The organism is Tissierella carlieri (assembly GCF_018917285.1).
Taxonomy (GTDB): Bacteria; Bacillota; Clostridia; order Tissierellales; family Tissierellaceae; genus Tissierella; species Tissierella carlieri.
Window position 1 is genome coordinate 1 of the sequence record NZ_JAHLOH010000056.1, and the last position, 115,343, is coordinate 115,343.

113 protein-coding genes, 4 pseudogenes, 1 riboswitch and 1 other annotated feature (1 of these 119 running past the window's edge) are annotated in these 115,343 nt (G+C 32.3%); of the genes and pseudogenes, 10 read left to right on the top strand and 107 right to left on the bottom strand.

From position 1 onward, the window contains the following. Positions 1-232: 232 nt before the first annotated feature. The 9 genes and pseudogenes from KQI38_RS20240 to KQI38_RS20280 all read right to left on the bottom strand — a co-directional run. A pseudogene (locus tag KQI38_RS20240) lies at positions 233-502 on the bottom strand (GGDEF domain-containing protein); the annotation flags it as partial. 342 nt (positions 503-844) lie between these two features. After that, positions 845-1,387 carry a GNAT family N-acetyltransferase gene (locus KQI38_RS20245; protein WP_216562734.1) on the bottom strand — a complete coding sequence of 181 codons (543 nt, stop codon included), beginning with the start codon at positions 1,385-1,387 and terminating at the stop codon, positions 845-847. Between the two features lie 34 nt (positions 1,388-1,421). Further along, positions 1,422-1,862 (bottom strand): GNAT family N-acetyltransferase, encoded by a 441-nt coding sequence (locus KQI38_RS20250; RefSeq protein WP_216562736.1) that lies wholly within the window; start codon positions 1,860-1,862, stop codon positions 1,422-1,424. A 258-nt stretch (positions 1,863-2,120) separates the two neighbouring features. Further along, positions 2,121-3,479 carry a S41 family peptidase gene (locus tag KQI38_RS20255; RefSeq protein WP_216562738.1) on the bottom strand — a complete coding sequence of 453 codons (1,359 nt, stop codon included), beginning with the start codon at positions 3,477-3,479 and terminating at the stop codon, positions 2,121-2,123. 372 nt (positions 3,480-3,851) lie between these two features. Next, positions 3,852-4,808: an aminoglycoside phosphotransferase family protein gene (locus KQI38_RS20260; RefSeq protein ID WP_216562740.1), complete on the bottom strand. Its 957-nt coding sequence runs from the start codon at positions 4,806-4,808 to the stop codon at positions 3,852-3,854. A 147-nt stretch (positions 4,809-4,955) separates the two neighbouring features. Continuing rightward, the gene (locus tag KQI38_RS20265) at positions 4,956-6,491 is read right to left on the bottom strand and encodes an ABC-F family ATP-binding cassette domain-containing protein (RefSeq protein ID WP_216562741.1); all 1,536 of its coding nucleotides are present in this window, start codon (positions 6,489-6,491) and stop codon (positions 4,956-4,958) included. A 464-nt stretch (positions 6,492-6,955) separates the two neighbouring features. Continuing rightward, positions 6,956-9,328, bottom strand: a complete 2,373-nt coding sequence (locus KQI38_RS20270; protein WP_216562743.1) for a valine--tRNA ligase — start codon at positions 9,326-9,328, stop codon at positions 6,956-6,958. 64 nt (positions 9,329-9,392) lie between these two features. After that, positions 9,393-9,654, bottom strand: a binding site (T-box leader). Between the two features lie 246 nt (positions 9,655-9,900). Beyond that, positions 9,901-10,419, bottom strand: a complete 519-nt coding sequence (locus KQI38_RS20275; protein WP_246565950.1) for an AAA family ATPase — start codon at positions 10,417-10,419, stop codon at positions 9,901-9,903. A gap of 769 nt (positions 10,420-11,188) precedes the next feature. Beyond that, positions 11,189-11,806, bottom strand: a complete 618-nt coding sequence (locus KQI38_RS20280; RefSeq protein ID WP_216562745.1) for a GNAT family N-acetyltransferase — start codon at positions 11,804-11,806, stop codon at positions 11,189-11,191. Between the two features lie 111 nt (positions 11,807-11,917). On the opposite strand from KQI38_RS20280, the gene KQI38_RS20285 reads away from it, so the two are divergent. Next, the gene (locus tag KQI38_RS20285) at positions 11,918-12,745 is read left to right on the top strand and encodes a MerR family DNA-binding transcriptional regulator (protein ID WP_216562747.1); all 828 of its coding nucleotides are present in this window, start codon (positions 11,918-11,920) and stop codon (positions 12,743-12,745) included. 18 nt (positions 12,746-12,763) lie between these two features. Further along, positions 12,764-12,895, top strand: coding sequence for an IS3 family transposase (locus KQI38_RS20290; RefSeq protein ID WP_216563086.1), 132 nt, complete (start codon positions 12,764-12,766; stop codon positions 12,893-12,895). A 57-nt stretch (positions 12,896-12,952) separates the two neighbouring features. On the opposite strand, the gene KQI38_RS20295 is transcribed toward KQI38_RS20290, so the two are convergent. Together KQI38_RS20295 and KQI38_RS20300 are read right to left on the bottom strand one after the other, a co-directional pair. After that, complete coding sequence (locus tag KQI38_RS20295) at positions 12,953-13,747, bottom strand: endonuclease/exonuclease/phosphatase family protein (protein ID WP_216562749.1); 795 nt, start codon at positions 13,745-13,747, stop codon at positions 12,953-12,955. A 160-nt stretch (positions 13,748-13,907) separates the two neighbouring features. After that, the gene (locus KQI38_RS20300) at positions 13,908-15,335 is read right to left on the bottom strand and encodes a pyridoxal phosphate-dependent decarboxylase family protein (RefSeq protein WP_216562751.1); all 1,428 of its coding nucleotides are present in this window, start codon (positions 15,333-15,335) and stop codon (positions 13,908-13,910) included. A 117-nt stretch (positions 15,336-15,452) separates the two neighbouring features. Here KQI38_RS20300 and pdxR point away from each other — a divergent pair, with 117 nt between their 5' ends. Continuing rightward, a complete protein-coding gene (pdxR, locus tag KQI38_RS20305) occupies positions 15,453-16,943 on the top strand; it encodes a MocR-like pyridoxine biosynthesis transcription factor PdxR (protein ID WP_216562753.1) in 1,491 nt (496 codons plus the stop codon). 505 nt (positions 16,944-17,448) lie between these two features. Here the strand turns inward: pdxR and KQI38_RS20310 are convergent. The 15 genes from KQI38_RS20310 to KQI38_RS20380 form a co-directional block, all read right to left on the bottom strand. After that, complete coding sequence (locus KQI38_RS20310; RefSeq protein ID WP_216562755.1) at positions 17,449-18,147, bottom strand: ABC transporter permease; 699 nt, start codon at positions 18,145-18,147, stop codon at positions 17,449-17,451. Beyond that, positions 18,144-19,064: an ABC transporter ATP-binding protein gene (locus KQI38_RS20315; protein WP_276515614.1), complete on the bottom strand. Its 921-nt coding sequence runs from the start codon at positions 19,062-19,064 to the stop codon at positions 18,144-18,146. Before KQI38_RS20315 ends, KQI38_RS20310 begins: the two co-directional genes overlap by 4 nt. Before the next feature lie 77 nt (positions 19,065-19,141). Then, the gene (locus KQI38_RS20320; RefSeq protein WP_216562759.1) at positions 19,142-20,074 is read right to left on the bottom strand and encodes a sensor histidine kinase; all 933 of its coding nucleotides are present in this window, start codon (positions 20,072-20,074) and stop codon (positions 19,142-19,144) included. Beyond that, the gene (locus KQI38_RS20325; RefSeq protein WP_216562760.1) at positions 20,075-20,764 is read right to left on the bottom strand and encodes a response regulator transcription factor; all 690 of its coding nucleotides are present in this window, start codon (positions 20,762-20,764) and stop codon (positions 20,075-20,077) included. A gap of 225 nt (positions 20,765-20,989) precedes the next feature. Beyond that, a complete protein-coding gene (locus KQI38_RS22900) occupies positions 20,990-21,118 on the bottom strand; it encodes a MarR family transcriptional regulator (protein WP_420857141.1) in 129 nt (42 codons plus the stop codon). A gap of 283 nt (positions 21,119-21,401) precedes the next feature. Next, complete coding sequence (locus KQI38_RS20335; RefSeq protein ID WP_216562764.1) at positions 21,402-21,539, bottom strand: hypothetical protein; 138 nt, start codon at positions 21,537-21,539, stop codon at positions 21,402-21,404. A gap of 105 nt (positions 21,540-21,644) precedes the next feature. Further along, positions 21,645-23,588 carry a vWA domain-containing protein gene (locus KQI38_RS20340; RefSeq protein ID WP_216562766.1) on the bottom strand — a complete coding sequence of 648 codons (1,944 nt, stop codon included), beginning with the start codon at positions 23,586-23,588 and terminating at the stop codon, positions 21,645-21,647. A gap of 11 nt (positions 23,589-23,599) precedes the next feature. Further along, complete coding sequence (locus tag KQI38_RS20345; RefSeq protein WP_216562768.1) at positions 23,600-24,832, bottom strand: hypothetical protein; 1,233 nt, start codon at positions 24,830-24,832, stop codon at positions 23,600-23,602. After that, the gene (locus tag KQI38_RS20350) at positions 24,829-26,940 is read right to left on the bottom strand and encodes a P-loop NTPase family protein (protein WP_338114494.1); all 2,112 of its coding nucleotides are present in this window, start codon (positions 26,938-26,940) and stop codon (positions 24,829-24,831) included. The genes KQI38_RS20345 and KQI38_RS20350 overlap by 4 nt, the downstream gene beginning before the upstream one ends. A gap of 139 nt (positions 26,941-27,079) precedes the next feature. Continuing rightward, positions 27,080-28,873: an oleate hydratase gene (locus tag KQI38_RS20355; protein ID WP_216562770.1), complete on the bottom strand. Its 1,794-nt coding sequence runs from the start codon at positions 28,871-28,873 to the stop codon at positions 27,080-27,082. Positions 28,874-29,164: 291 nt separating this feature from the next. Further along, positions 29,165-29,710: a TetR/AcrR family transcriptional regulator gene (locus KQI38_RS20360; protein ID WP_216563088.1), complete on the bottom strand. Its 546-nt coding sequence runs from the start codon at positions 29,708-29,710 to the stop codon at positions 29,165-29,167. A gap of 277 nt (positions 29,711-29,987) precedes the next feature. Then, positions 29,988-30,722, bottom strand: coding sequence for an ABC transporter permease (locus KQI38_RS20365; protein WP_216562772.1), 735 nt, complete (start codon positions 30,720-30,722; stop codon positions 29,988-29,990). After that, on the bottom strand, positions 30,719-31,636 hold the full coding sequence (locus tag KQI38_RS20370) for an ABC transporter ATP-binding protein (protein ID WP_216562774.1): 918 nt from the start codon (positions 31,634-31,636) through the stop codon (positions 30,719-30,721). Before KQI38_RS20370 ends, KQI38_RS20365 begins: the two co-directional genes overlap by 4 nt. 68 nt (positions 31,637-31,704) lie before the next feature. Beyond that, a complete protein-coding gene (locus KQI38_RS20375; RefSeq protein ID WP_216562776.1) occupies positions 31,705-32,619 on the bottom strand; it encodes a sensor histidine kinase in 915 nt (304 codons plus the stop codon). Position 32,620: 1 nt separating this feature from the next. After that, the gene (locus KQI38_RS20380) at positions 32,621-33,325 is read right to left on the bottom strand and encodes a response regulator transcription factor (protein ID WP_246565952.1); all 705 of its coding nucleotides are present in this window, start codon (positions 33,323-33,325) and stop codon (positions 32,621-32,623) included. A gap of 683 nt (positions 33,326-34,008) precedes the next feature. Between KQI38_RS20380 and KQI38_RS20385 the strand changes: the two genes are divergently transcribed. Continuing rightward, positions 34,009-35,838 carry an acyltransferase family protein gene (locus tag KQI38_RS20385; protein ID WP_246565953.1) on the top strand — a complete coding sequence of 610 codons (1,830 nt, stop codon included), beginning with the start codon at positions 34,009-34,011 and terminating at the stop codon, positions 35,836-35,838. A 157-nt stretch (positions 35,839-35,995) separates the two neighbouring features. Here KQI38_RS20385 and KQI38_RS20390 read toward each other — a convergent pair whose 3' ends face one another. From KQI38_RS20390 to KQI38_RS20425, 8 genes are all read right to left on the bottom strand, one after another. Continuing rightward, a complete protein-coding gene (locus tag KQI38_RS20390) occupies positions 35,996-37,144 on the bottom strand; it encodes a toxic anion resistance protein (protein ID WP_216562779.1) in 1,149 nt (382 codons plus the stop codon). 18 nt (positions 37,145-37,162) lie between these two features. Then, complete coding sequence (locus tag KQI38_RS20395; RefSeq protein WP_216562781.1) at positions 37,163-38,485, bottom strand: 5-bromo-4-chloroindolyl phosphate hydrolysis family protein; 1,323 nt, start codon at positions 38,483-38,485, stop codon at positions 37,163-37,165. A 405-nt stretch (positions 38,486-38,890) separates the two neighbouring features. Beyond that, on the bottom strand, positions 38,891-39,547 hold the full coding sequence (locus KQI38_RS20400; RefSeq protein WP_216562783.1) for a hypothetical protein: 657 nt from the start codon (positions 39,545-39,547) through the stop codon (positions 38,891-38,893). 2 nt (positions 39,548-39,549) lie between these two features. Beyond that, the gene (locus KQI38_RS20405; RefSeq protein ID WP_216562785.1) at positions 39,550-39,975 is read right to left on the bottom strand and encodes a DUF6608 family protein; all 426 of its coding nucleotides are present in this window, start codon (positions 39,973-39,975) and stop codon (positions 39,550-39,552) included. Further along, positions 39,959-40,423, bottom strand: coding sequence for a LytTR family DNA-binding domain-containing protein (locus KQI38_RS20410; protein ID WP_216562787.1), 465 nt, complete (start codon positions 40,421-40,423; stop codon positions 39,959-39,961). The genes KQI38_RS20405 and KQI38_RS20410 overlap by 17 nt, the downstream gene beginning before the upstream one ends. 379 nt (positions 40,424-40,802) lie before the next feature. Then, positions 40,803-41,288 carry an AraC family transcriptional regulator gene (locus tag KQI38_RS20415; RefSeq protein WP_216562789.1) on the bottom strand — a complete coding sequence of 162 codons (486 nt, stop codon included), beginning with the start codon at positions 41,286-41,288 and terminating at the stop codon, positions 40,803-40,805. A gap of 304 nt (positions 41,289-41,592) precedes the next feature. After that, positions 41,593-42,678 carry a hypothetical protein gene (locus tag KQI38_RS20420; RefSeq protein WP_216562791.1) on the bottom strand — a complete coding sequence of 362 codons (1,086 nt, stop codon included), beginning with the start codon at positions 42,676-42,678 and terminating at the stop codon, positions 41,593-41,595. Next, on the bottom strand, positions 42,671-43,156 hold the full coding sequence (locus KQI38_RS20425; RefSeq protein ID WP_216562793.1) for an RNA polymerase sigma factor: 486 nt from the start codon (positions 43,154-43,156) through the stop codon (positions 42,671-42,673). Before KQI38_RS20425 ends, KQI38_RS20420 begins: the two co-directional genes overlap by 8 nt. A 530-nt stretch (positions 43,157-43,686) precedes the next feature. Here KQI38_RS20425 and KQI38_RS20430 point away from each other — a divergent pair. Then, positions 43,687-45,141 (top strand): PQQ-dependent sugar dehydrogenase, encoded by a 1,455-nt coding sequence (locus KQI38_RS20430; protein ID WP_246565954.1) that lies wholly within the window; start codon positions 43,687-43,689, stop codon positions 45,139-45,141. A gap of 1,452 nt (positions 45,142-46,593) precedes the next feature. Here the strand turns inward: KQI38_RS20430 and KQI38_RS20435 are convergent. From KQI38_RS20435 to KQI38_RS22510, 53 genes and pseudogenes are all read right to left on the bottom strand, one after another. Continuing rightward, complete coding sequence (locus KQI38_RS20435) at positions 46,594-47,160, bottom strand: hypothetical protein (protein WP_216562795.1); 567 nt, start codon at positions 47,158-47,160, stop codon at positions 46,594-46,596. 108 nt (positions 47,161-47,268) lie between these two features. Continuing rightward, complete coding sequence (locus KQI38_RS20440; RefSeq protein ID WP_216562797.1) at positions 47,269-48,228, bottom strand: MerR family transcriptional regulator; 960 nt, start codon at positions 48,226-48,228, stop codon at positions 47,269-47,271. Positions 48,229-48,549: 321 nt separating this feature from the next. Continuing rightward, positions 48,550-49,716: a hypothetical protein gene (locus tag KQI38_RS20445; RefSeq protein WP_216562799.1), complete on the bottom strand. Its 1,167-nt coding sequence runs from the start codon at positions 49,714-49,716 to the stop codon at positions 48,550-48,552. A gap of 482 nt (positions 49,717-50,198) precedes the next feature. Then, positions 50,199-50,654: a cupin domain-containing protein gene (locus KQI38_RS20450; protein WP_246565955.1), complete on the bottom strand. Its 456-nt coding sequence runs from the start codon at positions 50,652-50,654 to the stop codon at positions 50,199-50,201. A 42-nt stretch (positions 50,655-50,696) separates the two neighbouring features. Continuing rightward, positions 50,697-51,782: an ethanolamine utilization protein EutH gene (locus KQI38_RS20455; RefSeq protein WP_216562803.1), complete on the bottom strand. Its 1,086-nt coding sequence runs from the start codon at positions 51,780-51,782 to the stop codon at positions 50,697-50,699. Positions 51,783-51,884: 102 nt separating this feature from the next. After that, positions 51,885-52,157: a EutN/CcmL family microcompartment protein gene (locus KQI38_RS20460; protein WP_216562805.1), complete on the bottom strand. Its 273-nt coding sequence runs from the start codon at positions 52,155-52,157 to the stop codon at positions 51,885-51,887. A gap of 13 nt (positions 52,158-52,170) precedes the next feature. Then, positions 52,171-52,788, bottom strand: coding sequence for a hypothetical protein (locus KQI38_RS20465; RefSeq protein WP_216562807.1), 618 nt, complete (start codon positions 52,786-52,788; stop codon positions 52,171-52,173). Positions 52,789-52,793: 5 nt separating this feature from the next. Beyond that, positions 52,794-53,429, bottom strand: coding sequence for an ethanolamine utilization phosphate acetyltransferase EutD (eutD, locus tag KQI38_RS20470; RefSeq protein ID WP_216562809.1), 636 nt, complete (start codon positions 53,427-53,429; stop codon positions 52,794-52,796). 10 nt (positions 53,430-53,439) lie between these two features. Continuing rightward, on the bottom strand, positions 53,440-54,171 hold the full coding sequence (locus KQI38_RS20475) for a hypothetical protein (RefSeq protein ID WP_216562811.1): 732 nt from the start codon (positions 54,169-54,171) through the stop codon (positions 53,440-53,442). Positions 54,172-54,284: 113 nt separating this feature from the next. Further along, a complete protein-coding gene (locus KQI38_RS20480; protein ID WP_094899924.1) occupies positions 54,285-54,575 on the bottom strand; it encodes a BMC domain-containing protein in 291 nt (96 codons plus the stop codon). A gap of 65 nt (positions 54,576-54,640) precedes the next feature. After that, a complete protein-coding gene (locus KQI38_RS20485; protein WP_094899923.1) occupies positions 54,641-56,119 on the bottom strand; it encodes an acetaldehyde dehydrogenase (acetylating) in 1,479 nt (492 codons plus the stop codon). Continuing rightward, positions 56,119-56,724 (bottom strand): BMC domain-containing protein, encoded by a 606-nt coding sequence (locus tag KQI38_RS20490; protein WP_216562813.1) that lies wholly within the window; start codon positions 56,722-56,724, stop codon positions 56,119-56,121. Before KQI38_RS20490 ends, KQI38_RS20485 begins: the two co-directional genes overlap by 1 nt. Before the next feature lie 12 nt (positions 56,725-56,736). After that, positions 56,737-57,390 carry an ethanolamine utilization microcompartment protein EutL gene (gene eutL / locus KQI38_RS20495; RefSeq protein WP_216562815.1) on the bottom strand — a complete coding sequence of 218 codons (654 nt, stop codon included), beginning with the start codon at positions 57,388-57,390 and terminating at the stop codon, positions 56,737-56,739. Between the two features lie 32 nt (positions 57,391-57,422). Then, a complete protein-coding gene (gene eutC, locus KQI38_RS20500; RefSeq protein ID WP_216562817.1) occupies positions 57,423-58,328 on the bottom strand; it encodes an ethanolamine ammonia-lyase subunit EutC in 906 nt (301 codons plus the stop codon). A 25-nt stretch (positions 58,329-58,353) separates the two neighbouring features. Beyond that, a complete protein-coding gene (locus KQI38_RS20505; RefSeq protein WP_216562818.1) occupies positions 58,354-59,721 on the bottom strand; it encodes an ethanolamine ammonia-lyase subunit EutB in 1,368 nt (455 codons plus the stop codon). Between the two features lie 20 nt (positions 59,722-59,741). Next, positions 59,742-61,172 (bottom strand): ethanolamine ammonia-lyase reactivating factor EutA, encoded by a 1,431-nt coding sequence (gene eutA, locus KQI38_RS20510; protein ID WP_216562819.1) that lies wholly within the window; start codon positions 61,170-61,172, stop codon positions 59,742-59,744. A 321-nt stretch (positions 61,173-61,493) separates the two neighbouring features. Further along, positions 61,494-61,838 (bottom strand): BMC domain-containing protein, encoded by a 345-nt coding sequence (locus KQI38_RS20515; RefSeq protein WP_094899917.1) that lies wholly within the window; start codon positions 61,836-61,838, stop codon positions 61,494-61,496. Between the two features lie 24 nt (positions 61,839-61,862). Continuing rightward, positions 61,863-63,002, bottom strand: coding sequence for a 1-propanol dehydrogenase PduQ (locus KQI38_RS20520; RefSeq protein WP_216562820.1), 1,140 nt, complete (start codon positions 63,000-63,002; stop codon positions 61,863-61,865). A 165-nt stretch (positions 63,003-63,167) separates the two neighbouring features. Next, positions 63,168-63,746: a cob(I)yrinic acid a,c-diamide adenosyltransferase gene (locus tag KQI38_RS20525; RefSeq protein ID WP_094899915.1), complete on the bottom strand. Its 579-nt coding sequence runs from the start codon at positions 63,744-63,746 to the stop codon at positions 63,168-63,170. Between the two features lie 2 nt (positions 63,747-63,748). Further along, positions 63,749-64,192, bottom strand: a complete 444-nt coding sequence (locus KQI38_RS20530; RefSeq protein WP_216562821.1) for a EutP/PduV family microcompartment system protein — start codon at positions 64,190-64,192, stop codon at positions 63,749-63,751. A 16-nt stretch (positions 64,193-64,208) separates the two neighbouring features. Beyond that, positions 64,209-64,553 carry a BMC domain-containing protein gene (locus KQI38_RS20535; RefSeq protein WP_094899913.1) on the bottom strand — a complete coding sequence of 115 codons (345 nt, stop codon included), beginning with the start codon at positions 64,551-64,553 and terminating at the stop codon, positions 64,209-64,211. A gap of 579 nt (positions 64,554-65,132) precedes the next feature. Next, positions 65,133-66,257 carry a radical SAM protein gene (locus KQI38_RS20540; protein ID WP_216562823.1) on the bottom strand — a complete coding sequence of 375 codons (1,125 nt, stop codon included), beginning with the start codon at positions 66,255-66,257 and terminating at the stop codon, positions 65,133-65,135. Between the two features lie 190 nt (positions 66,258-66,447). After that, positions 66,448-66,732: a hypothetical protein gene (locus KQI38_RS20545; protein WP_216562825.1), complete on the bottom strand. Its 285-nt coding sequence runs from the start codon at positions 66,730-66,732 to the stop codon at positions 66,448-66,450. A 164-nt stretch (positions 66,733-66,896) separates the two neighbouring features. Continuing rightward, on the bottom strand, positions 66,897-67,154 hold the full coding sequence (locus tag KQI38_RS20550; protein ID WP_216562827.1) for a hypothetical protein: 258 nt from the start codon (positions 67,152-67,154) through the stop codon (positions 66,897-66,899). Positions 67,155-67,182: 28 nt separating this feature from the next. Then, a complete protein-coding gene (locus KQI38_RS20555; protein WP_216562829.1) occupies positions 67,183-67,857 on the bottom strand; it encodes a hypothetical protein in 675 nt (224 codons plus the stop codon). Positions 67,858-67,954: 97 nt separating this feature from the next. Then, the gene (locus KQI38_RS20560) at positions 67,955-68,404 is read right to left on the bottom strand and encodes a hypothetical protein (RefSeq protein WP_216562831.1); all 450 of its coding nucleotides are present in this window, start codon (positions 68,402-68,404) and stop codon (positions 67,955-67,957) included. A gap of 90 nt (positions 68,405-68,494) precedes the next feature. Further along, positions 68,495-69,181: a DUF4367 domain-containing protein gene (locus KQI38_RS20565; RefSeq protein WP_216562833.1), complete on the bottom strand. Its 687-nt coding sequence runs from the start codon at positions 69,179-69,181 to the stop codon at positions 68,495-68,497. Continuing rightward, on the bottom strand, positions 69,174-69,713 hold the full coding sequence (locus KQI38_RS20570; protein WP_216562835.1) for an RNA polymerase sigma factor: 540 nt from the start codon (positions 69,711-69,713) through the stop codon (positions 69,174-69,176). The genes KQI38_RS20565 and KQI38_RS20570 overlap by 8 nt, the downstream gene beginning before the upstream one ends. Positions 69,714-70,466: 753 nt before the next feature. After that, a pseudogene (locus tag KQI38_RS22495) lies at positions 70,467-70,631 on the bottom strand (23S rRNA (adenine(2503)-C(8))-methyltransferase ClbB); the annotation flags it as partial. 61 nt (positions 70,632-70,692) lie between these two features. After that, on the bottom strand, positions 70,693-72,171 hold the full coding sequence (locus KQI38_RS20580) for an Lsa family ABC-F type ribosomal protection protein (protein ID WP_216562837.1): 1,479 nt from the start codon (positions 72,169-72,171) through the stop codon (positions 70,693-70,695). Between the two features lie 728 nt (positions 72,172-72,899). Next, positions 72,900-73,937: a sensor histidine kinase gene (locus KQI38_RS20585; RefSeq protein ID WP_216562839.1), complete on the bottom strand. Its 1,038-nt coding sequence runs from the start codon at positions 73,935-73,937 to the stop codon at positions 72,900-72,902. Positions 73,938-73,945: 8 nt separating this feature from the next. Then, on the bottom strand, positions 73,946-74,611 hold the full coding sequence (locus tag KQI38_RS22690; RefSeq protein ID WP_216562841.1) for a response regulator transcription factor: 666 nt from the start codon (positions 74,609-74,611) through the stop codon (positions 73,946-73,948). 36 nt (positions 74,612-74,647) lie between these two features. After that, positions 74,648-76,807, bottom strand: a complete 2,160-nt coding sequence (locus KQI38_RS20595; protein ID WP_216562843.1) for an ABC transporter permease — start codon at positions 76,805-76,807, stop codon at positions 74,648-74,650. Further along, positions 76,797-77,576: an ABC transporter ATP-binding protein gene (locus KQI38_RS20600; protein ID WP_216562845.1), complete on the bottom strand. Its 780-nt coding sequence runs from the start codon at positions 77,574-77,576 to the stop codon at positions 76,797-76,799. The genes KQI38_RS20595 and KQI38_RS20600 overlap by 11 nt, the downstream gene beginning before the upstream one ends. A 289-nt stretch (positions 77,577-77,865) precedes the next feature. Then, the gene (locus KQI38_RS20605) at positions 77,866-78,141 is read right to left on the bottom strand and encodes a hypothetical protein (protein ID WP_216562847.1); all 276 of its coding nucleotides are present in this window, start codon (positions 78,139-78,141) and stop codon (positions 77,866-77,868) included. 764 nt (positions 78,142-78,905) lie between these two features. Then, on the bottom strand, positions 78,906-80,084 hold the full coding sequence (locus tag KQI38_RS20610; protein ID WP_216562849.1) for a quaternary amine ABC transporter ATP-binding protein: 1,179 nt from the start codon (positions 80,082-80,084) through the stop codon (positions 78,906-78,908). After that, positions 80,074-81,948 (bottom strand): glycine betaine ABC transporter substrate-binding protein, encoded by a 1,875-nt coding sequence (locus KQI38_RS20615; RefSeq protein ID WP_216562851.1) that lies wholly within the window; start codon positions 81,946-81,948, stop codon positions 80,074-80,076. Before KQI38_RS20615 ends, KQI38_RS20610 begins: the two co-directional genes overlap by 11 nt. Positions 81,949-82,149: 201 nt before the next feature. Continuing rightward, positions 82,150-82,278, bottom strand: a riboswitch (cyclic di-AMP (ydaO/yuaA leader). A gap of 297 nt (positions 82,279-82,575) precedes the next feature. Then, positions 82,576-82,758 (bottom strand): hypothetical protein, encoded by a 183-nt coding sequence (locus KQI38_RS20620; RefSeq protein WP_216562853.1) that lies wholly within the window; start codon positions 82,756-82,758, stop codon positions 82,576-82,578. Positions 82,759-82,834: 76 nt separating this feature from the next. After that, complete coding sequence (locus tag KQI38_RS20625) at positions 82,835-83,734, bottom strand: sensor histidine kinase (RefSeq protein WP_216562855.1); 900 nt, start codon at positions 83,732-83,734, stop codon at positions 82,835-82,837. A 15-nt stretch (positions 83,735-83,749) separates the two neighbouring features. Beyond that, entirely contained in the window at positions 83,750-84,520 is a 771-nt protein-coding gene (locus tag KQI38_RS20630; protein WP_216562857.1) for an ABC transporter permease, read from the bottom strand. Continuing rightward, positions 84,513-85,436, bottom strand: a complete 924-nt coding sequence (locus tag KQI38_RS20635; RefSeq protein ID WP_216562860.1) for an ATP-binding cassette domain-containing protein — start codon at positions 85,434-85,436, stop codon at positions 84,513-84,515. The genes KQI38_RS20630 and KQI38_RS20635 overlap by 8 nt, the downstream gene beginning before the upstream one ends. Before the next feature lie 110 nt (positions 85,437-85,546). Further along, entirely contained in the window at positions 85,547-86,230 is a 684-nt protein-coding gene (locus KQI38_RS20640) for a response regulator transcription factor (protein WP_216562862.1), read from the bottom strand. Positions 86,231-86,484: 254 nt separating this feature from the next. After that, the gene (locus tag KQI38_RS20645) at positions 86,485-86,832 is read right to left on the bottom strand and encodes a hypothetical protein (RefSeq protein WP_216562864.1); all 348 of its coding nucleotides are present in this window, start codon (positions 86,830-86,832) and stop codon (positions 86,485-86,487) included. Positions 86,833-86,953: 121 nt separating this feature from the next. After that, positions 86,954-87,286, bottom strand: coding sequence for a hypothetical protein (locus KQI38_RS20650; protein WP_216562866.1), 333 nt, complete (start codon positions 87,284-87,286; stop codon positions 86,954-86,956). Positions 87,287-87,811: 525 nt separating this feature from the next. Further along, on the bottom strand, positions 87,812-88,036 hold the full coding sequence (locus tag KQI38_RS20655) for a PF20097 family protein (RefSeq protein WP_094899897.1): 225 nt from the start codon (positions 88,034-88,036) through the stop codon (positions 87,812-87,814). A gap of 228 nt (positions 88,037-88,264) precedes the next feature. Continuing rightward, entirely contained in the window at positions 88,265-88,798 is a 534-nt protein-coding gene (locus tag KQI38_RS20660) for an AAA family ATPase (RefSeq protein WP_216562868.1), read from the bottom strand. Between the two features lie 384 nt (positions 88,799-89,182). Further along, positions 89,183-90,472 (bottom strand): class I SAM-dependent RNA methyltransferase, encoded by a 1,290-nt coding sequence (locus KQI38_RS20665; protein ID WP_338114498.1) that lies wholly within the window; start codon positions 90,470-90,472, stop codon positions 89,183-89,185. 55 nt (positions 90,473-90,527) lie between these two features. Then, positions 90,528-90,788 (bottom strand): hypothetical protein, encoded by a 261-nt coding sequence (locus tag KQI38_RS20670; protein ID WP_216562870.1) that lies wholly within the window; start codon positions 90,786-90,788, stop codon positions 90,528-90,530. A gap of 57 nt (positions 90,789-90,845) precedes the next feature. Continuing rightward, the gene (locus KQI38_RS20675; RefSeq protein WP_216562872.1) at positions 90,846-91,265 is read right to left on the bottom strand and encodes a hypothetical protein; all 420 of its coding nucleotides are present in this window, start codon (positions 91,263-91,265) and stop codon (positions 90,846-90,848) included. Positions 91,266-91,398: 133 nt separating this feature from the next. Further along, positions 91,399-92,106 carry a DUF4367 domain-containing protein gene (locus KQI38_RS20680; protein WP_216562874.1) on the bottom strand — a complete coding sequence of 236 codons (708 nt, stop codon included), beginning with the start codon at positions 92,104-92,106 and terminating at the stop codon, positions 91,399-91,401. Next, the gene (locus KQI38_RS20685) at positions 92,099-92,533 is read right to left on the bottom strand and encodes an RNA polymerase sigma factor (protein ID WP_216562876.1); all 435 of its coding nucleotides are present in this window, start codon (positions 92,531-92,533) and stop codon (positions 92,099-92,101) included. Before KQI38_RS20685 ends, KQI38_RS20680 begins: the two co-directional genes overlap by 8 nt. 322 nt (positions 92,534-92,855) lie before the next feature. Further along, positions 92,856-93,149 (bottom strand): sigma factor-like helix-turn-helix DNA-binding protein, encoded by a 294-nt coding sequence (locus tag KQI38_RS20690; protein ID WP_216562878.1) that lies wholly within the window; start codon positions 93,147-93,149, stop codon positions 92,856-92,858. Positions 93,150-93,610: 461 nt separating this feature from the next. Further along, a complete protein-coding gene (locus tag KQI38_RS22510; RefSeq protein ID WP_256310424.1) occupies positions 93,611-93,742 on the bottom strand; it encodes a hypothetical protein in 132 nt (43 codons plus the stop codon). A 990-nt stretch (positions 93,743-94,732) separates the two neighbouring features. On the opposite strand from KQI38_RS22510, the gene KQI38_RS20695 reads away from it, so the two are divergent. Beyond that, positions 94,733-95,137, top strand: coding sequence for a septal ring lytic transglycosylase RlpA family protein (locus tag KQI38_RS20695; RefSeq protein WP_216562880.1), 405 nt, complete (start codon positions 94,733-94,735; stop codon positions 95,135-95,137). A gap of 46 nt (positions 95,138-95,183) precedes the next feature. On the opposite strand, the gene KQI38_RS20700 is transcribed toward KQI38_RS20695, so the two are convergent. The 6 genes from KQI38_RS20700 to KQI38_RS20725 form a co-directional block, all read right to left on the bottom strand. Then, positions 95,184-96,065 carry a hypothetical protein gene (locus tag KQI38_RS20700; protein ID WP_216562882.1) on the bottom strand — a complete coding sequence of 294 codons (882 nt, stop codon included), beginning with the start codon at positions 96,063-96,065 and terminating at the stop codon, positions 95,184-95,186. Positions 96,066-96,993: 928 nt separating this feature from the next. Further along, positions 96,994-97,893, bottom strand: a complete 900-nt coding sequence (locus KQI38_RS20705; protein WP_216562884.1) for a PhzF family phenazine biosynthesis protein — start codon at positions 97,891-97,893, stop codon at positions 96,994-96,996. A gap of 531 nt (positions 97,894-98,424) precedes the next feature. Then, a complete protein-coding gene (locus KQI38_RS20710) occupies positions 98,425-99,090 on the bottom strand; it encodes an ATP-dependent Clp protease proteolytic subunit (protein ID WP_256310619.1) in 666 nt (221 codons plus the stop codon). Next, the gene (locus tag KQI38_RS20715; protein WP_246565956.1) at positions 99,038-99,430 is read right to left on the bottom strand and encodes a helix-turn-helix domain-containing protein; all 393 of its coding nucleotides are present in this window, start codon (positions 99,428-99,430) and stop codon (positions 99,038-99,040) included. The genes KQI38_RS20710 and KQI38_RS20715 overlap by 53 nt, the downstream gene beginning before the upstream one ends. Before the next feature lie 246 nt (positions 99,431-99,676). Continuing rightward, the gene (locus tag KQI38_RS22515) at positions 99,677-99,889 is read right to left on the bottom strand and encodes an ATP-binding protein (protein WP_338114394.1); all 213 of its coding nucleotides are present in this window, start codon (positions 99,887-99,889) and stop codon (positions 99,677-99,679) included. 225 nt (positions 99,890-100,114) lie between these two features. Then, positions 100,115-100,264 carry a hypothetical protein gene (locus tag KQI38_RS20725; RefSeq protein ID WP_216562891.1) on the bottom strand — a complete coding sequence of 50 codons (150 nt, stop codon included), beginning with the start codon at positions 100,262-100,264 and terminating at the stop codon, positions 100,115-100,117. Between the two features lie 273 nt (positions 100,265-100,537). Between KQI38_RS20725 and KQI38_RS22905 the strand changes: the two are divergent. Together KQI38_RS22905 and KQI38_RS20735 are read left to right on the top strand one after the other, a co-directional pair. Continuing rightward, a pseudogene (locus KQI38_RS22905) lies at positions 100,538-100,669 on the top strand (IS3-like element IS1068 family transposase); the annotation flags it as partial. A 595-nt stretch (positions 100,670-101,264) separates the two neighbouring features. Beyond that, positions 101,265-101,933, top strand: coding sequence for a class I SAM-dependent methyltransferase (locus KQI38_RS20735; protein WP_216562893.1), 669 nt, complete (start codon positions 101,265-101,267; stop codon positions 101,931-101,933). 212 nt (positions 101,934-102,145) lie between these two features. Here KQI38_RS20735 and KQI38_RS20740 read toward each other — a convergent pair whose 3' ends face one another. The 6 genes from KQI38_RS20740 to KQI38_RS20765 form a co-directional block, all read right to left on the bottom strand. Continuing rightward, positions 102,146-103,024, bottom strand: a complete 879-nt coding sequence (locus tag KQI38_RS20740; RefSeq protein ID WP_216562896.1) for an alpha/beta fold hydrolase — start codon at positions 103,022-103,024, stop codon at positions 102,146-102,148. Positions 103,025-103,401: 377 nt separating this feature from the next. Further along, the gene (locus tag KQI38_RS20745) at positions 103,402-103,587 is read right to left on the bottom strand and encodes a hypothetical protein (RefSeq protein WP_216562898.1); all 186 of its coding nucleotides are present in this window, start codon (positions 103,585-103,587) and stop codon (positions 103,402-103,404) included. 163 nt (positions 103,588-103,750) lie between these two features. Then, positions 103,751-103,939 (bottom strand): hypothetical protein, encoded by a 189-nt coding sequence (locus KQI38_RS20750; RefSeq protein ID WP_216562900.1) that lies wholly within the window; start codon positions 103,937-103,939, stop codon positions 103,751-103,753. Between the two features lie 42 nt (positions 103,940-103,981). Next, complete coding sequence (locus KQI38_RS20755; RefSeq protein ID WP_216562902.1) at positions 103,982-104,356, bottom strand: hypothetical protein; 375 nt, start codon at positions 104,354-104,356, stop codon at positions 103,982-103,984. A 185-nt stretch (positions 104,357-104,541) separates the two neighbouring features. After that, the gene (locus KQI38_RS20760) at positions 104,542-104,649 is read right to left on the bottom strand and encodes a MetS family NSS transporter small subunit (protein ID WP_246565966.1); all 108 of its coding nucleotides are present in this window, start codon (positions 104,647-104,649) and stop codon (positions 104,542-104,544) included. 16 nt (positions 104,650-104,665) lie between these two features. Next, positions 104,666-106,159 (bottom strand): sodium-dependent transporter, encoded by a 1,494-nt coding sequence (locus tag KQI38_RS20765; protein WP_216562906.1) that lies wholly within the window; start codon positions 106,157-106,159, stop codon positions 104,666-104,668. A gap of 448 nt (positions 106,160-106,607) precedes the next feature. On the opposite strand from KQI38_RS20765, the pseudogene KQI38_RS22910 reads away from it, so the two are divergent. Further along, a pseudogene (locus KQI38_RS22910) lies at positions 106,608-106,724 on the top strand (transposase); the annotation flags it as partial. Between the two features lie 292 nt (positions 106,725-107,016). On the opposite strand, the gene KQI38_RS20775 reads toward KQI38_RS22910, so the two are convergent. Next, positions 107,017-109,272, bottom strand: a complete 2,256-nt coding sequence (locus KQI38_RS20775) for an ATP-binding cassette domain-containing protein (RefSeq protein ID WP_216562910.1) — start codon at positions 109,270-109,272, stop codon at positions 107,017-107,019. Positions 109,273-109,348: 76 nt separating this feature from the next. Here KQI38_RS20775 and KQI38_RS20780 point away from each other — a divergent pair, with 76 nt between their 5' ends. Further along, positions 109,349-110,293, top strand: coding sequence for a helix-turn-helix transcriptional regulator (locus KQI38_RS20780; protein ID WP_216562912.1), 945 nt, complete (start codon positions 109,349-109,351; stop codon positions 110,291-110,293). A gap of 725 nt (positions 110,294-111,018) precedes the next feature. Here the strand turns inward: KQI38_RS20780 and KQI38_RS20785 are convergent. The 7 genes from KQI38_RS20785 to KQI38_RS20815 all read right to left on the bottom strand — a co-directional run. Next, on the bottom strand, positions 111,019-111,174 hold the full coding sequence (locus tag KQI38_RS20785; protein WP_216562914.1) for a transposase: 156 nt from the start codon (positions 111,172-111,174) through the stop codon (positions 111,019-111,021). Between the two features lie 621 nt (positions 111,175-111,795). Continuing rightward, positions 111,796-112,512, bottom strand: coding sequence for a hypothetical protein (locus KQI38_RS20790; protein WP_216562916.1), 717 nt, complete (start codon positions 112,510-112,512; stop codon positions 111,796-111,798). A gap of 265 nt (positions 112,513-112,777) precedes the next feature. Beyond that, positions 112,778-113,032, bottom strand: coding sequence for a hypothetical protein (locus tag KQI38_RS20795; RefSeq protein ID WP_216562918.1), 255 nt, complete (start codon positions 113,030-113,032; stop codon positions 112,778-112,780). A gap of 27 nt (positions 113,033-113,059) precedes the next feature. After that, on the bottom strand, positions 113,060-113,287 hold the full coding sequence (locus KQI38_RS20800; RefSeq protein WP_216562919.1) for a hypothetical protein: 228 nt from the start codon (positions 113,285-113,287) through the stop codon (positions 113,060-113,062). Between the two features lie 328 nt (positions 113,288-113,615). Beyond that, positions 113,616-114,323: a hypothetical protein gene (locus tag KQI38_RS20805; protein WP_216562922.1), complete on the bottom strand. Its 708-nt coding sequence runs from the start codon at positions 114,321-114,323 to the stop codon at positions 113,616-113,618. A gap of 21 nt (positions 114,324-114,344) precedes the next feature. Next, entirely contained in the window at positions 114,345-115,052 is a 708-nt protein-coding gene (locus KQI38_RS20810) for a hypothetical protein (protein ID WP_216562924.1), read from the bottom strand. Beyond that, on the bottom strand, positions 115,045-115,343 hold the 3' portion of the coding sequence (locus KQI38_RS20815; protein WP_216562926.1) for a hypothetical protein. It continues 187 nt past the right edge of the window; only the last 299 of its 486 coding nucleotides appear in the window; its start codon lies beyond the right edge, outside the window; its stop codon occupies positions 115,045-115,047. The genes KQI38_RS20810 and KQI38_RS20815 overlap by 8 nt, the downstream gene beginning before the upstream one ends.

Genomic DNA, 115,343 nt, shown 5'->3' on the forward strand with positions numbered 1-115,343 from the left:
TGCCCAACTATGGTTCTTTCCACCTTTAGGTCTACTCATAAAAACACTTCCTTTCATATAATAGTATAACAAAAAAGTAGACATGTTTTTTTTATGTCTACTTTTAGTTTACAACTTCAATGCTAAATCAGGTGACGATATTTTAATTAGTATTTGTTATTTTTATACTTTAATAATTTCTATCCTATTTCTGCCATTCTTCTTCGCCATATACAAAGCATCATCACTTAATTTATATAGTGTCTCTATAGAAGTGTTTCCATCTGGGGATGGTTGTTACTATCCCTATACTTATAGTGTATTTTATGATACTGTTTACACTGATATTAACAGAAGTATCTTCCGTACTCTTTCTCAATCTTTCTGCAGCTTCTAAAGCTTCTTTTTCATTAGTTCCTGGAAGCAATATAGTAAACTCTTCACCGCCAAATCTTCCGAATAAGTCATAGCTCCGTAATTGCCCTTTTATAATAGCTGCAAAATCTTTAAGTACCATGTCTCCTGCAAAATGACTATTATAATGGTTTCTATGTCAATATTTAAATTCATTTATTACTCACACCATTCAACTTGATTTTGAAATGTCACGTAAAAAAATTTTATCAATAAATCATTCCATTTTCGCATTTAATTTCGTGGCATTTTATCACTATAAATACCCAATTCTAATTGATATAATCGTATTTTCATTTAAACATAACAAATATCCCTTCTATTATCATAATCTGGATATAAATTTATTATCCTTCTGCTTATCCCTCGCCTTGAACCTCTCTGTATCTTAAATCTGTTTTACAGCTCTGGTAGGGTTTTTAAAAAATCATAGGTCTTTTGAAAATCAATTTTATTTAGTTTCAATTTTGCCGAAAAGCAATGCATCATAATATTTATCTTCTATAAAATAGTGGTCTTTTAATCGTCCTTCTAATTCATATCCATTCTTTTCAAGTATGCGAGCAGAGCCAATATTTACATCCACTACACTTGCATGAACTCTGTGAAGATTAAGTGATTCAAATGCGAAATCACTCATTAAAGCAACGCTCTCTGTGCCATAACCTTTACCCCAATATTCTTTATGAAAGACATAACCAATTTCAGCATGATTTGCGTTTTGATCAAAATTGAAAATCATGGCAGTTCCTATAATTTCCTGAGTTAATTTTAGAATAATAGAAGCATACATATGAGTACCTATTGACTCACGTTTTAACATTGTCTCAATATGCTCACGAGTTTCATCTAAAGTATTCATTAAGTTCCAGCCTATAAAACGTGAAACCTCCTCATCTGACGCATAACTATGTATCTCTTTAACATCATTTATACTTAATGATTTGAAGCAGACATTTTTACCTTCCAGCGAATGAAATAAACTTATGCTCATCTTTTTCTCCCCTTCAACTATATAATATATTCCTTTATGATTGATTACTATATTTCATTAAATAATATAATCCTTCACTCCCCATTTCTTCCTTCTCAATTTTCCAATTGTGGGATTTATAATAATTTAAAGCATTAGTATTTGATTTTACGCATTTTAAGGTTAATGGTAATCCTACCCTTTTTATGGCTTCATTAACAAGAGCCGTCCCAATACCTTTACCTTGAAAATCCTCTAATATAAATAGATTATGAATAAATTTATCTGGTACCCAAATTGATATAAATCCAGCAATTTTATTTCCTATTGCTGCAACTAATATTAATTCATCCTTTGTACTTTCATCAAAATCAGATAATTTTAACGTTTCTGGTTCTATCCAATGAAAAGTATTTCGACGAACAGTAAAGAATATCTCTCGTAATTCTTCATAATTTGATTCTTTAGCTTCTAAAACTAAAATATTATCTTTCATCATAACACCCCAATAGTCTTAATATTTTCAATAAATTGTGTACCTTAACATCACTGGATATTATTATAATATAACATAAACAAGTGGAGTGACAATAGAGAATCGTTGTAATTAAATATTATCATATATAACAATTTTTCATTATTTTTCAATTTATACTTGCTCTTTCCTTTTTAATTGATATTTGTATAATGAGGTATATTTTCTTTGTTAATAATACCCCTGATTCCTTAATCTACTATTTTAAATATCTCATCTTTATTTCAATATTTCTATTGCCTCCTCTAATACGGTATCTTTGCCCTCTTTAATATCCTCTTCGCTAATAAGCACTTCTTCATCTGGTTTAAAACCAATTTTTTCGTACATATTACCATCAGCTGCAATATATTGTTCGGCACTGAGGGTAACAATCCATTCATTTGGTAAAATATTCACCAACATATCTGAATGAGTTCCATTAGTTCTTTCACCTATCACTGTAACATGCTCTATTTGACCAAATGCCATTCTACCAACTTCTCCAGCACTTGCAGTTACCTGACTTGTCATAACTACAATTTTATTTGTTCTAATTCGACTTACATCAGGTTCAATATAGATAGGAGGCGCCTCAAAAAATTCATAATAACTTCCGCTTCTTACACGCTTCGAAAATACTAATTTTTTCTCGTTGGTAAATCGACTGGCAGTAGCCAAAGCGAATGCATCTGACCCCCCGCTATTAAAACGTAAATCAATAATCATCCCACGATTCCCCTTAAATTCTTCAACTACTTCATCAAGAGCCCTGTCAATCTCTTTTTTGTCAAACAAATCAAAAGAATTCAGCAAAATATAACCAAAACCTTCTTCCATCTTGCCATATTGAATTCGACCATTTAATTTGCTTTTCAGTCCTCCTATAATATATCTACGTATGTTTTTTTGTATCTCCTCATGGTTATCTAAATATAGTCTTTGCCGTTGGTTATCCTCCACTTTCGAGCTTATACTACTAATACCAGTAATAACCTGAACGTGTCTATCATCTAGCTTCAAGATCATTTCTTTAAATATTTGTCTCAATTCGTCTTGAGAAGTATTTTGTGTTACTTTAGACTTATATTCGTCATATATCTGTTTCCAATCAAAGTTCGTCAACCCAAACAGACTGTAATTCTCGTCAAAAATCTGCCAGAACACTTCAAAATTTTGAACGGGATCCTTTGTAAAATAATTAATCTTAACTCTCGGTAGTTCTTCTATTTTTGAAAAATGTTTTACATACCCCATATCGTCTTTTAGAGCACCATTGTGAAATTTGCCAAAAGGCATGCTCTTCCATAGTATAATGTTAAGCAATGGATTTCCATGAAGTTTATCAGCATAAATTGTGCCATCCTTTTCCATTCGTCCGTATGCAAAAGGCAGCAAACTATCCTTAGTATGGTTATAAATAATAACATTCTCACGATCAGTTTCTATTATATAGTCGTAAACTTCAGATTTCCAAATTTCACGCTTAGAAACATTAATGTTGGGGCGAGTCCCTTTATTTATCTTCAGAAAAATAAATACTCCTGTAATACAGAGAAAAATCATTGACATTACAACAATTCCTATTTTTCTTTTCATATTCCCTCTCCTTTTTCTGATACTTCAATAGGTCAACATACTTCTACCAAAACATTATAGCCACTAATAAATGCTTTATATAAAATATTTTCATCTATATACTTATTCTCACATCTTATTTTTCCTTCTACCTCATCCTAATATTTTAACCTATTCTTTTTTTATTAACACAATACCATAAACAAAAGTAATATCATGAGGCTTGTATACAATCGATACAAGCCTCATAATATAAACTCTTTTTTCTTAGCTGGTATAATAAGAATCATCAGTCTGTTAAGTTCATTACTTATTCCTTCTAAAGTAATTATTCCACCGTATTTCTCTATTAATATTTATACATTATTATCTCCTATATATTCAGTTTCTCTCTCATAACAAATTTTTATCTATACTGAATAATTCTCCTTCAAGGTATTTTAAGGTTTTTATCCTTTCTTCATTTTCCTGCTTATCGTATAAAAGTTGCTCTATGAACTCCCAGATATCCTCCAGGTTGCGTCTCATCTTATAAAATTGCATTATATCTGTATGAATTACAATATCATTACCGATATTTTTTCTATAACTTCTAATAAATTCCTCATAATAAGGTTCCTCTGATAAAAGTGCTAAATCTGCTTCAGGAGGGGCCAACTTTAGTCCCTCCCAATCTATAAGGATCAATCCCCGGCCGGTTTGTATAAGATTCCACGGATGGATATCCGTATGACATAATACCATCTTAGGTTTACTGAATTGCAAGACTTCAGATAAATTCTGAACTTTTTCTATCATTTTCAATACTGATTGCTTATATTTTCCTATCAAAACTTTTACATCATATGGAATATGGAAATGTGATTCGCTAAATATTTTCTGCATTTGACATAGGAATGGCAAATAATACTCCTCTCGGATTGCATTTGTTGAAACAGATATTTCTTTACCGTACGAATGAAGCGTTGCTACTATATTTGCGAGTTGAACTGTTTGTTCAATTGTTAACCCTTTACTGCCAATAGTTTCACCGTCTATATATTCATAAAGTAAATATATTCCATATTTATCTTCACATTTTGCTTCTCTATCTTTTGTCAATATTGGTACAGGAAGTTTTCCGCTAAGTTCAGTATTTTTATTTAACCACAGGGTAATTGGGATATATGAGTCAATGAGAGCTGTAAGTTTTGGCGTAGAAGCTCTATTTTTCTCATATACTTTAAGAAAATAATTTTTGAAACCATCACTTAATTTATATGCTAATGCAGACCATCCACCAATCTGCTGTGTAATTGTTACACATTCAATTCCATATTGTTCTTTTATCAAGTTAATTGTATTGTTCATTGTTCCTCCTAAAATAATTTAATATTGGTCAAGTTTATAAATATTATTAACACTACATCTTCTAAAAATCCTTTGCTATCTTTCTATTAAAGAATAGCACAGAAATAGCACAAATGATTTTGATTATTATTTTTCATCGTAATACTCCTATGTTATTTCTATATTTATTACCTGATCTGCCCATGAACGGTAAAATGTTTCTTCATGACACACTATCAATACAGTGCCGCCAAAATCCTTCAAACTATTTTGAAGCGCCTCTTTAGCAGCAAAGTCCAGATGATTTATCGGTTCATCAAGTATTAAAAAGTTGCAAGGAGATAGTATTAACTTACATAACTTCACTTTTGCCTGTTCACCCCCACTTAATGTTGATACTGCCTGTATTGCATGGTCATTGCTTATGCCACATCGTGAAAGCTGGCGGCGTGCCTCTTTGATGTTTAAAGACGGATAGTATTTAGTAATTATCTGAATAGGTGTGAATAAAGGATCTTCCCATGTAATATCCTGCTCATAATATCCAAGTCTCACAGAATTGTCAAACATAAACTCACCTGATATTTTTTCAATATATCCAGTTAAAGTTTTAAGCAAGGTGGACTTTCCAATTCCATTAAAACCTGTAATCACAATCTTTTGACCACCATTTATAGTAAAATTTAGAGGTGGAAGAAGAGAATAGTAATAACCCACCTCAAGATTTTTTACCTTTAGAACTTCATGGGCTGAACTAGGACTTTCTAGGAAGTAAAAATCAGGCTTTGGAATTGTAACAGATGGCGGAGCTATTCGTTCCATACGTTCAAGTTGTTTTCGTCTTCCCTTGGCATTTTTGCTGTTTACACCTGCGATATTCTTGCGGATAAATTCCTCAGTCTTTTTAATCTGCTGCTGTTGAGCATGGTATCTGCGAATATGTTCTTCTCTTAAGTGTTCTTTTTGCTTTAGAAAATCAGAATACTTTCCCGTATATTTTCTGATTATTCCTCCGTCAATGTCACAAATGCAACTCGAAATCTTTTCAAGAAAATCATAATCGTGTGAAACTACAGCAAAGGCATTAGGAAACACAGACAGATATTCTGAAAGCCACAGCACATGCTCCTTATCCAAAAAATTCGTAGGTTCATCAAGCAATAAAACATCTGGTTCTTCCAGCAGTAACTTCGCAAGAATTACTTTTGCTCGTTGGCCGCCACTTAACTTTGAAAGCAGTTTATCCCCACCAATGGCAGATAACCCAAGTCCATTCATTACCTTTTCTATTCGTGACTCTATAAGATAGAATTCTCGAGTTTCCAAAAGAGTTTGACACTCTGCTGCTTGTAATAAATCTTTTTCATTACCAATGGAAGCATATTTTTCGTACAGCTTGTTCATTCTTTCTTCCAAAATATATAAATTTTGAAATGCTGTTTTCAAGTACTCTGTAGCTGTATATTCTCCTAGAACAACTGCATGTTGGTCAAGATGCCCAAGTTTTATATTTGGTTGCCAGACAATACGCCCTCTATCGGGGATAATTTCTCCTGATAACATTCCAATTAAGGTGCTTTTTCCTGTGCCATTACACCCTACAATACCCATGTGTTCTCCCTTGAACAATACAAGTGATTCATCTTTATATAAGATCTTGTCTCCATAAGTATGAGACAAATTTTTAATTTCTAATAAGCTCATGTTTAAAACTCCTTTCTAATAAAAAAAAGCAGAAGGTCTTGTGCATAAACACACGACCTTCTGCTCCCTAATAGTACGTATTATTAACGTACACTACTGCTCAAAATTTAGTTTGAGCTTACACAAAAGGCCGCAGACAAAACATTGTCCTCGGCCTAATAAACTAGTCATAATTACTCGGAAAATAGGTGCGAAAATAAAGCGTAACAACATACGCCTAAAACAACCTATTTACCGATGAATGGAAAGCTTCATGCTTTTAGTTTAAGCTCGGTACAATGCTTCATCGAATTCAATTGTACAGAGCAGATTTCTCTTGTCATTTTATCTATAATAATACGATTCACCATAATAACCCCCAAATTTACTACATATAAACACTTACATAATATCACATTTACTTGAGGTTGTAAATAATAAATAAAATAATCTAAAATCTTATGGCGGTCTTTTTTATAGTTTAGTTAAATATCTTGGATTATTTTTATTTTTTTTGCTCGGCAACAAGCTTTTATATCACCTATAGTTCGTTTAAATAATTCCATAAATTTGTCATCTGTAGTAATTACAACTTCTTCTATTTCTGTTTTCATTGATAGAGCATTCTCAGACTTATACTTTCTTGTTTCAGCAATAATTTCCTTTAATTTCTCTCCGAAAAGAATAATCTCATCATTAATAAATTCTTCAGTTTCCCAATACAACTTGTGTAAAGAAATACTATTCTCTTTCTGTCTAAAGAATTCTTGATAAATATATTCGGTGATATGTGGAACGTAAATAGCGTATAACTTTAATATATTTAGCACGCAATAATATAGGGCATATTGTGCTGATTGACGCTCTTTATAGCCATGTATTTCGGGTTGATATAAGCGTTCTTTAACGATTTCAAGATAATAATCACATAAATCCTTCCAGAAAAAATCATCAATTTCATGGCGAGCTGGTCCTATTTCATACTGGTCAAGAAGCTTTCTTGCATTAACAGTAGTTTGTTTACATCTCTCAATTATCCATCTATCTACTGGCTTTAAATCTACATCAGCATTGAGATTAATGTCCTGTAAATGAGATATTGAAAACTTAGATGCATTCCATAGCTTTGTGATAAACCTTTTAGCTATACCTAATTCATTAATTGAAAAAAATGTATCTGTTCCAAGTTTAGAACTGGCAGCCCAATATCTTATAACATCAGCAGAGTGGCTTTCAATAAGCAATTTTGGTGCTAACTGAGAGTTCCCCTTTGATTTACTTATTTTCTCACCTTTTTTTGCAAGAACAAAACCAGAAACCATTATATCCTTCCAAGGAATTTGGTTCGTATGATAAAGACTTTTAACTATAGTATAAAATGCCCATGTACGTATAATTTCATGAGCCTGTGTTCTTAAACTCATTGGTAAAATTCTATTTGAAATATCATTCTCCTCGCCCCATTTTGCATTTATCTGCGGAGTAACTGATGAAGTAGCCCACGTATCAAATACAGAACTCTCAGGTATGAATTCATTACGCCCACAAGAGCAGGACTTATTTGGGTTCGTTTCAAGAGGATTTATAGGTAACATCTCCTCATCTGGAATTATAACATTACCACAATTTTTACAATACCATATTGGGAAAGGAACACCAAAGTAACGCTGACGAGATATACACCAGTCCCACTTAAGATTTTCAACCCATAATACGTATCTGTTTTTCATATATTCAGGGTACCAATTGATTTCATCGGCAGCTTTTAAAAATTGCTCTTTATTAGTGAGAATATCAATATACCACTGTTTTGACGGTAGAATTTCAACTTCCTTCCCGCAGCGTTCGTGTCCAGCAACAGTATGCGTGATATTTTTTGACTCTAAAATAAATCCATTTTCTAAAAGTAAGCCAATAATCTGTTTTCGAGCTATTAAGACCTTCAAACCTCCGATTAATGGAACACTTTCATCTATTGTGCCATCAGATAAAATAACCTTTCGGTAAGGTAGTTTATAAGTTTCATACCACTCTACATCAGTACTATCACCAAAGGTTGCACACATAACTACACCTGTTCCTTTATCAATATCAACTTTGTCATCTGTTAATATAGGGATTTCATACTCATATAAAGGGACAGTGGCATTTTTACCGATATATTTTTTATACTTATCATCCTCTGGATTTACAAATAGACAAACACAGCCATATAGTAATTCAGGTCTGGTTGTAGCTACCAATAAACTTTCTTCACCTACCTTAAATTTGAGGTAATTAAAGGTAGTGTCTTTTTCAATAGTCTCTAACTCTGCTTGAGCTATTGAAGTCTGACATTCAGTACACCACAAAACCGGCGACTCTTTCATATACGCCTTTCCATCTTTTAAAAGTTTGATAAAGGATTGTTGCGATATTCGCTGAACCATAGGATTATTTGTTTCATATTGAAGCGACCAGTCAACTGAGAACCCCAAAGATTGCCATAAATCTTTAAATTCTTTTTCGTATTTTTCAGAGACTGTAGCACACCTTTTAATAAATTCACTTCTTGGAAGGTTTTTTGCAATAATACTTTCCTCTTTTTCAACAAGCCTTTCCGTTGGCAGACCGTTGTCATCAAAACCAAAAGGATAAAAGACATTATAGCCTTGCATGCGTTTAAAACGGGCTATCATTTCTGCCTGTGTATAGGAAAATATATGTCCAATGTGTAAACTACCACTAACAGTTGGCGGTGGAGTATCAATAGAATAGATTTCATTTTGACTTTCTTGGTCAAAATTGTAGATAGCGTTTTCTTTCCAAAAATTTTGCATTTCCTTTTCTACTTGCTTAAATTCATAGTTTTTCTTCATGGTAATACCTCCTTAATTTTTACGAACACAAAACAAAAAATCCGCCTTAAGCTTTTTTACATTTGCTTAGGGCGGATCGTATGCGTCCGTGGTACCACCTAAATTCAGATAAAACTATCTGCACTCTGACAGTACGGGAATAGAATACATAATCCGATACTGCTTTCCTTTTAACGGTGGAAATTTCCGTTGAAGCCTACTAAGATTACATCTTTTCAGTTCACAGCTCAAAGGCTACTTCCATACTTCCCTCACGAAGATTTTCACCAACCATCTTCTCGCTCTGCTTCAGGTGAGTATGTACTCCTCCTCATCAACGCCATTTTGTTCGTGTTCGTTTATATTATGATATTTTATTATACTCAAAAAGTCAACATTTATGTTTCTATTTTTCAAAAATTTAGAATTAAACTGGAATCAATATATCCAGCAATAAATTTATAATATACTTAATGAAAATCACTTAATATAAGCTATTAATAAAATATTTTTATTTATTTTCTCGATACAATAGTACGTAGCATTTCACGTAAGTTAGGGAAAAATAATGGCATACCTATTGAGTTCTATAACTACCTAAAGTGTAACAAAATGTCCTCAACTGATTGTTCTGGAGACTGCTCCGATGTATCCAACCAAAAGCCTATTTTGGGGGTGGTTTTCATGAAATCTGCATATAGAGTCTCTACCGTAAATCCAGTATATCCGACCTTTCCTCTCATCTTCTCACGCTTTTTTACTGCCTCTACATTTGGACAGAGTATTATTACATGAACGGGATAATGTTTCAACATATCCAATATCCGAGAAATCTCTTCACCATAATAGTTGTCCTGCAAAATAACGGAAAATCCATTATCATAATAGGTTTTTGCAGCATCTGCGGCTAGACGATAACGTAGATGCAACTGTCGTATTGCCTCATCAGAGGGCTGTTCTGACATCTCAGCACGTCCTGATACAATCATTCTTCGAAATACATCACCGCGCAGATGCACTCCCTTTTCCATCTTCGAGGCAAGTAGTTCCGCAACTGTTGATTTTCCAGATGCCATAACTCCAGTAATTAAATATATCGATTTTTTCAACATAGTATACCCCCTAATTGATAAATTTTAAGCTCGTTTTCCATTACACAAATTATTTTATCCTGGCGATAAATTTCTATCTGTAAGTGTGTTATATAAATAATTTGTCAATATTACTCAATTCAACACCTTCTAATTTGTTATAACATATTCTTATATCAATATCAGAGTTGAGGACATCTCCGTTCAAAAATGTCCCCCACAAAAAGTCAGTTATCGTTTGTGAAAATAAAGGCATACTTCTTATTCGATTTGATTGATTTGTCATTTTATTCACTTCCTTATACTTATTACTTGCACTCTAAACTAATTTTTTTATAGATCTAATTTTGCTTTTTCTGTTCCTTTATCCCAATATCGTTATTCCGAACTACAGTAATCAAGTTTTCGAAGGTGGCCTCTTACTAAATTTTCTGTAATACGCTTATTAAAGCATCTATTTGTATGCTGTATTGATATCTATCTGAGACAGATGATTTAATATATCGGTAATTTCCTGTATACAGCCCCAATTTTAACTTATTTTGGGTTTATTTTCAACACTAGAATCAAACAAGTCTTTAAATCTTATTTCACCACTATAATTGATATCATTATCAATTAAAATCATATAACTTCTACGAGACTAAAGTGCCATTTAAACTTCCACTTGAAATCTTTATTTCAACGAATTTTTCTATTATATAAGAATGATTCTGAAGTGAAATAGCTAATGACTCAATTATTATAACTATTCACAACCTCTAAAGACCTGCTGCTTCATTCTTTATCTCTACACATGCTTATAAATCTTCTTCATAATAGTCCATTGAGATTCTCCAAGAAAGTATCCCTTTAAGCGACTTTTTGTCTTCTTTATATCCTCAAAACCAAATCGGAGATAAAGGTGTTTTGCAGGATTTCCTCCAGCAACTGCTAATGTATAAGATGTATACCCCATATCCAATAATGCCTGTTCTCCATGTTGAAGAAGTAATATACCAATACCTTTTCCATGGCATGTTCCATTGACCGCAATATGTTCTATATAGGATTCTCCTTCATTTAGTTTGTGACCTTCTAGCAGTGCCATTTTGGTGCACATCATTATAACATTATAGACACCATACCGTCTACATAGTGATATAATAGGAATGTTTTTATTTCCATTTTCTGTTTTTCTGCAACGTATTAGAATTACGCCAACTACCTTTTCATTTTGTTTAGCTACAAAATGAAGATACGCAGGATCATCAGATTTGAGATGCCAAGAAGCGTATAAAATATTTTCTATATCATTATTACTTAACTTTTGGTGTCGGCAGAACTTACTTTTAAAAGATTGTACTAATAAAGCAATTACATCTCTAAAATCAGTATTTTGATATTTCTCAATATAAATATTGTCCATCAGTATATTGCCCCCTTTACAAATTAGATTTTTTCAGGTACTATGCTTATAATAAACCCTTGAGCTGCTCAAGAGTCAACGGGCATTGTTAATTTTTTTGAGGAGGATAAAATGAAAGAGTTACTACGGATTGGACAAGTAAGTAAATTGTATGGTATATCACTTGATACTTTACGTCACTACGACCGAAAAGGATTGTTAAAGCCTATCGTTGATCCTCAAAATGATTATCGTTACTATTCCTTAGAACATCTAGATATCCTAGAAATGATTTTAGTTGGAAAATATATGAAAATTCCCCTAGTTCAAATGAACAAAAGAATAAATTCGGAAAGTATCGATGGATATTTATCAATGGTGAAAGAACAAAAGGAACGTATAAACGAAGAAAAAAGGTTATTAAATCAACTTGATCAATATGTTGAGAATATGTTAGAGGTACTTACGACTATTTCTAAATTTAAAAATGATTACACATTTTCTGCTGTTTCAGTTTATAAAGAAGTTGATATTACCATCTATAGAATAGATTTGGAAACATTACTGCACCAAGATACTGAATCAAAGCAAGTAGAAGGGATAGAATCTTTCGAGCAATGGGCTTTCTATCATAGTGAATCCGATGGAACAATAGTAGAGAATGACGAGATAATTGGATTTTCATTTCCTGACAGTACGATAAATACAACTATACTTCAAAAGCAATTTATATCTGCGGCTGAACATAACATTGTAGCACAGCATCATGTAACAGGCTGTTATGCCACTATTATGTTCTGGGGTATAAAAAGGGATTTAATGGAATATCTATATAAATTATACCGTCATTTTAACTTGCACGATTCTACCATATTAGTAAAATACAAATTTGCACTACTTCATAAAAGTATGGAACACGAATATTTTGTAGAAATATACTTTCCCCAAAATCCAGTTTAGAAACCAGTTCATTCTTTAATAAGGTCAATTGAAGAGGCTAAAAGGGCTATATTTGAATGTATAGAGCTATTTTATAATAGAAAGAGAAGTCATTCTGCTCTTGGATATTTATCTCCTTTAGAATATGAAAAACTGAACCTGAGCAAATAGACTATTTGTCAAGTCTACCTAATCATGTTCAGTCCAGAATGATAATAATGTTTCGCATTAAAATAGTTCTTCGTATGGCATTTGAAGATCTGCAAATACTCCATAATGATCACTGGCACACATGCCTGATCTTTCATCAATCTCTTTTCCAAAATATCTAAAGGTTTTTAATGTTGGATATGGTTTCGGAAAACAATCATGTATAAAAATACAATCAACCCTTGTACTAATATCTGTTATACTCTTTCCCTTCCAACGAGGATTATTTGTTAAATCCAAAGTCATCTCTTTTTTTATACCCAAAAACTCCTCAGCAACAAGTGCAAGATCAGTCCAATATGGCTTAACCTCCGTTCCGTTTAAACTTATATTACCCAACAAATATTGATGAATACTGGATGTTTCAGAACAATTAAAGTCTCCCAAAATAAATTGATAATCAGATGAAATAGTTGAAATTTCCTTAATGATGTTTATCATACATTCTTCTTTTGCCATAATACTATTCCATGGTAAGTGAACATTGACAAGAAGAATCAAATTACTCATATGTTTAACAATAACAATCAATGCATAATCAATATATTTAGAGTATATAATAGGATATTTACTATAAACTGCTAATCCTTCATCCCCTGAATTTGCTGCTTCCGTTGCTTTACCTTCGTGCGGAACAAAACAGTAATTTTTGTAATTAGTGCATTGTAATAACTTTTCACTGAGCATTCTGTCTTTTACTTCTTGTAATACAATGACATCTGAATCTAAGGCATTTATTTCATCAATTATCTGATCTTCTCTTTCAGGCATTCCAGTTTCAGAATTCCAAATATTATATGTTGCAATTTTCATATTATTCCCCCTAAGTTAATTATACCTGAATTCCACATCAACGTAAACAATGATATTATTTCATCGAATTTTCAAGACATTAAATAGCTACTTCTATATCTTAACATCAATACAATCCCTCTTCAAGAAAATTTGTACGAATTTTCTTGATTATTGCGATTCAATCAATTGCTATTATTGTTTTAACGTAGATGTTATATGCCTTATTTAATACTTCCCATGCAATTTCAATATCTTTTTCCTCTGTCCTCCAATTGCTTATAGCTGCCCTTATTCCCGGTGTTCCTTTATATATTGTTTGCGTAAAAAATGCTCTGCCATCTTTATTAACTAAATTTAAAAATTGCTGTATGTTCTCTAAAGTAACCTTATGTTCACCAAAATTAACAGTAAAGCAGACTACATTTAATCTAGTAGTTGAAAGCAACCTGAAATTTTTCGATTTCTCTATTTTTTCACTTAACAATTGTGCTAAATCACAATTCCTCTCGATTATCTCCTCATATCCGTCTTGACCATATGCCTTTAGTGTAAACCATGCAGGAAGCGCTCTTAACCTCCTTGAATTCTCTGGAACCAAGTGAACAAAATCAGGCTTATCGGAAAGCTCACCTAAATATACTGCGTTGTTTTGAAAAACCTGAAGCTGAAGTTTCGGATGTTTTGTAAACTGCATTGCACTATCATAAGGAACATTGAGCCATTTGTGTGCATCTATAGTAATAGAATCTGCTTCTTCCATTCCTTCTACTAATTTTTTATATTTTGTGGAACAAGAAGCAAAGCCACCAAATGCTCCATCTACATGGAAAAAGAATTTGTATTTTTTCTTTAATTCTCCAATTTGTTTTAAATCATCAAAATCAACAGTATTCACTGTCCCTGCATTTGCTACAACAATACATGGTTCTCCATTTAATTGCTTTAAGTAATTTTCTAATGCCTCGATATCTACAGCCTCTCTTCCATCGATGGTTGGAATGGAATGCATATTTTTTCTTCCCATACCTAACATAGACAAAGCTTTCAAAATACTAGAATGAGGAGTGGCACTTACAATCTTTATCGGGGGAATGGAATATATTCCTTCTAAGGATATATCAATGCCTAATTCATCAGCCACCCACTGTCTTCCAATTGCTAGGCCTACAAAATTAGCCATGGTAGCACCTGTTACAAACGTACCTGAAAATATTTCCGGTAATCCGAAAAGTTGCTTTAATAAACTGATGGCTTCTTCCTCAATCCTTGCTGCACTTGAATCATCTCTACCTGTAGCATTTTGATCAAATGTGCTCGCTAACCAGTCGCCCATTAAAGCTGCCGGAGTTGTCCCTCCTGTTACAAAACCAAAATACTTTGATCCCGCACTTGAAACAATTCCCTTATAAAATCTTTGCATAAACTCTTCTAATGTATTTTCTCCTCCTAACCCATTTTTATTTAATTCTGAAGGTGTATAAACATTTGTACTCTCTGGAAACGCGACTATATCATTAATATTTTTTAGAAAATCAAATGCGTTATTTTTTACTTTTTCTAATAAAATATCAATGTTTTCTAAATCATTCTTTAAATTTTTATCCATAGATATGCTCCTTTCAATTTTTCTACTTAACATTGTTATAGTATGTTATAATATAATTACTACATAATATGTATAACAGTCAACAGCGGACTATAACACTTAGGGAGCAAGATGGATATGAAAATAGATTTAAATAGAAATACTAATATATCTTTACCCAAACAAATTTATCAGTCAATTGCTGATCGTATATCTTCAGGCTTAATAGAAAAAGGTTCCAAATTACCTTCTGTCAGAAGCCTTTCTAAAACACTAAAAGTGAGTATGGTTACCGTTGTTAAAGCGTATTCAATGCTGGAAGAAGATAACTTTATTTCTACAATACAAGGAAAAGGTACTTTTGTTCAATCTGAAAAAATAATAAATAATAAAAATCATGACAATGATTTAATTTCTCTTGATTGGCAGCTTTCAATCGCAGATCACCTTCCAAGAGCTCAATTTTGGAGGCAAAATATTAGTTTAACAACAAAATCACAAATTTGGTTGTCAGCCGCCTCTGTTCATAGTTCCCTGCTTCCTGAACACCTTATTTCCAGACATATATCATCCTTCATCTTAAAAAATCCCGATATCCTTTCAGAATACGGACCTGTGCAAGGAGATTTAGATCTTCGTGATACTATAACTGACTATTTAAAATCCAGCGATATTTCAGTATCTAAGAACGAAATCATAATAACGAACGGTTCACAACAAGCAATTAATTTAGTTGCCAGAACATTTATTGGTGCAGGTGACATTGTAGTTATGGAAGCACCAACCTATACAGCTGCTATCGACGTTTTCCGTTGGCAGGGAGCTACTATTTTATCTGTCCCTATTGATAAAGATGGAATGCGAATTGACTTGCTTTTAAGGCTATGTGATACGTATTCTCCTAAATTAATTTATACTATACCAACCTATCATAACCCAACTGGAACTGTTATGAGTATGCAAAGGAGAAAAGAATTAATTGATATTGCTAAAAACTTTAATTGTTTAATTGTTGAAGATGATCCCTGGCGTGAAATTTCTTTTGAAAGGAACCCTTTACCTACATTAAAAAGTATGGATACTGATGGACATGTAATATATATAAAAGGATTTAGTAAATTTCTATCACCCGGCTGCAGAATTGGTACTTTAGTAGCATCAGGTTCAATACTAAATAGACTCATTGCTGCTAAAACTAATTCTGATCTTGGAAGTTCATTATTAACTCAAAAAGCATTATTACCCTTTGTTCAATTAGACTTTATGAAAAAGCATTTAAAAAGTTTGAATATTACTCTATTTAATAGGCGCAATTTAGTTTTAGAACTCCTTAAGGAGCATATGCCTAGCACTGTTAAATGGACTTCTCCAATGGGAGGCCCTAATATTTGGATCACTCTTCCATCATGGCTGAGTGCAGAAAGTCTTGTTTTTGAAGCTCAAAATAATAATATTGCATTTCTTGCTGGATCAACCTGTTATTCAAGTGAACCTGAATTTAATCATATACGTATAAGCTTTTCTTCTTTAGAGCAAGAACAATTAGAAAAAAGTATTATTACTTTAAGTAAAATTATATCCTCATTTATAAATAAAAAAAATAATATTGAAGACATTCCCATAGTTTAAATAACATTATGGAAATGCTTCGTTGCTTGAGGATTTGGATAAAAAGCGTAAAGTACTGAATAAGCTGGTTGAGAAGTACACTCCGCAATTTGCTGGAAAAGAGCTTCGTGACAACATGATTAAGGGTACTGCTGTAATTGAGATTGATATCGTAGAGTGTACAGGAAAATATTATAAATAGGGTAAAAGATAAACTTATTTTATCTAATTGCCACAAAAACCAAATATGATTTCTCCAATAGAATTTATCCCGCTTTTTATTGCGGGATATTTTTTATTAGCTTGTTTTAGATTTGAAAAGCAATTCCTATTCATTTTTTAAGCCTCACTAACTTTTCATTCTCTTATAATATAAAAAATTGCTTAATCAAGAAAATTGAGATTTTATTAGTGCACGCCGCACATCCCTCAAAACTTCTAATGTCTTGCTCTTCCAAGACTTTTACCATTATTTTTTTCTGAATCTTCAAAGGTTAAAACTAGAATCTTTACATATTACTATTCCTTACAAATTATCCAGTTCATTTACTTTTTTATAAAATGTATATTTTATAGCAATCAACGTAAGTATTACCACAATAATTAATTGCGGCAGAGTTTCTCTGTATTCCATATTTTTTGTGATGATCACTTGTCTTAAAAATATGACCAACAAAGAACTCACAATCGTAATTGGCACCGATTTTTTCTGCATCCCTATAATAAATGGAATTAGGGATAATACACCGCTCATTACTATGCTGGTAACTGCTTCAAGAATGTATGGATTCAGATAACTTCTATTAAAAGTACCTTGTACCATATCAAAATAATAATCCATAACTATCAGATAAAGAGTACAACACAAATAACTGATTGTCATAGCTATAATAGTAAAAATACTGACCATTAGCAATTTTGTTATCATGAGTTTTTTTCGGCTCACTGGGTAGCAAAATAGAATCATAATTGTTTTATTGTTATATTCACTAATCACTATCTTAGATATCAATACAGAAGAATATACCAAAAATATAACCGTTATTAATAGATTAATTGCCATAAATGTACTTTCATAAGTATCCTTTGTCTGTGTAGGATCTGTCATACTATCAACAAGTGAAATAGTAATAAAAGCCATTATTAACAGAATAGCAATGATGACACCTATAATATGATATTGTAATTTATATTTTTTTAATTCTAATCTCATCAATTGCATCATAATCTTTCATCACCTTCTGTCAGCCGGAAGAAATAATCTTCTAATGTGTTTTTCTGTTTTCGGATACTTTCAAGCCCAATTCCGCTTTGGATAATTAATTTAGAGATTTCTGTACCAGATATATGCATATCAAAAACACGGATTTTTTTATCAGAAATAATTTTATAATTGGTAATACCCAGTTTTTCTTCTAGCAGATATCCTACATGACTGGTATCACTTACCTCTGCTTCCATATACTCTGTACGATAATCATGAATATCTTCTATGGATATTTCCTTCAGAAGATGCCCTTTCTGTATGATACCAATCGTGTCGGCAATTAGTTCCACTTCTGATAAAATATGACTAGAGATAAGAATACTGATTCCCCATTCCTCATTTAATTTACGAAACAAAGAGCGCATTTCCCGTATTCCCTCTGGATCTAGTGCATTGATAGGTTCATCTAATATCAAAATTTGAGGTTTTGTCAAGATTGCTCTTGCAATTGCTAAACGCTGCTTCATTCCTAAGGAATAATGTGCTACTGCTTTATTTTCAACATCTGTCAGCGAAACAACCTCTAATACATGATCAATCTGTCCTTTATTATGATATCCCATATATTCACAATGTAATTTCAGGTTTTCACGTCCAGTCAGTTTGTCATAAAAATATGGATTTTCTATAATTGAGCCAATCCGTTTCAATATTTCAAAATTATTATCACTAACTGTCTCTCCAAATATTTTTATCTCTCCAGAATCCGGTTTTGTAAGATTCAAAATCATTTTTAATATGGTACTCTTGCCAGCTCCATTTGGCCCAACGAAGCCGTAGATTTCGCCTTTTCTCATGTGTAAATTCACATGATCGACTGCCACTTTCTTCTTGTATGACTTGGTAATTCCATTGGTTTCTAATATATATCCCATTGTATGTTCCCTCCTTTACATATTTCTAATTATACAGAGCGAACTTCTCTTTTTTCTATTTTAATTCTAACTTTTTTCTAACCTTTTAAATGTATAGAAAATACAGTTTGTTTTTCTGGAATACTGGAAACATGAATTGTGCCATTCATTTGCTTAATCAAGTTTCTGCATATTGCAAGTCCAAGACCACTTCCTAGATATTTTCTCTCTTTGCTGCTATTTAAAGTAAATGTTCTATTAAAAATTTCTTCTTTTTCTTTCATCTCTATTCCAGCGCCATGATCTTCAATTTTTATTACTATCTCACCGTTTATTTCCTGTACTATGATTCCCAGGAAGCTTCCATCTACACCATATTTCATCGCATTATCAACCACATTTTTTAGAATACGCTCTAGTGCTTCCTGGTCTACATCTGCCCAGATCGGATAATCAGGTATTTGGATTTCTACATGAAAGTTTTGTTTTTCAAGCAAATCATAATATTCCAATATAATATTTCTGCATATTCTTCCAATATCCATCCTTTGTATATTTAAAATCATATCTCCTGATTCCAGTTTTGCCATACTAAAAAACTGGTTAATCATTCTTACAATCTCCTGAGTTTTCACATCCAGTTTATGAATCAGATTTGTAGCCTCCTCATTTGAAATAGTATCTTTCGATTTCATTTGAAGAATTTCCGTATATCCCTTTAAAACAGTCAATGGTGTTCTTAAATCATGAGAAACATTTGTTAATACCTCACTCATTATTTTATGCGATTTTTCATACTCTATCTGATTCTGATAATACCGTTCAAGTAAATGATTGACGCCCACAACAATCTTCTTTACCGATTCACTTTCAGAAGATATCATGATAAATTCCTTACCATTTTCCTGCAAAATAGATTCTATTTTTTCACTGATATAGTCCATTTCTTTGGACTGATTTATTACTTTCCTATGCTCAAAGATATTTATACACAGCAAAATAAAAATAGCAATCCCCAATATCACATACATTTAATCTTCCTCCATCTTATATCCGATTCCCCACAATGTTTTAATATATTCCGTGTCCTCTTTTTCTCTGCGAAGCTTACTTCGCAATCGATTCATATGAGTATTCAATACGCTTTCATTACCGTAGTAAGGTTCTTTCCAAATTAAATTATAGAGCTGTTCCTTGGAAAATGCTCTGCCTGGATTCGATGCCAGCAGTTTCAAAATCTCAAATTCTGTATGAGTTAGGTTTAAGAGTTCCTCATTTCGTTTTACCTGATATTGAGTGATGTTAATTTCCAAATCCTTAATTAAAATTATAGAATTTTTCTCAGTTTCTATATGGTTATATTTTGTAGCACGTCTGATATTTGCCTTGATTCTTGCAGATAATTCAATGATAGAAAAAGGCTTTGTGACATAATCATCCGCACCTAAATTCAAACCCATCGCTTTATCAATATCACTATCTTTTGCAGTAATGATAATAATCGGTATCATACTTGTAGCGCGGATAGCCTTAATTACTTCCAATCCACTAGAGCTAGGAAGCATCAAATCTACTAATGCTGCGTCATATTTATCTTTCCCAAATTTATCTATCGCTTCATTTCCATCATATACCTGTATAACCTCATAGGATTCACCTTCTAAATAATCACAAACCATTTCACTTATATTTTTGTCATCTTCAACCAGTAAAATTTTCATGATTTCTACCTCACATTCAATCTATAATAATTTTATTATAACTCTTTTCTATATGTATAACAATTGCTCTTAACTCCTCCATTTGAAAGTTCTAACTTGCTACAAATTGCAGAAAATACATAATCTTTAGTACCATAGACTTTTCGTATATGGATATACATACCATTGATGCGATTGCCGATACCCACCATGTCTTAAATGCGTATGTCCAGACGAATATTGAATCTAAGAGTATGATGTGCAATGTTTTATGGAAGCACTGTACGCTCGTCTGTCCTCATGCTGCCGTATACGCATGATGTATCCTTTAAATTCAAGGGAATCGACCACCCGTGAAACGGCAGCCTTTCCTATGTTAAGTTGTTATGAAAATTGTTCCTGCCGAAGATTATTGCTGCCTGTTAGAAGATGAAAAAGTATATCGCCTTCAGTGGCATAATCACCTATTTTTCTATATGATTATGACCCCTGCTATCACCCTATCTGCATTAGAACAATTAAACTATTCCTATGAACATAAAAAATAAGAGTTTCCAAGCATCGTACCCGCAGGTGATATCTACCTGTGACAACCTCAATGCTCGGAAACCCTTAATTTATTAATATTTTCATCCCTATTTATTTTCACCCTTTGACATCAATACCACCGTCTTGAGAGTACAATATTGTTGTCACTTAGACCTATATCTTCTGTGATTTTTAAAAGCGTCAATGAGTCTTCTTTAGTTGATACTTGTTCACAATGTGTTCCTAAGCCAGATATTGCGCTATACATTGTTCATACATATCTCTTCCTATTTACCTTCTTTGTCAACATTGAAGATATTATCTCATAAAAATTAATTGCTTAAAATGCGGGTTCAATTTCACTCTCACTCAACTAATTATTAAAGATAGACTGCATATTTTTTCCTACTGCTTTTAGCAATTCTTTTGGTAGCTTTTCCACTTGTTCACCAATTATTACTCCGTGTGGTTGTTTGTATCCTTCATTCCATACAAAATTAAAGATTTTTTCATTTGCTGTGTTATTTTTTCCTATTTGAAACGCATAGACCTGGACATGCCTAGATAATAATTCTTGTACAACTTCTTTTGCTAATCCTGGAAAACTCGATGTACCGTCTGTAATTTCGAAGATTATCTTTATTTGTTTTCCCTTTTTGAGTTCACTTTCCTGCATAGGCGTAATCCTATTGAATATTTCTCTAAGGCAACTTGCATCGTCAGTTGCTCCATCTGCTGCATCTAGCTTTACGATTGACCGAATTATATCGCTTTTTTCTTTTTCCTTCACATTCTTATCATTAAATTCTTTAACATTATAATACTTACTGCCAAAAAACCAAGTTTCACTTAAAACTTCTACTTTTTGATTCAATTGTTCTGCATTGCTTTTCAAATATTGATTAAAATCATCTATTGATAGCAAAGTCACAGCCAAAGCTTTTCTTGCAGCCTCAATTTTTGACTGATTCATTGATCCTGAATTGTCTATAACAAAAGAAATTTCTATTCTTTCAGGTAATATACCTGTCCGAGGCTCTAATAAATATCTATTAAAAATTGGAAGATTCTTATAGTTTCCCTTTTTTTCAGCCTCTACAAAATCTGGATAAAATTTAATAAGGCTATCTATATCTAGTTTTCCCTTTATCTGACCATCCTTTTTTACACTTATTTCTTTTTTTGCATCTCCTATTAACTTTTTCCAAAATTGACGCATTTGTTCTCTTTCGGATTTCATTTTATTTGAATAGAATTGAAATAATTGTTGATCTGCCTGGCTAATTCCATAAGACTTTAAATCTATATTACCTTGTATAATATTTTGTACGCTGGTACTTATTTGGTCTTGCTGCTCTAGCATTTCTTCTAGAATCTTTCTCTCTTCTTCCTGAGTAGATTCTAGTGAATCTAATATTTCATCTGCTTTAGATTGTTCAAAAGAATTTTCACTTACTTTAATCTTTTCTTTTTGTTGTCCCTTTGATTTATAGAATATCATCTCGTCGATTTCTTCCTTCCACAATTTCTCAAAAGTTGGAAAGATGAAAGAACGAATGAATGGGTCCCTTTCTATAATTCCTTGATCATTATTTATTTGCCTAACTAATTGATAATGAATAAAATCAAAAAAGGGTTCATTGAAAATTTTCCTATCAAAGGGATTTTCAATACGTCCTTCTATTTTAGGCTCAATTTTATATAATTCAATAATTAAGAAACTATTTGCAAAAGCTCTATGTCTAGGCATTTGAGAAATTGACTCAATTGTCTTACCCGTTTCTTTCATATATGAAAGAATTTTTTCAAAATTTTCTTCATCTCTATATATGGGGCACATCTGCAAAACCCTTAAAAAAGATGTATATTTATCCAATATATGCAGCAAATCAAGGACTTCCTTTTTTACATAATTCGAAATAATTTTAGATTGATATGCAGGGTCTTTTTCTAGTCCTTCTTTTTTTATCCTAGCTAGAATATAGCTTGTCATTCGATCAATTTCTTTCTGCCAATCTTTTTTTCTATTCAAATATTTTTTAGTTTGCTTTTTCCAATCACAGTATAAGGCTAACTCATAGTAGATATGCCACATGATTTGATTGTCATCTAATTTTCTATCTAAAAAACTTTCCAAGGGCAAGTACAAAGCTCCCTTGGAAGGATCTAATAGAAATCTTTCTAATTTTGAATCAGGAATATACATCAAGCTAGAATCTCCCGTAAATGTGGCTAATGAGCGTTGTTCTTTTTGCAGAAATTCTTCGCAATGTTTTTTAGATTCTTCAATTAGGGTTTGTTCATCAAAGTCAAACATACTCATCCCTCCTATTGATACAGTGGCAGATTCCACAAGTCTTTTGGTGTATCAATTCGATCAATGTTTAATAGATTTAATTTACCTTCTATATCCATAAGTAAATATATTGAAATATCTAATTTAAAGACATTTGTGAAAAAAGCATCTTTAATCGTCGCATCTTCATTTATATACCAGTTTCCAAAATTCTCTTCAAGTAAGTATATGATTCCATCTTCACTTAAAACTATAGCTGTACCTTTTTTAGATTGAAGGTCAAACAAATTACCTTTTAAGTCATTCAATTCTATTTTTATGGCTTTTGAGTCTTCATATAAAGAAAATATCTTAAGCTGCCCTTTATTGCCTGCCACTATAAGGGAATTCTTATTACCATTTTCATCCTCTAAGCATCTAATTTGTCTTATTTCATCATTTAAAAAATCTTTTTTTTCTGTAATAGTGCATTGTCTATTCTCATATTTGATAAAATATAATTCTCCCCTCTTTGTTCCAACTACAAAATAATCGTCATTTATTTTTTCCAATACAGTCCAATCTGGAATAGTGCAATATATATCTTTATGAAAAACCAAATAATATTCATCATTTTCTTTCATTATTTTAAATAGAGTTAAGGTATCTTCTCCATTTTCCACTACAAATAAACCATCTATAATTGCTAAGCATCTTCCAAACCCATTAAAGTCATAATCATTTCGAATCCTTTTAACTCTAATCTGTTCATTAACATCTGGTATCTTACCAAAATTATCACTTGAAAGTAGATAGCATCCCCCTGTAACTCCTAAAAGCAAGATTTCTCTATCATTCAATTCATATATAAATGAAATTGTCTCTTTTATTTCTTTAATAGGGGGACTCCACTCTACTTCAAGTTGATTATAATCAAAAAAATCATTTGGAATATCTATATAGAAAAATTGAACCTTACTATTTATACTGCTTGTAATAAATAGATTTTTATTAATCCTCAATGTACTTTGTAAAAAACTATCAAAGCTAAAAGTTCCTAATTGTTTTATTGGATTTATTTCCATTGAAGCTTTTTTAATATTATTTGCATAAACTCGATAATAAGGAATTAAGTCAGTTAATAGCTTTTCTTCTATTTGTGAAAGTTTATCTAATTGTTCTTCAAAATCATCATCTAAAATTCTATTTTCCTGGCATTCATCTAGCTTTTTTCTTAAAGATTTAACTTGACTCTTAAAATATTCTCCATCCAAATTCATTTTCATCTTTCTCCTCCATTATCTTCTAAGTATTCAAGTAGATATTTTGAATGCTCTAAATGAGATAATCGTTGGTCTAATTGTTGATATTTCTTTGCATCAATTCGCGTTAAATCATCAATATCATCTTCAAAAACCTCTATTAGTTCTTTTGGCAAAATTTTTCTCGGAGTTCCTTTCCCAAATATCAAATGAACTACATCTAAATAGCTTAAAGTTTCTATTGATGGACGAATATAGCGATATGGACGAGTACGAATCTCATCATATGTTGTCGTTGCTTCTCCTATGCCTTTTGTTTCAACCTTCCATCCTTCACTTATAGGAAAAAAACCAAAACGCACCGCTTGTGAGAGAATATAATTTTGGTCGTCAGGATAAGTGATTGAACTAATAAAACCATCCCATAAAGCTTTGCTCAAATCTTTTTCTTCCCCTTGATTCCAATTATCTAAAACATGTAAAATATTACGGATTGATAGTACAGACTCTCTCAGCTCTGGTTCATCCATTCCAGAATCTTTTTGGATTTCATTATCTTTCCATTTACCCATAAAAACATTCTGAGTCATCCTACATAGTTGGGAAAAGCGAAATAATTCTTCTAAGGTCCTTTTGGAATCAGGAATATGGATATTTCCGTTTTTATCAGCCAATCGTGCTATTATTATTCTAAAAAGTTCATTTTTCTCTGGAAACTCTTGGTCTTCTAAGGAACCAGTTATCCTTTGGGGTACATAATTATATTCGATCGTTAGGAACCGTGATTTAAATGCTGGATTTAATTCATTTGTTCCTTCATAGTTGACCATTTGAGTGGATAAGTTTCCTGTGCCAATAAATCCAAATCCAGGTTTAATCAAAACAGGACCACCCCCTGTAATATAAGCTGTACTTCCCGCGTGACGCTGTAAAATATCGTTCAAAGCAATTAAATTTTGCATGGCAATTGTATTTAATTCGTCTACGATTACAGGTCGACCTTCTCTCACTGCAATTAAAACTTCTCTTTCTATTTTTTTTATTTCAGTACCAAAAGCACTATTACTTGCTACTAATAAATCAGAAAAACTTTTCCATATTTGAATCTTAAGCTGCAACTGTTCTTCATCAGTCATCTGTTCTAGTCTTGCTTTGTGCTCATCCATCCACTCATAAAAATCTTCTATAATCATATTAAGATAATCCACAAAAGAACCTTGAGAAAAACTGCGCTGAAGAGACAAAGTTTTCTCTACAAACATATCTTCATAAGTTAAATTATGCGACCCAGATATAAATAGAGGCTGTAAAGATTCTATCTCCTCTTTACTTCCATTAGTTAAAATATTTTTATAGTACAGCTTTCTTTCTTCATTAAGTTCTCTAAACTTTTTAATAGCATCTCTTTCTGTAGCGTTTGGATTTGCAGAAAACCAATCCTCCATTTTATCTTCTAATTCACTTTGTATTTTATTTTGAATAGTAAAATCCAATGCAGCTTCGGTTGCTAATTGTGTCTTCCCACTTCCTAAATGTCCTACAATATATACAGGGACTCCTAAATTCAAGGAATCTATTACTTTTTGCTTTGCTTTAACTACATAAGGTACAGTTATCAAACGCTGTTGGTGTTGGGTTTCTATATCGTTTATCAATTGACGTTTATAATAAAATTCCCATGCTTCTGGAGAATCTTCTAGAATTAGCTCTAACTCTTTTTCTAATTTTTTTATGCAATCAACTCGATATCTCGTAGCTGAATTACTGCCATAATGACCATAGTTATTACTCTCGCTACTGACTCTCCTTTCCCAACGAAGAAAAAATTTTTCATATTCAATTAAATTTTCAATTTCCTGTATCTCTTTACCCTTATTTACTGTTTCTTCTTCTACATAATTTTTATACTTTTCGTAATAAACATTATTCTTTTTAGAATCAAAAGGAATTTTGTCATCCATTTCTTCAAATTTTCGAAAAGTTTTAAAAAATGATCCTTGTTCTTCTATTTTTTTACTATTCTCATATCCTGATGATTTTAAGACTTTTTTGCGTATATCCTCTTCATACCAGCTTTGCATTTCTTCTATAGTAGGAATATAAACTTGCTTAAGATTTTTTTGTCCTTTCACATAAATTTCCTCCTTTATATGATATTCTATTGTATTGCCAAGATATCAAGTGACAATATGCGTAGTAGATATATATAAATTAAAATCCCGATTTTTTGAAATTCGGGATTTTAATCAAATTATCTAATTTTAAATGTTATTAAACAATTCCATACTCTCTCAATAATTTTTCAATATCCGTTCCTGCTATTTGTTTCAAAATTTTACGTTTAGCCATTGGTGATAGATTAATTTCTGGTTTTTCTCCATCTAGCAAACATTTACCTGCATTTAATAAATAGCGTATATCATATCTTGAACCATATACCTCAGGAACTCCTTTTTCAACTCCAGTTAAAACATATACTGCTTCCATGGCTGTACGTCCTGAGTATTCTATAGTAAATACTGTATCACGTCCTGGATCATCTAATGTTTCAGCAAATTGTCCAAGGAAAGCAAAGTTTACTGCATTCTTTGGTACAACATATGGACGATCTCCAAATTCACGAACCATAAATTGAGATGTAATAAATGGCATCATAACAGGAACTGCAGTACATGATCCTGCTAATTCTTCTATTTCCTCTGTAGGAACTCCTATATGATATAACCATTCTTTTGTGATTTCCTTACCAGTACAATCTCTCATAGGTTTTTTAATGTAGTCTCCGGGAACATCGGAAAACAAACCATATACCCAAACAACAACGTCTTTTTCAGGCTGCCCATAATATTGTTCCTGACGATTTATCGTCCAACTCATCAACCATGAAGAATCAATGGCTGTAACTATACCACCTGTTACAGTACGGCCACCATATGGTGAACGTTTTGTAATTTTTTCAATGTACTTAGGAACACGTTCATCATGGCAGGTTACTGTACAAGACTCCCAATTAGATTTTTCTGGGTCTGTACAGAATTTATCTGGATTTCCAAATTCATCTGATTGAGCTGCTATATTTCTCCATAACTTCCAACATCCTTCTGGCTCTTTATTAAATGGAGCTGGAGTATTATCATCACCATATCCAGAACCTTCAGTCATAGAACCATTAGTGATAAATACTAAATCGTTTTCTGTTAACTCAATAGAAATATCTTTCCCATTTCTATTTTTTGCAACTATTCTCTTTGCAACTTTTTTATCATCTGAAATTGAGAACTCAACATTATCAACAGTGACTCCATATTCAAATTTAGCACCATGGTCTTCCAAATATTTAACCATTGGCTTTACAAATGAAGTGTATTGATCATGTCGTGAAAATTGTAAAGCTGAAAGATCTGGTAAACCTCCTACATGGTGAATGAAGCGATTCATATATAATTTCATCTCTAAGGCACTATGCCAATTTTCAAAAGCGAACATTGTTCTCCAATATGTCCAGAAATCACTATTTAAAAGTTCCTCAGAAAAAATATCTTCGATAGATTTGTTTTGAAGTTCTTCATCTGAAATATTTACAAAGGCAGCTAATTCTTTTGCTAAGTCTTGACCCAAATTAAATTTTCCATTGTCATATCGCTCACCTTGGCTTTTAGTAATACGGCAATTACTAAAGTTTGGATCATCGTAGTTTGTATAATAAAAATGATCTAACACAGTCATATTAGGATCTTCTGTAGATGGCAATGAACTAAACAAGTTCCATAAAACTTCAAAATAATGTCCCATTTCACGTCCACCACGCGCCACATAACCAGCATTCTGACGAACTGCACCATCCAAAGATCCCCCAGGAATGTCTAATTGTTCTAAAAACGTAATCTTGCTGCCATCCATGTGAGCATCACGAATCAAAAAACAACCAGCAGCCAAAGCACCAATTCCAGTACCAATTAAATAAGCTTTTTTGTCTTCAATTCCTTTAGGCTTTCTTGCATTTACTAAAGCATGATAAGTTCCATTTGTAAGTTTAAGTCTATCATCATATGTCTTTAATTTCATTGTATCTCCTTCTTTCTTAATTTTTTAATACCTACTATTATATTTAGAGTTCTTCTTTGTTCACTCTATTAGCATGCCAATATGGTGTAATAGATAATAAGTCTTCCTTTTATTTTTTGAATACTTATTGTCTATAAAATCTGTATAAATCTATAATATAGTTTTTTTATGTCTTTTTCATTAGATAAATAAACTGCAGTGTTCGAAGTTCGAACACTGCAGTTTATTTATCTAATTTTTAGGCACCAGAGTTAAAATGTCTGATAAAAACAAATCTCCTGTTGTCCTTTACTATACATTATTTAAATCAGCACTTCGTTTAAGGGATAACTCAATGTTTCCATCAAAGAGCTGTCCGATTCGCCTAATGATAGTATCAGGGTCTTCCTTCATTCCAGAAGCAATCCAGCGCAGTACCATTTCAGTAAGGGCACACTGATAAAAGGAAGAAATTAGTTTTTTATCTCCTGAAGAAGCTGGGATACAGTTGCTTACTTTTTCAACATACCGCATCATGACATTTCCTGATACATTGTGTATATAGTTCACTAATTCTTCTCTCTGCATTGAATTATATACATGATAAACGGCTGTTCTGTTTTCTAAAGCAAATTTAGCGGCTACAATAAAGCTCTCTTCCCATGAGAGTGTATCATTATATTCATCAATTACTGTCTGAAGTTCTGTTTGGAATATTTCTGATAGAAGTGCATATACATCCGTGTAGTAGTAATAAAAAGTATTTCTATTGATCTCACATGCTGTAGCAATATCTTTAACTGTAATTTTGTTAAGCGGACGCTCATTGAGCATCCTTATGAATGCCTCACGAATCATTTTTCTGGTATATTGCGGTGCCAAGTTGCCACCTCCTTAACCCCTTATATGTATTTAAAATTATAACACATAGTAAGTTGTTTGCAAATAATTCATTGTATGATGTATTATATGCCTATTTACATTTTCTTATATTTAAAAACAGAGGTTTTAGAGCGAATCATCTACCGGCTGACATAGGAACGCTTGAGTAATAAAACAATTATAGTTATACTAAAACTATATAGACAACATCTATTCAATATTCTTCTAAAAAATTTACCTATTATTAATAATTCTATATATCCTGACGATTGATAATTACTAAGCCTAAGCTATAGAATAATAATGAAGATACAATTATAACTATATATCCTAAAAACATTAAATTTCTAGGTAGAACAACTGGCTGACTTAAAATAACGGCAGATGTCCAAGGTAATATAAATGGCAACCTCCCTGTCAACTGTGTTGCTGAAATTCCAGCTGCCGTTATTCCTAAGGTTGTTACAATTGAAGGAATATAGGATGCTCTTTGAAATATAGATATAGGCACTAATAATGCAAGTGAAAGAAAACTTAGTAAAGCAGATTTAAAGAAATGAATTCCAAAATCACAAAACCTTATAAATAAATTAGCGGTAGGAAATATTACTAATGACCCTATATAACCTACTAAATACACTATTAGAATCATCAATAGATGACAGAACAGCCATACTGTTACTTTACTTATAATAAAAATATTTCTGTTAACCATAGCCGGCATATAATTTATAATTGTCCTTTCCGTATATTCATTATTAATCATAAATGTATAAAATATTCCACTAATTACTGATGTAATCAAAAAGATTAATACAGTATCTATTGAAAGAATCCAATGTTCTATCCCTAATTCTCTAACTCTTATATTTATAAATATATCTTTAAGCACTAATAAGCTTATAAATAGAAATATGGTTATTAAAGAAATTTTTAATAGCTTTCTATGTCTTATCTTTTTCCATTCAACAAGTATCCCATTTTTCAATTCTTATCACCACCTGTAAGTTTTTTGAAATAATCTTCTAAGCTTTCATTTTGTGTAGTTATCTGAAACACATCGATACCATTATTTATCAATAATTTGTTAATCCTATTTGTTCTATCATCTAGTCCAAAAACTCTGATTTCTTGATTATCTATAACAATATAATTTAAACTCTTATAGCTTTCTTCCAATACTCTAGCTGAATTATTCACATCTGACACTATATAAGATGTATATTTCTCATATCTATTTTTGATATCTTCCATAGAAGACTCCTCCGCCACCTTACCTCTTTCAATAAAAGCGATATCATCAACAATTTTTTCAATCTCAGATAATATATGGCTAGAAATTAAAATAGTCTTATTATAATTCTTACATAAATCTATTAAGATATTTCTTACTTCAACAATCCCAATTGGATCTAATCCATTAGTAGGTTCATCTAATATTAACACTTCTGGCTCGTGTAATATAGCATTAGCTATTCCAAGTCTTTGTTTCATTCCCATTGAAAATGAGGCAAAAATTTTATTAGAATTACTATCAAGACCAACTAAATCTAAAGATTTTTCTATAGCATTCTTTTCGGTGACTCCTCTTATTAAGGCAAATAATTCTAAATTTTCTCTCGCCGATAGATTAGAATAAAAGGCAGGAATATCTATCATAGACCCAATTATTGAAAATTGATCCTTATCTTTATAATCTATAAGAGAACCTTTGATATAGATTTCACCCTTAGTAGGAAATGTAAGTCCTAAAATAGATTTCATAATTGTAGTTTTTCCTGCTCCATTTCTTCCTAAAAGACCATAAATTTTACCTCCTTTAATCTTTAATGAAATATTATCTAAAGCTAAAAAACTACTATACTCTTTGGTTAATCCCTTTATTTCAATAATACTTTCCATTCTTATCCCTCCTCACTTTCAATTATATCTATGAAATGTTGCCAACTCATTGCCAATTAAAAAAGCTCTTAAAGAGCCTTCTTTACACCTAAGATAAATGATGAACCTTTCCCTTCTTCGCTATCATATTTCAAGGATATATTACATTTATCCGCCAATTCCTTTACTATAGCAAGTCCTAGTCCACTTCCTTTAGTTTTCCTTGATGTATCAACCTTATATAATCTATCCATAATCATATCCTTAGAATTCCTAGGTATACCTATTCCGTCATCACTTATTTTTACTTGTATCATATTTTCTTTTTCTATTAAATCAATATTTATTTCCTCACATCTACTATGAATTATTGCATTTTTAATCAAATTATCCAGAATTCTTTCATATGCTTGTACATCCAACGTAGTAATAATATTTCCTTCCGGAATATTTACCTTATATTTAATATTGTGCTTCTCTAATATAGGAACCCATGCTATAAAATTTCTTCCAGTTTCCTCACATATATTGCAGGACTGGTTTCTTAATATATATTCTCCTGATTCCAGTTGAAGCAATTGAAATAATTCATTTGTGTATTCATTTAACTTATAGGCCTTATCCAGTGCTATTTTAAAATATTCTTCTCTTTCATCCTCATCTACTAATTTCTTATCTATGGCTTCTAAATAACCTAAAAGTGAGGCTATAGGAGTTTTTATATCATGGGATAAACTTGTCATTATCCTTTTATTTCCCTGATTTAACCTATTTATCTCGATAATATCGTTTTGATTTCTTCTTATTATCTTATTAATAAGATAGTAGATTTCCGAATATTCATCATTTAATGGAATCACTCCTCGTTTACTATAATTTCCTGATTCTACTTCCTTTAAAAGATTTACTAACTGATTTAATCTTTTCCTTTCCATATATCTTTTGTAAACTAAATAAAAAATAGTAAAAAACATAAAAGGCAATAATAATCTCATATAAAACATGTTATTTTACCCTCCAGCGATATCCTAATCCATAGACTGTTTCAATAAATCCCCTATACTCTTCTTCATCGATAAATATCTTTTTTCGTAATTTACTAATAAATGATACCATATTCTTTTCATCATAAGAATCATACTCTTCTAACCCCCAAATCTGATCATATAATTGTTCTTTTGTAAATATATGATTTTCATTGGTCATTAAAAGTAGCAATAAGTCAAATTCTTTATTTGACAAAGGAATTTCTCTAAGATTCACTTTTAAAGTTCTATAATAATTATTTAATTCAATATTTCCATATTTAATAATCCCCTTCTCTGGATCTTGATTATAATAATTTGCTCGTCTTATAATTGAATTAACTCTCGCTAAGAATTCATCAATACCAAAGGGTTTTGTTAAGTAATCATCTGCTCCTAATTTAAGACCCTTTACCTTATCTTTTTCTTCACTTTTAGCAGTTAGCATTAAAACAGGTATACTACTAATTTCTCTTATGTTTTCTATTACAGAAAATCCGTCTACTTCTGGCAACATTATATCTAAAATAATCAAATCGAATTTGATTTCTTTCATCTTCTCCAATCCTAAAATTCCATTTTCAACATGTATTGGATGATAGTCCTCTTTCTTTAGGCAATTCACAAGTAATCTTCCTAAATCAATATCATCCTCAACAATTAGTATTCTCATCACCTCTTCCATATCATTTCCTCCAATCTAAATATAAATTTTCTTATTGCAGATCAATATTAAATAAAATTAAATCCATAGAAATAAAGCACCTATCTCCTTATTTTATATCCTATATTTTTCTATAACAACAAATATTACTCCAACCTATTATAAACAATAAACTTCACAATGCCTTAAGTATACCACAATGATATAGTAAATAGTTGGTATCCATTTGGTGAAAACTTAAATTTCCTATAACTATTTAAAGGTGCTTTCTTTTACTCAATAGAGACATTCCCTCTCATAATCATATTAAACCTTTAGTAATATTGTAATTTTATATCCTTATATACTTCCATAGTATTTTATTTCTCTAACAAGTCATCTAACTTTTTTATGATTTTTTAATTAATTCTACATAATTAAAAATTCTTGAAACGACTGATGAATTTTTTCCTCTAGATAAAATCCTGTTATTTATTATGGTAAATAACATTGATGGAGAATAAAGCGGAACTTGTAGCCACTTGAGCCATGAGATATTATTTAGATGAATAGTTAAAAATATGAACAATAATATATTTGTAACTATATTGTAATCCTTATATAACCTGTTTGAAACTTTTTCTAGCTCTCAAACTAGTATAATTAAATTAGAAATTATAATTAACATTAGTTTAAATTGAGGAAGTAGGAGGAGAACTTACATATTGAATACTATACATAATCGTCGTTATATATCAGGATTAGATGGACTTCGTGCCTTTGCAATTTTATCAGTGGTTTTTTATCACTTCAGTTTTAGTTGGGCTAAGGGAGGTTTCTTAGGAGTTGACATCTTTTTTGTCTTATCCGGTTATTTAGTAACCTCTAAGATTTTATTATCACAAGAAAATTTCAAATTAAGAACTTTTTGGAAAGATCGTATTAGCAGGCTATTACCCTCTGCTTATTTAATGATTATGATTACCGCCTTATGGGTAATCTTTTTTAACCACAGACTTTTGACAAACCTCTTAGGTGATACAATATCTTCTATTTCATATACAACTAATTGGTGGTTTATTTTTCATAAGCTTTCCTATTTTGATAGTTTTGGTTCGCCGTCTCCCTTGAAGCATATTTGGTTTTTGGCAGTACAAGAGCAATTCTACATCTTATGGCCTTTTATACTTATGATAGTATTAAAAAATACTAAAAGAACTAAGAAACTTTCATATATGATTTTTATCGGAGCCTTGCTTTCAGCAACTTTGATGGGTATACTTTATGATCCAGCTGCTGATCCAAGCCGTGTGTATTATGGCACAGATACCCGTGCTTTTGAATTATTAATAGGAAGTTTTCTAGCAGCTGTTTCAGCAAATAAAAAACCTTTTACTAAGGAGGTTTCTATAAAACACAAAAACGAGCTGAAACTCTTAAGCATTATTACTTTCTCTATCTTTATTTTTAGTGCTGTATTTATAGATGAATATAATTCTTTTTTGTATAGAGGTGGATTATTTCTGTTTAGTTTAAACACAGCTTTGCTTATAGCATGTGTTTGTCATCCAAAAGGAATTTTAGGTCCCATGCTTTCATGGAAACCTCTGCGCTGGATTGGCACAAGATCATATGGAATATACCTTTGGCATTACCCTATTATGGTACTAAGCACCCCTATATACGAAATAGGGAATCCATCTTACTTACGTGTCTTTATTCAACTGACTATTACATGTATTATTGCAGAATTTTCATATCGATTTATAGAGTTGCCAATACGAAAACTTGGGTTTCGAAAGTATTATAATTACTTAACCATTAGTTTTTTTAAGAGGAATTTCTTAGCATTTACAAAAAAAACTGCAACTATAATATCAGTTCTAGTGATTATATCCCTTGCTATTGGTATCAATAATATAGTAAGAATAAAATCGAACCTAGAAAATGCAGAAGCATATTCATCAGAATCAAATACAGATGAAACTTCTGAAGGCGAGGGTTCTAATGAAGATTCCAATGAAACCAATGAAAAAAATATAAATGTATCTACGGAAAATGATGAAGATATTTCATCAACAGCAGCGGAAGATTATAATGAGATATTGGCTATTGGAGATTCTATTATGTTAGATATTACTCCAACCCTTAATAAGACATATAACAGTATTACAATTGACGGAAAAATTGGAAGGCAAATGTCAGAAGCAATAACTTTAGCTACTACGTATGCTGAATTTAATGATTCTGATAAAGCAGTTATTATTGAACTAGGAACAAATGGCTACTTTACAAGTAAACAAATTGATGAACTCCTTGACTCTTTTTCAAAGTCACATGTTTTTTTAGTAAATACTCGTGTACCACGTTCCTGGGAAAGCAAGGTCAATAAAATCTTAAAAGAAAAAGCTGAAGAACGAGAAAATATAACCCTAATTGACTGGTATTCTATAGCTTCTGAACATCCTGAATACTTTGAACAAGATGGTGTACATTTAAATTCCAAAGGAAGTGAAGCTCTAGTAGGTCTTATTAGCAAAAATCTAAAGATATAATTTTATTACATTTTGATATATGATATCCTCAAAGGGTTCACCCTTCGGCTCATTGTCAGCAACTCTAATGAAGTGGAATATTAGCTATTTTTATAATTCTAATTTGCACAAAGAAATATGTCAAATGGGTATTACAATACCCATTTGACATATTTCATTAACCTCTGATTTCTAAAAGTTTAGTTTTCAATTCTTCCTCAATTCTATTCAACTCAATTTCTGCTTCCTTCCTCTTCTGATGACCTTCTGCTTGAATACGCATAACTTCATCTAGAGTCGATATTAATGACTCATTAGTAATACGAAGTGTCTCAATATCCACAATTCCTCGCTCTGATTCCTTTGCTGTTTCAATAGTTGCCATTTTAAGCGTTTCAGCATTTTTCCTCAATAGCTGATTCGTCATATCCGTTACTTCCCTTTGAGCTTTTGCAGCCTGACTTGAATGGGTAACCCCCAAAGCTAAAACCATCTGACTTTTCCATAGCGGAATTGTGTTTACGATGGTAGACTGAATTTTTTCAGCCATTATAGTATCATTGCCTTGAACCAAACGAATCTGTGGCGCCATTTGAATCGAAATCATTCTAGTTAATTCCAAATCGTGAATTTTTTTCTCAAAACGGTTACAAATAGCAGTTAAATCGTTAACCGCCTGTGCATCCTCTGGTAAGCCACTGGCAGCAGACTTATCTATCAATGCAGGTAGTTCTTCCGCCTGAACCTTAGCCAGTTTCTTTTTACCTGCCATAATATACATAGAAAGCTCTTTAAAATATGTCTTATTAAGCTCATACATCTTATCAAGCATTGCTATATCCTTCAGCAACTGTATCTGATTCTTCTCCAAGGCCTCACAAATTTTATTTATATTAACTTCTGCCTTATCATATTTTGCTTTCATTGCTGTAAGTTTGTTTGATGATTTTTTGAAGAACCCTAAAAATCCTTTCTCCTCTTCCTCTACATCAAAACTTTTCAATTCTGTTACAACACCTGAAAGCATCTCACCAATTTCACCTAGATCTTTAGTTTTCACATTATTTAAGGCTGTTTCAGAAAAGTCTGCTATCTTCTTTTGAGCTCCTACCCCATATTGGAGAATCTGATTCGATTTATTTAAATCAATCTGATTTGCAAAATCGTCAACCATCTTTTTCTCTTCAGGTGAAAGATAGCTTTCATCAAATACTTGCTTTTGAATCTGCACATCATCTTTATTCAATATATCTTTGCTTAGTACTTCTTGAGTTGATGTATCATCACCAAAAGGTTCAAAAGTTAGTGTTGGTATTTCATTATTCATATTTTATCCTCCGCCGTTTTATTTTTTAACTTTCATATTCTTCTCTGTTAATCCTTCCTGTGCAAACATGGTTTCTAATACAGATATATCTGTGGATATATCCATTGCCACATCCTCGAACAAACCATCCAATAAATTTTCAAATGCAAGATTAATGGTATCCATTGTTTCCTCTATTTCTTTCTTGGCATTTGAAATATTCTCTCCTTCTATAGGTTGATAGTCCAATTTCTTATAAGCATCCACCAGTTTCAATGTTGTTGGCAGAAAATATTCCGTGAACTTCTTTATTTCAGGGAATTTTTCTGGATGAAGCTCTACATAATCAAAGATTTTTCCTGTTACTTCTTCTAACCGATCTAACTTACGTGAAATTTCTTCACCTGGAATTGCGATATTGGCATCTTTAATTTCCATGACGAATTTTCGCCCTTCATCAATTGCTTTTCTAATTTCTGGTTTCAACCCATCAGTTTCATTATTCTTTTCTTCCTCAGTAAACTCTTGGTTTATGGTCTGAGCCTTCTGTTTTTCCTGTTCCTCTAAATCCTTTATTCTCATATTTTCCTGCAGTTCAAGATACTGTTCATAGCATTCATTATTTAACATAAAACAGGTCTCTTTATCATCAATATGTCCTTCAGGAAACATACCTTTAACAATCATTTTTCGCAGATCTTTCACCGTAGCTTTATTACTTAATCCTGTTGTAGAAGAAAGATCCTTAATTAAGCAGTAATTACGTCCATACATCTTTGCTATATACCTTTGAAATCTTTTTAGTCTTTTACGAATCCTGCTTCCATTCACCCATAAAATTATACCTGCTATAAAAAGAGGAAACAATCCCATAGCAATGGTATGAAATACACCCCTGCCTCCAATCAAATATCCTAATAAGGTTAATACAATTACTGCTATTCCAAATGCAGTACTTCCTATAACTCCAAATACAGTAAGCAATATACCTGATACCTGTCCAACAGGAACAGTGAACTTAGTTGGTCTTAAAGCTACTTTACCATTACTGTAAGAGTTATTGTAATTACTCATGGTATTATAGTTCTTTATTTGTTGTTTTTGTTCATTCAGTATCTGTGAATCCTTTTGGTATCTATGCTTATAATCATTAATCTTACTACGCTTACTATTACAAGTTTGACTGTTCCAGTTATGATGATTCTCTTGTTTCCAATCAATTGATCTTCTAACCTCATCAAGCGCACCTTTAACAACACTCTCAATATCACGATTTAAGCTTTTAAAATTTCCATTATTCAACGCATCTTGAACTATATCTTTAATTTGGTTCCCTAAATTTAAATTACCCCGCCTATTCATATTTCCCTCCAAGTGATTAACTTTAGAATATGTCTTTCTCTATAGTACTAAATATATTTTTATCATTGCGTAAATCATACCATATCTTATTTTCGAAATCAACTATCATTGAAAGGGTATTTTTATTGTATATATCTATCTACCTTACTTTAGAATACGCAAATTTGCAGAATCAATTCATCACAATATATTATCATAAATTTACATTCCTCCTTATACATCTTCCTCCTTATTTTATTCATATTTCCTACCATTGACTCTATATAGTATCAAAAGTGAAAAACACGTCCAAAATCGGACGTGAGTATAATTCGTTTTCTTTTTTCTTTCGAGATATTTTTACTTTTCTTATTGAATTTATGTCTATACCTATATACTAACATAATATGCAGCTATATCAGGTAACTATAGTGCAAACATAATAAACAATACTATATATGTTTTCTTTATATCTCTATTTACTAACAAATAAGTTACTCCTAGCAAAAATCCCAAGACAATTCCTTCTAATCCAATCCATATACTACCTTTTGTAAATGCATGGGCAAATCCCCATGTAATTCCACAAATTATTCCTCCATATGGGATGTTTTTTCTTTTATACCATACCTCAAATGCCTTCTGCGTAAAAATTATGATAAGCATAAATAACACTGTTTCAAATGCATAGTATATATATTGAAAAACAAATAATAATAACCCTTTACTCTGAAACTCTCTAATAACCTTAAATCCTTTCCAATCTATGTAACTTGCTACTAATGCTATAACAACACAAAATATAACAGATGCCCATTGCCATTTTGTCATCTTATCTGATGTTTCAAAAAGATTAAACTGATACTTTTTCTTAGATGCAAAAATGAGCCAATAGCTTACTGTCCCCCAAGAAATACAGGTTATAATCCAGTGAATGATTGTCTGACTTGTATTCCAGTCCTGCATTGTGACTCCATATATCATCGGTTCTAACACATAAGCATATAACGCCTCTAGCCCTAATCCAGCAAATGCAAGCATTCCTAAAGAGAAATAATCCCACCCAGTAACTTTATTGTCCATATCTAATCCCCTTTCATCTTTATATTTTTTAACATTTGATTAGCATTTTTCACTTCCCAAAACACATTTAAATAATAAATAGCAGCACCTATAATATAGGGAATTGTAAATGATAAAAACATATCTCTATATGCATTAGGATGCAAATCCGTATATAATCCTGAAATCCAAATAATTAATAATACACCCCCAATTAACACTAAATATTGTCCAATAATCACTAGTGGCAATGGAATCTGCTGTAGTCTATAATGTTGTGAAAGAACTAATGTTGCAATAAATGACACAAAAATCATCATAAGCAAATTTGATTGATAATTCCCAAATTCATTTTGTATAATGGCTTCTAGTATGATTTTACTCATAGATAGAATAGTGTAAACAACACATACTGTTGGAATAAATGTTTTTTTATCTATAATCTTCATTTTCTGCCTCCTGTATGTTTCTCAAATATTCCATAAAATTCTTTTTAAAAGTTCTATTTAAAATAAGCACTTCCCCATTTTCCATAATCAGACGCATTCTCATATTTGAATCTGTTTTGACTCTGTCTATTCTGTATACATTTACTATCATAGATTTTCCAATTTGAATAAAACCATTGCTTTGAAATCGTTCCTGAAAATTTTTCAAAGTAAAATCTATCTGGTAAACTTCACTTTCTAAATATGCATAACAACGTCTCTCTACAGTTTCCAAGTAAAATATATCATTGGGAAGTATCTTTTTCGTCAATTCCTCATTCTTTCCTAAAATTATTTCGTATGATTGTAAATAGTTCATAATTCCGATGATTTCATGGTCTTTCTCACTATAGAATACATCCACGTGATTTTCTTCTATCATTCTATCTTCATAATAATTGACCTTCAATTTTTTTCCTCCTTCCATATAAATTATATCAATTATCTTCTTAATTACAACGTTCTGCTGCTTATCTTACAATTCGAAATGTCTAAGTTGCATAAATAGATGAAATACATTTGTTTTAACTAAAAATTTGTAATAGAACTAATTTATTCTTAAGATATCTCCATTAATATTTCTAAGGCATTCTTACCTTTGGGTAATAGCTGCTACTATCAAACCCCATAACGGACTTTCACCGCCAAGCTATCGCACATATTGAGCCCACAACAAAAGCACTAAGATTTTTTATATCTCTGTGCTTTTATCTCTACGTATTATTTTATGGTATTGAAAATATTTATAAACTTTAGATGAGTAAATTAAAATTTGTTAAAATACTGATTTAGTGAATTGGTACACAAATTTCACAATAATGGTTTTTAACCATTTCACAGCTATATCTTTCAAAAATAGGTCTTATTTCATCTAATTGGTAGCCTTGTTTGAATAACTCGGGGAAAATTACAAGCCATGCTTTTTGAACTGCTTCAGCCGTATGTCTTATTTTAAAAACTGCATAATTTCCTCCAAGAACACTACCTTCACTAATATAATCATCATTAATACAATAATCATTTGAAATAACAAGACAAGTATCATAACGACAATTTTCAGGCCCTACTAATTCAGGATTATCATGAGCAATTCCTAGTATGATAGATTGTTCATTAAGCAAGCCATTAGACTTAGCCCAATTTTTTAATCTTTCCATTATTGGTACATTATTCTGTCCATAAGGACCAATCTGCCTTATATACGCAATTCTATAAAATGAGATATTTTCAATTTTTATATTCAAAATTTGTTTTCCTTTCTTTATAAAGTACATCGATGCCTGAAATCATTGTATAATGCTTTAAAATAGAAAGCAAATATTTTTTAAATTATTGAATTTCAATTTGCCATTGTTATAGAATTACTATTTGTCTCAAATAATGTAAGTTTATATCCTTGAAATCAAAAGCTGACCTTTTTTACTTCTAGTGGATTTTATCTTTTTTAACCTAAGCTCCACTATATTATCTATATAAATTATACTTCCTTTATTTCTTTAACTATTGCAGAGATATCAGGATGGCGTTAATTTAATTGCTATCCTGCTATTGTTACATTTTTGATGTTAAAACCTTCGATTATAGAAGAAGGATTGATTCCAAGTTGGGAATCGAAAACGTTTCATTGAAGATAGAGAACTCCCTTATAGATTCTGCAGAAATGAGGAGGTTGAAAGAAAGGTTTATCACAATAGCCGAAATAGGATGACCAGCGCCATCGCTCCCGCTCATCACAACATAGCTGAAATCCTCTTCGGTAAGCACGGTACCGTCTGAAAGAATAATACCTAAATTCCCTATGTTAGATAAAAAAGCATTGTAAACAGCAGAAAGATCATCATTCGAATTGTATGAGAATACAATTGTAGAACTCATAGGTGTTATTCGAATATCTTCAAGCATAATATTGTATCCCTCTACTGTAACAGGCTGTCGTAGAAGGACGGCATGACTGTATTCATTGCCATCTGCTAGCTCCACCTCGAATTCCCACTTGCTCCTACTCAATGGTTCCAATACAAGAGAGGTGCCATTGCTAACATAATATCCAAAATCTTTGAGCTCTATCGTATAAGTACCAGCTTTAAACACTTGATGGTTTATAATTGTGTAAAGTATCTCAAACTGATTGTTTTCTAAAGTAGGATCATCATCACTATAATAATACCGTATACTGATCTGTTCCATGTTTTTGAACAGATTTCCATCCGTATCAGATCCAAATCTATAATTCATTAGCGTTTCATATCCCGTATCAAAAATCACACTCTGTAGCTCTTTTGCAGTAACCCTCAACATTACCATTGCCATATTTCCGCTGGAAATCACATCCATAACTTCAATTTTAAGTTCATCGGTATCTACCACAGTGCCTATAGTAGTCCCTGCAATGGCCCTAAGTTGATCAACATTCATGTAATCGTATACACTGTCTGTGCTTTTAGCCTGGTTTATAAACAACTGTCTGAAAAAGTCTCCTCCTACAAGTGAAACTGCCAGAGCTGATGTAGATAAAATTGCTATTAGTACCAACACGGCGGTTGCAGTCAATGGTAGTCGCCTTCGTCGAGCCGAACTTACTGATCGCTCCGCTGTTTTAGCATATAACCTCTCTTTCCATTCCGTCGGTGTTTTAATATCTTTAAAATCATTAAAATCACTCATTTTCAATCACATCCTTTAACATTTCTCTGCCCCGTTTAAGCTGAGACTTAATGGTGTTTTCGTTCCTGCCTAGAATTCCAGAAATTTCGCTAATATTGTACCCCTCAAAATGGTAGAGATAGATTGCTTCAGAGTATTTGTATGGAAGAGCTTTTACGGCGTGCAGCAGGCTCCTATCGAAGTCCTCTATATGCGCAATAACCAACTTATCTATGTCATAATGATTTCTGCGAAACAGCTTCCGGTGAATATCCCGACATTCATTGAGTGTAACAGTTATGAGCCAGCGGCGAAGATAGTCTTCGGACTTTTGCCACATTTCCTTTGAAACATACAACTTTATAAATACATTTTGCCAGCAGTCCTCTGCATCTGCGAGACAATTAAAACGGACGTAGCATATACGTGTGACCATGTCGGAATATTTCTCTACAAGGTTAACATACAAATCATTTTCAACCAATGACTCACTGGTCACAAAACCACCTCCTTAACTATAGAACGTTTCATCCTAGCTTTTAGTTGCATAAAATGTGAAATTATTTTCAGTATATATCTAAATTATAAAACCTTGATGTATTTATCGACCTTTGCATAGAATTATTTTTAGTAGTTACCCCCTAAGCTTATATCTCCTCTCCATCAAGGCTTAAAATACTACTCCGTATCAAGCTTTTTCTCTTGGTTCTCTTCATGATAGTGGATGAGGCTCCGTAGCAACAAAATTCAAGTTTTTTATGAGTATAGTCTTTGTCAAAGTTATCACTTTCTAGGCAGAAGTGAAATTTTTAGTCTATTTAAGCACTAGACACATGTACAAGCTCTAAAATAATTTCATTCTATGTACAAAAACAGGCACGTCCTCAATGACCGCCCTGGATTTCTCCGACGCTGGTGCGAAAAATGGTGCAATGCATAATCAGATTTCCTGGCCACAATTTGGTGCTAATATGACAATTCTAAGCATATTCTTATAAAAGAAAACAATAAGAAGGAGTGTAAAATAAGTTGATAAAAGTTAAAGTTAGTTTACGGCCTATTGTTAGTAGGATAAATTTACCTACTGTTTTGAAAACAACTATACTTCCGGGTGACTCAATCGAAAGATTATTTATTGCAACCCAGATAGGAGAAATCTTTTACATAGGAAACGGAGTTATGGGGACTTTTTTAGATATTCGCCCACGAATCATAAAACTAGGTGTTTCTGGTGGTGGATATGATGAACGGGGATTGATAGGGCTAGCATTTCATCCCGAATTTTATTATAATGGTCTGTTCTATCTTCATTATTCAGTTACTGGAACACAAGGTCCGGGTGCTCTTCCTAATTCAGTAACTGGAGCACAAGGTCCAGGTGCTCTTCCTGAATTTTTTAATCCTGATCCGTGTGACCCCAAAACCTTAAACCTAAAGTGGATAAATAGAGAAATTCTATATGATCATATTGACACAGTTGAAGAATGGATTTTCCAATCGAATGGTCAACCTCAAAAACGGAGGACATTGCTTAATTTAAGAAGACCATTTTTTAATCATAATGGTGTCAATAGCTTAAACTTTTCACCTGAAACAGGAAAACTTATTTTAACAACCGGAGATGGTGGATCAGGGTATGATCCATTTAATTTAAGCCAGGATGATATGGAAATCGCCGGTAAAATAATTGAAATTGATGTAGCTAAGAATACATTTATCTATAATCCACCCATAGTCACACGTTTTAATGAACTTCCTGTACCTATTCAGGAAACGCTTACGGTAATTGCCAAAGGGGTTCGCAATATACCTGGCATTTCATTTCAAAGGTTTTATAATCAGTATATCAAATATGTGGGAAATGTCGGACAGGATCTGGCAGAGTCGATTTTTTCATTCGTTCATTATAAACCAATACCGGTTACTCAGCTTATTCAAGCTTATTTAATGAAATCCGAACCTGATCAAGAAGGATTTATTAACTTTGGCTGGCGAGGGTGGGAAGGTGCTTTTCCTACTTCCATTATAAGGGGCTGCCCTGCAAGTCCGACTTTGGATGAGAAAACAATTGCTTATTATAATGAAGCAGTAAAAACTTCAGTCCATCGTCTTCAGCCTCTAACTAGTTATTTTCATAAGGATCCCCGACCCGATAAGTTTGGAGGAACTGCACTTACAGGAGTCCAGTCATATATGGGGAATGAAATCCCCGATTTAACAGGAAGCGTTGTGTTTACCGATTTTGCCCAGAATGAAGAATCTCAACCTCCGATTAAAGGTGTTTTAGCTTATACTAGGATAAGAACAGATTGTAAACTAAATGATTTTAGTGTTATTGAAACCGATTATAATTTTGGGTCACAATCAGCTTTTTATGTTAGTTTGGGAACGAATCTGGATCAAACCAGACTATATTTAGGGGTTTATGGCTCTATGAATGTGACTGATTTTAACCAAGGTACTGTTTTTGAAATTGTTCCATGATTCATAACTATAAAATTTGACTTAATACAAGATAAATTCCTTTTTAGGATTTATGAATCGAAATATGAAACAAATAAGAGAGAGTAATCATATTCTCTCGTCAATTTTGAAACTGATTTGATATAAATAATGAAAGCCTTTACTGAGGGTATATTAAGAAAATATACCTTCAGTGCTTATACAGAAATATGCGCTTATCAATAAGTATTTTAAAATACTAGTAGCACCTGTATTTTTATCCGGGATTGGGTTGGCCTTAAGTCCATTAAGTACTCTACCTATTGGGATAGCTAGTATTTCTAATATTTCTATTGGTTTTACTGTATTTTTTCTTCCGCATTAATTTTTGCTATAGTTAGTACTCAGGAGACAATAATATTGCTTTTTACCACCGGGCTCGTTATCGGAACATTACTTTATAGGAAGGGAATAATAATTTCTATATTATTTTCAAGCATAACACTGCCTCTTGTAATGATATTTTTAACTTATGCAGTAGGTATTTCGGCATTTGTAGATTTAACCAGTTCGTTATCAACGCCTTTAACTTTTTTAATCTTTTTCTCGTTTTCACTTGTTTACGCGAGCATCTGGAATATTTGCTTTAGGAAATTCATGAATTATCTTGTAAAAATAAAATTGATTAGCTAATGCGTTTTAAGGTTGTCATCATCAAGAATACCCGATGTCATCTATAAAATGCCCTCAAAAACCGGACTAAAAAACTGCACTTTTCAGCCCGGTTTTTGCTCGTTTTTTACCTTAAAACCACAACATCTTGTAATCAAACTGTCTTATTTATCCTTATGGCCAAAATTCATCATCAGAACTATACACTCAGATTTATAGTTTTCATAATTTGTCCGTTCTTTCGATTTTTGATATATGGTTAAAATCAAAAGAGGACGGTGGGGAATGGAAACGAGGCTCTAAAAACGCAAATATGTCCGTCTGATATTTTTTCAGACGGACATATTTAAGCTTAACTCCTATTATATGACCTATGTATTTATATCGATAGCAGTAATATCCTGTTTGTGGGTACAGGTTAAATAAATTATGAAGCAAAAGGCCAAAAATACGATTTTAAGGCGTTTGACGTTTCCTTGGATTTTTCAATTCTTCTACCGCATTCGGAACATCATACATGAGCAATTCCAAATCTCTTTTTACTTCTGCGATATAAGCCATATGCACTTTAAATCCATACTTGTTTTCTACATACTATTGTATCATCCTATATGTTACTATTTCGATTGGATTATATCCCTCAGCTTTTTTGGCTATCTTTTACACAGGAATTTTTCCATCACCTTCACCAAACTCCACATTTACGTTGATGTGCGTATCGGCATTTTTGTTAGAAAAAAGTACAACCGTCTCAACATGCCTTGAGGACACAAAAAAGATGTTAAACTTGGTCTCCCCTTAGAGTCAGAATATACTTTTTAATTAAAGCATCTGTATTACTTCAAAAATAAACTCGCAGGGTTTTGAACCATTTGTGTTAATTGGAGAAGATTTAATTTCTTTCAATTTCAACTTAACCCGCAAGGCGTTTTGATAATGATATAAAAAGTGTCCGGCGCAGCATCCGCAATATGTAGAAGTAACTGAAACAGGCTTTTTCAGCTTTTTAATTGACGGGCAGGCACAATTGTATACACCGTCTTGAAACCAAAAAATACCCGTTGTAATAGTACCATCTTCATTAAGTTTTGGGGTTCCCATGTATTGAATTGAGGAAAGTAGTTCGATCTTTTCATTAAGTGATCTGCCAATATTTTGCTTGCCGAATTTTTTACATTCCTTGTCTCTTTGCCCACTTTTACAGCATCCTTGTTTTTCCATTACTGATAAGCATTGCTCATGTGAGAGCATGGAATCCATTTGATTAATTATCGCAATGACAGGTAGTGGATTATTACCACCTGGGTCTGTAAAATCGATTTTAGATATTATCTCCTCCGAAATCCTTTCTTCAATCATGGCTTGCCTTATTTTCTTTATATCCGGCATTATGGAGATTCTCCTTTTCCTTAATATTTTGTTTATAAAACATTTTAGCATTTTACATTTTATTCAGTCACTCACTACCTGACCTATTCTAATGAAGCATTAAGACTGTCATTCTTTTACTGGCCGCAGTTTAACAGGTACAAATATGTCAAGCTGCTTATATCCAAGTCCACGGTTCATTTTCTCGCCTACAATCATATGGCACATTGCCCTGTGTCCTTCACGCTCGTCAAGTTCAAATCCACTACTGTCAATCCAAGCTTTAATTCCGGTATATACCCTGCCATTGATATCATCATCACCATCGATGGATACTGCATTTGCGTACAGACCACCTTCAAATTCAATTATTTCGTAACCGTCTGTATCTTTTTCTGTTACCCAGTCTTCAACAGCAAATAGCCACATTCCTCTGCCATCCGGTTCAAAAAACATAAAATCAAGCGGTGAAAATGATATACCTTTTCGTTTTTTGTCATATTCGGAGAACCATTTGCCAAAGCTTCCTATAACTTCACTTAAATCATTAAAATAACCTGATGAAGCCATTCTACACTTTGGTATTTCTACAATTCTGACTTCCGGTGCTTTTTTAAGCTTTTCGGTAATATTCAAAAGACTGTTAACGCGTGCAGGATTTCCTTCATACCCGACATTAATTATCTGCCGCTCAACTTCCTTTGCTTTCTCATATAAAAGTTTTACATCAGAATCCTTCTGAAAATCACTTCTATGAATTTGCATAATAAATTCTAAAACTATTTTTTTAAGCTCATGCAGAAGAGCAACTTCATCATCAATATCAGAAACTTTTTTGCCTAGAACTTCCAAAACTATCTCGGAACTGGATGATCGAAAAATTCTCTGAATATCCTTAATGCTAATGTTCAATTTACGAAGTATAAGAACCTGCTCCAATCGTTTTATTGAGGATTCATCGTACATTCTATACGCATAATCATCACTTCTTTGACTGTTTATCAATCCCATATCTTCATAATATCGAAGAGTACGGGCAGTCACATCATACCTGCTAGATACTTCTTTGATTTTTAATAAATCAGGCATAGTTTGTTTTCCCCTTTTCATTTTTATTAATTATATAATAACTGTTTCCCCAACGGAAGAGTCAAGGAGAAAAAGAAGAAAAAATAAATATCACTAGACTCTGATGTATAATAACTGCTAAATCATTTCATAAGAAAAATGTGGTAAAATTATAAACAGATTATATATGAGTAACCACTGTCCTCACAAATTAAATAACATAGACAGTGGTTGCTCTTTATTTATTCATTACCTGAGTTATGACCATAAGGTCCGAGATCTGGTTGGAAAGAATCCGTGAATGCTGTAACAGTGATCATATATAATCTTTTTCTACTTTTATTATCCCTGTGTTATTCCATCCCCTTCCTCATCTTTTGGCATTTCTCCCTTTCCGCTATTAATAACTATAATCTTAAGCTTACCGTCTGATGAATCATTAGCGAACCATATATCTCCATTCCCTATTATAAATCCAACCGAATTCCCCCATATATCCTTTGTGTATGCATCTTTAATTTGCAACTTAAATTTATCATTAAATATCAGATTGTATTTTTCAAGAAATGTGTCTTTATCTTTGATATATATTTTTTGTTCATCTAGATTAACATTAAGTGGATATTGAATAATTTCTGCCAAATCCTGACTTTCATCATTTTGGATTAATTCAACAACTTTTTTTGCAAAATCTTCTATTTCTTCCTTGCTATGTCCACTATAAATTTCCATTGGTTTCATTTCTTCATCCTGCAATGTTAGATGCACAGAGAGTTCTGTTTCAACATTCTTTTGAGAAAATTCATGCCAAACTACATCTTTTTTTTCATCTTCTTCTTTCATGAAAGAATTATACGATTCTTCTGTAACGGATTTATTATTAATGAAGTATCCTATAGTTATGTTATCATTGTTTTGGATTGGTTTCATATATCCCAATATATCAGTTTCATAGGCATTTGATTGGAATTTCAATTTTCCATATCCATTATCTGCTGCACCGTTTGAATACTGAAATGTCCCGTCTGTTTTAAGCGCTTCTAAGCCTCTGTATACAATATTGTATCCATAAATTGTATCATTCATATAATGCAAGACTTCGTAAAACTCTGGATTATTATCTACTGCTAATTCAAGAACAACTTCAGGTACCTCATCACTATCCATATCAAGTACTGTAAAGTGTGTCACTTCAAAGATGGTTCCATTAATCTCTTTGTTAGTTAAAAAATCATTCAAAGACAATTTTTTCTTGCTATCAATGCTGAAAAATTCATCATTATTTAACAATACTGATTTATATGCTTCTAATACCGAATTATTATTAGATGGCATCGTGGCATTTGTATTTTCACTTTCACTATCTGAAGAAAGGCTGGTGTCAGTAATTTTACTATCACTTACACTACTGCTATTATTTGAGTTTAAATTGTTTTTACTGCTCCGACACGCAGTAATTGAAGTACTTAACAGAAACACAAGAAGTATGTACATAATTCGTGATTTCATTTAATTTCTCCTTTCAAAGTATAGATTGTATTTTAACTTTATCCTATTCTACTAAAACTATGATTAGGGAGTATTAATGCTCAAAGCCTTTTTCATAGGTTCCTGATAAATATTGAATTGCCCGTGAATTATCTAAAGTTGCTTCATAAAAATCACCATTTTCAAGATACAGCCAGATAAATCCTACATGCTCGGGTCAGTGCTGATGACTGTCCTTCTGGCTGAATTCTCATAATATCACCTTGCATCTCCTCTACTTGAAACCGCCACAAAATCATCTCCTTTGTAGCGCTTGTTTTTACCTTATTTATTCTCTACGTATACTATATTATACTATATGAAATAAACCGCTACAAGTGTAGCGGCTTGAATACAAACATAGAGAGGAGCATTTCTATGGAGAGAACAATAAAAGTAATTGGGGTATTAGGATTCGTAACATGTCTTTTAGTCATGTATATATCAATTTGCTTTTCTAGAATTTATGATTGCCAATCAGCTGGATAAGTCACATAGATAAACCTTGCCTTTCCTTCAACTGAAAACTGAATACTTGAATCTCTTGGAATCAAAATCAATTCTCCTGCATTGGCAGTTATTCGCCGTCCATCTATGATAATAGTCAGAGTTCCTTCAATAATATAATCTATTTCATCATATCCTAAAGTCCAGTCGAAGGTAGTATCTTCCATTACCATTAGGCCACAACCAAGTCTAGGATTTTCAGTAAGTGACACTAAATCCTTCGTATACACTTTGTGATTAGGGTTGCCTGTGTCCAGTCGATCTTCTTCACCTACAGAAAACAATGGCAACGAAATCGACATTACGCCACTAGGGTCAACATTCCTCTTTGAAGCATCATTTAACTTATTACTGTATTCTTCCGTTATGATACTACGAACTAGCTTTTCAATTTCTGATCTGTCTATATTCAACATCTTACCTCCATCCGTACTTAAATCTCTATAGTATTAGCTTTATTCAATCCTAAATACACGGTTAGATAGAAATATGGCAACAAGAATGGCAGAAATACCACCGACTAGCTTACCAATAATCATTGGAACAATCAATTCTGGTGCAACACCAGCCGTAAATCCTAAATGGTCACCAAATGCAAAGGATGCTGAAACTGCAAAAGCAATATTAATTACCTTGCCACGTTTATCCATACCCTTTACTGTTTGGAACATGGCGATGCTGTTGGCAAGAGATGCAATTAGACCTGCTGCTGCAATATCATTCATTCCTAACAAGTGACCTAGTTTCATCAATGGCTTCTTAAATAGCTTTGTGATCAAGAACACCAATCCATAAGCACCAGCTAAAGTAATGGCAATACCACCAACTGTTTGAAATCCAACTTCAAGTGTATCTTGATTTTCAAATATTTTGATACCTAATAGTAAGTCTAACCCACCAATTGCCAGCCCAATGGCTGCAACAGCTACTATAATTTTCCCAAATATATTGAACCCTTTAATCATTCCTTCAGGGATTTTAAATAGTCCAATTGAAATTAAAATCGCTACAGCTATTATAGGTATTAAATTCATAAAGACTTTAACTATTGGCATACCCATCAAAATTCCTGCAACTAATGCTCCAATTGGAATAGTCACAATCCCACATAATACCCCTTGTGCCAGATACTTTGTATCTTCCTTGCTGATAATGCCCAATCCCACCGGGATCGTAAATACAATTGTCGCCCCCATCATGGCTCCTAAAATACCACCCGAGAAAAGTCTAATTAGTGGGTCGGTAGTCATTTGTTGTGCTAAGAAAAACCCACCCATATCATTTGCTAATAAAGTTCCTGCAAACATTGCTGGATCTGCTCCTAACAATTTATATAGTGGAACCACTATAGGACTTAACCAATCAGATAACTTGGGTGCTATAACGATTATACCAGCCATTGAAAGTGCTAAAGAACCCATTGCTAGTATTCCTTCCTCAAATTGTTGACCTAAACCAGTTTTATTACCTAGTGAACGGTCAATTGCGCCTATGACCATTATAATTGCCATAATCCAAATTATCATTTCATTTATACTCATTCATTTCACTCCATTCTATTTTTAGTAAGGTCAGCAATTGTGAAACAATTGCAACACACCACTACAACGAGGCCTTAGCCTCGTCATAAATAGCAGCTTTTATCATTCCTTTGGATAGTCCACAGTGTCTATGATACCGACAATAACCATATCAACAGGAATACCTTTACCATCAAAAGATAGACGACCAGAGCTACCAGTCGTAATCAGCACAGATTCTCCAATGCCAGCACCTACATGATCAACTGCAACAACTAGAGCAGGATCAGCCTCATGTTCGTTTAGTTGTTTTTCAATGAGTAGAAACTTTAAACCATTTAACTTTTCATCCTTGCGAGTAGCCCATAAACTACCAACAACTTTTCCAATGAACATAGTATGCTCCTTTCTATACTATCTGAACACCTAAATCACGCATATAATCTCTGGCCAATGCTGTAATAATGATGTTTTTATCTGCTTCAAAGATATCTCCTGCCTGTAAGTTCAGTTTCCGTACTTTTTCTATAGTAAGAAGTTCCTTCTTATCACTTTTACGAATTACATCTTTTACTTCCTTATTTATAGTTTCATTTATCTTTTCAAAATTCTTTAATGGAAGTATAGAAGCACCGTACCTTACCAATTGATTTTTATTATTCACAAGAACCTGTAACAATGCTCTTGGAGCCACATGTTGACTTGCATGAAGCTCCATTCCTTCTTCTAAAAAAATAACATCCCTCTTATTCAATAAACGCTCCCAAATAATTACTTCTTCTTCTGTTTGAGGAAGTCCTAGTGCTATACGATTCATATTTAAAATAGACAGTTCAGTAACGATTACTATATCTGTATCAAATTTATCTTTAACTGACACTATCTGATAGCCTCTTTTTTCATAGTAAGTCCGAATACTTGAATATTCTTTCCCTAAAAATGTAACTGTCCCTCTAAGTTCTTCCTTCTGTAAACGTTGTATAATAATATCTGTAATTTTTTGTACTATTATTTCAATGTTATCCACATATATCACCTCTTAACAATACGTCCTCGTACACCTTTCTTATGACCGCAGGCATTTGCTTCATCGTAATCAATGTGCATGGAAGTCTCAAACTTGGGACTTACTCTCACTATAACGTCATCAAATATGAGTGGTCTTTCACTAAACACTTGAACAGATACCCTCTCTTTATCTTTAACACCCAACCTTTCAGCATCTATATCTTTTACATGAAGATGACGTTTTGCGACTATGACACCTTTATCTAAGACAAAAGACTTAGAGCCATTCATTAAAATAATTCCTGGAGTGTTTTCAATATTTCCACTTAATTGAACTGGCGCATTTACACCTAGTGAACGTGCATCTGTTAACGAAACCTCCACTTGACAGTTTTTTCGCTCTGGTCCAAGAATTATAACATTGTGAATAATGCCTTTAGGTCCTTTAATACTCACTCGTTCTTCTGATGCAAATTCGCCTGGCTGTGATAAATATTTCGATGGATGTAATTGATAACCGTCTCCAAAGAGAGAATCTATTGCCTCCCGATTTAAATGGATATGGCGTCCACTTGCTTCAATTTCAAAAGTTTGATCCATTACTTCGTATATACGAGAGACAACTGTATCCACGATTGTATCAATATTATTTTTAGTCATATTCTCGCCCCTATTCTACTGAATTTTCTTTTGACTGCACCATCAAAATCCAACAATAATCCTTTAAAATAGTCACTATTGAAATGCAATTTATATAATCCTCAGATGTTAGAATCTCTTTCATTTCTTTAGCAATAAAATATTCTAGTTCTTGTAAATATGCATGTAACTCAAATAAATCTATGACACATTCTTCATCTTTATAGGTTGGAATAAAGGAACCTTCCGGATATAAACTGGCAACGTATGACTTTTTGTCTTCCAACCACTTTTCAATTTCCTGCACCAGATCTAATTTGTCTGAAGCTAAAATCTCCGTTGCTATTGTCTTGACTACAATTAAGATAGTATTTAAAGCCCCTACTAACTCCATCTTTCCTATATGGTGACTTTTCTTTTGTAAAGTCAGAATATGGCTTATTATAATATCAATTTTAACTTGATAAGTTAAGTGACTCTTCCACATTTTCTGCTTTTTTCTATTATCATACATTAAAGTCTCTTGAATATTTTTTATATTTTTTGGTTCACTTACTTCTAACTGGGTCATTGGAAAAGTTTCTTCTTGCTCCTTAGTATCAGATGATTCTGGTATTTCCATATATTCAATAGTAATATCCTTTAGATATTCTTTTGCAGAAGGTGTAATTACAGTCCCAGGTTCTAAAACTAAGAGTTTTGATTCTTTTAATTTCGTCGTACGGAGTAGCTTTTTTATTTTACTTTCCGTTAAAATAGCCATTAGTATTCACTTCCCCTCGATAAAGAAAAGGCTGGGCATAAGCTTTTATTATGCCTCAGCCCCACTTTTTATCTTCCAACTTTAAGCTTTCATCATGAATGTTCGAAACCTAGTTATGATTGAGTATCGTATTTTGGTAGGATCACATCTACTTCCATATGTGGACGTGGTATTACATGAACAGATATTAATTCACCAACTGCCTCTGCCGCTGCTGCTCCAGCATCTGTTGCAGCTTTAACAGCTCCTACATCTCCACGAACCATAACTGTTACTAGTCCGCCACCTACTTGCTCTTTTCCAATTAATGTTACATTTGCTGCTTTAACCATTGCATCTGCTGCCTCTACTGCTGCTACCAATCCTTTTGTTTCAATCATACCTAATGCGTTTGTATTAGCCATTATAATATCCTCCTAAATTTTTTATATTTTTATTTTGTTATCAATGTTATTGTGTTACTCTTTGCTTACTTTAACTTTTGTAGAACACGTTCAACAAGTAAATCTACCAATTGATCCTTACTAAGTCCCAAGTCTTCAACAGCTATAGCACTAACTTCTTCAAATATATCTTCTCCACGTATTTCATCTAATGTCCTAACGCCATAAACAACTCGGCGAAGATTAAATAAATTCTGTGGCCCAACATTGTCAGAAGTAGAACTTCCTCCTATAGCTCCACAACCTAGTGTCAAGGCAGGCATAAGGTTTGTAGTTGCTCCTATTCCACCTAATGTAGCCGAACAGTTTATTAGTAGCCGTGAAACTGGTACTTTTAAGGCAAACTCTTCTGTAATTCTTTTGTTTGTTGTGTGAATAACCATGGTGTGTCCTGCACCTTCAAAGTATAAGATCTCCATACTTAAATCCCGAGCTTCTTCCCAAGTATTTACCGTATAAAAAGCTAAAATTGGTGATAATTTTTCCCTTGAATAAGGTGCAAGATTACCAACACGTGTCTCTTCGGCAATAAGAACTTTTGCATCTTCTGGTACAGAAATACCTGCTAATTCAGCAACAACCTGTGCAGTCCTTCCAACTATCTTAGGATTCATTGTACCGTTTGGTCGTAGAATATACTTTTCAAGTTTCAGGGCATCTTCTTTTGATAAAAAATAACCACCTTGTTTCTTGAATTCTGCAATCACTTTTTCTTTACTAACTTCTTCAACGATAATAGACTGTTCAGATGCACAAACTGTACCATTATCAAATGTCTTAGATTCAAGAATAAGCTCGACTGCTTTTGGGATATTCGCACTACGTTCTATAAATGCAGGTCCATTACCCGGCCCAACTCCAATTGCTGGTGTTCCAGAGGAATATGCTGCACGAACCATTGCAGACCCACCAGTAGCAAGAATTAAGTCTGTATTTTCACTTTTCATTAATTCATTTGTTGCCTCTATTGTAACTGTTGTAATTACACTAATAGCACCATCTGGTAAGCCAACACTTTTTCCTGCTTCATTTATAATGCGAACTGTTTCCTTGATACAATTTACTGCACTTGGATGAGGTGAAAACACAATAGCATTTCCTGCCTTAATGCTTATTAGTGCTTTGTAGATAACTGTTGATGTCGGATTTGTTGAAGGAATAAGGCCTGCAATCACTCCAACAGGAACAGCTACTTCCATATATTTAGCTTCTATATTATTTGTGATTATACCAACTGTCTTCATATCTTTAATTGCATTTAATAAATCTCTTGATGCAAAGGCATTTTTAAGGACTTTATCTTGCCATCTTCCAAATCCTGTTTCTTCTTGTGCCATTTTAGCTAGTTTCACACGATTGTCAAAAGCTGCCTTTGCTATAGCCTTGCAAATGGTGTCAATTTGTTCTTGAGATAACTTGGCAATTTCTTTTTGCGCTTCTTTTGCTTTCTTCAGTAGATCCCTAGTTTCTTGAACTGAAACAAGGTCTTTATCTATCAATCCCATTAATGTTCAACTCCTTTATCTAGCAATGCTTCAATAAGCACTGCTTTATTAGCAGATCTAATTTCTGATTTCTTTATGGTAGAAAGATTTAATTTATATGCAAGTGAACGTAAATCAGTCACTTTCATTTTTTCTAGCTCTCTTTTATTAAAGGATGAATCTACAATTGTATTTGCTCCATGTTCCAAATTTTCTTGCAAAATTTCTTTTGATTCATTCAAAGGTACGAGTAAAGTATCCTTTTTTTCTTCCACTATTTCATCTTTCTCTATTTCTTCTATAATGGGTTGATTTGATTCCTTTGAATCCGAAGGATTATCTTCCTTTTTACCAAATGATTTCATCAACATCTGCTCAACTTGGTTATCCAAGCGTGGGATAACATGGCTGCTGATTAGACAATTCTTATTTGCCACAGCAACTTCACCTGCCTCAACTGCTGCTTCCACTGCCGCAACATCTCCAATAATATGAATTGTTGTCAATCCTCCACGGATTACTTCACTTCCAAGTAGAGTTACATTTGCCGCCTTTGCAGCTGCATCTGCTGCTAGGATTGCTCCTAACTTTCCACGTACTTCAATTAAACCTAATGCCTTAGCCATATTAACCACCACCTAATAACTGGTTGGGCTATCAGCAACGGCTTCCACAGCTTTAGCAAATGCTTCACATGCTGCTCTACAATCAGATTGTGACCCTGTTAGCAATGCTCCTGCAAAGTTTGTTTCAGATGGTGGTCCATAAAATACACTCATTTTTACATCAGCAGCTTTCAAAGCCGCATCAATAGCTACAATTGCTTCAAGTGGTGGTGCTATTAGATAAGCAATGGCTTCTCCTTCTTTAACATTTGCTCCTTTTGAAAGATAAGAACCTATTCTAGATACAGAATGAGCAAAATAAACTATTGAATTATCATCATTTGCACTATAAAAGCTAGCTTCATTTTCTATTACCTCAATAGCACGATCTAGACCACTTCGTATCTCTGCCGGACTTGGACCTGCTAAGATTCCAATAACTTCTCCTGCTAATTTTGTAGAAGCATTAGCAGCTCCAGCATACATACTTCTTGCATATACAACTTCTACATCTGATGCTTTCGTTGCTTCATCTAATGCTACATATGTTACATCATCAGAATCAGATGTTATAATCCCTAAACTTTTTTGGTTTGGTGCTAATTTTAATTCCTTTGCCAATCCATCATCAACATTTGGAATGATTTTTACACTTAGAACATTTGCACCCAATCGTTCATTTTTCATTAGGAAACCTCCTCTTTAAATCAAGTAGCTTTTTATTTTTCTTTCAAATCTAAGCCAGACGCTTTATTATCTAACATTCTCTTGATAATTTCAGCAATATATGCTCCTGCTTCTACTGCTGGGGTTCCTTGTCTGTGAATATTGGAAACTACTGTCCTTCTAGCCTCTGGCATACCAATGGTTGGTTTATAAGCTATATATGCACTCATAGATTCCGATGTAACAAGACCTGGCCTTTCTCCGATTAAAAGACAGACCACATCAGCTCCTGTTGCTTCACCAATCTGATCCATAGCTGGTACGCGACAATGTTTTATAAAAACAACCTCTCCAAAGTCAAGTCCAAACATCTTAAGGCCTTGTCGTAAGGAAGGCAAAACATCTCTAATATTTGCCTCTATTGCTGCTGAACTTAAGCCATCACCAACGATAACCTGCACTTTCTGATTTGGTTTCACAGCCTCTTTTATTGTATTTATTGCTTCATTTGAAAACTTACGCCCTAAATCTGGACGTGTAATATATTCATCTTTATCCTTGCATTCAGTAGCAACCTCTAGAAATCCAAGCTCTTTAATTAAATCTTCACTAACGTAAGAGAATACAGCATCTTGGGCAGCAGCATGGTCAGCACGGAATCGAAGACTAGGTTCTGTCATATATCTTGTACCTGCCCTCCATAATCCCAAGCGAGCTGGTGTATAGGATTTCATTTTTAAATAACCTTCTTTATCTACTGGATCTGGCACTAAAAATTGATTTCGAATATCTACTCCTGTAATATCTGGTATAAATCCCTCTTCAACTTCCTGAGGCTTAGTAGATTGCATTATGTCTACAGTTGTTTTTGTGGCTGAACCATTTATAACTGGTGATGCTTCATCTACCATTTCATTTAAAATTGATTTTATCATTTCTTTTAAGTTTAATTCATCCATTAGTTATCCCTCCTCTTAGAAATATTTAATGCTTCAAGAATACAGATGCATCACCGGCTTTAGAAGTTAAATGTCCATTTTCACTAAATCCCATTTTTTCTAACCATTGGTCAAATTCTTTTATTGTTCGTTTATTTAATAATTGTCTAATTGATGCACCCTCATGGTAGCCTGTGGTTTGATAATTTAACATAATATCATCACCATTTGGAATAGCCATAATAAAGTTTACACCAGCTGTTGCAAGTAAAACTGTTAAGTTTTCAGCATCATTTTGATCGGCCTTCATATGATTGGTGTAACAAACATCACAACCCATGGAAATACCAGTTAACTTACCCATAAAATGATCCTCTAGACCTGCACGGATAACTTGCTTAGAGTCATACAGATATTCTGGTCCAATAAATCCAACAACTGTATTAACAAGGAATGGATCAAAATATTTTGCAAATCCATAACATCTAGCTTCCATAGTCAGTTGATCTACACCATTATGCGCATCAGAAGAAAGCTCTGAGCCTTGACCTGTCTCAAAATACATAACATTTGGGCCTACTGCCGTACCCAACTTCAAAGCCATGTCCTTTGCTTCTGAAAGCATCTTTACAGAAATCCCAAAAGCTGCATTTCCTTTTTGAGATCCTGCAATGGATTGGAATACCAATCCTGTTGGAGCCCCTTGCTCCATTGCTTCCATCTGAGTAGCTACGTGAGCTAAAACAACATGTTGTGTTGGTATTTCCCACTCATTAATAAAATCATTAAACTTATGAAGAATACGCTTTACACTTTCTGTTGTATCGTCTACTGGATTTAGACCTATTACTGCATCTCCAGCTCCCATAGATAGACCTTCCATAACTGAAGCCATGATACCATCCACATTATCAGTAGGATGATTTGGTTGTAAACGAGTTGAAAAAGTTCCTGGAATACCAATTGTAGTATTAGCAGTCTTAGTTATTGTGATCTTTTGAGCTCCTACTATTAAGTCTAAGTTGGACATAATTTTTGCAACTGCTGCTACCATTTCAGCAGTTAGACCATTTGATATACGATGAATATCATAGTTTGTCGTATTGCTATTTAAAATCCATTCTCTTAATTCAGCTACTGTCCAATTTTTAATCTTTTCATAAGTTCTAAGATTAACATTATCAATAATAATGCGTGTTACCTCATCCTTTTCATATGGCACTGCAGGGTTGTTAAATAAATCTGAGAGCGTTAATTGTGATAGAACAACTTTAGCTGCAACTCTTTCTTCAGCACTACCTGCCGCAACTCCGGCTAAATTATCCCCAGATTTTTCTTCATTAGCCTTCCCCATAACTTCCATTACAGATGAAAATTGATAGGTTTTGCCAAAAAGCTTTGTCTTTAAAATCATTGTACATCCTCCTTTTATCTTTAATTAAATACTAATGTCTTTATAACTACTGGTAAAACAGAACCTTCTGCAATCGGCTTTCCAATGTCGATATAATCTCCATTTCGTACATGAACACTATCTATACATACAAATGGATAATCTTTAGGAAGATGTGCATACAGGCTATGGCCTAGTGCCTTTGCCATATCTTCTTTCACTATAATAACAAGTGGCAATTTCTCCTTAATCAACAAATCTAAACCCTTTATTATTTCTTTTGCTAAATCTTGAATAAATTTGAAGGAAGGACTATGTACACCTTCTACACCTAATCCAATAATTTGCACTTCCCCGTCTACCATAAACCATTTTACTTTTTCTTGAATAATATCTCCTAAATTCCCACAATTATACGTACTTTCATCATCTTTGGATAACTGTAAAATGGGGATATTCTTAAGCGGAAGTATGTCTTCTTTATAGGTGATTGTACTTCCAGAAACATCAGTGGTGTGTGATCCTGCTCCTACTACAGTTGCACGAATGGTTTCTACAGTTGGAATCACTTTGAGGGCTGTCATAAGGAGTGAGCCACTTATTTTCTTGCCTAACAAAAGTCCAATATCACCATATTCAAAGGGATCTTGTAAACTTTCTTTTGTAATGCCATCTGCTACGCCACCAGAAAATGAAATACATTTAATTTGCAGCTTTGTGCTCAATGGTTTGTTGGTTATCAGCAAGTCAAAATAAGGGTTCTTTTCACCTAATCCAATGCTGTTTTCTAGTACCTGTACAAATATATCTAAAAGTTTATTTAGTTCCTTAAGATTTATCTTTTCATCTAGGTGAATATCTAAAGCTTCTCTTTTTATGATTTCCCTTACTTTTGGGGAAATATAACGAATGATTTCATTGGTATCCACCTTTATCAAGCGACCTCCAATATCAAAGCAAGCCGTATCCTCAATATCCCCATCGTTAAATACTGCTAGATTTGTTGTCCCGCCTCCAATATCAAGGTTTACAGCCGTTGTGTGTTGGCTTTCAGAATAGGAATAAGTGCCTGCCCCTTTACCAGCGATAATACTCTCTAAATCAGGGCCAGCTGTTGCCACAACAAAATCTCCAGCAAAGCCACTTAAAGCTTTAGCGACTGTCTGGGCATTTTCCTTTCGGACTGTTTCCCCAGTTATAATGACTGCCCCAGTCTGAATATCTGATTTTGTGATACCTGCTCTTTTGTATTGCTGCTCTACAAATGCCTTTATACTATCTGAATCTATTAGATTGTTTTCTAATATAGGAGTAAAGATAATATCACTCTTAAATATCACCTTTTTATCCGTAATAGAAACTCTTGGAATTGTAAAAACTGATGCCATATTTTTAATTGAAAGTTCTGATAAAATTAATTGTGTTGTTGATGTTCCAATATCAATACCAACGCTTAACAAAGTTTCTGACATTTTATCTACTCCCTTTAAATATGTTGAATATTTTAAAATTTTTCAAAAAACAAACGCTTAATAAAAGGTCTATAATTGTCCCCTTATTAAGCGCCTTTGCTTTTATCTATAACCTCATTGTCATAGTTTATATTTTAATTTTAGGTATAATTATAATTTTTGCCCCTTCATTAATGGATTCAATATCAATTTTTCCCGATAATTTATTTTTTTACAAAACTAGTTATAATATGCAATCTCAAGTTAAAGATATTTTCATTATGAACATCATAACAAATACCATTGTCTTCCATTAACATGGTAAGGATAATTTCGTATCCATTAAGTGCTAGATAAAGGTGCAACAGTAAAATCTAAAAGACTTTCCATGGTTTCTAAAATGTTTTCTAAAGCAATTTTAACTGAGGAAACATCCCCTATTATAACCACCGCACCTGAAAATCTGTCGACAAAGCCAATTTCTATTTCAGCAGCTTTTGTCGCTATATCAACAGCGATAATTGATGCTTCACTTGGTGTTATAGTTAAAATCCCGACTGCTTCATTTCCAGATTGTACTATCCCCATCTTTGGATATAGTTCCGAGTCAGCCTTTGCAATAATATGTGCAACGGTGATTTGTTTACCAGGAACATATTCCTGTATAATTCTTTCATTTCCTTCCAAGTAATCACCTCATTTAATCAAAATTTATATAAATGATTTCCTTAGAATATTAATTACATCCTCTTTAGTTGGAGCAATAGGGTTTGTTGCTGTAGAACGATCTGCAAGAGCAGCTTCTGCTATTACATTTTTATCTGATTCAAATTGTTCCTTGCTAACTCCCCATTCGGAAAGATTCTTTGGAATGGAAAGTCTCTTTTCAAGTGCAAGGATTGCATTTACTAAACTTCGTACACCTATTTGTGCGCTTCCGGCATTTAATCCTAAGAATTTAGCGATTTCTGCATACCGATTTGCAGCGGTGGTAGTATTCTTAGTATAATTCCCTTCAGTAACTCCTGCATTATAGCGAATAATATTTGGTAATAAGATACCATTTATTCTTCCATGTGGAATATGCCAACGTGCTCCTGCTGCATGTGCTATACCATGGTTTAGCCCTAGTGAAGCTATGTTAAAGGCCATTCCAGCCATTGTTGAGGCCATATGCATTTTTTCACGTGCTTCTTTATCATTTCCATCTTTATAAGCTCTATCTAAATAAGTGAATACATATCGTATAGCTTTTTCACTTAAAGCATCAGAGATATCATTGGCACTAGTGGAAACATAAGCTTCTATAGCGTGAGTAAGAACATCAATACCTGTATCGGCAGTTTGCTTAGGTGGTAAACCTGCAACAAGACCAGAATCTAAAATAGCTTCATCTGGCAATATTTGATCCGTAATCAATGGATATTTTGTTCCCTTTTCATCATCAGTGATAATCGAGAAATTCGTAACCTCTGAACCCGTTCCACTTGTTGTAGGAATAGTAACAAATCGTATCCCACTAAATCTATCCGTCAATTTACCAAAATAAAGCATAGCTTTTGCTGCATCTATAGCAGAGCCACCACCTATTGCTAATAAAATTGTAGCTGGAAAACCCTTACTATATTCTAACCCAGCAACAATGTTATCAATTGGGGGATCTGGAATAACTTCAGAAAACACCATTATTTCTGTGCTGCTATCAATATAGTTTCTAATATGTGAAAGTAACTCTGATGAAGCAATAAAAGAATCTGTTACTATCAAAATCTTTTCATTCTTAAAATCTGATAATCTTTTCAGACTTTCTTCACCAATATATAATGTTGTTCCAAATCTTATTTTTTGCATAGCTACTACTCCTTTCTAACAAAAAAACCATAGGAAAATAAATCGATCCGATTATTTTCTTATAGCTTCGTCTCTAAAAATCAGCACGCCATTGTGCTTGTTTTTTAATAGAATATTATTAAGTCTTAATCTTGTCGACGCCTTTTAAAAATGTATTCCTAGTTATTATAAATCCTCTTTTTTCAAATCTATATGGAATACCTTCCCACTTCTTTCATAAAGCACATCTTTTATGCCTTCATTTACATTTGCAACACGTGCTAATGAAAAAAAGTAATCTGATAAGCGATTAACAAATATCAAAACTTCTTCATTCATATCATTAGTCCATTGGAACGTTACTATCTCTCTTTCTGCTCTTCTGGCAATTGTTCTGCAAATATGCAAAATACTTGCTGCTTGTGAACCACCTGGCAAAATAAAAGATTCCACTTCTTGAGGAATACCTGCATAAGCATCAATACGCTTTTCAATCCACTCTGTCAAATCAGATGTAACTCGATACGTTCCTTTTCCTGTTGGCGTTGCTAAATCATTGCCACAATCAAATAAATACTGTTGGATCTGTGTTAATTCGTTCTTCAAAGAATCATTGTTTTTTATAAGTGTGATAGCATATCCTACAAAACTATTTAATTCATCAATAGTTCCATATGCTTTTATACGTTCACTATCTTTTGCTAATTGAATACCACCGATTATCTTAGTATAACCTTTATCACCAGTTCTAGTATAAATTTGCAAATTTATTCCTCCTTCTTCTTAGAAAGATAGGCTATCAACTCTGCTACTCCTTCATCTTCAACAGCTGAGAGGCGAAAAATTTTCCCGACACCTGCTAACTCTAATCTTTTCTCAGCATTTATAATAGCTTCTTCATTTGGTGCTAGATCTATCTTTGTAATAATTCCTATACATGGTTTCGTAAAATTTTGTGCAAAATAGGGTGAAAATGTCTGGCCTGATTCCGTCACGCTACAAACGAATCCAATGATATCTGAACTAGCGGCCATCATTTGTAGAGCACTATAGAATCTTCTATGCAAGACAAACTCACCTGGTGTATCAATCATCTGAGAATAGAACTCAACCGATTGTGTTTTTTTATATTTAATGCTCTCTCCTTGAATCCTTTGGCAAAGGGTGGTTTTTCCACTTCCAACTGATCCAATTAACATAATTTTTTTCATTTTCTATACCTACCTATTATGTTCTTGTTATTTGGGGGACAGAAAACTGCATAAGTTCCCTTAAAGAAATAACAACCTGTTCCATAGCAGATTGTACAGCTGCTACATCCCCTAAGATAAATACAGACCCACTGAACCTATCAACAAAGCCTATTTTAATAGGTGCAGTCTTTTTAGCTATATCCACAGCGATGATTGCAACCTCTGGGGGGGTTATGGTTAAAATACCAATTGCATGATACTTTTCATCATTCAAGCCTAATTTTTCAAAGATTCGATCATCTGGATTTGCTATAATATGTGCTAATGTCACTTGTTTACCTGGTACTGACTCAAATATCTTTCTTTCTAATGTATTCATTGATTCCCTCTTTTCATAATAAGAGCACAACACAGATTATTTATACTATATTCTTTGCTTTATAATGCAAATATAAGTATTCCCTTTATAAACAAATTCTAGTCACTTAGAATTTGTTTTAGTTTTTTATAGGCTATCTGCTTGTGCAATTCAAGTCCTGGACACATAAAAAAAGAACAAGGTACTCTACTAATTGGAACGTAGAGTGCCTTGTTCTATATCTTTTTTTCTACATCTTACCTGTTACATCAACTTTTTTCACATCTAACCTGCTCTGTCACATTACTACCATCTCACCATACCCTGAGAGTACCAAAAAGATGTCAGACCCCTATGGTATCCTATTGGTTGCAGAATATGTTTCTAAAACAGCCAATTTTTTATCGATTGATGCCTGCTTTTGCTTTACAATTCAAGTAAATCGAAAACAATAAAACCTTCAAAAATGTGTTGATTTTTTGAAGGTTCTATTTGATACAAATTCCATCTGTTTCAGAAATTCTGACGAATATGCCTTATGGTATATCAACAAAATAATATCTAATCATTCTTCCAGAGAAGACTCCGCTTCAAAACACTCTAAATATCTATCATCTCTGGTTTATAGTCGTCAGGCAACTCTTCTTCACTTAAAAATTTGAAATTGTCATCATTTAATATTGGTATAAATACTTCGTATGGAATCCTAGAAAACTCACAAGCATAATTACTGGCACCAAACCACATACCCTCTTTGCTGCTCAAATTTAAACCTCTGGCAAATTTTGTATAGTTTGAGCAATCATGAACTACTAAATCCCAATTTTCTTCATCGGCTATTTTCATGAATTTCAGAGTTAATTCCCTACTCCAAGTCGGAGATATATAGCCATGTCTGGAAATATACATGTTTTCCCCATAATAATTGTCTATGTTATTCTCATTTAAATGTAGTTCTGCACAATTGATAAAATCGAGTTTTGTCTCAAAGATTGCTTCCTTTTTCTTAAAAAATTCTTCGAAAAACTCAGGAGTCATTGGAGTTTCGATACCTACATATTTAATATATTTTTTGGCTATTCCAATATTTTCAATAACTTTGTCTGAACACTTAGAAGCCCCCAGGTTGAAACGTATCTCGTTAAGACCGGCTTCACCCAATGCTTTCAATGTCTCTTCAGTGGCTAAAGTGCCATTTGTGTATAGATGTTGATAAATTTGAGCATCATTAAACTTCTTTATAACTGAATAGTATTTTTCAATTTCCATGAACGGCTCTAAATAAACGTAGGAAATTCCAGTGGGTTTCTGGTGGATGGAAAGAAGCAAATCAATATCCTTCTCATAAAATTTAGTGCCCCCAATTTCCCACATATCTTCTCCAATTGGAGGAATATCTTCTAATTGCCCATAATTATAACAGAACTTACACTCTATGTTACATTTGTTTGTTTTCCTAATTGCACTCAAACCAGTACCCAACAGACAAGAACGACATCCTTTTGGAAATTTGTTTTCATTTCCCACAAAAAAAGTTCTATTCTCCAAAGTTTTCAAGCTTCTAATTTTCGACATTAACGTATCATTTCTATGATCAATCGTTGCCTCAATTTGCGCAAAGGTAGAGTAGATGATTTCTTCATGTTTTGTGCTAATCTCCTCTTCCTCAGCCAATTGTGAAAAAAAATCAAACCATATCAATGCATCATTTTTTGAAATTTTCATAACGTATCCTCCCCTAATTAATCCTCTTGAAGACTCAATCCAAATCTTCTTGCTATGCTTTTTAATGAAAGTCCCGTCTTCATGTGCATTATTCAGAGCAAAATGAGAATTTCCTTGTATTATACCATATTTTAGGTGAAAAATGATAGGATGATTTTTCAAGTACTATATCATTATCTTTATTGCCATCTTAGGGAATTAATGATGTGTGCATATTATCCACTGCTATCTGCTCTTCTTTTAAAACCAACAACACATTTTTAATATCATTAATATCCACTTCTGGATTACCTCGTAAATCAATGATTAGATTTGTAGAAGCTCTTGCTGTATATTTCATATATGAAACTATTATAGGTATATTGCCAATTGGTTCTATTGGCATTAAAACATGTTCTGCAGCGAAAGCTGGCATTGAGATTTGCAATAAAATTACAGTTGATAATCCAATTTTAACTAGTTTGCTCTTAGTCATAAAAAGACCCCCTTCATTTGTTCTTACTATATCAGCGAATGAAATGGGCCTTTTTATGATACTTAATTTGATTTTTTTTATTTTTTATTTATTATACTTTCAACCATCATTAATAATTCATTTTTATCATAATTTACTACATAGGTAACAACGATATTTTAGAGCTAATACACATACCAGTTCTGATAAAGTCTTTTATCTATTATATCTATAATACTAAATCCTTCAATTCTAATAGATTCCAATAACTCTTCATAAGAGTTATACAAGGCATAGATTTGTTCTCTTACATCTGTAAACGCATATTTATCGTCACTTCTACTTAAAGTATATTCCTTACCATTAAAAGTGAATTCAATTTCTAATCCCATTTTTATATCTTTCATAAAACTTTCTAATTTATAAGTTTCATCTTTAGACATATTTTTAACCTCCTGATACTATTTCAGATTAATATCCTGGACCTGGCTTGCCATTTTTCCAATCATGTCTATGAGGTACCTTTGGATGTAGTTTGGGATTACCATGATCTGTATAATGTATATCCATATCTGGTTTTCCATCTTTGCCAAAGTACCGTCTTTCTTTTAATTTACCTTTTTCATCATAATTATCATTTGAGGAATAAGGTTCTCCCTTGTCTTTCTGTTTGTGTGATTTAGTTCGACTATGATTTTTGGTTGGTTTGCCATCTTTTTTTGCCTTTTCATAATCTTTTGCTTCTGCCCTTGCTTCAAACCATTCTACTACAGCATTGTAAATCCATGTACCTGCCTTAATTACTGCACCACCAACAATAATTACACCTGCTGCTGTTATTACTACTTCTCCTATTCCAGGAATCCACCATGTTCCTGCTACTAATGCTGCAGCACTTTGTGTATTTATCCCACCTGTTGGATTTTCTATCTCAATTGCAGTATCGAGTAATTGAATGAATTGTTCTTGTGTATAGTAAGAACCATTAATGTATATACCCTCATCAGTTACAATAACATCACTATGTTTAACATCTCTCTGTATGATATTTAATTCAACACCATTAGCAAATGTAGTTGTACCTATGCCTAATATCATTGATAATGTAAGTATAAAGCTAATAATTTTAGTAGTCAACTTTTTCATAATATAATCTCTCCTTTTGTTTTGACTTTTTAATCTTCAAGTACCTACAACCAAAAGTCACACCCTCATATTAAACACCACCTCCCATACATAGTAGTTAATATTTCTGTTCACTACTTGTAATGGTCTTTGTTTCTTTATCTCCATTGTGTATAGCAGTTACTTTTGTAACAACTCTATATTTATATCCCTTGGATACCTTTGCAGTTTCATATATTCTTATACGATGAGAATTATCTGAATCAGAGAAGGAAGTAACCTTTGTCCATCTCCCATTTTTATATTGCTGTAATTCAGCACTTATGCTTACTTTATCTGTAATCCCCTTATAGCCATCAATTGATGCTGTTACTGTGGCATTACCTCGTGAATCAATGATTAGGTTTGTAGAAGCTCTTGCTGTATATTTCATATATGGGACTATTATAGGTATATTGCCAATTGGTTCTATTGGCGTTAAAACATGTTCTGCAGCGAAAGCTGGCATTGAAATTTGCAATAAAATTACAGTTGATAATCCAATTTTAATTAGTTTTCTCTTAGTCATAAAAAGACCCCCTTCATTTGTTCTTACTATATCAACGAATGAAAAGGGCCTTTTGTGACACTTAATTTAAAAACATTTTTATTTTTATGTTTATCTTTTATCTATTATACTCTTAACCATCTTTAATAACTCATTTTTATCATATTCTGAAATGATTGTATATGTATAATTATCATCATTCCAATAAAATTGATTAACATTTTTATTAGTAAAACAAATAATTTTCTGCTCTCCTATTAAAAGTTCTTCTACATCTATCCCCTCTGTATCAGTTATAATTGAATTTGCTGTAATTTTAGCTTGCTCAAACATTATTTCAATACCATTATCATTCTGCCAATAGATAAATTGTTCATAAGAGTTAATTTCATGCTCTATAATTTTAAAATTATCTGGGATATAGATTGGATTAATCGGTATCAATTTATCTTCATTTATATTGTCTTTATTTTTGAAAACTACTGATGTAAACTCTTCCCATATTTCTGTGATTACTTCAAAAAACTTAATTCTATATGCTTCTACACTCATTGTTGTAGCAAATACTATAGATATAAATATTAAAAATATAATTGCAACTTTCTTACTATAGTTTATAAATGATTTCATAAATGGAGATCTTTTTTCTTGTTGTATAAGTTTATTCATCTTTTTTTGAAATCTCTTTGAAAATTTATGAAATAATTCTTCTTCCTTAGGCCAATTTTCAAGCATTATATTTTCTGCACTTTTAACATATTTATATAATAAATCATCATCAATTGTATATTTACTCATGAGCCTTCTCACTCCCTTCAGATAAGATTTCTTCCAACTTATTCCTGCCTCTTACTAATCTTTGCCTTACATTTTCTTCAGACAATCTCAAAATCTCGGAAATTTCTTTATTGGTATATCCTTGGGAATATTTTAGTCTCAACACAGTAGAATAGTTTATAGGCAATTTTAAGATAGCTTCTTCTATTTCATTCAGTATAAATTTACTGTTATTCCTTACATCTTCTATATAAATTCCCACTTCATCGAAGGATATACTATTTTCACGTTTTCTTTTGCGATAGAAATCAATTGCTATATTCTCTACTATTACAACGATAAATCCTTTGGTTTTGTGACAATCAATTTTATCTATTTTAGATAAGTTATCGATAATTCTTAAAAATGCTTGATGAACAACATCCTCTGATAAATATTCATCTTTGAGTATCCTATTGGCAACATAAAACATTGTTTGTTTATATGTAATATAAAGTTGTTCAAATTTACTTTTATCCTCTTCTGATTCAATCATTGCTAAATAAATTAGCATAAGATTCACCTCTCATTTTTAGCCTTACTTTTTCCAATTTTCTTCTGCCATCACTAAAATTACCCTATACATCTATATTCCGTCCTAAAACAGGGGGCAAAAAACGGTGTTTTTCAGCTCATTTCTGACCGAAAATTGCTCCAAAACCACCATATGTTGTAGTCGAACTCTACTTTTTACCCTTATCACCACAATACATCATCAGAATTATACTATCCACATGCCTTGAGGTGACAATAATGATGTCGTCAAGGCCTGGTTATCTATTTGCGGCAGAGTGTTTTTTTGAAAAATTATTTGCAAACGCATTTCTTTAATTTTTTCACTGTCTAACTTTTATAAATTAATTTCAATTTATCATTGTTATTTTCTCATTAAATATCTTCATCTTTAACAACAACCTTTTATTCATCCCATGCCTCCATCTGTGTCCTTACAAGCTTAATTAGAGTTAACATTGGTAAGATATAATCATAAATATCAGTATCAAGGTCTGCCATTTCCATTTCAAATATGCCTTACAAGTAAAATCTTTTGTATTTACACATCTAGGTTTATTATAACTGCAAAAATTAATAAAGCAAAATAAACATTAATCTTTAGTCTTGCATAAAAGTTCACCCATCCTAACCAAAAGTCCCTCAAATCTAAAATCTGAGGGACATACAACACTCTTCAATATTTAATTAAAAATTCTCAATATCTTTAAAATAAGACTATTTCTTTACTCAAATGGATATTTTTGAACTAGCATCATAATTCATTTTCATAACACAACTGTCCACAAGCAGCACTAATTTCAGAACCAAATTGTGTTCTAACAGTTACACTAATACCAGCTTTCTTTAGTGCACTGCAAAATTGCTTGATAGCACTTGAAGATTGAAATTTAAAAGTTGTTTTGTCCGTAGAATTATATCGAGCCTATTGTGCGTTACTTTTATATTCCCATTAAATATATTAATTATCATTTCTATCTTTACAATTTTATTATTTTTGTTGCAACATTTTCACAAAATGCACTATCATGCTCAACAAACAAAATTGTAGGTTCATGCTCAATTAACAATTTCTCAATCTGCATACGGGAAATGACATCAATAAAATTCAATGGTTCATCCCAAATATACAAATGTGCCCGTTCACACAAACTTTCAGCAAGCAATACCTTTTTCTTCTGTCCTTCACTAAAATCTTCGATATTCTTTTCAAACTGTTCTCTTGAAAAATCAAGTTTTCTAAGCATTGATTTAAATAAACTCTCGTCGATACAGTGTTCATCTGCATACTCAGATAAGTTACCATATAAGTCTGAAGTATCTTGTGAAACATACGAAATGATTAGCTTATTATTCTTCCTTACAATTCCACTATGAGGAATGTCTTCTCCATGAATTAACTTCAATATACTTGATTTTCCACTGCCATTCTTTCCTTGAATAGCAATTTTTTCACCCTGCTCTATAGTAAAGCTTACTCCTTCACAGACAATTCTATCACCGTATTTAATTGCAACATCTGTAAGTTCTACAAGCCTTTTATCATGGAAAGTAAGCGGTAATATTTTTAAACTTTCATTAGATTCAATATTTTTAAGAAGCTTTGATTTTTCCTCAATCATGTTTTGTTGCCTAGCTTCTATATTTTTAGCACGTTTCATCATTTTTGCAGCTTTATGTCCAACATATCCTTTATCTAATTTACTCCCAGAATTAGTAGTTCCATGCTTGCTGCTTTCAACACTATCTGACCACGTAGATGCACGTTTTGCCGAGCTGGAAAGTCTATTAATATCCTTTTTCAATTTTTGATTTTCTGCTAGCTCAAAACCATCTTGTAATTCTTTATTTCTCCACCATGAAGAAAAATTTCCTTTTTGTATCTCAATATTAGTTTTATTAATAGACAAGATATGGTCCACGCAATTATCCAAAAAAGACCTATCATGTGAAATCAGAATAAATCCTTTCTTTTTTTTCAAGTAATTACTTAGTTTTTGCCTAGCTTCAGCATCCAAATGATTGGTAGGCTCATCAATAAGTAAGAAAGAGTTCTCCTTCAAAAACATGGCAGCCAACAGTGCTTTGGTCTGCTCTCCTTTAGATAGTGTATAAAACTGTCTATATAAAGCATCGTAGTCCATATCTAACAAAGATAATTCTTTTACTATTTCCCAATCCATTGAATTTGGACTAATCTCCCTTATGACATCTATGGTGAAATTGCTTTGCGCCTGCACCTCATAAGGAAAATATTCAAAAGTCACATCAGCTAGAATGTTCCCATTATATTCGTATTTCCCAAGCAAAAGATTTAGAAAAGTAGTCTTTCCTCTTCCATTTCTTCCAATAAAGCCTAATTTCCAATCGGTATCAATTTGAAAACTTACATTTTCAAAAATATTATCATAGCTACCTTCATAAGCAAAGGTTAGGTTTGTAACATTTATTAAAGACATATTTTTGTCCTCCTCTGTATTTAATAGTATAAATAACAAAGTCGGAACAATAGGCGACCTTGTTATTACTCCATATAAATGTCGCCTGCAGTATCCGACTCTATATGGAGATTATCATGTGTTAGCAAAGTGTCTTTATTTATCATAATATTATTTATCCTCCTTATTCGAATTATTTATAAAAAAGTAAGAGCTGCAAGAATTAATTATTCTTACAGCTCATAGATATACTTAGTTAAGCTAATCATTATAGCATAGCACAAGTGTATATATTAAGAGAAAAAAGAATAACTTTCTTGCATAAGTACAACAAAACAAACAGAACATACCTGTTTATCTTTGTATTAAATGTACTTTAAAAATTAGCAAGAAAAATTAATCATTTTTTCACCTCAAACTTCAATTTTTTTATCATTATACTATTATACTTCGAAAAAGTCAAGAAAGAGTGAGTCAAGAAAGTCTATTTCTTCTCTATATTCACAACACACTCTACATGGGTTGATAGTACAATAAGGATGTCGACAAGACATTGTAAGGTCTTATCTGAAAGTTTTCTTCAGAAAATTCACTCAGAAGCCTAATTTTTCAAAGAACTCATAGTATCCTTAATCGTCTGGTTATATCTCATTATGCCCTGTAAGAAAAACCATCTAGAACCTCACTTCTACTGGGCAGCAGATATCCTGCAATATAAGTGAATGTACATCAGGCTCAGTATGGAAAGCTTATTGTTTCACATTTGGAAATATGAGCGATATGATTAATCCTGAACCAAGCTCTGATTTTGCATCCAATTGAATGGCTAAATCATAAGCCATCTTACTCACTAAGAATAGTCCCATACCTGTCGCTTGTCTTGTATAAGTACCTCGCCCTCCAGTAAAACCCTTATCAAAAATAAATGGTAAATCTTCTTCTGATACACCAGGCCCATTATCACTAATATGCAAAATGATTTGACCACTCACTTTATCATAAACTGTTTCAAATCTTAGAATTAGATTCTCCTGATTCTGTTCAACATATTTCGTACTATTAAAAATTATTTGTTCTAATATAAAAGCTAACCCCTTGCGGTCAGATAAAATTTCCATTTCTTCACCTATGAACTGTATTTGAAAACCAGATTCATCTAGTAATGTTTGATGTTCTTCCATTGTCTGTTTACAAAATGCTAGTAAATTAATAGACTCAAAAATATAATCTTTATGAGTAGCTCTAAGTCTTGCAAAATACAAGATTCGCCCTACATCTCCAAGCATTTGATCTCTAATATGAAGCATACGCTGTCTAACAAGGTCAGACATTTCGTCATTGCGGTTATCTAATACCAATGTCATCAATGACAAAGGCTTTTTTATTTCATGAACCCATCCTTCTATATAATTTTCATAATCGGTTAACTCAATGACTTGATCATTAAGTTTCGATTGATATGATCTTAGGACACTCCCAATTCTATGGATAAACACCCAATATGCTTTAGAAGATACCTGACATAATATTTCTTCGTTCACCTCATTCGGTTCAAACAAAAAATCTTGAAAAGCAGCTTCTATTATTTTTTGCTTTCTAATTATAATGAATACAGCTAATGATATCATTGCTAGACTAAATACAATCATTAGACCCACTAAAATCTTAAACGTTTCAGGATAGGCTAACCAAGCTAAAAAAATAAATAGAAGATTTATAATAATTAAAATAAAAAACCATAGCTTATAAGCATTAAAACAATCATAGATTTGCTTTATCAATTTCATTGTTTCACCTACCCCCTAAGTCTATAACCTTGACCTCTTATTGTTTCAATTTGATTTTCCAAGTTTAATTGTCTTAGTGTTTTTCGTAAGCGAGTGAGATTTACTTGAAGTGCATTTTCATCTATATATTGGTCTGTTCCCCATAAAAGTTTACTCAGTGTTGACTTGGATACAATCTCAGGTCTATTCTGTACTAAAGCCAATAAAATTTTTCCTTCATTAGCTGATAATAATAAGGACTGAGATCCCTTATACAAAGTAAAGGTATTTGGATCTAGGGAAAAACTTCCACTATCTATCAAACTTGGTTGCCCTTCAAATCTTCTTAGCAGGTTCTGAATGCGTGCTAACAACCTATCTCGATTACATGGTTTTGTGAGATAATCATCTGCACCTAAATTAAAGCCATGTAATTCATCTTGTAACTTATCTCTAGAAGTAAGCATCAATATTGGTCCAATACCTTTTGATTTTAGATTTTTGCATATTTCAAATCCTGATTGATTCGGTAAATTAATGTCTAATAGAACTAAGTCTGGTGATGAAGTGACAATTTGAGTGACTACATCATTAAAATCCGTAATTGCTACTGCTTCAAACCCTTCTTTTTGCAATATATCCATTAACTCTTTTCTCATCCATGAATCATCTTCAACAATCGTAATCCTCACCACTTCAGCACCTCCTTCTATATGAAATGTAACAGCTCTTTAATCTATATTTGGCTTCCAGCGCAATTTGTCGATCTCATGATCTGCTGAACGGGCAACGGCTACTCCATAAATCACGAAAATAACTATTACTACACATGCAAAGGTAAAGGCCATAGGATAAAGTAACGCGTTATCTTCGATGTGAATAATAACAAATGAAATCATAGCTCTTATACCAACAGCTCCACTCATGCACGCAAGAGACATAGGTAATAGAAAGGTCAATAACACCTGTTTATGCATAGATTTTTTCATTTGATTACGTTGTGCCCCCAACATTGAAAGCGTTAAATAGCGCCCGCCCGTCTGCTTCATCTGCGTCAAAAATTGTAAGGCCAATACCGTACAGGCAATAATCAAGAATAAAAAGCCCATATATAGTATAGTATAACTTCCGGCAACAACGTAGAAAAGTCTACGTCCAAAGTTTTGTAAATAGCTTTCAAACTTAAAACCTGAAGATTTTAATAAATCTCTAGCCTCCATCATTGGTTTCATTAAACCTTGCTCATTTTGCAGCTTTTGTGGAATGCGAAAATTCCAATATGACCTATAGTTTTCCGTATTCAATAATTGTTTAAACATTTGATCTGGAACTATGAATGCTGAATAAATTTCTACGGAACGGTCTGCGACTAATCCCCTCATTGGAGTTGATGAGTGTATAAATACTTCCTGATCATTAATGCTTATCAAGCTTTCTCCTTCTTTTGCAGCCTTTTCAAGAATATTATCTAGTACTGGCATACTTTCTAGATTATCCATAGGCACAAAATCCGGATTAAAATACAAAGCAATTTCATTTGAATGTAGCTTTAAAGGTTTTTCTCCTATAGCTTCTAAAAGTCCATTATACGATGATTCAGGAATGAGGTAAGGTTTTGCTGCATCAATCTCTAGGACTCCAAGAAGATTAAGTGATTCAGGGTTTTCCGAAGTGATACTGTAGCCTTGTATTTCTCCAGATAGAATTTGTTCTTTATAGTTGCTTGGCAGGTCCATAATAATTTGCTCTCTTAATTTTGACCAATCAACTAACGATAAAGGCAAGTCTTCATATTCATCCTGGTATTTCATCCTTCCAATCTCTAGGAGATTTAAGTCCTCTACATATGGTGCTATTTTTTCTGTAGTAAGGAATTGCTTAACCTTTTGATTATCCCCATTAACAGTAAAATCATATACGGAAGAACTTCTATTATTAATACTTTCAAAGCTTATAATGGTTGAAGCACCATTTGTTATCAAAATGATAGATAACGTAATTAAAATAGATGTTACTGCAACAGAAGTAGATTTATTAGCTACGTTCTCTTGAAACTGTCTTAATGTAAATGTGTGCAAACCTTTAGTAGATTTACGCTGGGATAAGCTTGCCAATAAACCTAGTAATTTTCCAAATCCCCCCATAAAAAAGATCGTTCCTAAACTTCCAAGTGCTAATGCTACAAACACAAGCATTCCTGCAAAATCCATAAAACGATATAAAACAATCCAATATGCGACACCTAGTAAAATAGTACCTACTAACATATTGAGTATATTACCTTTAAAATACCCCATATCTTGTTTCTTATCCGTTTGCTCATTCAGTAATTGATGTACCTCTTGATTAAATAATCTTCCACCAAGAATGACTAATGCAATGAGCTGGATGGATAAAAAACCGATGATCGTGAAGAAAATCGCACTTACCGACAAGCTTATTTGATGCCCGATAATTCCCTGTCCAACTAGTTTAGAAACCGTCAAGCTGATGATTTCTGCTAAAAATCCGCCTATTAAAATGCCGCTAATGAGTGCCAAAATAGACGTCATAAGTCCCTCTGCTACAAGTTGAAGAACAAGACGCTTTTTGCGCATTCCTAACATAAGATAGAGCCCAAACTCTTTACTTCTCCGATTTAATTGGTACTGATTAGCAAATAAAATCAAGAAAAACAATAGAAATAAGGCAAATAGATATACAATTGGCATTAAGGATAAGAGTTTATCGATTGCATCACTTTCAAATTCCTTTAAAAATAAAACAACATCTTGCCTTCCAAGTGAAAGAATGATATAAAACGAGGCTACTGCTGTGACAAGTGTTGCAAAGTAGATTAAATTTTCCTTACGACTTCGTTTAGAATTACGATAAATTAACTTAGAGAACATTTGCACTCCCTCCCCCAAGCTGAGCTAATACCTTTAAAATTCTTTCATAAAATTTCTCACGAGGTTCATCTTGCTTACGGCGCAGTTCATGAAATATTACACCATCTTGAATAAAAAGGATTCTTGAACAAAAGCTTGCTGCATTAGGGTCGTGGCTAACCATTAAAATAGTTCTTCCACTACTTCTATTAATACCTTCCAACTTATTCATTAATATTCTTGCAGAGCGTGTATCCAATGCCCCTGTCGGTTCATCTGCAAGAACAATATCTGGATCAGAAATCAAACTGCGTGCAGCGGCTACCCTTTGCTTTTGTCCCCCAGACATCTGAGATGGGAATTTATTAAGAATATCTGTAATTTCTAAAAAACCTGCTAGCTTATCTAACTTAGCACGTGCTTTTACAAAATCTATCCCATGAATAGACAATGGTAATAGTATATTTTCTTGTCCAGTTAAATTGTCTAGCAGTGCAAAATCTTGAAATAAATATCCAATTCGACTACCCCGATACTCTGCTAAATCCTTACTGTCAAAAGCACTGATGTTTTTACCATTTAAAAGTACACGCCCAGACGTTGGTTTTATTATTGTTGCAATGCAATTTAATAATGTAGTTTTACCAGATCCACTTGGTCCCATTATTCCTAAAAATTCTCCTGGGAGAATATCAAAACTAACACCATTTAAAGCTTTTGTTATATTGTTTTTCTTTCCGTAGTTTTTTTGTAAGTCTTGAACTTCTAATAATTTTCCTTGTATGATCACTCTATAATTCTCCTTTCTTATGTTGATCTATACACATTATAGCAAATATAAAATACTAAAAATACTTACAAGTGATGTAAGGAAGAATATAATTCATCCTTAAAATATCCAAAGTGAGCTCAATCAACCTGTCCCTGATTTCCAAGTAAAATTTCAAATCTGACAGTACCTTTGTATTAAATTCTTTCTTTTTATCTCTAACATACTTTCCAACTATTCCAATTTTACCTTCAAATCCTTGTTCAGTTATTATTGTTTCATATAGATTAAAAAACTATGTTCTATCTCCCTATCCCTCCTTTACATATGCCCATAGAATCCATGGTATTGTGGATATGACTATTTTAAAGCAACAAAAAAGCCGATTGGTATGCTGTAAATTACAACAACCAATCGACCTCTTTACTTCTTTTTGAATATCTTTATTTTCATACAGCTTTGTTCCTAATTCCCTTACTGCTTCAATACTCTCTTTTACTTCCTCATTTTCCTTGAATAATTCAAAATATAATATTTCTAATCTCTCATACACTGCATTTTCCAATATCTCCATGATATCTTTCATCAGTGCCACCTCCCTCAAGTACCATAGCATACCACAAGAGTTTCAATATATCTATTAGAAAACTTACTATTTCATTGATATTTTTATACTATCTGGCTCTTTATTAAATTCATAATAGAACTTTTTAAATCCATTCTTATAAGGTTCTAACTCTTTCTTTTCAATATCTACTTTGACATATTTTAAAGGGTCAAAAAACAGTGTTTTTTCACTGATTTTTGACCCTAAACTTGCTCCAAGACCAACTATATATTATGGTCAAATCCTACTTTTTCTTCTTATCACCACAATACGTCCTCATCATTATACTCTCAGTTTTAGAATGTTAGCAATCTCACTTCGCTTCACTCGTGCTCTTGGACATTTCTGACATGAGACGCACATCTTACTTACTTCAACTTTAACATGCCTCGAGAGTACAATAATGATGTCATAAGCATCTGGTATCCCCTTGCTGGTAGAATATCTTTCCTAAATATCATCAAAATGTTTATTCCTTAGCTTTAATGGACTTATTAACATGTAACACAATATCCATTATTCTCTATAAAATACAGCATTTTTTATTCAAAGCGGAATTATAATTCTTTTTATTTCATAAAGACTTAATTCTGCCATCAACTCATTAGATTTTAATAAAAACTCTCTATTTTAAAACAATATATACAACATTTCATTTAAAATATTTTCTATTACTTCGTAAAAGGTATTATGTCATAGAAAATACTTATTGTTAATGTTGGCTAAAATTGACGCTTACCTTATTATAATATGGATGACAATACATCAGCCTTGGATAATATACCCTTTAGACTTCCATCATTATCTATTACAGCTATAGGATATCTAGTTTCTGCAGCCATGGGAATTATATCGTGTAATAATGTATCTGGAGCTGTGGTCATTATACTTTCTATAATTACATCTGATAATGATAATTTTTCATTTCTAGCTCGTACAGCATCATCAATTGTAACTATTCCTAATAATTTCATTTTATCGCCAACAACATAAGCACTAGAAACCCTGTTGCTTCTCATGATATTTATAGCATAACTTAGGCTATCTGTTCTACGAACAATACTATTTGGAGTAGCCATTACATTTCTAACACTAATTACCTGAGTTTTATCTGCATCATTTATAAATTGTTTTACATAATCATTTGCTGGATGCTCAGATATCATCTCTGGAGTATCAAGTTGAATCAATTCTCCATCACGCATTATAGCTACCCTATCACCTAATTTAAAGGCCTCATTAATATCGTGAGTTATAAATATTATGGTCTTATCTAATTTCTTTTGAATAGATAGAAGTTCAAACTGCATATCCTTTCTAACTAAAGGATCTAATGCAGAAAATGGTTCATCCATTAAAAGTATATCAGGATCATTAGCTAGAGCCCTTGCTAATCCTACTCTTTGCTTCATACCTCCTGAGAGACTTGATATAGGTTCATTCTCCAAACCTTCCAAGCATACCATGGAAATCATTTCTCTTGCTTTAGCTTGACGCTCCTCTTTGGATACTCCCTTAATTTCAAGGCCATATTCTACATTCCCTAAAACATCTCTGTGAGACATAAGTCCAAAGTTTTGAAATACCATGGCTATATTATTTCTTCTATATTCATTTAATTCCTTTTTATTAAATTTGCTTATATCTTTATCATTAAATAGGATTTCTCCTGAACTAGGTTTATTTAGCATATTAAAACATCTAACTAATGTTGACTTACCAGAGCCTGATAGACCTATTATTACAAACATCTCACCTTTTTTTACATCAAAAGTTACATCCCAAAGCGCCACAGTTACCCCAGTTTTTTTATAGATTTCATCCTTAGATACTCCTGAGCTTTTCATTTTAAATGCTCTACTTTTTTCTACACCATATAATTTGCTTAAGTTTTTAATACTTAAAATATTATTATTCTTCATCTAAGATTACCTCCCTACCATTGACAAAGCCTTGGGTTATTCTATCTAATAAGACTGCAATAATTACAACCGCAGTACCAGATACTAGTCCTCTACCTATTTCTACTCGGTTAACACTTAATAGAACTTCCATGCCTAAACCAGTAGCTCCAATCATGGAGGTTGTAACAACCATGGACATTGCCATCATAAGGGTTTGGTTTACTCCAGCCATTATTGTTGGCAAAGCTTGTGGTATTTGCACTTTTATTAATGATTGTAATCTAGTGGAACCAAAGGATAAGGATGCTTCCACTACCTCTTTGTCAATTTGTCTAATTCCGTGACTTGTAAGCCTAATAATTGGTACTATAGCATAAATTGTTGTTGCTATTACTGCTGGTGGTTTACCCAGGCCAAAGAATAATAAAGCTGGAATTAGATATACAAATACTGGCATTGTCTGCATTGTGTCTAATACTGGTCGAATTATTCGATTTGCCCTTTCACTAGTTGAGATGATTATTCCCAATGGAAAGCCCAGTGCCAATGAAATTATAACTGAGGCTATGACTATGGATAGTGTTTCATTCGTAAAATTCCATAGCCCTAAAGCTCCTATAAGGAACAGTAAACTCGCATATAGTATCCCTTTCCCAATCTTTCTGCTTATTTTCCAACCCAATAAGAATACTAATATTAAGGATATAAACCAGGGTATAAAATCTAATACCTTGTAGATTACATTTACTAAACTACCTAAGAATAATCTTATCTTACTAAAAAACGAATCATATTTTACACTAAAATTTCTAACCGAAGTATCTATATCATTAACATTTAAAGGTATCTTAAATGGAAAGTCCCTTAACCAATTTGATGTTTTAGCCTTTTCGCCTGTACCTAAATAGGCTCTCATCTTTTGTGCATCACTTTGATTTAGCCACTGATCTATTAATTCATCATGTTGCTTTAGGAACCACTTTGCTGTTTCTATATAATTAGCCCCAGTTTCTTGCATATATGCTAGAGCCTCTGAGGTTAAAGCACTTGAAGTCTTATATTTTGTAAGGAATTCAACCATTTCAGGACTTTGTTCATAGAATTTATTACTTACCCCTATATTTACTTTTACAGAAGGTAGTTCAGTTTTCCCTTCGAGATATGTGTTAGCATCAAAGGGTTTATCTTCCAATAATACAAAATCATATTTACCCATGAGCCAAGTTGGTTCCCAATAATATGCAACTATTGGTTCACCCTTTTCATAAGCTGAAGTTAAGGCTGATGATAGAGCTGCATCTGAACCTGGTCTAAAATATACAAAGTTTTCGTCCAGATTATAGTGTAGATATTTATTGTGAATAATTTCATCAACTTCCCAACCAGGAATTGCACCATAAACTCTACCCATATCCTTTATTTCTGCATCTGGAAATACATCTGGATATTTCTTTAAATCCCATACGTATTTTAAATCAGGAGTCATTGCTTTAATTCCTCTTTCAGAATCCCCTTCAATTACATATCTTGGAACATAAAAGCCTTGATCATTATCATCAAAATTTACTCCTAAATCTTTAAATTTGCCTTCATTTAAATCCTTCTCATAAGTAGCTAGATTATCTGTCCACTCTTCCATATGGACATCAATTTCACCTTTAAGTAAGCCTTCGTGTAATACAGTAGTTGATCCAGGAACTTCTCTCCATTCGTACCCAAAGATTTGTTCTGCTATCAATCCTGCTACTGCATTGTGGAATTTTACACTATCCCAACCAACATCTGCAAAGGCTATCTCTTTTACTGTTACTTCTTCTGAATAAACAAAAGTAGATGTAATTACTAATATTAACAATAGAATTACACTGAAACACTTTCTCATAATTCAACACCCTCCCTTTTTTTATAATTGAAAAAAATCCATTAAGGGAATAATTAAGTTCACAAATATTGTGAAGCAACAAGGTTCCCGAGACCCATTAGTAATCTTTGATTACGCTAATGGGTTGGGTCTTTATTATGTAAACTTAATTTTGGGTACAAAAAAGAACCATGGAGTTCCATAGTTCTAATAAGCAGAACATTACTCCCCTTTATACGCTTACGAGGTTAGCTGTCGGGTTAGGGCTAAAGGGTTCTACCCCTCCAAAAATGGATACACCCCCGAAGATTGGGTCCCCCGCTTCATTTAAGAATTCAGCGATGTGATTTAGTTTTCAATTGTAAATATTAAATTCGATTATAGCACATACTAATAATTTATGCAAATTACGTTTATTATATTATCTTATGATATCCTTTTTTGAATTAATCATCAAACTCTTCTAGTACAACTCCTTCTTTTACGTTTTTTTCGATTAAGGTTAGCATTTCTTTTTGAAGGAATTCTATCTTCTCATCATATTCTGCGGGAATATCTTTTGTAGAATATCCATCTATTACTCTTATGACATTCTCTCAGAATGTCCCTATAAAACCTCTTTATTTTCTACCACACTGTTTATAGCTATCATAATGATATCATGTAATGGTTCTTCTTTAAATGTAAGTGAATACTTGTAAGTTGCCCATCCTCCATATCAATGCCTTGCTTATGGAGTAGATGATAAAATTTTTCTTTGTGTCTATAATTTAAAAATAGTTCCCTGTCGCTAAGTGATTCTAATCTCATCTTTAGAATATTGTTCTTCATCTTTACCACTTCTCTTTGACAGGAAATAAACATTATATCATATGGCTAATTGAATACCTTGCCTTTCAAAACTCACCTATACCATAATCTTTAATATTATTTCAATCTTAAATATATTATCTTTAAGACTAAATTCCAAATCATGATTCAATCTATCAGATAACTCTTTTACTATAGATAAACCTAAACCACTTTTACTCGAACCTCTTGATAAATCCGTAGCGTATGATCTTTCAAAGATTCTTTCCAAGTTCTCCTGATCCATGAATATAACTTTATTCTCAAAAGAAATATAAGCATCTTTTCCCTCTTTAACTAATTTAATTTTATATCCTCCAATGCCATGCCTTAACATATTAGAAATCAAATTTGAAAATATTCTTCTCAAAGCGTCTATATCTGAAATTGTTTTGATCTCTTCCTTTGGAATATTAATATCTATTGAGCTATCTTTATCAGTAAAATCCTCATAATATTCAAATATTACTTCTTTGAGTAATCCACATATAGAAACAAAGTCTATATTAATAGGATAATCTGTGCTCATAATTCTAGAAAAATTATAAAAATCCTGGATCAAATGATGCAAGGATTTTGCTTTTTTGTTGATTATATAGACATATTCTTTAGTTTCTTCTGTTAAATCAGATTTTAACAAAAGATCACAATATCCTAATATGGCTGTCAAAGGTGTCCTAAAATCATGAGAAATATTAGATATATTTTCTTTTAATTCTTGATCTATTTTCTTATATTCTAACTTCGTATTTTCCTTTTCTAAAAACAAATAATTTATTGTTCCAGTAAATTCTACAATCTCTCTGTTAGAGGATTGGGTAGTTAAAGTTGCTTTACTTTCCTTATCTAATCTATGTAAAATATCTTTGTTTAGTGCTTTTAAATCCTTCTTTAATAAGAAATATAGGGAAGCAAATACTAACGCAACTATCCCTACTATTATAGTTATGACTAACATTTACTCCCCTCCAATTTAAAAATCCTTTTTCCTAAATATGGTGATTAATAAAATTGTAGATATTGTAAATAATCCAAATCCAATGAGAACAGGGAATATAGCTATTACACAATATCCATCCATTCCTAGAGCCCTCCTCATTTCTATTATATCTATCAAGCTACGCAATATTGAAAGTGGTTGTAATATATATAAAAATGTTAATTTAGGTTGTAAATATGCTATTACACGAGTTATATATGAAACTATGTATATGTATGTGAGTGCTATAAGACTTACAATAACCTGATTTTGTATAGTTACAGAAAAAATAATATAAAAAGATATCAATCCTATCCAAAGTGGAACTGCAGATAAACAAACTAAAAAATATTGATTGATAAACTTAAAGCCTTCTTCATTTATTCCAAATAAAACTATGGATATAAGAATATGAACCCCTATGACAATAATAGAAAATAACATAAAAAAAGCTAAAATAGAAATAATTTTAGAAAATATTATTTTATCTCTAGAAATTCCATTAACAATAACATTATTCAAAGTTTTATGCTTTATCTCATCACCTAAAATAATATCCTGAATAATAAGAAGTATAATAGGTGATGCGAATAAAAAAATCAAAAGAAAGTCCATTGAAGTAAAAAATGGCTCTGTGATTTTTGTTCCCAAAAATTTAAAAAATAAATTGACTACAATAGAAAATACAACAAATAATAATACAGTCACCTGATAATACTTGCGGTGGATTATCCTATAAAATTCTGATTTAATATAATTACGCATTTATATACCCTCCTATCAGTTTTATAAAATATTCCTCTAAAGTTTGAGCACCTTCATTAATCGATTTAATCTCTACATTGTTTTCAATTAGGATTTTTGTAATGAGATTTAGATTGTTTAATTCTTCATATATTTCTATTTCATTATTATTTAAAACCTTATAATGCAAAATATCTAATTCTTTTTCAAGAATAACAGTTGTTTTCTTTGCATCATTGACTTTCAATTTTAAATATCTTCTACATTTTTCATCCAATTCTTCTTTGCTTACTTCTTCTATTAACGTACCATCGTGGATAAAAGCATATCGATTAGCAATCATAAACAGTTCATTTAATATATGACTTGATAATATTATAGTAGTACCTAGCTCCCTATTAATTTTCAATAGTAGCTCTCTTAACTCTACAATTCCTGTAGGATCCAATCCATTAATAGGTTCATCTAAAATAAGTAAGTCTGGTCGCCCCATAATAGCTTGAGCAATCCCTAATCTTTGCTTCATTCCCAATGAATACTTGCTAAATTTCTTCTTGTTTACATCGTAAAGCCCTACTAATTTCAGTGTTTCTTCTACCACTTTTTTATCTTTTAATCCCTTTTGAATACGATAGTATTCTAAATTCTTTTCCCCGTCAAAATAAGGATATAAATATGAATTCTCCACTAGAGAGCCAGTTCTTTTCCTAGCACGATTAAGACCATGTTCTGTAACCTCCCCTAGAATTTCCATACTTCCAGAATTTTGACGAATCAATCCAGATATAAGTTTTAGTATAGTTGTTTTTCCTGCTCCATTTTTTCCAATAAGACCATATATATCCCCTATCCTAACGTTTATGCTAATATCTTCAATAACTTTTTTCTTTCCATATGTTTTAGTTATATGATTTAATTTTACCGCATAATCCTTCATTATTATACCTCCTATTTCTTATACTTTAAAATCATTATAAAATAAAAGTTATAAGAAACAATAAATAAAGTCTTAAGAAAACATAAAGAAAACTAATATACTATTTAGCTTTAGCTCATCCTAAATCCCATTCCCCAAATAGTCTTAATATATTCAATTTCATTATCGATCCTACTTATTTTATTTCTTATATTACTAATATGAACATTGACAGTATTTTCATCACCATAAAACTCATCATTCCAAACACATCTATATATATTTTCCTTCGTAAATATCTTTTTAGGATAACTTAATAACAATTTTAATATTTTAAACTCTATTGGTGTTAGATTAATTTCTTGTCCTTTTACACTAATTTTAATTTCTTCTAAATCCATCTCTAAATCTTTATATGTTAAAATCTCACAAGGAACACTAGGGCTAGAAAATTGTTTATACCGTCTTAAATTTGCATCTACTCTAGCCATTACCTCATCTGCATCAAAAGGCTTCATTATGAAATCATCGGCACCAATCCTTAGCACATTAAGCTTTGTCTCCTTATCTATCTTAGCAGATATGACTAAAATCGGCATTTCCTTTTTCTTTTTTCTGATATACTCTATTACTTCTTCTCCTGATATTCCAGGAAGCATTAAATCTAAAAGAATTAGATCAAAGTCCTCAACATCAGTGAAAAGTTTACCTTCTATACCTGTGTATGCAGATGTAACCTCATAATTTTCTCTATTTAAAATTTTACCAAGTAATAAATTAATCTCCTTATCATCTTCTATAATTAAAACCTTCATCCAATCCCCTCCTTCAAGACGAACCCACCCAAGAAACATTCATAAACTTGTCCAAAACTGTCTATTTCTCTGTTAGTAGAAAAATCCTTAAAATTCTTCAATAAACCAGGCAGTATGCTTTCGCCTGTCTCTTGATTGACTAGAACAAAATGCTCATTTTTTTAGGTAGGATTTACATAACATCAGCACCATCACATCTAAATGCCATATGAAATTTTCCTCTGGTTTTCTATTCATTTTTTCCTATGTTGTTCTTATACTTCAAATTTATCTGAATTATGGAGATCACCTTCTTGCACAAGAACATCAATTGGATCATCTAATTGCAATATAAATGGATATTCTTGAATATCAGTATCAGGATTCTCTCCGTATCCTGGAGGTCCATAGTACATTCTTGTAATTAATGTGCCTTCAATTGTAGAAACACTTGGTTCAAAGTAATATTCTACTACATTTATTACTTCACCTAGCTCGTCTTCAGTAAATTCAGTAGAATCCACAATATCCGTCGTTATTTCTTCATTAATAGCTTCTTGATTACAAGCTACTAAAGAAAATACTAATAAAATTGTAATCAATAACATAATAATTTTCTTCACCAAAATACCCCCTATTTTAATATTAGTTACGACTTTTACTACTTTTATTCATTAAATATCTTATTATTCCATCCTCATTCCATTCTTATTATCGTAAGAACGTAAACTTTTACCTACTAATTTACGCCCATGCTGGGCGCACCAATTTATGCAGATAAGGAATATCTTTTTCTGCAATTTCTTTATTTCTAAGTAAAGTAAACATATAGTCATATGCTTTTGCATGACTTACGGCTTCAAACATATCTCTTAGAAGTCTGCCTCCAACGGTTAATCTATGTTCTATTAAAACCTTTGTTTCACTTTCAGTCGAAGAATCGCCATCTAATGCGTTAGATGTCCATGTCAATCCAACCCTATAAAAATCTTTTATTTGTTTTAATAATTCTCCTTCAAATGGTCTTAATTCATTAATTGTATTTTGATATAAATCCATTTTTTTAAAGTTTTCCACCAGTTCATTCCCTTTTATAGATATTTTTATATAGATGCAATCTAATCTTCACGACCTTTTAATTGTACCCATTGTACCATATACCATTTATCAAATAAACTATATTTTCTATCTCTGCTTTATTTAGTCATTGAAAATTACCTATCTTTCCCTATCATAATCTTCATACTTTTCTGTTATTACATTCCGTTTGTATACTGTAATTTGTGATTTCATCGATGCCAATTAGTTACCTTGTAGATTGTTTTTGCTTTTATTTTTGCTCTTGTTTTATACTCAAACTTATAACCTCCATTCAAAAATTTGCTGCTTGAAAAGAAAAAGGGCACAAGCATACCGAATAAAATTCAATATACTTGTGTCCTCAAATTGTATGGTTAAAAAAGCATAGACTGCTGTTATTACAATTGGCAGCATAAATCCACATATTCTTCATCTGTAATTTTCAAATAATGCCTTCTAAATAAAAGATGTACAATTCTTAAAATATATTTGGATACATCTTTATGCTATGCTATCGGTTGATTATCCTTCTTGGATGTCTTTATTCGAGTAATCAACCACTATCTTTTTGCAGCTTTTACATATTTTCGCCTGTAGTAAGAAATCTCTAAAGGTATTGTTCTCTAGTAAAATTTCTCCATGTTTTGGAAGTAAAGAGACCTTATGCTGTCTTTTTACCCAAGCTACCCTTCGCATTCCTTGTAACAGTCCCTGCTCCATTTCATTATTGCAATACGGACACCTCATATATAACACCCACTTTGAAATTCTTGATTTATATTTCTATTTATCTATAAAGTGAATTTTTTCTTGTCTCGGAACACTCTAAGCAAAACACAGAAAACATTTATTGAACGTTCCCCGCAGACAAATTCCAAAATACTTTGGCGAGAATTTTGTTTTGTACTTCGTCAAACCTACTTTTCAATTATAAATTTTGATAAAAACAAAATAAAGGCAAGGCGAAAATAAATTTTATAACATGCTTATAATTTTGTATGCTCGCTCAATTACACTTCCGGGTGAAATTTTTATACACGTATATCCAAAGGACTCATACGTTTTTTCATGAATATGCTCAAAACATAAAGCTTCCTCAAAGCTAATCTTTCTTGCCTCTGAGGGTTGGCAAAAACCCAAATTCTCAATAAAAAATATCGTCTTCTGATATATTTGTTCATTCTCAATTCTATTTATTTCTTCAATAATATCTTTAGATGGCTGATATCCAAGATATTCACTTAGAGCATATGTACAAAAAACTGAGCGGTCATAAATTTGAACTTCAGACGGAAGAACTGAAAGCTGTACTTGTCTTTGTTTTTGCAATGCCACAATTTTATTAATAAAGGACGCATCCTTCCATGGTTCAGCTTTACCTTGCACTTGTTCTAAAGCAATTATATCAGTTGCAGCTTCTTCCACTACCAAATAACCCATTGTTTCTAATAATCTAATAATTGAAGTTTTTCCACTTCCTGGTGTACCCGTTAAAATATATCGTCTCATAAAACACCTCTTAAAAATAGTAACTAGTGCGACTTTTGATTAAAAAGTTAAGTTGTACAACCTTTGATATTAATGGAAAAAACGGAATACATTTTGCGATTGATTGTTAATTTATAGAATGGTTTCGCCTGACTTGATGATAGAATGGTTTTTCACACAAAAAAATTATAGCAAATATCATTTAGCAAGTCAAACCATATTGTAAATTTCTACCGAAATGCCTTTCTATCTCTCCATGAAAAAAATCGTGATTCTATGTTCCCATTCCTCTAAATTTACTATATCATCTATAAAATTGCTCAAAAAAAGAGGCCATAAATTGTACTTTTTGACCTCTTTTTTCTAATTTCTTATTCCCAAACCACTACATATTGTGGTCAAACCCTATCTTTTCTCCTTTTTACCACAGGATATCACCATTATTATACTTTCTGCCGTAGCTTGCTGCCAATCACATCTCGCTTTACTCGTGTTCTTGGGCAAGACTAGCATGAGGCGTACATCAGATTCTTCAGTCGTTTCACTCACAATCCGTGTTACGACTTCAACATGCCCCGTCCTCGGAAACATATCCATACATTTTACTTTTTCGATTCTATATCCTCTATCTATAAACTCTTTTAAATCCCTAACCAATGTAACTGGGTTGCAAGATACATATACGAATTTTTCTGGAGAAAAATCTATGATCTTCTGTAGTGCTTTTGGGTTGATACCTTCTCTAGGAGGATCTAATATGATTAAGTCTGGCTTTTCAACCAGCTTTTCTACTTCTTCTAAAACATCTCCTGCAATAAACTCTACATTATCTAACCTATTCAATTTTGAGTTTTCGTAAGCCTTCTCTACAGCTTCTTCTACAATTTTATCATCAATATCTCCTGCAAAATCTCTAACTATAGAATAGAGCTTTTCTGCTCCAAAAGTATTGGTTTGAAAAAAAGAAAATGGAGATATTTTAAATTTAAGTCCTAAAATCTCCTCTATAATATAATCTCTACCATATACCAAATCCGATCTATCTACTTTTATAGCATCAGCTACATTGTCATTTATAGTATGAATGAAACCTTTTATTTCTCCATCCAATTCTAATTTTTTTAGTCTTTCTATCAATTCATCAAGTGGTACTTCTCCTTGAGAACTAGTCACAAGATTTAAGAGTATTTCTCCAGTAGACAAGGCCTTTCTTATAACAAAATGTCTCAATACTCCTACATGAATTTTCTTGTTATAACAAGGTATATCCGTATTCCTAAAATAATTTATAACTTCCCCTAATATAATTGCAAAATCTCTATCTACAATATTGCATTTTCCCACACTGACTACTTCATAAAATCTTCCCTTTTTATGAAGTCCCAATGACAATGGTCCATCCCTATGTTCATCTCCAAAAGTATATTCCATCTTGTTTCTGTATTCTTCTAAACTTGGGCTCCTTTCAACCCCTAAAAAATTGAAATCTTCTATTCCTTCTTCAACAAATAACCGTTTCACTTGATTTTCCTTTATTTTTAATTCTTCTTCATAGGGAATAGATTGATAAGTATATCCACCGCAACCACCAAAATGAGGACATTTTGCTTCTATTTCTAACGGAGACTTTTCCATTATCTCTATGATATTTCCTTCAACATAATCTTTGCGTTTTTTATTTATACGGACTTTCACTCTTTGTCCCTTTATTGGTGATGTTTAAAGGTATTATCTCATAGAAAGCATTTCTTTAAAATGTGAGGTGGATTTGACGCTTACCTTTGATCAAAAATTTTTGATTAGCCAAATCACTTAATATTTCTGCTACTGATTTCTTTGGCGGTTTAAAAGAAGCTTCTTTATTTGGTATAGATTCTATCGGATTTTCTTTTATTTGAGTTTTATTTGGGTTGTTCACTTTCTGTGAACAACCCACAAGAGCAAAAAGTACTAATAATACTATTCCTAATGTTAATTTATCTACGGCAATTATAAACTTTTTATTGAACATAGCTTAAATCTATCATCCTCCTACTGATAATTCTTTAACATATATTTTGTTTCATAATTAGTACTTTCCTTCTACTGAAGTATTCACTGTTTCCGTCACTCCATTTCTTGTCACTTTTGCAATTACACTAAGGCGATATGTATAGCCTTTTTCAACAGCCTCAGTTTCAAAAAATGATAGCGATTCTCCTTTTGAACTTTTTCTCCAAGAGTTTTCAAGTGACCAACCCGACAATCCCTTACGCTCCAACTTAAATGTTGCAGATATACTTGAAGTACCAGAAATTCCGTTAATTATACCGACACATTCTGCTTTGCCATTTGTAAAATACAAATCAAGATTCACATCATTAGTATTTTCCCACTGTGGAGTAATTGGGACATCCGTATCAACACCTTGAACTACATTTGACGACACTTCTGCAAATACTGGAATACCTTGATTAAGAAATAGCATTCCTATTACGAGAAATGTCACAACCTTTTTGATTTTCATTAGTATCACAGCCTTTCGTATTATAGAGCTTTTCATGCTCTTACTTATATAACGTTTGAAAGGATATTTTCCCTACAAAAAAATTTTAATGTTTTAAAAAACTACTTGGTATTTTTTACTTTTCTGATATAGATTCTGCTATTTTGTTTAATTCATTTATAGATATTTTTCCCCAGAGACTAAAAGTATAACCATCCATATTCCATATGACTCCATTGTCAAACCTATCATCTACTGCAGTTATAGAGAATGCTTCATTATCCAATACTACATGGCTATCTATTTTATGATTTTCATTATCAACAGATATATTTGTAATACTATTTTCTGGACGATAAGAAAATCTAATTTTATCACCTTGGTTATTTATAAACTCCATATTTATGACATTTCCTAGCACTTCATAATTTTTTAGTAGATATCCTTTAGGCAAATATTCCAAAGTCCACTCTTTCTTCTCAACAATTATCTCTTCATCTCTAAATGTAAATGAGGTGAATTTTTCATACCATTCAACAAGAACTTTTCCTACTGCTGCACGAACTTCAGTATTAAAAAGCAATGTACCAAACAGCAAACCTAATACAATAACAAGAATTGATGCTACCCTTCTACTGTAAAGCATGGTCTTTTTAAGCAAACCTTTTCTACGGTCTTTTATAAAAAGTTCTTTTATTCGTATTTCAAATTCCAGAGAAAATGTATATATCTTGGCGAGTTGTTCATTTGTTGGAATAGAAGCAATCTCTTCATTAAAATCATCAATGACTGCCTGACGGAATAGCGCCTTAAAAACCACATCATTCAATTGATCTTTATTCATTATACTTCACCTCTTTCTCTATTAGTTTACGAACTTTTTCCTCCGCTCTCATAATTCGTGTATCAACATGTTTTGGAGTCATACCAAGTTCCTCTCCGATTTCTTTATATGACATATTTAAGATATATTTCATAAGTAGAACTTGCTTACTTATTTCATCAATTGAATTGATATACTTACGGATAAGTTCATACTCAGACTCAAAAACAACCTGCTCATCAACAGGCACCTCGCCTGATTCAAGAAATATTTCTAATTCCTCAATTGATTTATTAGCAAAAGGTTTTTGCTTTCTTAATATGTCAATGCATTTGTTTCTCACTATAATAACGGCTGAGCGACGGAAATCCATACAGTTCAAATTTAAATATTTTTCTTTTTTCTGTATTATAGATCTAAAAGCATTATGTAGTGCATCCTCAGCCATATCTTAATTTCTAATAATCGTCATAGCATAATTAAGCAGGGCATATTTATGCTCCTCATATATATCAGTCATCTTTTTTCGTTCCTGCTCTGTATCAAGCATGGATAAATAAATAGTAAGCAATATTATCCCACCTTTCATCTTAGGAGATTGGTTTTAGTATGTCTTTATAGTTATTTTTATTATAATACACTATATACGGTTATGCTAATATTTTTAAGATACAATTCTAAAATCTGCCAAAAATCCATCCTAAAATTCCCCCCAAGAGCGTAAAGATTATTTTAGCCCTATCCAACACTGAGTCCATAATCTTATCCTCCTAAAGCTTGCCCGAAAAAGCATTACGCAATTTTTTTAGCGCTCTATTTTTCATCTGATTAACTGCTTGTCTTGAAGTACCATAAAAACTTGCAATCTCTGTTACTATATAACCAGTAAAATAAATCATACTTATAACGGTCAGTTCTTGTTTTGTTAATATATTTTTAATAAACGATAATTCATATTCTTGATATACATCATTAGTTGCGGATATGGATTCAACATAATATAGCTCATTATCGTTTAAGTCTGAATAAAGTAGAAGGTTTCGAAACCGTTTGACTTCTATCAATCTTTTTACATAACTGCTGTGAACTGAAGTACATATGTAGGAAATCACGCTTCCTTCACTTTTGTTATGAATATTTTCGATTTACATGTTATGTAGTAGTTCGATAAAATTGAGAAGAAGATCATTATAGGCATCATCATAAGACAGCTTATAAGCGTACTTCTTCAGCAACGGATTGAACTTTTCGATAAGCAATAGGGTGGCATCACCATCCCCGCCTTGTGATCTTACAATAATATCAATAGTCATAATGCATCCCACTACCTTTCAAATGGTAGAGAGATGGGATGCTTGTTTTTGTAAAAATATAAGCAAGAAAAATCTAATTTTTCGGCATCATCGTCACCTTCTATAAATTAAAATGTAGGTATTAAGGCAATTCAGCCATAATACCTGCTTCACTTTTTATTTATCGAAACTCGATAGTGCGAATTATCTTTTGGTATAACAAGTTTTCAATTTTAATCTGCCTTTCTATAAACAAAAGAAAACCCTATATTAATTTTGGTATTAATTGCATATCGATTGATACGCTTTACCATGGGGCTGTCATCAACACCTAACCCCATGGAATCATACGCCTCACTAAACACCGTTATATATAAATAACGTATGTGAAGATAAAACCCCTACAAACCTTTCCTAATTTGTATGGGTTTGTTTTGATATGGTATTACTGAATTTGCACTTAGAAGTCCAGTATAAATAAAAGCACCGGGATATCAATTTTATCCCGACGCTTTTATTGTTTTTTTCTCAAATCCTTCATACGGGATAATATATATATAATTGTTCACTGCTTAACTTATATAAGTCCTGAATTATGGATTCTATGAGTGCTGGGTTTCCGACGATTTCTTCATTGAAAAAATCCTTCAGATGGACTTTGAAGTACCCTATGCCTTGAATTATGATACTATTGTCAAGATTAGGTTCTCCACCAGCTATCCACTTAATCTTACTAGTTATAGTGGTGACGGTATAGTCAATTTTTTTGAAAGAGATGTTTACTTTTTGATTGCCTCCCTCTCTTTACTTTGTAGACGAAGCTTCTAAAGTGTGCGCGCCATTTTACAAGTTAGTCAAAAAATAAAAACAAAGGAAGGTAATTGATTATGGCAAATACTGCAACAACAGTCTATGATAATATTATTCAAGCTTATCGCGTTGATATCAACGGGAAATCTGGTATCTACATGGAAACGCAATCAGGTGCAAATACGCTAAGAGATCGTCTTAATGCATTATTTTCTGATTCGAACCGTGATTTGGACTTTATAACACCCTCACACGATGGCTCTCGATATATTGTTTCATGCCCACTGGTGAGAAAGAACATTGGAGAGAAAACTTATTTTTATGACACATCCTCAAACCCATCATCCAACTATTATGGTGAGAAGCTTTATGAGGCAACAAATAATACCGATCCTCGCACATCCGCTCAAACTTTGCTTTACCAAATAGGGATAAATAACACAATGCCTTGGTATGATGCGCTATTTATTTCGAATAAGATTCGTTCTCTTGTCAATTTGAACTTCAATGATGCTAAGGGAAGCTCAACTTGCACAAACCTTGTTATGCCGGCAAACCAAGGTGGAACAGTTGCAAGTACAATTTCTACCAGTGCTACATGCGATTATTATGGTCTACCATGTCAGGGTACTCAACCAGGTAAGACATCAACATGTCCCGAAATAGGATTTCCTGCACAGAACATTCTTAGCGCAATGACTGCAAACGGTGAAGTTTTTCATCCTCAAGGTTTAACTGCGGCAATGACCTCCACTAATAGTTGGAATACCACCTATAGAAATAAATTTGTTAAGGTGACAAATTTGTCAAATACTTCAAAAAGTATCGTTGTCAAAGTAACTGATACAGCTCCAGCAAATAGGGGTATAGAATTATCCTATAGGGCGTGGGTTTCCATTGGCAAACCATCAGGTGCAAACTCTGTAAAAATCGAACTAATGGCAAACTAATTATTAAATAAACAGAAAGCAGAGAGCTTTGCTCTCTGCTTTCTGTTTATTTAACTTGTAACAGCTCATTTGTTTCATAAACGTAAGTCACTAGATTTTGATTTTGCCCAATAGCTAAGCTGAAAGTGTTCGTTATGGAATCATACATTGAATACTTGGCACCTGATTGCTCGTTAATATTCGAGATACTAACTGTTTGTTTATCAAAATCGAAAAAACAAATTGAAGTATCGGGTACTGTGCCTACAGTAGAGACCACTTCATTTGTGCCATTTTCATCTATATCACTAATTTGAGTAAATCCGTCGATCTCCGATATAATATATGGTGTCTTTTCCTTTATCACAAAAAATATTGTGACTCCGTAGCTCGCACCACGCACCTCATTTGTTATATAAACTGTTTCAGTTTCAGCTAATACTGTTTTTGTCAAATCATACCAAGTCTCGCCAAGAGAACGTGATAAAGCATATTTTATCCCAGAAACCTCAATATATGAATAGATATAACCTTCAGGATTTTCTTCATTGAACTCTTTGGGGATATATTCAACATATGTGACCATATCATCAATTTTTGTTGAGTTAACAATACTTTCTATCTGAATATCATTCAATAAATTAAGAGGTATATCAGAAAAATCCTGGGTGGAAAAATTTAGTTGAACGGTGTCTGGTGCTGATGATGTGTTTTTCGTACCTTCTTCTGAGAGAATGTCATCAACTGGTGTTTTAGGCTCATTTTGTTTTTTTGTACAAGCTGTACACATTAGTAACACAAAAATAAGCATAAGAGCTGTTATGGTTCTACAATTTACGTTTTTCTTTTTTTCATAGGCCACTCCTTTTAATTTGTAATTGGGAATCATATGTTGTACTTCAAGATGCAACTTCTGATAATATTTAACAAAGTAATAGTCCAATAGCAATAAGTTTGCCCTCAGTGTATTGAGAGAACCCATATTCACTTTTTTATTATATCATGAATAACAGCGAAACATTTTAACATCGTGTTTTAATTAATATTTTTTCCTGAAACTTTTTTATAAATTTGCATTTTTTACTTACTTTTACTTAGTGTCAATGGATATACTTCCTAATCAGAACTTGCTTGCTTATTTCATCAATTTAATTAGATACTTTCTAATAAATTCATATTAAGACTGAAAAATAACCTCGTCAACAGGTTCCTCACTGACTCAAGAAATATTTCTAATTCCTCTATTCATTTATTAGCATAAGGTTTTTGCTTTCTGCATATATCAATGAATTTGCTTCTCACTATAATAATGGTCGAGCGACGGAAATCCCTACAGCCCAAAATTAAATATTTTTTTCTGTATGATAGATATAAAAGCATTATGTACTGCCTCCTCAGCCATATCCTGATTTTTCATATTCTTTTATAGCATAATGAATCAGGACATATTTATGATTCATGTATGTCTAAGGTTAGACTAATATTTCCGAGATAGCTATTACAATCATTTTTATACTCAAAAAATAGACATCAAGATTCTTATCTTAATCTCTTAGATCTTTCTATATACAATTTACATTTTAGGGGGTCATCACTCAAATTACCCTATGTCATCTATAAATCACCCCAAAAATAAGGATCAAAAACGGTGTTTTTTGACCAATTTTTGGCCCGAATTTCATCTCTAAACCACTATATGTTGTGGTCAAGCTCTATTATTCCTTATCTAAACCACAATATGTCATCAGAATTATACTACCAACATGCCTTGAGAGAACGATAATGATTTCACTTGAAGCTGGTATCCCCTAGCATATTTTCAAAGAATTAATTAATTCTAATAATTAGTATAATGAAAAATTTATTCAATTGTTTCATTAAAGATTTATAGTTCCATTAATTGAAATAATCGCTTTCCCCCCAACTTTGATAGTCGGATTAGTTTTTCCTGCAATAATCTTTATCGTAAGTTCTCCTGGTCTTCCAGCTGCATGTCCTTGGCCAATTGTAAATTCATGGTCTATTTTGGGGTCTAAAATATTTTCCAATACTAAGTATCCTGCTAACGCACCATTCGCTGCTCCTGTAACCGGATCCTCAGCAATTCCGATTGCTGGTGCAAAATCTCTTGTATATATTTTATATCGTTCATCAAAACTATTAAAACTAAACAAATGTGTAGTAACAACATCCAATTTAAGATTTAAATCTTTTAATTCTTCAAATATCGGTACTGATGCGTCGATTGCTTTACTGTTCTTTACTGGAATTAATAAGTGCCAATTTCCTGTATATGCTAACTTGATCGGATATTTATCATCGATGTCCATTGGATTAATCCCGACTACACGACAGATTTCTTCCTTATCCACCTCAAATTGTTTTGTTTTAGGTGCAACTTGAGTCATCACAACACTATTTAATTTTTTTTCTTGCATAGACCATTCAACTGGAACAATACCAATATTTGTTTTCAATCTAATTTGTGAGGCTTTTTCCATCCAGCCATACTCCATTGCCATAACCCATGACAGGCCTACCGTAGCATGACCGCAAAAATCGATCTCTCTACTTGGTGTAAAATAACGCACCACATAATCATAATTTCTGTCATTAGAAGGAAATAAAAATGCGGTCTCTGAAAGATTTAATTCTCTTGCTATCTTCTGCATGTCGTGCTCATTTAACCCTACTGCTTCGGGAACTACACCTGCGGCATTTCCACCGAAAATTTGATCCGTAAATGCATCTACATGATAGACTTGTATTTTCTTCATAATTAACACTCCTTTTTTATATTTGATAAAGTAAGTATATAGCAAAAGAATTTCAATTGTAGATTCAATATAGGTTACTAACTCAACATTGGGGCGCGCTTCTTTAGAACCGTACAATGCTTTGAAGATACAAAAAAGATGCCGCTTGAGTCTAGTGGAGCCTTGCGGAATAAAAATCAACCCTCAGATCCAGTTTTTTTGAGCACAATGCGGTATCTTTTTTTAATCTCACATCAGAGATTTCTTTATCATCATCAATTGTATGTGTATAGCTTAGCTCTTTTGATCCCGTAAATCAAAAATTGTAAGCAATAAAACTCTCAAATGCTCTTTGCAAATGAACTTCATTCGTTACAATTATTTAGCTATAGGGGTTGGAGAATTGCAGTAATCAATTTGGAACAATCCTTTTAGTGCTATTTGTTTTTATAGCATTAGCATCTAAATTTTTAAAAATAAGATTTTAATTAACCTATCAAATACGGATATCCAATCTAAAGCTTCGCTTTAACCCCGTTTTTAAATGTAATGTTACGTACGACATAATAAAATCTTATCAATTAACCCATATTCTTTCGCTTGCTCAGCCGTCATATAACAATCTCTTTCCATATCCTCTTTAATCTTTTGAATCGGCTGACCTGTAAGCCTACTATATATTTCATTTAGAGTTTCTTTTGTTTTTTCAAGCCAATCACTATGAATTTTAATATCTGTGGCCTGCCCCTGAAGTCCGCCGGATATTGATGGCTGATGAATCAGCACTTCACTGTTTTTCAAGGCAAAACGTTTACCTTTCTTCCCCGACGCCAGAAGTAATGAAGCTGCGCTCCCTGATTGGCCTACACTGATGGTAGAAACATCGCATTTGATATAATTCATTGTATCCATAATAGCGAAGCCGTCCGTTACGGAACCACCTGGGCTGTTTATATAGAAATGAATGTCCTTGTCACAATCGGCGGATTCCAAGAAAAGCATTTGCGCAATAATTAAGCTCGCAGATTCATTCGTTACCATGCCGTTAAGCATGATAATCCTATCATTTAACAACCTCGAAAAGATATCGTAAGAACGTTCTCCTCGAGATGTCTGTTCAATTACCATTGGTATAAGATTGCTCATATTAACCTCCTTACGCTGCTTATGCAGCCATATTCGTGATTCTGTTGAAGTCGGAACTGAATTCGATAACATTATTGAATTTACCACTTCTATATACTCTCCGATATTTTCCAGGCGTCAAATCATAAATTCTCATAAAGGCTCTAGAAAAGGATTCCTGGGAAGCATATTGATACTTCAGTGCGATATCAATAATCGGCTGTTCTGTTTGAACAAGCTCTTCTGCAGCCTTCTCCATCCGCCTCTTAGTAATATATTTGGTGACGGATTCACCTGTTATTTTGTGAAAAAGTCTATGATAATGATATTTTGACAGATAAGCTTTTTGAGCAAGATCATCAAGTTTAATCTTATTCCCCAGATTTTTTTCAATATACTCAAGTGAATCACGCACTTTTGAGTGATAATCCATATGCATCCTCCTCGTATAATAGTATTTGCAAGGAAATATTATATATCTTTATAGAGATAATAGCCTTGTAATCTATTGTCTCTTTTTTTGTCTCTTTGTATAAATCAATAACAATTCCTATGGTTTAATAATGGTAGAAATCATTAAGGAAAGTTCTATCGATTTCGAGTTTATTCTCCGAAAATCAGTCTCCCTTGGCTGTGTGTTTTCTTCTAACCGCTAGACTTTCCAAGAATATACCATATATTATATACTCAACCATAAATTAATTCTTGATAATTCTTGCTCAAATTTTATCTGACGAAAATAAGTATAAATGTCAATATTAGAATGTAACTTTTTACTCATCTTCTTTAAGATATTTTTTAAATGATATGATTTTCCGTTGATAGGAATTACATGAGTATGATGTAAAATCCTATCTAAGATAGCGTTAGCTATGACAGAATCATAAAATATATAATCTCATAATTTCATATTAATCTCACTAATTAAATTACATAAAGTTATATATGACATTAGCTTTTAATAAATATATTCTTATCAGAATTACTAACCCTTTTATTTATTCCTATATTATTTATATACCCTTTAGCATTAGATATTCTACTTAATGTGGATATATCTAATGTATTTAATTTTGAGTTCCTACTTTCTGACATTGTGAAAAATACTTTTGACGAATTAGTCTTCACAAATATCCAATTCATAGGTTACTCTTGCATCATAAATTATATATTGCTCTACAAACATAAAGCTTAAAACCTTTGATACATTTGCAATACTTTCAAAAGCTAATTTATTCGAATCTGAACTTTCCTCTAAGAAGTACATTACCGAGCTATATAATTTATTTATATTTTAATATTAATTCCTCCTCACTTATTAACACTCTATATAAAAATTATCTTTTTAATTTCTGCTAAATCCATTGATAAAATTATTTTGCATAACATCTTTTTAAAATTACATTTCTCTTAAACATGTTTTTTGTGATATTAGTTCATTAAACTATATATTATTAAATATTTTATTCTCTATGATATTTAAAAGTTATGCCTCTGAAGGTGTATTCCAAATATATAATGTATTTAAAAAGGTAGATATGGATCTATTCGTATAGGAAAAGTACCAGAGCAACGTGGAATTCATGTAAATCGTAAGCAAATATCTAGATTAATGCGTGAAGTGAATCTATGTCCTAAAGGAACCAAATATAATTATAAGAAATATAATTAAAAAAATAGAGGTGAAGAAAGACCTAATTTACTTAATCAAATGTTTGTTACAGATACAAAAAATAAAATTGGGGTAGGTGATGTTACATATGTACCAACTAGGAAAGGAACCCTCTATCTTGCAATATTTATTGATATGTTTTCTCGAAGGTAGTTGGATGACCGATGGGAAGTAGAATGAAAGATACCCTTGTGATTGAAGCATTTACTTAAGCTTATGGAAAAGAACGGCCTAATTGCGGGTTAATAATTCATGCCGAACCTTTTGAAAACGTTGATAACTCTCATACAACAAAACCCCTTCCATCTAACTTCCTTAAACAACTATTGTAATATTTATAAAAACTTTATATAATTTACATTATACTAATATGAACAACTAAAATTAACATGATTATACTATATTAAGCAACCTTTGAAACTATATTTGTTTTTTGTTAGGATTTATAAAACTTTATTTCAACATAATTCATTGATAATAAACTAAATCACAAAAGTTGCAGATTGTTATCTCTGAGATAATCGCAGTTCATTTTTAGCTCAAAGAATTATATCTATTTAGCTCTAATTTACCATGAGGAGAAAGGATAAAGAATATGGACAATTACTATGCCGAAAAATTAAATTCCAAAAAGTTGTTTCAGGCGTACGATACCCAAATTCCACGTATCAAGCAGTATTTACAAGCGGAGATAGATTTTGTCAAGGGAAATCTATCAAACACACAAAGTGTTTTGGAGCTTGGAGCCGGATACGGTCGAATTATTAGGGAATTGGCTCCCTACTGCCGATCTATTGTCGGGATAGATATCTCGCTGGAAAGCGTTGAGTTAGGCAAAGAGTACCTCAAAGACTATCCCAACGCGAGTATAGTTGCCATGGATGTTCACCAGATAAAATTCCCTAAGCCCTTTGATGTTATTTTGTGCCTGCAAAACGGATTGTCTGCCATGCGTGCTGATTCCACTGTCATTCACAAAATTCTTGATAAAGTGGCACCAGGTGGAACGGCTTATTTCAGCAGTTACAGCACTAGATTTTGGGATTTTCGTCTGAAATGGTTTGAGGAGCAGGCCTCCAAAGGGCTTTTGGGGAAAATTGACTATACTAAAACCAAAAACGGTGTGATTATCTGCAAGGGGGGCTTTAAGGCGACGATCCATTCATCCGAGGATCTTGAAAAAATTGGCGAAGAGTTGGGATACCCCTATCAGGTGCAAGAAGTGGATGAATCTAGCGTGTTTCTAATCATCCATAAGACCTAACTAAGCGGAGAGGTATTTCTGTAAAATCTGCTCTTTTAAGTTTGAATTATTTCGAGTGTCCGATTTCTATATTAGCCCATGTAAGTAAAACAAGATCAAAAATATTGCAGCACTTTCATGCAGTCATTAATCATTAACTACCAAAATTACAGTTCCTTTTAAGTTGTATAATAAAAAAAGACAATACTAGTACTGGACTGTGTCAAGTTCATTTATTCATCATGTTTGCTTATGAATCTCTTTACTGCTTTGCCTGCTTCAATCGGATGTTGCATCCATACATAAGCATGGATGGAATTTTCTATATGCTCAATTTCATATGTATGCAGTAGACTAGTGAACGCAGATAGGATGCTTCTGATTTTCTTATCTTCCCACTCTTCTTCGCTTGGAAGGAATAGAATAGGACATTTTACCTTCTTATAATATTGCTCAAATTTCACATCCCAGTATTTCTGAATATATTCTGTTCTAACATGGTTTAAATAGCAATATGTAAAATTACCGTTTTGCATCTGTTGCAGATTGTGTTCAAAGAAGGCTAAGAAATATTCATTCCATAATCCTTGTTGTATTAATTCCGCTCGTTGTTCCTCAATATACTCTTCTTTCGTTTTAAATACACGTTCCTCCCTTTCAGCCAGTACAGTCCGCATGACTTCTTTTTTATGTTCAATTTCCTCCTCCGTTCCATTAAATAACCCGTATTCTCCAAACTCATTATATAAAGCCCCTTCACATATGAGAGATAGGATGAGCTCTGGATGTGATGCAGCTAAACTAAGTCCAATCTCAGCCCCCATTGAACTACCTACGATATGGCAGCACTCTACGTTTAGTCTCTCCAACAATAGATAAATATCGTTTGCCATATCGTCTATATGATACCCTGCTAAGGGTTTATCGGATTTACCATGTCCTCTAAAATCAGGAACAATGATGCTATATTCATTTTCAAATTGGGGTAAAATACCTTCCCACATATTCAAATTTCCTCCACTAAAGTGAAGGAATAAAACAACTGATTTATCGTTTAATGAATATCGTACATTAATCCCTATATGGTCTAGCTTAATCATTTCCTCTATCATTTTTCCGCCTCCACTACTATAATTTATTATCTAAAAACTATACTCCCTGATTTTAAAATTATCTAATGGGGTTTTATCCTGTTATATCCACTTTTCTTAATTTTGTATTTTTGAAATAGACTCTTACTTTTTCTCACCCCACACCCCTCATTCCTTCGTTCCATTATATAATAGTAATTTGCTTTTTTCCACTTATTTTTCCCATTTACTCCCAAATAAAAAAAGCAAGACTTTATTAAAATTATAGTAAAGTTTTGCTTTTAATCAATCATCATTTTCACTTTTTTCAATCACTCATTCAATCTTTTTAATAAAAGCAAATGTTTATTACAAAAAGCAAGACTTAATTATACTAGGACAATTTTTTTGCAACAGGATTATAACTTCAACATGTCCATTAACTTTGCCTTATCTACCTTATATCCCCTCTCCATAAATGCCTTCAAATCCCTCACTAATGGTCCTACAAAAGCATACTTATCATAAAATGTTTCTGACATAGGTTGGAATTCTTTAGAAGTATAAACTATAGTAGTATTATTATCATTCTCAATCAATATCATATCTATTTGCTCTTAAAAGTTGAAACTTCTTATTTATTCGCGGCAGCCCAACAATCATATGTAAGATTTCCTCGGCTCCCTATTTCATCATTTTTGCAGTGTACTTATTAAATGCAAATGTAGTTGCAGAACATATATATAATTCCTTCTAGTAATCATATATCTACTGGCTTATACATTCTAAAGAATTATCTAAAACATTATATTTTACAATTACGTGTTCAATTATTCCCATATAATTATAAGCAAGGCCTGCCTCAAACTCTACTGTATTATTGTCAATCCATTTTAGGTTGCCACACCAGCTATATTGTCCATCTGGATAGGTATTACTGTAATTTTCGTTAGCCATCACTACTTTTTCTATGGATAATTTCATGATTTCAGGACTGGCTTATTCATTGTTTAAATCAATAATATTGAGTGAGTTGATTCTCCTGGTAGATGTTTGTACTGCTATTTTATCATTACCTGGGGAAACTTTAATTGCTTCAGTCGTATCAATATATGTTTGCGACTCTGTAAAAGAATAAAGCTTTGATAGCTTATCATTCTTAATCATCCATAATTCATTATAGCTTCCATAGTCGGAGTAATCATTAAAAAGTGCAAAACCTTTAATGCAGTGGACGCTGTTCACTATATATGAACTATCAAATTTCTTACTCAGCATACTTATAGCAAATTCTGCACCATGCTTGATTGTATTGTTTGTACTGGTCAAAAAAGGTGTAATTTCAGCTATTGCATGAATTCTTATATTGAACATCAAACAAAATTCCTTTTAAATCATTCAATTCCGCTTTTATAACTTTTGAATCTTCATATAAAGGAACTATCTTAAGCTGTCCTTTATTTCCTATGACTATAAGGGAATTCTTATTACCATTCTCATCTTCTAAACATCTAATTTTCCTTATTTCATTATTTAGAAAATCAATTTTTTCTGTGATATTAATCTGAATAGCTATCTTTTTTCATTGAGATTATTATAGTAGTCAATAATCCTCCCCAAAGTACTGTTGCACCTATACCAAAGAATATCGTTGCACTTAACGTCATTTTTATCACCACACCTTTATTCATTTTTTAAATTAATATTATCTCTCCAAGGTTGTTTACTTATTAAGACCGCTCCGGTAATTCCTATTAAAATAATTCCCCATCCATAAACAAACAATGCTTGCAAATCATATCCACCATAAGGTGTATGCATTTCTGTAATAAGACTTTGTACTAAGATGAAAGTTAAAACAATTGGATTTATACATTTAATAAATACATCCCACCATTTTCCTATTCTATAATAAGATACTGAATTTGTATGGTCACGAATTGTCTTAGGTTTTACAATCCATCCTACTAAGATAGTTTCCAGTAATCCAACTACAACTATTCCATAGTTATTAATAAAGTTATCCATAATATCTAATAAGTATAATCCCGCTCTAGTTGCAAAGGAGATACTTATAACAAATCCAACTAGCAAAATTCCTGTTACTACTTTTTTACGTTCCCATCCTGTTTTATCTATTATGGCTGAAGAAATCGCTTCAACTAAGGATACTGCTGATGTTAATCCCGCAAATATTAAGCAAGTAAAAAATAATACAGATAGTATGTTTCCCCAGCTGCCCATTACTGAAAATACTTTAGGAAATGCTATAAATGCAAGTCCTATACCATCAGATGCAACTTTATCAACAGATACTCCTTGATTTGTTGCCATAAATCCAAGTATTGCAAAAACCCCTATTGCAGATAAAAATTCAAAGCCACAATTGGCAAAAGCAGTCATAAATGCACTATTATTTATATCTATTTTTTCAGGAAGGTAACTGGAATAAGTCATCATAATTCCTGTAGCTATACTTAATGAAAAAAATACTTGTCCATATGCTGCAATCCAAACTTTAGGATCTTTAACTTTTTGCCAATCAGGTGTAAACAGTGTGTTTAAGCCTAAAGAAGCACCTTCTAAAGTTACCCCTTTTATTACTATAATTATCATTATTATTAATAGAGCTGGTAATAGTATTTTACTTAATTTTTCAATTCCAGCTTTTATTCCTTTATAACATATAAAACAGTTAATTAACCAAACCAAAGTTATTCCTATTAATATTGGAACAACTATACCTCCAAAATCGAAGGGTGATGATGATAAATTTAATACTTCATTATAAAAATAACTGTTGGTGTCATTTCCCCATACTTTTTTAAAGCTTAATGTTAAATACTTTATAGCCAAGCTCAAAATCATTGAATAATAGGATAAAATTATGACTGCGCTAATTATAGGCCACCAACCAAGCCATTCCCATTTTTTATTTGCCCTTGATATTGCAAGTGGTGTTGAACCTCTAAATTTATGACCCATTCCATATTCAAGAATTAATAAAGGTATTCCTGCTGTGAATATGGCAAAAAAATATGGAATTAAGAAAGCTCCACCTCCATTTGAATAAGCCACATAAGGAAATCTCCATATATTACCTAGCCCTACAGCAGAACCAATAGCTGCAAGTAGAAACCCTGCTTTTGTCCCCCATTGCTCTCTGGATTTTTTCATTTTTATTCCTCCTAAATATTTTGTCTGAATTTTGCAAATGTTGATATTTATAAATAAAAAAGCCCCACAGTTTATACTATGAGACCTTTTTACCTAGGATATTACAAAAGTCCCATAGTTTATCTATGGGACTCCATTTATTTCGATACAAATAATTAGCCACCATAGATGCAAAATGCCTGTTTTGGCGATTGCACCTATAGTAGTATGTAACGTATCTATATATACAATCGCTATCTTAAGTTAGCTAATAAGAGTAGATTATTCAATTTTGAAACAGATATATTTATTTTAATATTCATAATAATCCTCCTCTTGGTAAATTTATATCATGGTATCATACTATTCTAGTAATGTCAACAAAATCTTAAAAATAATATAAAAAATATAATATAGTTAATTGTAAAACTAAATTAGACCCCTTTTTACTTTGCAGTCTAATTTAGTCTTACAAATCTTTCAGTTTATTAAGCGTCTCATTATACATATTCCTTATGACCAATTTAGGATGATTCGCTATTATGGTCTTTATGCTAAAAAATACATTCGTTCTTCTAAACTTTATCTTTAGATGGACTTGATCCATCTATTCCGCCACAACCTGATTGCCAAGTTTATAATGGTTCTATGACTCCAAAATCTTATACTGGTATTCGTGGTGTTCATTACGAATACAAAAAATATTCTAATCTTTTATTATTAGGTTTATTCTGCATGCTATGATTTTTCCATAAGAGAATAATCTATAGCTAGGAATTGTAATTCATAAATTCTACCTGTAATACTTTCACTACCCCAGGCAAAGATAGATTAACAAGTAATTTAATTCACTCTATATCCTTTATCTTCAAAAACGATTATTTCTCTAAATATTTCTTTAAATGTCTTCCCGTAATTGATTTTTGGGATTCCAATATTCCTTCAATCCCTCCTTGATATAATAAATATCCACCTTTTTCTCCAGCATATGGTCCTAAATCTATAATCCAATCAGCTATACTCATTATCTCTAAATTATGTTCAATAATTATTATTGTGTTATTTTTGGATAACTTTTTAAATATCTTTATCAGTCTATAAACATCCTTAGCGTGTAGTCCTGTTGTCGGCTCATCAAAAACATAAATATTTCCATTAGAATTTAGATTGATAGATAACTTTAATCTCTGAAGTTCTCCTCCAGATAATGTATCTAGACTCTGTCCTAAGGTTAAATACCCAATCCCCACATCTATCAGCGTCTGTAATATTATACTAATATTATTAAAGTCTTCAAAATAGTGCAAAGCATCTTCAATTGATAAATCCAATACTTGACTTATATCCAAGCCATTTACCTTATATTTAAGTGCCTTTACATTGTACCTTTTCCCATTACATGCTTCACATTCACTAACTATATCATCCATAAATGCTAAGTCTAGTTTTATATAACCTTTGCCTCCACATTCTGGACAAGCTCCTTTAGAATTAAAACTAAAATAAGATGGAGATACATTATTTGTTTCGGCAAAGATATTTCTGATATTATCAAATACTCCTATATAACTTGAAACTGTTGATCTAACGCTTGTATATATCTTTTTTTGATCAATAAAAATACCTTCAGGATACTTTACCTTAAATTCAATACTCATAAGTGATGACTTTCCTGATCCTGCAACTCCAGTTACTACAGTAATTGCATTTTTAGGTATTTTTACATCTATGTTCTTTAAATTGTTTGCCTTTGCTTTATTAACTTCTAACCATTCTTTAAAAGGTTTTATTTCATTGTTTAATTTATTCTTCTTTTTAAATTCCTCAGATGTCAATGTTTTTGAAGCTATAAAATCTTCATATCTGCCTGAAAAAATTAATCCTCCTCCTCTTTTACCTGATTCTGCCCCTAATTCTATAATATTATCAGCAATCTCTATTACATCAATATCATGTTCAACAATTAGTATTGTATTTCCTTTCTTCTTTAAATCTATTAGTAATCTATTTATCCTTAATATATCCTCTGGATGCAGTCCTACACTAGGCTCGTCTAATATATATAATAAATCTATAAGACTATTTCCAAGCTGTTTTATAATTTTTATTCTTTGAGACTCTCCTCCTGAAAGATTTCCAGTATTTCTATTTAGACTTAAATAATCAAGCCCAACTAGTCTAAAATTATATAAATCTTTTAAAATTGAATCTACCAATTCTTTTGTGTTTCTTATATTTATACTCTCTAGCTCCATTATTAAATTCTCTATACTCATTCTACAATAATCATAAATGTTTTTATTATTTATTTTACATTTTAAAATATCTTCCTTTAATCTGCTCCCATTACATTTTGGACAGATAATTTTTTTTGCATATTTATCTATCTCATGTTTATGGATTCTAACTTCCCTGCTATCCTTCTTAAAAAAAGCTTTTTTTATTCTTGGTATTACCCCATCATAAATTGCTGATTTTGGATATTTATCACTTGGATTTTCCAACTTTATTTCATCTGCATATAATAACAAATAAAGTTCCTCTTTATTATAATCACTAATTTTCTTATCATTACCAAATAAGCCAGATTCTATATACCTACTCCATCTAAATCCTCCTACTTGAAATGTGGGAAATAATATTGCCCCCTCATTTAATGATCTATTTTTATCTATAATCTTTTCTATATCAATATCTCTTATCTTACCAATTCCCTCACAAGCTTCACACATACCTTTTGGATTATTAAAAGAAAAACTATCCGAATATCCCACAAAAGGCTTTCCAAATCTAGAAAATAATAACCTAAGTTTTGAATATATATCAGTTACCGTTCCTACTGTAGACCTATTATTATCTCCGATCTTTTTTTGATTCATAACAATTGATGGTGATAATCTTTTAATCTCGTCACATTTTGGTTGTGGGAATTTTCCTAATCTTGTTCTAATAAAGCTGGAGTAACTTTCATTCATCTGCCTTTGTGATTCTGCTGCAATAGTATCAAATACTAAAGCAGATTTACCTGAGCCAGATGGACCAACTACTACTGTGATTTCTTTCTTTGGAATACATACATCAATATTTTTTAGATTTTTTTCCCTTGCTCCTTTTACTATAATTGCATCTTTCATAACATCACCCTTCAACTTTTAATACAATAAGTGTATAATATAAACATGACAATAATTGTCACTTTAAGGAGGAAATATGAATAAAGCTACAATATTATTCGATTTAATTTGGTTTGTTAATTCAAAAAAGGAATTTACAGCAAGAGAAGTTGCAAATGAGTTCAATGTATCCATAAGAACAGCTCACAGATATATAACAGATCTTTCAGATATGGGAATACCTATATACTCGAAACAAGGTAAAAATGGAGGTTATAAAGTACTAGATAATCAAGTATACCCTCCTATATTATTTTCAAAAGATGAGATCTTTGCAATTCTTTTCTCTTTTAATTATCTTGGCAATTATAACAATTTACCTTTTAGTTTAAGTATTACCTCAGTTAAAGAAAAAATATATTCACTTTTACCTAAAGATACTTTGAAGGAGTTTAAGGAATTGGATGATTCCCTACACATTAATGAATATCGATTTGAACGTAATACACCTTTTTTAAAAGAAATAATAACTGCTGCTATAAATAAGAACATAGTACTGATTCAATATAATTCCTCCAAATCAAAAACAGATAAGAGAATTGTTCCAATAGGCGTTTATGCATATGATGGCAAATGGTATTCTCCTGCTCTTGATATAGAATTAATGGAATACAGATTATATCGTGTAGATAGAATAATAGACTTTAAAAATAGCATGGATACGTATGAAAACCTTATGTCTTTAAAGGAATGGTTCTATAACTATCCAATTAACAATCCTGTAAATTTATATGTCCAGTTAAATAAGGTTGCTTATTTAGAATGTACTGACATCTATTTTTTACAAAATGATTTAAAGTGCATTAATGATAATTACTATACGCTTGAAAAAACAATTGATTTGAGTGAAATTCCTTTTTATACAAAAATCCTTTTAAAGCTTGGAACAAATGCAAAAGTAATTGAACCTTCGGAGCTAGTTGATAATTTAAAAAGAGAAATTATGTGCATGCACAAACTATATGATATTAAATCTAAATAAGATGATCAATAACATAAATGCCATCCATATTTTAGCCTACTATTAAAGGGTAAAAAACGGTGTTTTTTCACCGATTTTCGACCAACTCTTGCCCTTAAACACCACTATATGTTGTGGTCAAACCCTACTCACCACAATACGTCATCAGAATCATACTCTACATGGTAGAATGTTCCCAATCACACTTCGCTCACCTCGTATTTTGGGACATTCCTGACATGAGACTTACATATGCTTCTTCAGTCGTTCTACTCCTTCACAAGTAGTGTTACGACTTCAGCATGCCTTGGGAGGACAATAATGATGTCGTAGGTTGATATTACTCACTTGGTGGCAGGGTATATTTCGAAAAGGCCTTCGGAAGTATCCTATCTTTTCAGCGATCATTTCATAAAATTATAATGAAAGCTATTATCCTAATATGGAACAAAATTAATAGTTGTGTAATATTTACCTGTGAGATAAATTGCACCCAATAAAACCTTCAAATAATTATGCTTAACTTAAAAATTTTATTCAGTATAATTATATTTTGTTACTGCTATTCTATGGAATATCTACATAATATCACTTATTTGAATTTTACCATGATGGACTTTTGAATTCGATTTCTTCCGATAATTCTCTTTAATGTATCGTTCTAATACCTTCCATGCTTGTAAAGTAATAAAGGGACAAGACCTACAGTCTTATCCCTCTCGTTTTGGAATATTTGGTTACAAGCATTACCCATGGCTTCCAAACTTTCTATAGCTAATAACACAATTTTCAATACTAGTTAATGGTATATTAAATTTATTAGCAAGATATCCGTATCCGCCTTCTCCATTTATATACGCTTTTACTACTTCCATCTTATCTTCAAAACTATATTTTGCCAATTAAAATCGCCCCCCATCTTTTAGGGGCCGGTTCAGACGCCTATGCCGTCTTTTGCTGCTCATCCTTCTTGACTTTATTTCCAGACCCCTCTCACTTCGAAGTGTTGCTGTTTTAGCTATCTGCATTATAATCACTATTTTCTGCGACAAATAGATATTCAACGAGCGCGAATACGATCGGGAATATGGCAACTAGAAGATAGAAGAAGGGGTTAGTTAGGAGTGATTCAAATGTGCCGGCATGCTCTCCAAAATTATTTAACAAATCAGAAACAAAGATTGGCACAAACTGTTCTTTGCTTACAATGTACCCAATCAAAAGAAAACAAAACACAGACAGAAGCCGAATAGCCAATCTGTAAGCAGAAGCTTTAGAAATCATATTTCGTGAATCAAAATGAAAATTGCCTCGGTGCATTAAAAAGCAACAACCGAAAGCGCTGAGTATAGGGATTACGATATACGGCACAATCAGAACCCACGCTATGGGCGGCCAGGGAATGAAAACCATATATATGATAAATATGGGTCCGAATAAAGTATACTGGCAAACTGATGTAAGAAAAGCGAGCAATAATCTTCGCGCCAAATAATCCATATGATGTTTCCTCATTATATTTCTCATCTGGTGACAACTCTACTGCCAACATTACATGTAACAGTACCAACATTTACAACATCAATCTTCGTCTGACATCTAAGTGTCAAGCCAGAATAACTTGAATCTTCATAGTAAGCATAATTTTCCGTTGGATACTTAATTGTAGGACCATCAAGCCATAACAACCAAGCAACGTCTGTCGTACCATATCTCACTTGGCGATTATTGACGACCTTGTCTTTCGGGTCCCAGTCAGCTGCAGCAGCATATAACTCGTTTTTTGTGCCCAGGTTATCAATCCAATAAACATAGGCCCATGCCTTAATTCCATGCTGCCCTTTGTATTGATCATCTACTTTTACTTCTGAAGCGGCAACGACAGCCACATACATATTTGCTATATCGCCGTTTTTACGAACAATTTCTCCAACTTTTTGAACTGTTGAGTTCACTTCGAGCTCGATTGCATCTTGTGCAACACCAACCATTGGGCTGAAATCTGCGCTGACAACAATACTCTCTCTAACTGAAAGAGGAACGGAATAGTCAATGACATTCTCCATAGCATCCAACATCAAAGAGTTTTCATCAACTGCCGCAACCAAAGAGTCAGCTTGAAGCTGAATGGACCTAGCCTCATTAACTGCGCTCAAGTTCGCATAGGCGGAGGAGGCACCAAAAATTATCGTTGTGACAAAAATAATCGCCGTAATAATCTTTTTCATGGTTTTTTTCATCTTTTTACTCCTTTCAAAATAGTTTTTATATAATCTTTTCAACATTTTAATACCTTATCTAAAGAACACTTCCATACACATCACCACCTCTTTCTTATAATATAATTCTTCCAACAACATCATTCTCATCTATTTCTTTTGAAATTAGTTATTTTGTATCTTACTTGACAATATGGTTTTAAGGATATTTGATAGTATTGCTCGTTTTTTACATGTCTAAGAGTTCAGACTCATATTTCACAAGCTTTTCAAAAACACCATCAATTCATTCTTGGTCATCCCATAACTTTGGATTATCAAGTTTTCTAACCTTGTGATGACCCGTTACAATAGTATCTATACCATCCCTATTTCCAAAATATAAATCAACAATTTTTAATGACTTCTTTTCAGATTGATTTAGCATTTTGCAACTCATTCCAGCTCCTTGGTTAGAAAAATATAAACTTAAGTAGCAAAGATTTTCATTGAGATTCTTGAACTCTACTCCCTTAAATTCATTTTCCAAACCGAAAATCACACCAATTCCACCCTTTAACTCTTTCTTTTACTCTAATTCTAACATTTTATTTACGAATTCAAGTAGATTTTCATTTGAGACATAATTTTCAAATGATACTTTTTCTTGTTCTGCAACAACTCCAGTATAAAGATTTACGAAGACTTTACCAAATGTAAGAAAATTTCCTAGTTTAACTTGATAATCAACAAAAAACAGCGCAAATTCCCTGATGATAAGATTTAAATCATTCTGTACTTGACTTAATCTCTGCAAACTGGATTTATCCTGCTACAGCTAGTCTTCCTACTTGAATAAGAAATTCTTGACGTATGACTCTTAGCCAGTAATAGTATTGAGTTGTTGAAATATGATTTTCTTCACATCATTATCTAACAGGTAATTCACTCTCATTATACCTTTTAATTATTTCCCGCCATTGTTCTTTTAGTATTTCATGACGAGATCCTTTCATAGTATCCATGTATGCTTTTAATTCTAACAAAGTTACTTTGTTAATATTAAAAACGCTTTATAGAGTATATATCTCATAATCTCTAAAACTTTTAAATCCGTGGGATTATTGACCGCTTACATTACATCCCTATTCTGGGTATGCATAAAATTGTGGCCTGTATATTCCAAAATCTACAATTTGATAAGGACCTAAATCCGTACCTGGAACATATCCATTAACTCTTGCCTCCATACGGTATGTCGCATAAAATTGTACCCTGCTTGATAGTATGATTTTATCAGTTTGAACATCCAAAATACGAGCTCTTAGGTTATAGTGTATCCCTGAATCATCATATAAACTTAATGATGGACTACTTGCAGTGTAAATCTCTCCAGTATTAGGATTATAGGTCATTGTTCCAGTAAGAAGAACTTCCCAAGTTTGAATCTCTCCTTGTAAATTGTAACTGTGAATTATTATATCTGAACAAAGCTGTGTTCTAGAAGCCCACATCAAACCATCATTATTTTTAGTATCAATAGTACTCTCTATATAAGGAACTAAATTTTCACTAATTATTAATTTTTGGATTGCCTTGTAATCTCTTCTATCTAATAAGATTTCTACTTCTTTCTTAAAATAATCAGTAACATCTTCTCCATCTTGATTTGTAACATAAAGTTTATTGATATTACTAAAGGCTTCATTCATAAAATCTATAAAGAGAGAACTGACTTCGTCATTTACTTTAATGCTATTTGCATAAGAGATTGTATTATCCATACTAAAAATAAATAATGCGATAATTAGCAAAGCTAAACTTATTTTACTTATATTACTTATCTTTCTCATTTGTCTACCCCTTTCTTTAATTTAAAAATCCGGATATGCATCAAAAGAATGGACATGTGTTCCAAAATCTAATACAGTTAACCACGTAACTCCGTTAACATCAATAATTTCTATATCTACAGTCATTTTATATCTTCCACTAAAATTAACATAGCTACTGTAGATTCTTCTAGAGGTAGAAACATTTGACATTTCACCTGGCAAATCCCATCCACCACCAGTATAGTGTAAATGTATGCTAGGATTAGGCGCAGAGAGAATCTGCCCAGTATTAGGGTCATAAGTAACTGTTCCAGTAAGTAATGTCGTCCATTCTAGTCTACCGAACCCATTCCTAGCTGCTTCGTTTTTATACTCATAGTCGGAGAAAGTTTGAGTCCTAGAAGCTCTCATTAAATCAATATTATTTTCAATATCAGTAATTTTTCTTATAGATGGAACTAATTCTTCATTAATTATTATTTCACGAATTGCCTTGTAATCTTCTTTTTCAAACAATGTAATTGTTTTATTTAAAAAATAATCAGTAACATCTTCTCCATCATGATTCTTTACTCTAAGTTTATTGATATCACTAAAGGCTTCATTAATAAAGTTCTTGAAGAAAATGCTGACCTCAGTATTTTCTCCACCATTATTAGCATAAGAAGTTGTATTTCCTAAACTGAAAATCATCATAATAATTAATAAGACTACACCTACTTTAGTTACTTTAAACATTTTACTCATTTGCAATACCCCTTTCTTTTAATTTAAAATAAGTCTGCCTGATTATACCAATTACAATAATTAGAACTATATATCCTATGCTCTTCCTAAACCATAAAAGTGTATTTCCATAAAGAGTAAGATCTGTTATATGTGCGATAGTCCCAAGTACAATGTTCAATACTAGATAAAAAGCAGTTAATAATAAAGAGTGTTTTATATTGGAATCATCTTTAGTTCCTAAAATGTACATGAAACAAAGTAAACAAGTAAGTCCTGTAATACTTAATATTAAAACAATGTGATTGTTTA

Bases quoted from the DNA above. Each gene is read 5' to 3' on its own strand.
- KQI38_RS20245 (WP_216562734.1), bottom strand. From the start codon at position 1,387: ATGAGCATAAGTTTATTTCATTCGCTGGAAGGTAAAAATGTCTGCTTC.
- KQI38_RS20250 (WP_216562736.1), bottom strand. From the start codon at position 1,862: ATGAAAGATAATATTTTAGTTTTAGAAGCTAAAGAATCAAATTATGAA.
- KQI38_RS20255 (WP_216562738.1), bottom strand. From the start codon at position 3,479: ATGAAAAGAAAAATAGGAATTGTTGTAATGTCAATGATTTTTCTCTGT.
- KQI38_RS20260 (WP_216562740.1), bottom strand. From the start codon at position 4,808: ATGAACAATACAATTAACTTGATAAAAGAACAATATGGAATTGAATGT.
- KQI38_RS20265 (WP_216562741.1), bottom strand. From the start codon at position 6,491: ATGAGCTTATTAGAAATTAAAAATTTGTCTCATACTTATGGAGACAAG.
- KQI38_RS20270 (WP_216562743.1), bottom strand. From the start codon at position 9,328: ATGAAGAAAAACTATGAATTTAAGCAAGTAGAAAAGGAAATGCAAAAT.
- KQI38_RS20275 (WP_246565950.1), bottom strand. From the start codon at position 10,419: ATGTTGAAAAAATCGATATATTTAATTACTGGAGTTATGGCATCTGGA.
- KQI38_RS20280 (WP_216562745.1), bottom strand. From the start codon at position 11,806: ATGGACAATATTTATATTGAGAAATATCAAAATACTGATTTTAGAGAT.
- KQI38_RS20285 (WP_216562747.1), top strand. From the start codon at position 11,918: ATGAAAGAGTTACTACGGATTGGACAAGTAAGTAAATTGTATGGTATA.
- KQI38_RS20295 (WP_216562749.1), bottom strand. From the start codon at position 13,747: ATGAAAATTGCAACATATAATATTTGGAATTCTGAAACTGGAATGCCT.
- KQI38_RS20300 (WP_216562751.1), bottom strand. From the start codon at position 15,335: ATGGATAAAAATTTAAAGAATGATTTAGAAAACATTGATATTTTATTA.
- pdxR (WP_216562753.1), top strand. From the start codon at position 15,453: ATGAAAATAGATTTAAATAGAAATACTAATATATCTTTACCCAAACAA.
- KQI38_RS20310 (WP_216562755.1), bottom strand. From the start codon at position 18,147: ATGATGCAATTGATGAGATTAGAATTAAAAAAATATAAATTACAATAT.
- KQI38_RS20315 (WP_276515614.1), bottom strand. From the start codon at position 19,064: ATGGGATATATATTAGAAACCAATGGAATTACCAAGTCATACAAGAAG.
- KQI38_RS20320 (WP_216562759.1), bottom strand. From the start codon at position 20,074: ATGTATGTGATATTGGGGATTGCTATTTTTATTTTGCTGTGTATAAAT.
- KQI38_RS20325 (WP_216562760.1), bottom strand. From the start codon at position 20,764: ATGAAAATTTTACTGGTTGAAGATGACAAAAATATAAGTGAAATGGTT.
- KQI38_RS20335 (WP_216562764.1), bottom strand. From the start codon at position 21,539: ATGTATAGCGCAATATCTGGCTTAGGAACACATTGTGAACAAGTATCA.
- KQI38_RS20340 (WP_216562766.1), bottom strand. From the start codon at position 23,588: ATGTTTGACTTTGATGAACAAACCCTAATTGAAGAATCTAAAAAACAT.
- KQI38_RS20345 (WP_216562768.1), bottom strand. From the start codon at position 24,832: ATGAAAATGAATTTGGATGGAGAATATTTTAAGAGTCAAGTTAAATCT.
- KQI38_RS20355 (WP_216562770.1), bottom strand. From the start codon at position 28,873: ATGAAATTAAAGACATATGATGATAGACTTAAACTTACAAATGGAACT.
- KQI38_RS20360 (WP_216563088.1), bottom strand. From the start codon at position 29,710: ATGATTCGTGAGGCATTCATAAGGATGCTCAATGAGCGTCCGCTTAAC.
- KQI38_RS20370 (WP_216562774.1), bottom strand. From the start codon at position 31,636: ATGGAAAGTATTATTGAAATAAAGGGATTAACCAAAGAGTATAGTAGT.
- KQI38_RS20375 (WP_216562776.1), bottom strand. From the start codon at position 32,619: ATGTTTTATATGAGATTATTATTGCCTTTTATGTTTTTTACTATTTTT.
- KQI38_RS20380 (WP_246565952.1), bottom strand. From the start codon at position 33,325: ATGGAAGAGGTGATGAGAATACTAATTGTTGAGGATGATATTGATTTA.
- KQI38_RS20390 (WP_216562779.1), bottom strand. From the start codon at position 37,144: ATGAATAATGAAATACCAACACTAACTTTTGAACCTTTTGGTGATGAT.
- KQI38_RS20395 (WP_216562781.1), bottom strand. From the start codon at position 38,485: ATGAATAGGCGGGGTAATTTAAATTTAGGGAACCAAATTAAAGATATA.
- KQI38_RS20400 (WP_216562783.1), bottom strand. From the start codon at position 39,547: ATGGACAATAAAGTTACTGGGTGGGATTATTTCTCTTTAGGAATGCTT.
- KQI38_RS20405 (WP_216562785.1), bottom strand. From the start codon at position 39,975: ATGAAGATTATAGATAAAAAAACATTTATTCCAACAGTATGTGTTGTT.
- KQI38_RS20415 (WP_216562789.1), bottom strand. From the start codon at position 41,288: ATGTACTTTATAAAGAAAGGAAAACAAATTTTGAATATAAAAATTGAA.
- KQI38_RS20420 (WP_216562791.1), bottom strand. From the start codon at position 42,678: ATGAGTGATTTTAATGATTTTAAAGATATTAAAACACCGACGGAATGG.
- KQI38_RS20435 (WP_216562795.1), bottom strand. From the start codon at position 47,160: ATGCCGGATATAAAGAAAATAAGGCAAGCCATGATTGAAGAAAGGATT.
- KQI38_RS20440 (WP_216562797.1), bottom strand. From the start codon at position 48,228: ATGCCTGATTTATTAAAAATCAAAGAAGTATCTAGCAGGTATGATGTG.
- KQI38_RS20445 (WP_216562799.1), bottom strand. From the start codon at position 49,716: ATGAAATCACGAATTATGTACATACTTCTTGTGTTTCTGTTAAGTACT.
- KQI38_RS20455 (WP_216562803.1), bottom strand. From the start codon at position 51,782: ATGAGTATAAATGAAATGATAATTTGGATTATGGCAATTATAATGGTC.
- KQI38_RS20460 (WP_216562805.1), bottom strand. From the start codon at position 52,157: ATGTTCATTGGAAAAGTTGTTGGTAGTTTATGGGCTACTCGCAAGGAT.
- eutD (WP_216562809.1), bottom strand. From the start codon at position 53,429: ATGACTAAAAATAATATTGATACAATCGTGGATACAGTTGTCTCTCGT.
- KQI38_RS20475 (WP_216562811.1), bottom strand. From the start codon at position 54,171: ATGGCTATTTTAACGGAAAGTAAAATAAAAAAGCTACTCCGTACGACG.
- KQI38_RS20480 (WP_094899924.1), bottom strand. From the start codon at position 54,575: ATGGCTAATACAAACGCATTAGGTATGATTGAAACAAAAGGATTGGTA.
- KQI38_RS20485 (WP_094899923.1), bottom strand. From the start codon at position 56,119: ATGGGATTGATAGATAAAGACCTTGTTTCAGTTCAAGAAACTAGGGAT.
- KQI38_RS20490 (WP_216562813.1), bottom strand. From the start codon at position 56,724: ATGGCTAAGGCATTAGGTTTAATTGAAGTACGTGGAAAGTTAGGAGCA.
- eutL (WP_216562815.1), bottom strand. From the start codon at position 57,390: ATGAAAAATGAACGATTGGGTGCAAATGTTCTAAGTGTAAAAATCATT.
- eutC (WP_216562817.1), bottom strand. From the start codon at position 58,328: ATGGATGAATTAAACTTAAAAGAAATGATAAAATCAATTTTAAATGAA.
- KQI38_RS20505 (WP_216562818.1), bottom strand. From the start codon at position 59,721: ATGATTTTAAAGACAAAGCTTTTTGGCAAAACCTATCAATTTTCATCT.
- eutA (WP_216562819.1), bottom strand. From the start codon at position 61,172: ATGTCAGAAACTTTGTTAAGCGTTGGTATTGATATTGGAACATCAACA.
- KQI38_RS20520 (WP_216562820.1), bottom strand. From the start codon at position 63,002: ATGCAAAAAATAAGATTTGGAACAACATTATATATTGGTGAAGAAAGT.
- KQI38_RS20530 (WP_216562821.1), bottom strand. From the start codon at position 64,192: ATGAAAAAAATTATGTTAATTGGATCAGTTGGAAGTGGAAAAACCACC.
- KQI38_RS20535 (WP_094899913.1), bottom strand. From the start codon at position 64,553: ATGAATACATTAGAAAGAAAGATATTTGAGTCAGTACCAGGTAAACAA.
- KQI38_RS20540 (WP_216562823.1), bottom strand. From the start codon at position 66,257: ATGAAAATTTCAAAAAATGATGCATTGATATGGTTTGATTTTTTTTCA.
- KQI38_RS20545 (WP_216562825.1), bottom strand. From the start codon at position 66,732: ATGACTAAGAGCAAACTAGTTAAAATTGGATTATCAACTGTAATTTTA.
- KQI38_RS20550 (WP_216562827.1), bottom strand. From the start codon at position 67,154: ATGTCTAAAGATGAAACTTATAAATTAGAAAGTTTTATGAAAGATATA.
- KQI38_RS20555 (WP_216562829.1), bottom strand. From the start codon at position 67,857: ATGAAAAAGTTGACTACTAAAATTATTAGCTTTATACTTACATTATCA.
- KQI38_RS20560 (WP_216562831.1), bottom strand. From the start codon at position 68,404: ATGACTAAGAGAAAACTAATTAAAATTGGATTATCAACTGTAATTTTA.
- KQI38_RS20565 (WP_216562833.1), bottom strand. From the start codon at position 69,181: ATGAGTAAATATACAATTGATGATGATTTATTATATAAATATGTTAAA.
- KQI38_RS20570 (WP_216562835.1), bottom strand. From the start codon at position 69,713: ATGCTAATTTATTTAGCAATGATTGAATCAGAAGAGGATAAAAGTAAA.
- KQI38_RS20580 (WP_216562837.1), bottom strand. From the start codon at position 72,171: ATGTCTTTAATAAATGTTACAAACCTAACCTTTGCTTATGAAGGTAGC.
- KQI38_RS20585 (WP_216562839.1), bottom strand. From the start codon at position 73,937: ATGAAATTGATAAAGCAAATCTATGATTGTTTTAATGCTTATAAGCTA.
- KQI38_RS20595 (WP_216562843.1), bottom strand. From the start codon at position 76,807: ATGTTCTCTAAGTTAATTTATCGTAATTCTAAACGAAGTCGTAAGGAA.
- KQI38_RS20605 (WP_216562847.1), bottom strand. From the start codon at position 78,141: ATGAAAGATATCATGGAGATATTGGAAAATGCAGTGTATGAGAGATTA.
- KQI38_RS20610 (WP_216562849.1), bottom strand. From the start codon at position 80,084: ATGAAGAATAATAATATTTTAAGTATTAAAAACTTAAGCAAATTATAT.
- KQI38_RS20615 (WP_216562851.1), bottom strand. From the start codon at position 81,948: ATGAGAAAGTGTTTCAGTGTAATTCTATTGTTAATATTAGTAATTACA.
- KQI38_RS20620 (WP_216562853.1), bottom strand. From the start codon at position 82,758: ATGAAGAACAATATTCTAAAGATGAGATTAGAATCACTTAGCGACAGG.
- KQI38_RS20625 (WP_216562855.1), bottom strand. From the start codon at position 83,734: ATGTTAGTCATAACTATAATAGTAGGGATAGTTGCGTTAGTATTTGCT.
- KQI38_RS20630 (WP_216562857.1), bottom strand. From the start codon at position 84,520: ATGCGTAATTATATTAAATCAGAATTTTATAGGATAATCCACCGCAAG.
- KQI38_RS20635 (WP_216562860.1), bottom strand. From the start codon at position 85,436: ATGAAGGATTATGCGGTAAAATTAAATCATATAACTAAAACATATGGA.
- KQI38_RS20640 (WP_216562862.1), bottom strand. From the start codon at position 86,230: ATGAAGGTTTTAATTATAGAAGATGATAAGGAGATTAATTTATTACTT.
- KQI38_RS20655 (WP_094899897.1), bottom strand. From the start codon at position 88,036: ATGAGGTGTCCGTATTGCAATAATGAAATGGAGCAGGGACTGTTACAA.
- KQI38_RS20660 (WP_216562868.1), bottom strand. From the start codon at position 88,798: ATGAGACGATATATTTTAACGGGTACACCAGGAAGTGGAAAAACTTCA.
- KQI38_RS20670 (WP_216562870.1), bottom strand. From the start codon at position 90,788: ATGTTCAATAAAAAGTTTATAATTGCCGTAGATAAATTAACATTAGGA.
- KQI38_RS20680 (WP_216562874.1), bottom strand. From the start codon at position 92,106: ATGAATAAAGATCAATTGAATGATGTGGTTTTTAAGGCGCTATTCCGT.
- KQI38_RS20685 (WP_216562876.1), bottom strand. From the start codon at position 92,533: ATGGCTGAGGATGCACTACATAATGCTTTTAGATCTATAATACAGAAA.
- KQI38_RS20695 (WP_216562880.1), top strand. From the start codon at position 94,733: ATGCCGGCAAACCAAGGTGGAACAGTTGCAAGTACAATTTCTACCAGT.
- KQI38_RS20705 (WP_216562884.1), bottom strand. From the start codon at position 97,893: ATGAAGAAAATACAAGTCTATCATGTAGATGCATTTACGGATCAAATT.
- KQI38_RS20710 (WP_256310619.1), bottom strand. From the start codon at position 99,090: ATGTTATCGAATTCAGTTCCGACTTCAACAGAATCACGAATATGGCTG.
- KQI38_RS20715 (WP_246565956.1), bottom strand. From the start codon at position 99,430: ATGGATTATCACTCAAAAGTGCGTGATTCACTTGAGTATATTGAAAAA.
- KQI38_RS20725 (WP_216562891.1), bottom strand. From the start codon at position 100,264: ATGTACTTCTTAGAGGAAAGTTCAGATTCGAATAAATTAGCTTTTGAA.
- KQI38_RS20735 (WP_216562893.1), top strand. From the start codon at position 101,265: ATGGACAATTACTATGCCGAAAAATTAAATTCCAAAAAGTTGTTTCAG.
- KQI38_RS20740 (WP_216562896.1), bottom strand. From the start codon at position 103,024: ATGATAGAGGAAATGATTAAGCTAGACCATATAGGGATTAATGTACGA.
- KQI38_RS20745 (WP_216562898.1), bottom strand. From the start codon at position 103,587: ATGATATTGATTGAGAATGATAATAATACTACTATAGTTTATACTTCT.
- KQI38_RS20750 (WP_216562900.1), bottom strand. From the start codon at position 103,939: ATGGCTAACGAAAATTACAGTAATACCTATCCAGATGGACAATATAGC.
- KQI38_RS20755 (WP_216562902.1), bottom strand. From the start codon at position 104,356: ATGTTCAATATAAGAATTCATGCAATAGCTGAAATTACACCTTTTTTG.
- KQI38_RS20760 (WP_246565966.1), bottom strand. From the start codon at position 104,649: ATGACGTTAAGTGCAACGATATTCTTTGGTATAGGTGCAACAGTACTT.
- KQI38_RS20765 (WP_216562906.1), bottom strand. From the start codon at position 106,159: ATGAAAAAATCCAGAGAGCAATGGGGGACAAAAGCAGGGTTTCTACTT.
- KQI38_RS20775 (WP_216562910.1), bottom strand. From the start codon at position 109,272: ATGAAAGATGCAATTATAGTAAAAGGAGCAAGGGAAAAAAATCTAAAA.
- KQI38_RS20780 (WP_216562912.1), top strand. From the start codon at position 109,349: ATGAATAAAGCTACAATATTATTCGATTTAATTTGGTTTGTTAATTCA.
- KQI38_RS20790 (WP_216562916.1), bottom strand. From the start codon at position 112,512: ATGAAAAAAACCATGAAAAAGATTATTACGGCGATTATTTTTGTCACA.
- KQI38_RS20805 (WP_216562922.1), bottom strand. From the start codon at position 114,323: ATGAGAAAGATAAGTAATATAAGTAAAATAAGTTTAGCTTTGCTAATT.
- KQI38_RS20810 (WP_216562924.1), bottom strand. From the start codon at position 115,052: ATGAGTAAAATGTTTAAAGTAACTAAAGTAGGTGTAGTCTTATTAATT.